At 64.5% G+C, this 115,343-nt stretch carries 92 protein-coding genes and 2 pseudogenes (1 of these 94 only partly in view); 46 read left to right on the top strand and 48 right to left on the bottom strand.

The window, feature by feature from the left end; translation table 11 throughout:
* Positions 1–25: 25 nt before the first annotated feature.
* From B9A95_RS01475 to B9A95_RS01465, 3 genes are all read right to left on the bottom strand, one after another.
* Positions 26–214 carry a hypothetical protein gene (locus tag B9A95_RS01475; RefSeq protein WP_084045196.1) on the bottom strand — a complete coding sequence of 63 codons (189 nt, stop codon included), beginning with the start codon at positions 212–214 and terminating at the stop codon, positions 26–28.
* A 134-nt stretch (positions 215–348) separates the two neighbouring features.
* Complete coding sequence (locus B9A95_RS01470; protein WP_084045195.1) at positions 349–1,506, bottom strand: diaminopropionate ammonia-lyase; 1,158 nt, start codon at positions 1,504–1,506, stop codon at positions 349–351.
* A gap of 12 nt (positions 1,507–1,518) precedes the next feature.
* Positions 1,519–2,652: an ArgE/DapE family deacylase gene (locus B9A95_RS01465; protein ID WP_084045194.1), complete on the bottom strand. Its 1,134-nt coding sequence runs from the start codon at positions 2,650–2,652 to the stop codon at positions 1,519–1,521.
* A gap of 50 nt (positions 2,653–2,702) precedes the next feature.
* On the opposite strand from B9A95_RS01465, the gene B9A95_RS01460 reads away from it, so the two are divergent.
* The 3 genes from B9A95_RS01460 (at position 2,703) to B9A95_RS01450 (ending at position 6,502) form a co-directional block, all read left to right on the top strand.
* On the top strand, positions 2,703–3,371 hold the full coding sequence (locus B9A95_RS01460) for a GntR family transcriptional regulator (protein WP_084045193.1): 669 nt from the start codon (positions 2,703–2,705) through the stop codon (positions 3,369–3,371).
* A gap of 473 nt (positions 3,372–3,844) precedes the next feature.
* Positions 3,845–4,747, top strand: coding sequence for an ABC transporter substrate-binding protein (locus B9A95_RS01455; RefSeq protein ID WP_245808085.1), 903 nt, complete (start codon positions 3,845–3,847; stop codon positions 4,745–4,747).
* Between the two features lie 813 nt (positions 4,748–5,560).
* The gene (locus B9A95_RS01450) at positions 5,561–6,502 is read left to right on the top strand and encodes an ABC transporter substrate-binding protein (RefSeq protein WP_084045192.1); all 942 of its coding nucleotides are present in this window, start codon (positions 5,561–5,563) and stop codon (positions 6,500–6,502) included.
* Between the two features lie 454 nt (positions 6,503–6,956).
* On the opposite strand, the pseudogene B9A95_RS36675 reads toward B9A95_RS01450, so the two are convergent.
* Positions 6,957–8,271 (bottom strand): annotated as a pseudogene (locus B9A95_RS36675) (IS701 family transposase).
* Between the two features lie 503 nt (positions 8,272–8,774).
* Between B9A95_RS36675 and B9A95_RS01435 the strand changes: the two are divergent.
* Positions 8,775–9,779 (top strand): tyrosine-type recombinase/integrase, encoded by a 1,005-nt coding sequence (locus B9A95_RS01435; protein ID WP_245808084.1) that lies wholly within the window; start codon positions 8,775–8,777, stop codon positions 9,777–9,779.
* A gap of 949 nt (positions 9,780–10,728) precedes the next feature.
* Here B9A95_RS01435 and B9A95_RS01430 read toward each other — a convergent pair.
* A complete protein-coding gene (locus tag B9A95_RS01430) occupies positions 10,729–11,874 on the bottom strand; it encodes a VanW family protein (RefSeq protein ID WP_245808083.1) in 1,146 nt (381 codons plus the stop codon).
* Positions 11,875–11,929: 55 nt separating this feature from the next.
* The gene (locus B9A95_RS01425) at positions 11,930–12,409 is read right to left on the bottom strand and encodes a fasciclin domain-containing protein (RefSeq protein WP_084045189.1); all 480 of its coding nucleotides are present in this window, start codon (positions 12,407–12,409) and stop codon (positions 11,930–11,932) included.
* Positions 12,410–13,600: 1,191 nt separating this feature from the next.
* Between B9A95_RS01425 and B9A95_RS34390 the strand changes: the two genes are divergently transcribed.
* The 5 genes from B9A95_RS34390 to B9A95_RS01395 all read left to right on the top strand — a co-directional run bounded on the left by B9A95_RS34390 (position 13,601) and on the right by B9A95_RS01395 (position 19,869).
* Positions 13,601–13,918 (top strand): hypothetical protein, encoded by a 318-nt coding sequence (locus tag B9A95_RS34390; RefSeq protein WP_212648218.1) that lies wholly within the window; start codon positions 13,601–13,603, stop codon positions 13,916–13,918.
* Positions 13,911–14,735 (top strand): transposase, encoded by an 825-nt coding sequence (locus B9A95_RS01410; protein ID WP_084045187.1) that lies wholly within the window; start codon positions 13,911–13,913, stop codon positions 14,733–14,735. The genes B9A95_RS34390 and B9A95_RS01410 overlap by 8 nt, the downstream gene beginning before the upstream one ends.
* Positions 14,736–15,340: 605 nt before the next feature.
* Positions 15,341–15,664, top strand: coding sequence for a hypothetical protein (locus tag B9A95_RS01405; RefSeq protein WP_084045186.1), 324 nt, complete (start codon positions 15,341–15,343; stop codon positions 15,662–15,664).
* A 267-nt stretch (positions 15,665–15,931) separates the two neighbouring features.
* Complete coding sequence (locus tag B9A95_RS01400) at positions 15,932–16,828, top strand: DMT family transporter (RefSeq protein ID WP_084045185.1); 897 nt, start codon at positions 15,932–15,934, stop codon at positions 16,826–16,828.
* A 563-nt stretch (positions 16,829–17,391) separates the two neighbouring features.
* Positions 17,392–19,869, top strand: coding sequence for an ATP-binding protein (locus tag B9A95_RS01395; protein WP_084045184.1), 2,478 nt, complete (start codon positions 17,392–17,394; stop codon positions 19,867–19,869).
* Positions 19,870–20,283: 414 nt separating this feature from the next.
* Here the strand turns inward: B9A95_RS01395 and B9A95_RS01390 are convergent, their stop codons facing one another.
* Complete coding sequence (locus B9A95_RS01390; RefSeq protein ID WP_084045183.1) at positions 20,284–22,512, bottom strand: PKD domain-containing protein; 2,229 nt, start codon at positions 22,510–22,512, stop codon at positions 20,284–20,286.
* A gap of 476 nt (positions 22,513–22,988) precedes the next feature.
* On the opposite strand from B9A95_RS01390, the gene B9A95_RS01385 reads away from it, so the two are divergent.
* The 5 genes from B9A95_RS01385 (at position 22,989) to B9A95_RS01365 (ending at position 26,025) form a co-directional block, all read left to right on the top strand.
* Positions 22,989–23,426, top strand: a complete 438-nt coding sequence (locus B9A95_RS01385) for a globin family protein (protein ID WP_212648217.1) — start codon at positions 22,989–22,991, stop codon at positions 23,424–23,426.
* A gap of 32 nt (positions 23,427–23,458) precedes the next feature.
* On the top strand, positions 23,459–24,619 hold the full coding sequence (locus B9A95_RS01380) for an amidohydrolase family protein (RefSeq protein WP_084045182.1): 1,161 nt from the start codon (positions 23,459–23,461) through the stop codon (positions 24,617–24,619).
* Between the two features lie 285 nt (positions 24,620–24,904).
* On the top strand, positions 24,905–25,336 hold the full coding sequence (locus B9A95_RS01375) for a hypothetical protein (protein WP_139806360.1): 432 nt from the start codon (positions 24,905–24,907) through the stop codon (positions 25,334–25,336).
* A 151-nt stretch (positions 25,337–25,487) separates the two neighbouring features.
* A complete protein-coding gene (locus B9A95_RS01370; RefSeq protein ID WP_084045180.1) occupies positions 25,488–25,691 on the top strand; it encodes a hypothetical protein in 204 nt (67 codons plus the stop codon).
* A 58-nt stretch (positions 25,692–25,749) separates the two neighbouring features.
* A complete protein-coding gene (locus B9A95_RS01365) occupies positions 25,750–26,025 on the top strand; it encodes an ATP-grasp domain-containing protein (protein ID WP_139806359.1) in 276 nt (91 codons plus the stop codon).
* A gap of 303 nt (positions 26,026–26,328) precedes the next feature.
* On the opposite strand, the gene B9A95_RS01360 is transcribed toward B9A95_RS01365, so the two are convergent.
* The 3 genes from B9A95_RS01360 to B9A95_RS01350 all read right to left on the bottom strand — a co-directional run bounded on the left by B9A95_RS01360 (position 26,329) and on the right by B9A95_RS01350 (position 32,489).
* On the bottom strand, positions 26,329–26,757 hold the full coding sequence (locus tag B9A95_RS01360; RefSeq protein WP_212648216.1) for a globin family protein: 429 nt from the start codon (positions 26,755–26,757) through the stop codon (positions 26,329–26,331).
* Positions 26,754–30,299: an ATP-binding protein gene (locus tag B9A95_RS01355; protein WP_084045178.1), complete on the bottom strand. Its 3,546-nt coding sequence runs from the start codon at positions 30,297–30,299 to the stop codon at positions 26,754–26,756. The genes B9A95_RS01360 and B9A95_RS01355 overlap by 4 nt, the downstream gene beginning before the upstream one ends.
* A gap of 837 nt (positions 30,300–31,136) precedes the next feature.
* Positions 31,137–32,489 carry a fibronectin type III domain-containing protein gene (locus B9A95_RS01350; protein WP_139806358.1) on the bottom strand — a complete coding sequence of 451 codons (1,353 nt, stop codon included), beginning with the start codon at positions 32,487–32,489 and terminating at the stop codon, positions 31,137–31,139.
* Positions 32,490–32,768: 279 nt separating this feature from the next.
* Between B9A95_RS01350 and B9A95_RS01345 the strand changes: the two genes are divergently transcribed.
* A complete protein-coding gene (locus tag B9A95_RS01345; RefSeq protein ID WP_084045176.1) occupies positions 32,769–33,554 on the top strand; it encodes a carboxypeptidase-like regulatory domain-containing protein in 786 nt (261 codons plus the stop codon).
* 322 nt (positions 33,555–33,876) lie between these two features.
* Complete coding sequence (locus B9A95_RS01340) at positions 33,877–35,985, top strand: tetratricopeptide repeat protein (RefSeq protein ID WP_084045175.1); 2,109 nt, start codon at positions 33,877–33,879, stop codon at positions 35,983–35,985.
* Positions 35,986–36,321: 336 nt separating this feature from the next.
* Here the strand turns inward: B9A95_RS01340 and B9A95_RS01335 are convergent, their stop codons facing one another.
* Positions 36,322–36,588: a GlsB/YeaQ/YmgE family stress response membrane protein gene (locus B9A95_RS01335; RefSeq protein ID WP_084045265.1), complete on the bottom strand. Its 267-nt coding sequence runs from the start codon at positions 36,586–36,588 to the stop codon at positions 36,322–36,324.
* A gap of 505 nt (positions 36,589–37,093) precedes the next feature.
* Here B9A95_RS01335 and B9A95_RS01330 point away from each other — a divergent pair.
* The gene (locus tag B9A95_RS01330) at positions 37,094–37,345 is read left to right on the top strand and encodes a hypothetical protein (protein WP_084045174.1); all 252 of its coding nucleotides are present in this window, start codon (positions 37,094–37,096) and stop codon (positions 37,343–37,345) included.
* Positions 37,346–38,057: 712 nt separating this feature from the next.
* Here the strand turns inward: B9A95_RS01330 and B9A95_RS01325 are convergent.
* The gene (locus tag B9A95_RS01325) at positions 38,058–38,702 is read right to left on the bottom strand and encodes an NADPH-dependent F420 reductase (RefSeq protein ID WP_212648215.1); all 645 of its coding nucleotides are present in this window, start codon (positions 38,700–38,702) and stop codon (positions 38,058–38,060) included.
* Positions 38,703–38,773: 71 nt separating this feature from the next.
* On the opposite strand from B9A95_RS01325, the gene B9A95_RS01320 reads away from it, so the two are divergent.
* A complete protein-coding gene (locus B9A95_RS01320) occupies positions 38,774–39,346 on the top strand; it encodes a TetR/AcrR family transcriptional regulator (RefSeq protein WP_170928367.1) in 573 nt (190 codons plus the stop codon).
* Positions 39,347–39,595: 249 nt separating this feature from the next.
* On the opposite strand, the gene B9A95_RS01315 is transcribed toward B9A95_RS01320, so the two are convergent.
* The gene (locus B9A95_RS01315) at positions 39,596–40,840 is read right to left on the bottom strand and encodes a glycoside hydrolase family 1 protein (protein ID WP_084045172.1); all 1,245 of its coding nucleotides are present in this window, start codon (positions 40,838–40,840) and stop codon (positions 39,596–39,598) included.
* An 834-nt stretch (positions 40,841–41,674) separates the two neighbouring features.
* Between B9A95_RS01315 and B9A95_RS01305 the strand changes: the two genes are divergently transcribed.
* The gene (locus B9A95_RS01305) at positions 41,675–42,376 is read left to right on the top strand and encodes a histidine phosphatase family protein (protein ID WP_084045170.1); all 702 of its coding nucleotides are present in this window, start codon (positions 41,675–41,677) and stop codon (positions 42,374–42,376) included.
* Positions 42,377–42,496: 120 nt separating this feature from the next.
* A complete protein-coding gene (locus tag B9A95_RS01300; RefSeq protein WP_084045169.1) occupies positions 42,497–43,603 on the top strand; it encodes an FAD-dependent oxidoreductase in 1,107 nt (368 codons plus the stop codon).
* A 410-nt stretch (positions 43,604–44,013) separates the two neighbouring features.
* Here B9A95_RS01300 and B9A95_RS01295 read toward each other — a convergent pair whose 3' ends face one another.
* Entirely contained in the window at positions 44,014–44,244 is a 231-nt protein-coding gene (locus B9A95_RS01295) for a hypothetical protein (RefSeq protein WP_084045168.1), read from the bottom strand.
* 63 nt (positions 44,245–44,307) lie between these two features.
* Here B9A95_RS01295 and B9A95_RS31355 point away from each other — a divergent pair, with 63 nt between their 5' ends.
* From B9A95_RS31355 to B9A95_RS01280, 4 genes are all read left to right on the top strand, one after another.
* Positions 44,308–44,718, top strand: a complete 411-nt coding sequence (locus B9A95_RS31355) for a hypothetical protein (protein ID WP_139806356.1) — start codon at positions 44,308–44,310, stop codon at positions 44,716–44,718.
* A 17-nt stretch (positions 44,719–44,735) separates the two neighbouring features.
* Positions 44,736–46,382, top strand: a complete 1,647-nt coding sequence (locus B9A95_RS01290) for an ABC-F family ATP-binding cassette domain-containing protein (RefSeq protein WP_245808082.1) — start codon at positions 44,736–44,738, stop codon at positions 46,380–46,382.
* 45 nt (positions 46,383–46,427) lie between these two features.
* Entirely contained in the window at positions 46,428–46,817 is a 390-nt protein-coding gene (locus tag B9A95_RS34385; protein WP_084045167.1) for a hypothetical protein, read from the top strand.
* Between the two features lie 174 nt (positions 46,818–46,991).
* A complete protein-coding gene (locus B9A95_RS01280) occupies positions 46,992–47,630 on the top strand; it encodes a cysteine hydrolase family protein (RefSeq protein WP_084045166.1) in 639 nt (212 codons plus the stop codon).
* Positions 47,631–47,868: 238 nt separating this feature from the next.
* Here the strand turns inward: B9A95_RS01280 and B9A95_RS36670 are convergent, their stop codons facing one another.
* Together B9A95_RS36670 and B9A95_RS01275 are read right to left on the bottom strand one after the other, a co-directional pair.
* Positions 47,869–48,093 (bottom strand): GrpB family protein, encoded by a 225-nt coding sequence (locus B9A95_RS36670; protein WP_425429902.1) that lies wholly within the window; start codon positions 48,091–48,093, stop codon positions 47,869–47,871.
* A 118-nt stretch (positions 48,094–48,211) separates the two neighbouring features.
* On the bottom strand, positions 48,212–48,682 hold the full coding sequence (locus B9A95_RS01275; protein ID WP_084045165.1) for a hypothetical protein: 471 nt from the start codon (positions 48,680–48,682) through the stop codon (positions 48,212–48,214).
* A gap of 803 nt (positions 48,683–49,485) precedes the next feature.
* Between B9A95_RS01275 and B9A95_RS01270 the strand changes: the two genes are divergently transcribed.
* From B9A95_RS01270 to B9A95_RS31340, 4 genes are all read left to right on the top strand, one after another.
* Positions 49,486–49,911, top strand: a complete 426-nt coding sequence (locus tag B9A95_RS01270) for a DUF8082 domain-containing protein (protein WP_139806355.1) — start codon at positions 49,486–49,488, stop codon at positions 49,909–49,911.
* A 483-nt stretch (positions 49,912–50,394) separates the two neighbouring features.
* Positions 50,395–50,793 (top strand): hypothetical protein, encoded by a 399-nt coding sequence (locus B9A95_RS01265; protein ID WP_084045163.1) that lies wholly within the window; start codon positions 50,395–50,397, stop codon positions 50,791–50,793.
* A 411-nt stretch (positions 50,794–51,204) separates the two neighbouring features.
* On the top strand, positions 51,205–51,585 hold the full coding sequence (locus tag B9A95_RS01260) for a hypothetical protein (protein WP_084045162.1): 381 nt from the start codon (positions 51,205–51,207) through the stop codon (positions 51,583–51,585).
* A gap of 590 nt (positions 51,586–52,175) precedes the next feature.
* The gene (locus tag B9A95_RS31340) at positions 52,176–52,469 is read left to right on the top strand and encodes a hypothetical protein (protein ID WP_139806354.1); all 294 of its coding nucleotides are present in this window, start codon (positions 52,176–52,178) and stop codon (positions 52,467–52,469) included.
* Positions 52,470–52,701: 232 nt separating this feature from the next.
* On the opposite strand, the gene B9A95_RS01245 is transcribed toward B9A95_RS31340, so the two are convergent.
* From B9A95_RS01245 to B9A95_RS01210, 9 genes are all read right to left on the bottom strand, one after another.
* Positions 52,702–54,123 (bottom strand): hypothetical protein, encoded by a 1,422-nt coding sequence (locus B9A95_RS01245; protein ID WP_139806353.1) that lies wholly within the window; start codon positions 54,121–54,123, stop codon positions 52,702–52,704.
* Positions 54,124–54,168: 45 nt separating this feature from the next.
* A complete protein-coding gene (locus tag B9A95_RS31335) occupies positions 54,169–54,513 on the bottom strand; it encodes a hypothetical protein (protein WP_139806352.1) in 345 nt (114 codons plus the stop codon).
* Between the two features lie 103 nt (positions 54,514–54,616).
* Complete coding sequence (locus tag B9A95_RS01235) at positions 54,617–55,183, bottom strand: transposase (RefSeq protein ID WP_084045157.1); 567 nt, start codon at positions 55,181–55,183, stop codon at positions 54,617–54,619.
* 445 nt (positions 55,184–55,628) lie between these two features.
* Positions 55,629–55,883: a hypothetical protein gene (locus tag B9A95_RS34925; RefSeq protein WP_245808081.1), complete on the bottom strand. Its 255-nt coding sequence runs from the start codon at positions 55,881–55,883 to the stop codon at positions 55,629–55,631.
* 431 nt (positions 55,884–56,314) lie between these two features.
* Positions 56,315–56,629, bottom strand: a complete 315-nt coding sequence (locus B9A95_RS34920; RefSeq protein WP_245808080.1) for a hypothetical protein — start codon at positions 56,627–56,629, stop codon at positions 56,315–56,317.
* Positions 56,630–56,745: 116 nt separating this feature from the next.
* Positions 56,746–57,453, bottom strand: coding sequence for a DUF6683 family protein (locus B9A95_RS01225; protein WP_084045156.1), 708 nt, complete (start codon positions 57,451–57,453; stop codon positions 56,746–56,748).
* Between the two features lie 102 nt (positions 57,454–57,555).
* Positions 57,556–59,607, bottom strand: coding sequence for an ATP-binding protein (locus B9A95_RS01220; RefSeq protein WP_084045155.1), 2,052 nt, complete (start codon positions 59,605–59,607; stop codon positions 57,556–57,558).
* Complete coding sequence (locus B9A95_RS01215) at positions 59,600–62,965, bottom strand: ATP-binding protein (RefSeq protein WP_084045154.1); 3,366 nt, start codon at positions 62,963–62,965, stop codon at positions 59,600–59,602. The genes B9A95_RS01220 and B9A95_RS01215 overlap by 8 nt, the downstream gene beginning before the upstream one ends.
* Positions 62,966–63,035: 70 nt before the next feature.
* Positions 63,036–63,233, bottom strand: coding sequence for a hypothetical protein (locus tag B9A95_RS01210; protein WP_084045153.1), 198 nt, complete (start codon positions 63,231–63,233; stop codon positions 63,036–63,038).
* Positions 63,234–63,403: 170 nt separating this feature from the next.
* On the opposite strand from B9A95_RS01210, the gene B9A95_RS01205 reads away from it, so the two are divergent.
* Both B9A95_RS01205 and B9A95_RS01200 read left to right on the top strand, forming a co-directional pair.
* The gene (locus tag B9A95_RS01205; protein WP_084045152.1) at positions 63,404–65,509 is read left to right on the top strand and encodes a tetratricopeptide repeat protein; all 2,106 of its coding nucleotides are present in this window, start codon (positions 63,404–63,406) and stop codon (positions 65,507–65,509) included.
* Positions 65,510–65,954: 445 nt separating this feature from the next.
* Positions 65,955–66,953, top strand: coding sequence for a glycoside hydrolase family 88 protein (locus tag B9A95_RS01200; protein WP_084045151.1), 999 nt, complete (start codon positions 65,955–65,957; stop codon positions 66,951–66,953).
* Between the two features lie 834 nt (positions 66,954–67,787).
* On the opposite strand, the gene B9A95_RS01195 is transcribed toward B9A95_RS01200, so the two are convergent.
* The 4 genes from B9A95_RS01195 to B9A95_RS01185 all read right to left on the bottom strand — a co-directional run bounded on the left by B9A95_RS01195 (position 67,788) and on the right by B9A95_RS01185 (position 70,798).
* Positions 67,788–68,675 (bottom strand): aldo/keto reductase, encoded by an 888-nt coding sequence (locus tag B9A95_RS01195; protein WP_084045150.1) that lies wholly within the window; start codon positions 68,673–68,675, stop codon positions 67,788–67,790.
* Between the two features lie 100 nt (positions 68,676–68,775).
* Entirely contained in the window at positions 68,776–68,904 is a 129-nt protein-coding gene (locus B9A95_RS36010; RefSeq protein ID WP_281255792.1) for a hypothetical protein, read from the bottom strand.
* Positions 68,905–69,340: 436 nt separating this feature from the next.
* Positions 69,341–69,928: a hypothetical protein gene (locus B9A95_RS01190; RefSeq protein ID WP_084045149.1), complete on the bottom strand. Its 588-nt coding sequence runs from the start codon at positions 69,926–69,928 to the stop codon at positions 69,341–69,343.
* 441 nt (positions 69,929–70,369) lie between these two features.
* Positions 70,370–70,798 carry a DUF3592 domain-containing protein gene (locus B9A95_RS01185; protein WP_170928366.1) on the bottom strand — a complete coding sequence of 143 codons (429 nt, stop codon included), beginning with the start codon at positions 70,796–70,798 and terminating at the stop codon, positions 70,370–70,372.
* 41 nt (positions 70,799–70,839) lie between these two features.
* Here B9A95_RS01185 and B9A95_RS33090 point away from each other — a divergent pair, with 41 nt between their 5' ends.
* The 6 genes from B9A95_RS33090 (at position 70,840) to B9A95_RS01165 (ending at position 77,830) form a co-directional block, all read left to right on the top strand.
* On the top strand, positions 70,840–71,067 hold the full coding sequence (locus tag B9A95_RS33090; protein ID WP_170928365.1) for a hypothetical protein: 228 nt from the start codon (positions 70,840–70,842) through the stop codon (positions 71,065–71,067).
* A 743-nt stretch (positions 71,068–71,810) separates the two neighbouring features.
* The gene (locus B9A95_RS01180; protein WP_245808079.1) at positions 71,811–72,800 is read left to right on the top strand and encodes a C39 family peptidase; all 990 of its coding nucleotides are present in this window, start codon (positions 71,811–71,813) and stop codon (positions 72,798–72,800) included.
* 519 nt (positions 72,801–73,319) lie between these two features.
* Complete coding sequence (locus B9A95_RS01175) at positions 73,320–73,787, top strand: YbjN domain-containing protein (protein ID WP_084045146.1); 468 nt, start codon at positions 73,320–73,322, stop codon at positions 73,785–73,787.
* Positions 73,788–73,998: 211 nt separating this feature from the next.
* Positions 73,999–74,169, top strand: coding sequence for a hypothetical protein (locus B9A95_RS33085; protein WP_170928364.1), 171 nt, complete (start codon positions 73,999–74,001; stop codon positions 74,167–74,169).
* Positions 74,170–74,750: 581 nt separating this feature from the next.
* The gene (locus B9A95_RS01170) at positions 74,751–75,869 is read left to right on the top strand and encodes a BMP family lipoprotein (protein WP_084045145.1); all 1,119 of its coding nucleotides are present in this window, start codon (positions 74,751–74,753) and stop codon (positions 75,867–75,869) included.
* Between the two features lie 1,154 nt (positions 75,870–77,023).
* Positions 77,024–77,830, top strand: coding sequence for a GNAT family N-acetyltransferase (locus B9A95_RS01165; protein WP_084045144.1), 807 nt, complete (start codon positions 77,024–77,026; stop codon positions 77,828–77,830).
* Between the two features lie 50 nt (positions 77,831–77,880).
* Here B9A95_RS01165 and B9A95_RS36005 read toward each other — a convergent pair whose 3' ends face one another.
* Together B9A95_RS36005 and B9A95_RS01160 are read right to left on the bottom strand one after the other, a co-directional pair.
* Positions 77,881–78,012: a hypothetical protein gene (locus B9A95_RS36005; RefSeq protein WP_281255791.1), complete on the bottom strand. Its 132-nt coding sequence runs from the start codon at positions 78,010–78,012 to the stop codon at positions 77,881–77,883.
* Between the two features lie 272 nt (positions 78,013–78,284).
* Positions 78,285–78,875, bottom strand: a complete 591-nt coding sequence (locus tag B9A95_RS01160) for a TetR/AcrR family transcriptional regulator (protein WP_084045143.1) — start codon at positions 78,873–78,875, stop codon at positions 78,285–78,287.
* A 195-nt stretch (positions 78,876–79,070) separates the two neighbouring features.
* Between B9A95_RS01160 and B9A95_RS01155 the strand changes: the two genes are divergently transcribed.
* Positions 79,071–79,775: a DUF4386 domain-containing protein gene (locus B9A95_RS01155; protein WP_170928363.1), complete on the top strand. Its 705-nt coding sequence runs from the start codon at positions 79,071–79,073 to the stop codon at positions 79,773–79,775.
* Between the two features lie 457 nt (positions 79,776–80,232).
* Here B9A95_RS01155 and B9A95_RS31330 read toward each other — a convergent pair.
* Positions 80,233–80,313: pseudogene (locus B9A95_RS31330) on the bottom strand (IS5/IS1182 family transposase); the annotation flags it as partial.
* Positions 80,314–80,971: 658 nt separating this feature from the next.
* Between B9A95_RS31330 and B9A95_RS01150 the strand changes: the two are divergent.
* Together B9A95_RS01150 and B9A95_RS01145 are read left to right on the top strand one after the other, a co-directional pair.
* Entirely contained in the window at positions 80,972–81,220 is a 249-nt protein-coding gene (locus B9A95_RS01150; protein WP_084045141.1) for a sigma factor-like helix-turn-helix DNA-binding protein, read from the top strand.
* A gap of 33 nt (positions 81,221–81,253) precedes the next feature.
* Positions 81,254–82,207 carry an oxidoreductase gene (locus B9A95_RS01145; RefSeq protein ID WP_084045140.1) on the top strand — a complete coding sequence of 318 codons (954 nt, stop codon included), beginning with the start codon at positions 81,254–81,256 and terminating at the stop codon, positions 82,205–82,207.
* A gap of 550 nt (positions 82,208–82,757) precedes the next feature.
* Here the strand turns inward: B9A95_RS01145 and B9A95_RS01140 are convergent.
* The 3 genes from B9A95_RS01140 to B9A95_RS01130 form a co-directional block, all read right to left on the bottom strand.
* A complete protein-coding gene (locus B9A95_RS01140; protein WP_139806351.1) occupies positions 82,758–83,288 on the bottom strand; it encodes a hypothetical protein in 531 nt (176 codons plus the stop codon).
* Positions 83,289–84,005: 717 nt separating this feature from the next.
* Positions 84,006–84,371 carry a hypothetical protein gene (locus tag B9A95_RS34380; protein ID WP_212648214.1) on the bottom strand — a complete coding sequence of 122 codons (366 nt, stop codon included), beginning with the start codon at positions 84,369–84,371 and terminating at the stop codon, positions 84,006–84,008.
* 495 nt (positions 84,372–84,866) lie between these two features.
* Positions 84,867–85,217 (bottom strand): hypothetical protein, encoded by a 351-nt coding sequence (locus B9A95_RS01130; protein WP_139806349.1) that lies wholly within the window; start codon positions 85,215–85,217, stop codon positions 84,867–84,869.
* 598 nt (positions 85,218–85,815) lie between these two features.
* On the opposite strand from B9A95_RS01130, the gene B9A95_RS01125 reads away from it, so the two are divergent.
* Both B9A95_RS01125 and B9A95_RS33080 read left to right on the top strand, forming a co-directional pair.
* Positions 85,816–86,934, top strand: a complete 1,119-nt coding sequence (locus B9A95_RS01125) for a GGDEF domain-containing protein (protein ID WP_084045136.1) — start codon at positions 85,816–85,818, stop codon at positions 86,932–86,934.
* Positions 86,935–87,137: 203 nt separating this feature from the next.
* A complete protein-coding gene (locus tag B9A95_RS33080; RefSeq protein ID WP_170928362.1) occupies positions 87,138–87,308 on the top strand; it encodes a hypothetical protein in 171 nt (56 codons plus the stop codon).
* 89 nt (positions 87,309–87,397) lie between these two features.
* On the opposite strand, the gene B9A95_RS01120 is transcribed toward B9A95_RS33080, so the two are convergent.
* On the bottom strand, positions 87,398–89,662 hold the full coding sequence (locus B9A95_RS01120; RefSeq protein WP_084045135.1) for a putative bifunctional diguanylate cyclase/phosphodiesterase: 2,265 nt from the start codon (positions 89,660–89,662) through the stop codon (positions 87,398–87,400).
* Between the two features lie 883 nt (positions 89,663–90,545).
* Between B9A95_RS01120 and B9A95_RS01115 the strand changes: the two genes are divergently transcribed.
* The gene (locus tag B9A95_RS01115; RefSeq protein WP_245808078.1) at positions 90,546–91,718 is read left to right on the top strand and encodes a S1C family serine protease; all 1,173 of its coding nucleotides are present in this window, start codon (positions 90,546–90,548) and stop codon (positions 91,716–91,718) included.
* A 1,114-nt stretch (positions 91,719–92,832) separates the two neighbouring features.
* On the top strand, positions 92,833–96,147 hold the full coding sequence (locus B9A95_RS01110) for an ATP-binding protein (RefSeq protein WP_084045133.1): 3,315 nt from the start codon (positions 92,833–92,835) through the stop codon (positions 96,145–96,147).
* A gap of 271 nt (positions 96,148–96,418) precedes the next feature.
* Here B9A95_RS01110 and B9A95_RS01105 read toward each other — a convergent pair whose 3' ends face one another.
* Both B9A95_RS01105 and B9A95_RS01095 read right to left on the bottom strand, forming a co-directional pair.
* Positions 96,419–98,296 (bottom strand): GAF domain-containing protein, encoded by a 1,878-nt coding sequence (locus tag B9A95_RS01105; RefSeq protein WP_084045132.1) that lies wholly within the window; start codon positions 98,294–98,296, stop codon positions 96,419–96,421.
* A 403-nt stretch (positions 98,297–98,699) separates the two neighbouring features.
* Complete coding sequence (locus B9A95_RS01095) at positions 98,700–99,173, bottom strand: YbjN domain-containing protein (protein ID WP_084045130.1); 474 nt, start codon at positions 99,171–99,173, stop codon at positions 98,700–98,702.
* Positions 99,174–99,467: 294 nt separating this feature from the next.
* On the opposite strand from B9A95_RS01095, the gene B9A95_RS01090 reads away from it, so the two are divergent.
* Positions 99,468–99,890 (top strand): hypothetical protein, encoded by a 423-nt coding sequence (locus B9A95_RS01090; RefSeq protein ID WP_084045129.1) that lies wholly within the window; start codon positions 99,468–99,470, stop codon positions 99,888–99,890.
* A gap of 329 nt (positions 99,891–100,219) precedes the next feature.
* Here B9A95_RS01090 and B9A95_RS01085 read toward each other — a convergent pair whose 3' ends face one another.
* The 9 genes from B9A95_RS01085 to B9A95_RS01045 all read right to left on the bottom strand — a co-directional run bounded on the left by B9A95_RS01085 (position 100,220) and on the right by B9A95_RS01045 (position 111,649).
* Positions 100,220–102,331 (bottom strand): alpha-galactosidase, encoded by a 2,112-nt coding sequence (locus B9A95_RS01085; RefSeq protein ID WP_084045128.1) that lies wholly within the window; start codon positions 102,329–102,331, stop codon positions 100,220–100,222.
* A gap of 7 nt (positions 102,332–102,338) precedes the next feature.
* A complete protein-coding gene (locus B9A95_RS01080; RefSeq protein WP_170928352.1) occupies positions 102,339–102,719 on the bottom strand; it encodes a family 4 glycosyl hydrolase in 381 nt (126 codons plus the stop codon).
* Between the two features lie 4 nt (positions 102,720–102,723).
* Positions 102,724–103,623 (bottom strand): ROK family protein, encoded by a 900-nt coding sequence (locus B9A95_RS01075; RefSeq protein ID WP_084045126.1) that lies wholly within the window; start codon positions 103,621–103,623, stop codon positions 102,724–102,726.
* Positions 103,624–103,650: 27 nt separating this feature from the next.
* Complete coding sequence (locus tag B9A95_RS01070; protein WP_084045125.1) at positions 103,651–104,637, bottom strand: acetylxylan esterase; 987 nt, start codon at positions 104,635–104,637, stop codon at positions 103,651–103,653.
* Positions 104,638–104,985: 348 nt separating this feature from the next.
* On the bottom strand, positions 104,986–105,786 hold the full coding sequence (locus B9A95_RS01065; RefSeq protein WP_245808077.1) for a type I phosphomannose isomerase catalytic subunit: 801 nt from the start codon (positions 105,784–105,786) through the stop codon (positions 104,986–104,988).
* Between the two features lie 125 nt (positions 105,787–105,911).
* Entirely contained in the window at positions 105,912–108,410 is a 2,499-nt protein-coding gene (locus tag B9A95_RS01060; RefSeq protein ID WP_084045124.1) for a beta-mannosidase, read from the bottom strand.
* A 61-nt stretch (positions 108,411–108,471) separates the two neighbouring features.
* On the bottom strand, positions 108,472–109,356 hold the full coding sequence (locus B9A95_RS01055; protein WP_084045123.1) for a carbohydrate ABC transporter permease: 885 nt from the start codon (positions 109,354–109,356) through the stop codon (positions 108,472–108,474).
* Positions 109,343–110,278, bottom strand: coding sequence for a carbohydrate ABC transporter permease (locus B9A95_RS01050; protein WP_084045122.1), 936 nt, complete (start codon positions 110,276–110,278; stop codon positions 109,343–109,345). Before B9A95_RS01050 ends, B9A95_RS01055 begins: the two co-directional genes overlap by 14 nt.
* Before the next feature lie 105 nt (positions 110,279–110,383).
* A complete protein-coding gene (locus B9A95_RS01045; protein WP_170928361.1) occupies positions 110,384–111,649 on the bottom strand; it encodes an ABC transporter substrate-binding protein in 1,266 nt (421 codons plus the stop codon).
* Between the two features lie 347 nt (positions 111,650–111,996).
* On the opposite strand from B9A95_RS01045, the gene B9A95_RS01040 reads away from it, so the two are divergent.
* Positions 111,997–112,986, top strand: a complete 990-nt coding sequence (locus tag B9A95_RS01040) for a LacI family DNA-binding transcriptional regulator (RefSeq protein ID WP_212648220.1) — start codon at positions 111,997–111,999, stop codon at positions 112,984–112,986.
* Between the two features lie 64 nt (positions 112,987–113,050).
* On the opposite strand, the gene B9A95_RS01035 is transcribed toward B9A95_RS01040, so the two are convergent.
* Positions 113,051–113,671 carry a dihydrofolate reductase family protein gene (locus tag B9A95_RS01035; RefSeq protein WP_084045119.1) on the bottom strand — a complete coding sequence of 207 codons (621 nt, stop codon included), beginning with the start codon at positions 113,669–113,671 and terminating at the stop codon, positions 113,051–113,053.
* Positions 113,672–114,237: 566 nt separating this feature from the next.
* Between B9A95_RS01035 and B9A95_RS01030 the strand changes: the two genes are divergently transcribed.
* On the top strand, positions 114,238–115,343 hold the 5' portion of the coding sequence (locus tag B9A95_RS01030; RefSeq protein ID WP_139806348.1) for a cytochrome P450. 28 nt of this gene lie beyond the right edge of the window; only the first 1,106 of its 1,134 coding nucleotides appear in the window; it begins with the start codon at positions 114,238–114,240; its stop codon lies beyond the right edge, outside the window.

Here is a 115,343-nt window from a genome sequence, read left to right as displayed (position 1 = left end):
CCCGGACGCCCCTGCCTCATGCTGCTCAGAAGTTGAATTTGTCGATGTTGCTCTTGTCAAACACCGTCAAGGGTCCGAGGATGACCACGCCGTCTTTGCCAATGGTGGGCTGCCCGAGCTTCACAGCACTGAACTTCTCGCCTTCTTTGCCAGTGATCTGACCGCTCACGAGGGCCGCCCAGAGGTTCCCTGCCGGATCGGTCTCCATGATCACAGGGAGCTCCGCCGGCTGCTCTTTGAGAAAGGCTCGGGCGGCAGCTATGGGGAGGTGTAGGCCACGCGCTGTGCGCCCAGTCTATTCCCGGTGCGTCGGTGCAGCTCCCGCAGCTCGGCGATCGTGCGTTGGTGTCAAGCATGGTCTGGACCAGCCTGAACAATGCGTGCGTACGCTTGAGGGTCAGTGGCCCCTTCAGTGGAGATGACCAGGACTGTACTTTCGGGCGTCAAGCCAAGCCAGGCGCGCGTGTTCGCCGCGTCCTCATGACGCAGTAGGGCCAGCAGTCCACCAGCACCAGCTGCGCCACTTTCTCCGGACACCACACCGTCCTGAGCGAGCAGGCGCATGGCCTCCTTGGCTTGTCCGTCGGAAATGGCGATGGACGCGCTCAGCCCACCCTGCAGGTAAGGCCAGGCGAGGGGAGACGTATTCCCACAGTTTAGACCAGCCATGATCGAGGCGTGTGGGCCAGGAACTTCCGTCAGTTTCCCGGCTTCCAGGGAGTGCAGGACGCAGGCGGCACGGGTGGGCTCTACGCCGACCACGTGTGTCGCCCGGCCAGGCGCACGGTAGTGCTGAATGACGGCCATCGCCAGTGAACCTACGCCCATCTGGGCGGCCACCACCTCTGGCTGCTGACCGCCCTGTTGGGCGAGCTGCTGATCAATTTCCTGGAAGATCGTGCCGTACCCTTCCACAACCCAACCGGGCACACGCTCGTAGCCTTCCCAAGCCGTGTCACTGATAACCAGATGCCGAGCATCGGCCAGGCGGGCAGCGGCCGCCACCGCTTCGTCGTAGGTTCCGTGGATCACGTCCACCCGCGCCCCTTCGGCCTCAATGGCCTGGATACGGGCAGGGACCATGTCCTCAGGCACCAGGATGTGCGCGTCCAAGCCCAGCCAGTGGGCCATACGGGCCACTGCGCGGCCGTGGTTGCCATCGGTCGCTGTGACCAGCGTGAGGGGCAGGTGCGCCTGAAGTTGAGCGCTCAACTCTACCAGGGTGTTCCAGGGTGTAAACGGCCCGTGCCGCGTCTCCAGTTCGCGGTAGACGGCCCAGGAGGCACCGAGGATCTTGTAGGCGGGGAGTCCCAGGCGATTGGCCTCGTTTTTCACCCAGACCTCGCGGACATCCAGGGCTGCAGCGAGGTGCGGGGCACGGACCAAGGGGGTGGGCGCGTAGCCGGGCAGACGCTGATGGAAGGCCAGCAAGGTGGGGTCAGGGCTGGCGTTGAAGGTCGTGGGAGGCCCCGGTTTGAAGTACATGCGTGGATGGTCCGTGGTCATGGTGTACTCCTGTCAGGCGCAGAAGGCGCGGAGGGTGGCGGTGAGGACCTGCCGGCACTGCTCGGCGGAGGTCAGGTCAACCCATTCCTCGGTCGCGTGGGCGCCACCACCGCAAGGTCCAAAGACGACGGTGGGAATCCCAGCCGCAGCGAGGAAGGCAGAGTCCATCCAGAAGGTCTGACCGATCAGGGTGGGTGGAGTCCCCAACACCTGGGTGGCCGAGGCCTGAAGGGTCTGCACGATGGGCGCGGCCGGATCAATGCCAAAGGGTGGGCGGCTGAGCGTCAGGTGGTGCTCCGCCCGGAAGTTCGGATCGGAGGAGAGTTCGGTCAATAGGGCGCTGATCTCCCCAGTAACCGCTTCTGGCATTTCGCCGGGAAGGGTGCGGCGTTCGACGTGGAGGGTGCAGCGGTTGGGATAGCTGGAAAGCTCCTGCCCTCCGGTGATGAGGGAGGCGTGCAGGCTGCCATGGCCCAGCAGAGGGTGTGATTCACGAGCGGTCAGTTCTTGCCCGAGCGCTTCGAGCTTGCCAAGGACTCGGCCCATATGCGCGATGGCGTCGATGCCGAGGTCGGGGCGGGAGCCGTGAGCGGCTCGGCCGTACGTGGTGATCTCGTGCCAGGTAAAGCCTTTGTGCGCAATGGAGACGCAGAGTTCGGTGGGTTCAGTAACGATGGCCGCGTCGGCTGTGACGCGCTTGAGAACGGACTGCATCCCAAGGCTCGCGTGTTCCTCGTCTGCAACCGCCGTCAGGATGACGTCCCCACGAAGAGGGCTGGCCTTGGCGTCAAGGAGGGCCATGAGGCAGGCGGCCAGGCCACTCTTCATGTCGTAGGTGCCGCGCCCGTACATGCGGCCATCACGTACAACGGGCTCAAAGGGGTGATCCATTCCTTCCGTGCCGACCGTGTCGAGGTGGGCATTCAGGAGCAGGGAAGAACCGCCCCCCGTCCCCTTTACGGTGGCGATGACGCTGAAACGGCCGGGAGCGGCCTCGTCGAGTTCAGCCGCGATGCTGTGTGCCGTCAGCCAATGAACCACGAACTGGGCAATGGCAGACTCCCCAGCTCCTCCTGTCACCAGCGCTGGGTTGGTGGAGTCCAAGAGAGTGAGGGCCGCGAGCAGTTCCGTGAGCGTTTCAGGCACAGTAATATATTACATAACACTTGACGAAAAAGATAGAATGGGCTTCAAAGATGCCCATTCCCTCCACCGCGTCCAAACGTACCCGCATCCTCGCCAGGGATGAGGTCTATACCCAACTCAGTACCTGGATCATCGATGGCACCCTCCAGCCGGAAGAACCCCTGCGCGACCAGGACATCGCTGAGCAACTGGGCGTCAGCCGTACGCCCGTCCGCGAAGCGCTTCGGCGGCTGGAAGACGAGGGTTTCGTCGAGACAGCCCTGAACCGCTGGACGCGCGTGGCTCCTCTTCGTGCTGCTCACGCCACTGAGCTCTATCCCGTTGTCGCCACGCTGGAGGTCCTCGCCCTGCGCCTCGCTTTCCCTCACCTGACGCTGCAGGACCAAACTGCTCTCCACGACTTGGACGTGCAGCTTCGGCAAGCGCTTCTTGCTGGGGACGTGCAGGGCGCGGTGACAGCAGATACGGGCTTCCACGATATCTGGATCTCGAAATCGGGGAACAGCGAGCTTTTGGCGGCGTTGAAGGTGCTGAAGCGCAAGCTTCGGCGTATCGAGTTGGCGTACTTCAACGCGTCGGCTTCCGGTCAGGCATCCCTGAACGAACACGAAGCCATTCGGCAAGCGCTCGGCGTGCGTGACGTTGATCAAGCTGTGCGGGCCTTGCAGGACAACTGGCAGGGAAGCATGGAACGGCTTAAGCGCACCCTGGCCCCTTGAGATGGGGCTGGGGTGTTCGGCAATTTCCACTCGCTCATCCGCGCTGAACAGGCTCATTCTGCGGGCGCGGGGTGCTCGCCGGCTTCTGCGGGGGAAGGTGGGTCACCTTGCGCGGTGGATGACCACGATGAAATGGGGTCTAATTGGTACTCCGTTGAGTCTGAAACTGCTGGAGAACACAGTGGATTCCCACTCTTTCCGTACCGCGCTGACCCCAGAGACACGGGCGCCATCCATCAGGTTCCTGCCAGTCAACGGCGTACCAATAGTGGTATTCCGTTGATTCTGAAAGCGCTGGCGCATTGGCACAGCGTCAAGCGCTACACAAGCCGCGCACCTACGACCGACTGGAGAAGCTGTCCTGTCGCTGGAAAATCTCTTCTCCAAGAACCAGTGGGCTTTTGGTGAGGTTGCAAATGCAATCTTTGTCACCTAGTATTCCGGAGCAAATCTATCGGATTAGTAGGAGAACAATGCGACGAATTGCTACCCTAACGCTGACCCTCGCCACCTCCGCCAGCGCCATCAGCGTCACGCACCTGGCGGGCACCACCGAACTGAACACCACCCCGAAGCGCATCATCGTTCTCGAATTCGGCTTCATGGACGCACTGGCCAAGCTTGGCGTGAAACCCGTCGGAATTGCCGCCGACGGTGACGCGGCCAACGAAGTTCTCCCTCACCTCAAAAAGTACTACGGACCCAACGTTCCCACCGTCGGGAACCGTCACGCACCCAGCCTCGAAAAGATCCTGGCGTTGAAGCCGGACCTGATCATTGCTGACGAGAACGACCACAAGAGCATCTACGCGCAGCTGAACAGCATCGCCCCCACGCTGCTGTTCCGTTCCTACCGCGGCACCTACCAGGACCAGCTCGACCAGTTCAGCATCATCAGCAAAATTGTTGGAAAAGAGGCGGTCGGGAAGACGGCCCTGGCCGATCACTCCCGCTTGTTCAGCAAGGTGAAGGCGACCAGCAGCGCCAAAGCTGGCAAGATCGTTGTCGGTGTCCTGACTCCGAACGGCTTCTACGTGCACAGTGACAGGAGCTATATCGGCAGCTTGCTGGACACGGCCGGCCGTCACAACCCCACGCCCGTCAAGGACGGCCAGACGCAGTACCTGCTGTCCCCGGAAGGCCTCACGGCCCTGAATCCCGACACCCTGATTGTCCTGTACAACAACGAGGATCAGAGCGCCTTCGACCGCTTCAAAGGTGAGCCCCTGGTGCGCGCCCTCACCGCAGCCAAGCAGAACCGCATCTACACCTTCAATCGGGACCGCTGGGCCAAGGGCCGCGGCATCATCGGCCTCGAAGGCATTCTGAGCGACATGTTCAGCAGCAATGTCCTGTCCGGAAAAGTTCAGCGCTGAAGATGCAATGCGCCAGGAGCGGTTCTTCTGCCCCGGCGCATTGCCATGTTTGTCTGACCATGCGTGCGCCCTCGACCATGACATATGGTGCCGACCCACACGCGCCTGGTGGTCCGGGAGACGCCCTTTCAACCGTGGTACTGCGTGTGCGTGCACAATGGATGGCAGGGGACCGGAGGGTACGCGGCTCACCTTCCGTCTCGCCCAGATGCCAACCCGTCTTTCCGGGGCAGAACCGGCCGCCTCCCTCTGCCGGCAGGATCGAGACCGACTGGTCTTGTCGGACTTCCAGGTCCACGGCGCTGTCGGGCGGGGGGATACCGGCGGGCCACAGGGGTCCGGCAGTCGGGGCAGGTCAGGTGAAAGATCACGGACTGAAAATCCAGGAGACGCTGACGCAACAGGGTCTTGTAAGCCCGGTGGTGAATGCTCTCCCCGGTGGCGTTGCAGTTCCAGTCAACATAATGGGCGAAGTGTGGATGGCGACGGCGTTCCGTTTCAGGAAGACCGGGTGTCCCCAGGCCAGGCAACGGTAGGCCACGGTGCCCGCTGCAAACGTCACGCACAGGCGCTGGCTTTCTGGTACCGCAGGCACATTGCAGGTCGCTCGCGTCCTCGCCGCGTTCACCGTGCACCACTTCGCGGTCACCTCATCAAGTACCAGGTCCTCGCCGTCAACCACCAGGGTCGGGCCGTCTTCTTTCCGGGTGGTGGCAGCACAAACCCAGTGGGCATCGTGATTGCCGTCATCGGCGCACCCTATCTCTATCCATTTGGCAAGAAATGCCCGAAGAATGACCTGAGGAGCATGACATGAAGCACTTGATTACCCTGGCTCTCCTGTCTGGAGCAGCTTTCGCACAAACCACCGTTCAGACCCAGTTGGGCAAAGTCACCGTGAACGAGCCCCCGAAGAAAATTGCGGTGCTGAGCCCATACGCACTGGACCTGCTGCTCAGCCTCGACCTGCAACCTGCAGGTTACGCTGAGGTGGGCAGCTTCAAACTGGGGGCCATCGGACAGGTAGTTGAAAAGTCCAGCATTCCCTACCTCGGGCGCTTTGTGAAAAGCAATCCGGTGTACCTCGGGACGCGCGAAGCCCCCAACTTGGAATCTATCCTGGCACTGAAACCTGACCTGATTGTTGGACAGGTCAGTTACCACGAGCAGGTGTATGCCCAGCTGTCCAGGATTGCCCCGACCGTGTTACTGGATGGAAACGACTTCAATGCAGGCCTCAGCACCATGTGGCGCAAAGACCTGAAACCCCTGGCAGAGGTCTTTAAAAAGCAACGACGTGCGGAGCAGGTGGTGGTGAATTTCGAGAAAAAGCTTCAGCTGGCCAAAACCTTGCTGAGACCTGTCGCAAAACGCACCCCGAGGGCCTTGTTGGTGGGATTCCCCCGCATGAACGCCGGGATAAACCCAACCTTGATCGGCAGTGCCAATGTGAGTGGCCGCCTGATCACCGAGCTGGGGTTCCAGTTGGCCCAAGCTAACGATGCGCAGCAGGGCGACATCAGTCTGGAAGGCATTCCAGCCATCCCCGCGGATTTTGTATTTGCCATCGCCAACAACGAAAATACCCCTGCCAACGCCGAGAAAGAGTGGTTTAGCCATCCGCTGCTGAAAAACCTCGGGGTGAGCAAGAAACAGCGGGTCTTTTTTGCGGACAACCAGCAGTGGAACCGCATTCGGGGACCGCTGGCCATGACGCAGGTGCTTCAAAACATCCAGGAGACCCTGAACCACTGAAGGACGAGATTGGGAGGGTTGAGCGGCGCTCGTACGCTTTTGGTGCACCCCGACCCCGACAACGAAGCAGAACTCCTCGAGCAAGACGACCGTGCCTGGTGCTGTCAGCGGCGTACGCCTTGGGAAGGGGCAAGCGCGCGTCCAGGAGGGTCTGGTGTACATCTGGGATGCAGCGATGCAGAGCGTGAAGCGGGCACGCGTCATGGATCCGAAGATACTGAGCAGGTGCGGAGGAAGCGTCTTGCGTTGCGATAGGAACGACCATGCTGCGGAAGGCCGCAGCGAGGGCTTGCTCCTGCTTGTTGGGCGGTCAGCGTACCCGCCCTCCTGAGCCAAGCGCGACGCCGGGGCCCATGCGAGAAGCACAGAACCGACCAGACGCGACGTGAATCGCTTCAAGCTTGCTTGGTGGTAGTCCGTTGACTCCGAAGAGGACAGCCCTTCTGGACGGCATTTACGTGACATAGAGCGAGAGGGGCTGCCCTCGTCCCACAGAACTGAGCAACGCGCGTAGCGTGTTGGGTGGCTCGGCCGTCGTGAAGGCACGCCACGCTCTCCACACCCAAACGAAGGGTTCCAAATACGAGCGAACGCGACGCAAAGCGGCACTCCAAGTCGGCGGCTCAGCCGCCGCTGAGGGCTGTTGATCGTTGTGCGGGCCTGTCCTGGGATCGTCATCCGTGGACTGTTCGGTTGACCAGCGTAAGAAACAGAACTCGGCGCAGACGAGGTTCCAGTGACAGCGGAGCGCCACATCTGAGCGTGCCTGGCAGTGTGTCCAGCCCAGATGCTGCTTGACCTCGCGATACGCCTGTTCTATCCGGGGACGCCGAGCGTAGAGCAAGGCAATCTCCAAAAGGGTCGCAGGCGGCGTCTTGGCGCGCCATACCACGGTGTCCTGCTCATCGGTACGGAGATTCGAAATCAGGTATTCCGTGCGGTCCTCTGACAGGTTGACCGGGTCCGGTGTGACGACAATCAGCCGCAAGGTTTGGCGCGGCCCGAAGGGGCCGCCCTGAAGCTCGGCGACCCATTTGATCTCCTCATGGCCATCGGCATACGTGCGCAGGAGAGGTTGCCAGGCCTCCGGCGCTGTATGCAGCGCCAGTACGAAGGGAATGTGCTGACGGACCAGGTGCGTCTGAAACACCTCATTGCGTCCATAGAAACTGTCTGCAACAACCGCTCGAAACGGCCAGTCAGGCCGGACAGCGTCGATCAGCTCAAGGGCAAGTTGGGGCTTGGTTTTGAACGCAGGCTCGCTGGTCTTACGGTCGATCCGGATGCGCTGGCGTATAGGGCACGAATTTTAAGGGAACATACGCGTTGGGCGTGTCATACAGCACATGGACGGTGACGATGCCCCAGTCGACCTTGCCCAAACTTCCCAAGTACTCCCGACCCACATGTACGGTGTGCGTGCCGTATTTCCGGTCGTCTATCTCGTCAATCACCAGCACCGCGCCGTGTGACGGCGCGGTGCTGGTGAGCGTTCGCAGCATGGCCAGGCGCATGTCATTCAACCTTTCCGGATCCCAGGTGCTCTCAGACAAAAACCATTGGAGACGCTGCGCATCTTTGTGTCGACTCCCCGGTTTGCCTGGTTCGCTATTCGCCAGCCCAGTCGCCATTTTGTGACGCTCCGCTCCGAGAAGCAGGCCTTGGAGATACGTTCGGAACGTGGCCCGCTGGGTCGGACGCGTGAACGTCTGGTCGAACAGCTGGCAATACTGCTCCAGAGGGTCAGGAATGCACTGCTGGGTCTCCATTCCCTAACTTGCCTGCACCCCCACCATGAGTCAACGGACTACCAATAAGACCTGCCGCGCCAGGAGGTCGTGCACTTTGACCTCGTTCCAGCGCTACCCGCAGGCGCAAGTTCCCGTGACAGGCAGCACGACCACCTTGTCGGGAGAAGGGCTCATCTTCAAGGTGGTTCCTGGGTGGCCGACCTGACCACCAGAAGAGTGACCGCTCCAGGGGCGTTCGCTCTTGGGTTTCTTCCCCCAGGCTTGGTCCCGGCTGGGGGTTGATGGGACGTCTCCCTGGTTCGCGCGACCTGTGCTTCCAACTCGCGGATGCGCGCCCTCGGCCGTTCGCAATTTGGGCAGGTCACGTCGGAGATGCCCTCACCTTACCTCATTCCCTTGCGCTGCTCAGGATCCTGCTGAGCAGTCACTTACATATGAACTGTCCGAGCCCGCCTGCGTCAAATTCTGATTGGCGCGCCCAATGTATTTTTTGTACGATAAGTGCCGTTATCATCTAAGCCATGACCAACAGGGGAGACCCCATCACTTCCTCCCAGTCCCTCGACCTCCGCCGCACCCACCTGCTGGACCAGGCCAGCGCCTGGGTCTCCCTCCACGAAAGCGAACTCCGCCGCCGCGCGATGGAAGCCGCGAGAGACAAGAACGCGGAAGTCCTGTGGGACCTCACGGCCGCGTACCTCACCACCCTCGGCCAGGTGGGCATCACCCTCAGCCCGCACACCCTGCGCTCGTACCGCACGGGTGTGCGGCAATTTCTCACGCACGCGGAGGAACGCGCCTGGAACCTCCTGAGGCCCAGGCGCAACGACGCCGCGTTTTGGATTGCGAGTCTGACAGCCAACACAGATGCGCCGCAGAAAAAAGCCGCGTCAACGGTACGCTCCCGCGTCGCGGCCGCCAACGCCCTGTACGCCGCGCTGCGTTGGGCCGGAGCCACGGAGGCGCATCCGTTCGAGGACGTGAAGCAGCCGCGGGACCGCACGGACGCGATCAGCAAACGGCCACCCTACCGCGAGACGACCGTTCACCGTGCCCTGGCGGCCGCAGAACGTGAGAACCGGACAGACTTGCGCGTCTTGATCCTCCTGACCGCTCACGCTGGACTGCGCATTGAGGAAGCCCTGACGCTGACCTGGAAGGATATTGACGCGGTGAACCGCCGGATCACGGTGAGGGGCAAAGGCGACAAACGGCGCATTGTCGGCATGTCGGGAACGCTGGAGGACGCGCTGCGAGCGCATGCAGGGCAAGGCAAGGATGGCCGGCTCTTTACCTTCCGGTACCGTTCGGGGGCGGTCTATCACCTGCGGCGGTTGATGGAGGCGGAGGGGCTGACGTGGGCGGGATTTCATGCGTACCGGAAGTTCAACGGGACCCTGCTCTATAAGCGAACGCGTGATTTTGCGCGGGTGGCGCGGCATTTGGGGCATTCGAACGTGAATACGACGCGGGCATATGTGGAAGTGCCTGCCGATGACCTCGCCTCCGAACTCGCAGACCTTTGAGGTGTGGGAGGGTGCAGAAGAGGAGCCTTCGACGGTAGCTTGAGTAGCCATTCGAAGAACTTTTTATGAGAGAAAAATGAGGCCTCAGGACCGTCAGGAAGGTGCCTCGAGAACTCTTTGAGGGGTAAAGGACCAGGGAAAGAACGAGAGCTCCCGCGCTTACAAACGCCTCTGCAAATTTTTACTGACCGTTCTCGCTGGGTTCAGAGCCTAGAAGCCTGTTCAGGCACGTCCTCAATGCCTTGCGCGAGCACCGCCTGGAACCGATGCCTGGACCTGGATTGGGCTGATCCGTACTGGGCCGCAAGACCCAGGGAGCAGAAGAAACTCCAGGCCATCCTGTGGGAGATTCACCCGGAGGGCCTGATGCGGTGCGCGTGTTTAAGGGATGGCTGATGCCTGGAGGACTTTTGGAGCAAAGGCCCCGTCAACAGCCACTTCCACCCTCGACGTCGACAATGAAGAGGGGGATAGGGTGCGGTGGCGGCATATCCACTTGACCCGAGCGCTACCCCCTGGTGACTCTCCGGGCGTAGCGAGAGCGCAAAGGGAATAGAGCGCCTCTAACTGTACTTCGGCGAAATTCGGAGGAGTACGCATCCGCCGTCTAGCACGGCATCTACGGACCCGTACGCTGTTGAAACCACTTCGTGCTGTGGGCCAGAGAAGGGAAGGAGCGGCCGCCCTTCAAGCTGGCGGAGAAATGGGGGCACGGCGCCACTCGTGAATCCCAGAGCCAGCGGTTCAACGCAGCACCGTTTGCCCCTGAGAGCTCAGGCCTATAGGACTGGGTCACGTTCAGGACGGCTGTTGTTTGGCATGTGAATATTCCTGAAGTACAGCTCAGGAGATTACTCAGACGGCGGCGCCCAGCAAAGCGAACGCGGGGAGGCGAGTCCCCAACGTGCCGAGCGACCACTGGGCACTGCTCGTCCGGCTGCGTGACCCCTCACCGCAGGCGGGGGTCTTGAGGATGAACGGCAAAGACGCCGCCCCACGGCCGGTAGACGCTGCCGGTCTCTAACCGCCGAAGCCGGCCGTCCGGGTAGCGCACCTGCCGCACGACAGATACGCGGGCACCGGATGCGGGCATATCGATCCGGCGCGTCTCGCCAAGGCCCATCGCCTGCTCGGCCACATAGGTGGGAGGAGCCGGAAGCCGGGTGTCCGAAACGTGGGGCGCTCCCACCCACACGCGGCGGCCATCTGGGCGGCCAAACAGGTCCACGCGCAGGCTTTGGCGCTGGAGGTCCCAGCTTGCCTGCACGAGGATGGGACGCGCCGTGTCATTGAGCCAGCGCAGGTTCTTGGTGGGTGCATACACCGCCGCGTCGAGTCCCGGTGTCCCGTAGTACGCCACCTGGTAGGAGTGGGGGTGCCGCTCGGTGATGGGCAGTCCCGCCCGGTACGCAGCCCGGAACACCGTGGTGCTGACCTGACAGATGCCCCCGCCTGGTTCCAGACTGAGGGTGGGTCCCAGGATGACGTAGCCAGCGGCGAAGCCGCGCGCCGGAGTGATTTGACCGACCCTGGCGTTGAAGTCAAACGCTTGACCCGGAGCCACCCAGGTGCCGTGGATTCGGGCGGACCCCAGGCGGATGTTCTGCACTCGGAAGGCTGGACTGCCCGTGAAGCGGGTCTGCTCTCCTGCCAGGTGCCGCAGACCCTGCGCGTGTGCCCAGCGGACGCTGCGCGCCGGAGCCTGGAGCCGCACCACTACTGGACTGGTCATCTGACCCCGAGCGAGCGCGCGCCGCAGTTGGGCCTCTGTGGCAGCCCGGTCCACCTTCCATCCCGTCTGTGCCCGTGCCACCCACTGGTCTCCCGAGCGCGAGAAGCGGATCTCGCGGGGCCGACGGGCCTCCACCCGCGCATAGATCCGGTTGAGCTGAGGGGTCAGCCCCTTCAGGCCCACCGTGCCTACCCGCAGCGAGAAGGAGCGGTGCAGCAGGGGCCTCTGCACCTGCCCCGCCGTCATCAGGGGTTCGGGAGCGCTCAGCCGCAGGGTGATCTGCGTCACTGGCTGCGCCTGAGCGGCCCAGGTCTGCAAGACCAGCAGGGCAGCCAGATCGCGAAGAACGGACGCAGCCCTCATGCGGAGGACAGAGGGCCTGCGGGCGGGGGAGGAGGTCAAGGACAGCCGCCGGGCGTCAGGGCATCAACACGGTGTCGATGACGTGAATGACGCCGTTGCTGGCCCGAATGTCCGCGCGCGTCACGGTCGCGTCGTTGATCATGACCTTGCCGCCCATTGTGCTGACGTTGAGCGTGCCCCCCTGTGCCGTCGTGGCGCTGCTCAGGCCTTTGACCTGCGCGGCCGCAACCCGTCCCGGAACCACGTGGTAGAGCAGCAGGGCGCGCAGCTGTTCGCGGTTGTTCAGCAGGGCTTGCAGCTGACCAGCCGGAACCTTGGCGAAGGCGGCGTTCGTGGGCGCAAAGACTGTGTAGGGACCGGCGCTGCTGAGCGTCCCCACCAACCCGGCAGCCTGCACGGCTGACAGGAGCGTGCTGAAGTTTGGATCGTTCGAAACGATGGCGGCGATGGTGTTTCCCGAGGGAACGGTGCTGCCCCCACCCGCGATGGCCCCGCCCGACAGCAGAAGTGTGACTGAAAGCAACGCTTTACGCATACAAACTCCTTTCCAGAACAAGGAAGACACAATGAAAGAAAGCAAGCACCTACAGTGATGATTGCCCACCAGATAAGAGCGATCACGCTCCCATTCAAGCTGGAGCGGAGGATCGACGAGGTGATGTTAAAAGAGGAGCGCCCTGCTATGCGTAGGCGGCCGTACAATGGTCCGATAGAAGGTATGGACTGCTACAAAAGAGGTTTCAAGAGGCAGAATCCCTGTAGAAACTTAGGTTTAGAGCGTTTGTCATCTCAATGGACCTCTTGCGAAATTTGTGGACTAAGCTGGCAGGGTGGAGGGCTACCGTCTGATACGTACACTGAAGATGAATCGCAAGCAGTTTCGTCGACGCACTGGGGTCTGTCCGGAAACCTTTGCCGAGATGGACACGTGGCAGGGGCCTCGAGCACCTTGACCATCCCACCATTGATCTCCTGCTGGGCGTTTGGTAAGCCGTGGCTGACGGAACGCTCGGCCTTAACCTCGGCACCAGCGGCGTCAAGGCGGTGGCGCAGGCCCTGAACCCTACCCCCTGCTGACGTCCCACCCAGGCTGAACAGAACAACGGGCGGAAGAGTGAGGGCTTGAGCGCCTTCACGCGGGATCATAGATTCGACGATTCGTGGTTAGACGAACAACTGGAACCCGTTTACGAGAAGTATGTTGCGAGCTACTTCGCTCGATTGGCCTCGTGTCGGCGCCCTCAGATCGAGCATCAGAAGCTTCCGGCAGGCTGAGGAGCCGAGGCACGCTCAGGCCCGCCCCAAGGTGAGCTTTTTGGACGTCTCCAATTTCAGATTCCGGGGTGGAATTGCTTGTGACGCAAGAAAAGCGCCCTGAGGGCGCTGGCGTGCGGGCAGCAAGGGCTGACTCGGTCAGGACCCAGTACGGTGCCTGAAACTAAAAGGAGAAGGCGGCCCAGAGGCCGCCTTGATTTCTCTAATATAGGGCGGTATTCACTCCTTGTCAAGTTATGCAGCTTGAAAGCCGGACAAAAGTCTGCATGTTCAGGGGATGAGGGTGTCAGCGCCGGTGGAAGTGGCTGGACTCGATGCTTTTGTCCAGCCGTATCGGAGTCTGTTTGGTGATCGACGGCTCTTTGCGGGGTTCTGCGGCGCGGTCGCTGGGATCCTGGCGAGTGGGTCAACACGGGTACGGCAGATGGCTCGGGTCACACCCAGTATGGGGGTGACGCCCCACGCTGAGCGCCGGTTGCGACGGTTAATTCATCACCAGAATCAGCGGACCGAGCTGAATGCGGAGACGTTGACCGAGCGGCTCCAGACCCAGGGAGCAGAGCGTGTCGCAGGTGAGGCGGAAGTGGTGGTGGTTCTCGATGGCTCAGACCTCCGCAAGCCCCACAGCCAGAAACTGGAACATCTGGATGTGGTGCGGGATCTGAAGGGCAACCTCGTTCCTGGATACCACACCCTCAACGCCATAGGGGCGTCAAAGCCTGCTGTATCACCGCACGTACAGCACGCGGAGTCCTGGTTTTTTGAGTGAGAACGCGGTCGTGCTCGAAGCGTTGAGGCAGATCACGCGGTCACTGCGCGAAGTGGGTGTGGTGCGCATTATCTTTGTCCTGGACCGAGGCTTCGATGACCTGAAGGTAATGAAGCGACGGAGGCGGCTCAAGGTCGATTTCGTCATTCGTGCACAGCATGTTGAGCGGCGCGTTCGTCTGCAGCCCACGGGGGAAAACCGTGCGCTGCAAGCTGCGTTGCAGCTTGCTCCCGTATCACACACCTTCGCGATGTCCCGCCCCGTCCTGCGGGAGGGGAAGCCCAGCTGGCGGCCAACCCCAGCGGAGATCCGGGCGCAGGAGGTCTGGGTGGACGAGGGCAAACTCCACGTACACGCGCTCCATCTGCACTTCCCCACACGGCCCACAGGCGAACAACAGGGCTGGACCCTGCTCACGAGCTTGCCCGTCTCGCCCGGCGTTCACGCCGGGCAGGTCGTACGACGCTATCTGAGGCGCTGGAGCACCAAAGACGTCTTCTCCTGGACCAAAACCGCGCTGGGATGGGAACAGGTTCGTGTCCTGCAGTTCGAAACGCTGCGCACCCTGGTCGCCATGGCCTGGCTCGCCGCTGCCTTTGTCTTCACGCTCGGCGAGACCTTAGAGACACCGGAAGTGAAGTTGCTCGCTCATCTCGGTGGTTCTGTCCCCCATAAGAATCGGCCCCCAGGCAAGAAGACCATCTTGCTGGGACGACAGCGCTTATGCGCTGCGTACCTCACCCGGCACACCACCCGCCAATCGATGCAATATCCATCCGAAAGAACCGTCATAGACAGGCTTCTCGGCCCTCAATGAATTTTGTCCGCCTTTCAAATGCAGCTGGGTCTGAGGCGGGTAATTTTTGTCTGTCCAGTAAACGCTTAACCTTGCATAGCGGTCGATGGGCCGCCTTTGCGAGTTGTGAAGCCGTAGGCTTCGAGCCGGGCGGCGATAGCACGGAAGCTGAGCCCCTGATTCCGGAGTGTCCCTGCATACGCGGCGACGGTTCGTATGATTTCAGGATTTCATGCGTACCGGGAGTTCAATGGGACCCTGCTCTATAAGCGAGCGCGAGATTTTGCGCATTCGAACGAAAATACGGCGCGGGCATATGTGGAAGTGCCCGCCGATGACCTCGCCTCCGAACTTGCCGAATCTGTGAAGTGCGGGGGGCCCCAAAAGGCCCAATTCCAGCTCACCTTCAGAGCTGTCTTAAAAGCGGACAACTTCCAAGCAACATGAGCAGAGTATGAGGCTATACAATCGTCAGGAAGGACCTCTAAAAGTTCTTGAGCGGTAAGGGATGGGGTAGAGGGACTGGAAGGCCAGTTGGCCGAGGTGCTCGCTGAACTTCGGGAAGACGAGCTTAAAGGCCCCGTTGCTTACGCAGATGGGCCCCACGGCTCAGAAAGGAAAGGGGAATGGGGGGCACAGACCTCGCTTTCGTGCACGCATTAGAAATCCTGATTCATCCTGCACCAGTAGGTCCTCTGGCAGACGTGGAGGAGATGATGGCCCACGTCCAGCGGTTGGCCGATCAGGAGGTGGAGCGCGTCCCGGTCCTCTTCCACCTGTGGTTGCGCTGGAGGTCAGAGGGCAACGTTCGTGCTGAGCCACTGGAATGGCTGCTGGCAACCCTGCTCGAGCGGCACCCGGACCGGGCGGGACGGGCTCTCTCCTCTGTGATGCACCGCGTCTCGCCGTTTGAAGCGGGGCTTCTTCGCGAGTATTTCGGGGCAGATTGACCGTGCCGCCTGGCCCTGTGGGCCCAACAGCAGAGCGGATTGCCCTCCATCCTTCATTCGTTCCGACCGCTTCGGGTAAGGGAGTGAAGGCGCCTCCCCACCTGAGCTTCCAGTTTTTTGCAGTTCGGGAAGGCGTCCTCGGAGACGTCTCCACGCTATTTGCTCAGCCAAGTCCAGGCCCGCCGGTAAGTCGTCGCGGTTTTTCTCCCTTTGCTGGAACTCTGACGCTCCCTGTCCAGGCCGTGTCCACGTACTTTAATCTGACGTGTGCCCCGCTCCTTTCTGGCCTTTGCGCCGCTGCTGTTCGTCCTGCTGTGGAGCACGGGGTTTATCGGTACCAAGGGTGCAGCCCTGAATGCCGATCCCTTTGCGTATCTGACGCTGCGCTTTGCCATTGCGGCGGCGCTGATGGCAGTCCTCACCCTGGCGACCCGCTCGGCTTGGCCCACCCGTGTGCAGGGCTGGCGGGCCGCCGTGACTGGCCTCCTGCTCCACGCCGGCTACCTCGGCGGCGTGACCTACGCGATCTGGCTGCACCTGCCTGCTGGGATTAGCTCCGTGATGGTGGGGTTGCAACCGCTGCTTACGGCGCTGCTGTCGTGGCCGCTGGTGGGCGAGCGAGTCACGGCCCGGCAGTGGGCCGGGCTGATGCTGGGTTTTCTGGGCGTGCTGCTGATCGTGCTGGGGCGGGGAAGTGCGGGCGGCGCCTATCCGGCCGGAGCGCTGCTCGCCACCGTGTTCGCCCTGGGATGCACCACAGCGGGCACCCTCTACCAGCGCCGCTACGGCGCCGGTATGCCCCTCCTGAGCGGCACGGCCACGCAGTACACCGCGAGTGCCCTGGTGATGGGGGGAATGATGCTGATGCATGGTGGGGCCTACCTCAACTGGACCCCCCAGTTCATATTCTCGCTGACCTGGTTGGTACTGGTGTTGTCAGTCGGGGCGATCCTGCTGTTGATGGTCCTCATCCGCGAGATGCCTGCGGCCCGGGTGGGCAGCCTGTTTTATCTGGTCCCGCCTTTCGTAGTGGTTGAGGCGTACCTGCTGTACGGTGAGCGCCTGACCCTCCTGGCGGTGCTGGGGCTGGGGCTGAGCGTGGCGGGAGTGGCGCTCTCGGCCTGGCGGGGAAAAAGTGAACAAGACGTGCGGCAGGCGGGGTAGGACGTCGCAAGGCGCCCGCCCAAGGCTGGCGCTCGTCCAGCCTTCCCTCATGCCTAACGCCCTACCGGAGCTGGCTTCCGACCTTGAAGCTGCCGCTCCTGCTTGCCGCGCTTCTTGTACTTCTCGCGCTCTCCCGGAGCGCAGTGCGCGCGCGTTCGTAGACGGCGGAGAGGCTTTTGCGGTCGGCGCTTTTGTACAGGAGGGCGGCGGGCAGTTGGTCGCGGTGCGGTTTGCAGCCTTCCACTTCGAGCGCCGCAACGCAAGTGAAGGTGTTCCCACACCATCACCGGAGACCACAGCCCGCGTTTTTGCAAGACATTCGAGGTCAAACCGGTCCTCGGCTCCAGGTCTAACGGTTCGGTAGGCGGTTGGACGCGGCGCAGCAGGTAAAGTAGGTACATCATCAACGACCCCTGCCCAAACCACACACTGAAAGCCCAGGTGGTCACCGTGCTTGCTGAGGTTCAGAACATCAAGGCACGTCCAGGCCTCAACAATGCGGCATCAAATCAACCGCACGGTCAGGACAACTTCTCTCGCCTCTCTCCCGGCCCTGACCCTTCATGACCCCCTCCCACGGGCTCCCGAACCTTACTGCCTTGGCCGCACTGCTTGAGACAATGGCGGACATCATCTTCACCGTGGATCACCACGGCGTGATCACGTACGTCAATCCGTCCGGGGCGGCCCTCGTGGGCCTGAGGACCGACGAGGTGATTGGGCGTCATCTGGAGCACGACTTCTCGCACATGTCCAGCGCCGAGTGGGCCGCTGTCACCAGACGTGCGGTCGACACCGGTGGGCCTATGGAATACACGGCGTTCAACACGCACCTGGGCCGGTGGTTGCGTGGGCAGGTGCTTCCCGTCGAGGGCGGTCTGGCAGTGCAGCTTCGCGACGTCACTGCGCCGTACCGCGCCGAACAGCTCCACCGGGTCACCGCTGCGCTGGGCACTGCGCAGACCGAAGCGGAAGTGGTCCACGTGGTGCTGGAACAGACAGTGCCGGCGGTGGGTGCGTACCGCGCCGCGGTCCTGACCCTGAGTGGCGACCGGCAGGCGCTTGAACTGCTCAGCGAAGTGGGGTACGCCTCCAAAGAGCGCGAACGCTTCCAGCGTTTGCCTTTGGCGAGGGACCTCCCGGCCTGCCGAGCGGCGCAGGACGGCACGCCGGTGTTCGCCTCCATGCCCGGTGTGGCGCGTGAATTCAGGGACTGGGACGAGGTCCGCTCCGCTGAAACGCAGAGCATCGCTGCGCTGCCGCTGACCTTCGCGGATGAGGTGCAGGCGGTGCTGGTGCTGAGCTTTGATGTTCTCCGCGAGTTCAATGAGGCTGAGCGGCAGTTTCTGATCACGCTCACCGGAGTGGGAACGCAGGCGCTGGAACGCGCGCGGCTGTACGACACCGAACGCCGTGACCGGGTGCGCGCCACCATGCTGGCCGAAGCGGGCACGCTGCTCACCACCTCACTGCAGGTCGAGGCCACCCTCGAGGGCCTCACGCAGTTGGCACTCACGCACGTGGCGGACTGGGCGGCCGTGTACCTGCCGAACAGCGAGGGGGTTCTGACGCCGGTGGCAGTCGCGCACCGAGATCCCACCCTCGTTGAGCTGCTGCGCACTTTCGTGGCCCAGAATCCGGCAGACCCGCATGCACCCGGTTCGACCGCCTGGGTCATGCGTACCGGCGAGTCCTTCCTGCTGCCTGTGGTTCCCCCGGCAGTGATTGACGCGATCGAGAACCTCGAGCAACGCACAGCGATCGTGAGGATGGGCTTTCACTCCCTGATCCACGTGCCATTGACTGTGGGGGGGCGCACCGTGGGTGTGCTGGGACTGGCAAGCTCATCGCCGGAGCACACGTACGGCCCTGAGGACCTGCGTCTGGCCGAGGCGCTCGCAGCGCGCGCCGCGAGTGCCCTGGAAAATGCCACGCTCTACGAACTCTCTCAGCGCAGCGAGCAGCGTTACCGCTCGCTGGTGGACGCCACCCGGCAGACGGTGTGGACGAACGACCCGGGCGGGGAGATGAAAGGAGAACAGCCCGGCTGGGCAGCGCTCACGGGACAAAGCGAGGGAGAATACGGCGGTTACGGCTGGGCAGACGCGCTGCACCCCGACGACAGGGCGCAGAGCGTAGGCGTGTGGGAGGAAGCGGTCATGCGGCGTGCGGCGTGCGCCATGCAGCACCGCGTGCGGGTTGCGGACGGCACATACCGGCACTTCGATGTCCGGGCCGTGCCGGTCCTGAACGCTGACGGTACGATTCGCGAGTGGGTGGGCGTGCACACCGACATCACCGCGCAGGTACAGGTCGAAGCGGAGCTCGAACGGCGGGTGGAGGAGCGCACAGAAGCGCTCGCGCGAAGCAATGCCGAACTCGAGCGCTTCGCGTACGTCGCCTCGCATGATCTGCAAGAGCCCCTGCGCACCATTGCCAGCCTGACGGGACTTCTGGAGCGGCGCTACGCGGAACTGTACGACGAGCGCGGCCGAACCCTGCTGAGCCAGATCATCGGCGGCACCATCCGCATGAAGACGCTGCTCGACGACCTGCTGGTCTACTCCCGCCTGGGCGCTGAGCGCCTCACCCTGGAACCCGTAGCGACCACCTCGGCTGTAGAGGAAGCCCTGGGGCGACTGGGTAAGTCACTGGCCGAAAGTGGCGGCGAGGTGGACCACGCCGCCCTCCCAGTGGTGAGCGGCAACGCGTTTCAGCTCACGCAGCTGTTTCAGAACCTGATTGGGAATGCCCTCAAGTTCCGAAGACCAGGCGTGGTGCCTCAGGTGAGGATCAGCGCGGTGCGGGAGGGCGCGTTCTGGCAGTTCAGCGTGCGGGACAACGGCATCGGAATTGAACCGCAGTACCTCGAGCGGATCTTCGTGATCTTCCAGCGCCTGCATCTCCGCGAGCAGTACGGTGGCACCGGGCTGGGATTGGCGATCTGCCAGAAGATTGTGCAGCGGCACGGCGGCCGGATGTGGGTGGAAAGCACTCCTGGGGTGGGCAGCACCTTCTCTTTCACCCTGAAGGCGCTGTAGTGGTACTCCGTTGACTGGCGGGAACCTGATGGATGGCGCCCGTGTTTCTGGGGTCAGCGCGGTACGGAAAGAGCGGGAATCCACCGTATTCTTCATTCTTCGCCAGCACTTTCAGACTCAACGGAGTACCGGTAGGTGGGGTTGAGCTGGATCCCGCGCATTTTGTCCTGGGTGCGTCCTCGGTGCGCCTCCAAGCCTTGCTCCTCGCGAGCGCCCGCACCCCGATGGCGCCGGTACCCCTTTCTTTGCAGTGGGCGCAGCTCAAGCCTCACAGGCCACCGGGAGAGCCCCCTTTGACGCGAAGAACCGGCCGCTCGTCAGAACCGTCTTCATGTTCCCCTTTGGGAAGGAGAAGCGGCGGAAGGGACGCTCCTGATGCGGAGCGTCCCTTCCGTAAGAACTCAAGACTGTGAATTACTTGATGCACTGGGCGGTGAACGCCACTGTCTTCATCGGGAAGGGGAAGGAGAGGAACTGGTCGTAAGCGCTGAATTCCAGCACGAAGTCACCCTTGGGGCAGGCACCGTAGCCGCCAAGATCACTGAGGTGGAATTCCTTCGTCATATTGACGCCCTTGAGGGTGTTCCCCACCTTGCCCTCGTCGAGGGTCTTGGCCTCGTTCATCTTGCCCTTGGGGTACACCCGCAGCGAGTACGTCACCTCGTCGTCGTTGGCGTCGCTCAAGCTGTAGGTCACGGTGACCTTTTCGTTGTTCACGATGGTGGTAGAGGGCTTCATCTTCAGGCTGATCACCGGGAACAGGTTGTCGGCAGGCTTGGGCTCCACCGTGACCGCGACGCTGGCCTTGCCCACGGCTCCCGTGGCGCTCGTGGCCGTCAACGTCAGTGTGCGGGCACCGGTGGCGCTGTAGGTGATGGTGGGTAAGCCGCAGTTGTTGGTGGGCAGCACGTCCGACGCGACCGAGCTGGTCCACTTCTCCTTCGCGCAGTCTCCGAGGTCGGAGTAGCCCGAGAGCGTCTTCGTGCCGTTCACGCCGTTCAGGTACATCTTCTCGTTCTGGACGGGCGAGACGATGGTCACGACCGGCGCGGGACCCATGGCCTTGCCGATTTTGACGGTGATGGTCTTCGTGGACGTCGCGCCGTCAAGGTCGCGGGCCGTGACGGTGACGGGATGGTCGCCCACGGTCTTGAATTGATGCACGGTGCAGTCGTCGTCACCACCAAGCTTGTCGAGGCCGTCTTCAGCGGTGAAGCGCAGGGTGAAGGGATCATTCTCAGGATCCTTGGCCGTCGCGCAGACTTTGATGTCGTCCGAGGTGGTGAAAGGATCGTTCGGGTTGCCGCCGAAAACCACGTTGTCGCGCTTGGCGGTGAGGCTATTGATGATGGGCGCAGCGTTCTGCGCTTCGGCGATGGACTTGCACTTTTTGAAGACCTCGGCGGAGTAGGAGAACTCGTCGAAGAACAGGTCCGCCTCCACACCCACGTTGCCCGCGCCGCAGAGGTCGAGTTTCCACAGGGGCTTGGCGGGATACTGCGCCTTGAAGTTGGCGTAGGCGCGGGCCTCACCGTAGGCACCGGCCACGCCGTACAGGAGCATCGCCAGCCGCACGCGGGGACCGACCTGCGCTTCGGCGCTCGCACTCGCCTGGATGCCGGAGTGCTTGAACGTCCAGTCCGGACCGCTCGACAGGTTCTTGAACTCGTCGATGTACTCCACCCCAGCAGACGCCTTCAGCGTCTGCTGTAACGCGTAGTTCACCTCACCCTGAATCTTGCCGCTCGCGTCGAGGTACAGCGTCACCACCGGCACGATCACCACCGTTACTGGGCCGATCGGCACCGTGATGGGCGAGAACTGCAGCTCGGAAAGTTTGAATTCCTTCTTGAACTCGTACTTGCCGCGGGCGTACAGCTGCAGGTTGGTGCCCTGGTCGACGTCCACCTTGGCGCGGAAGTCGAGGTCGAACCAGTTGACGTCCAGCATGAAGTCCAGCCCCAGGTTGAAGTAGAAGTTGCCCTTGCTGCCCGTCTGGTCGTCCAGGGTCTTCTCGTCCCCGTCGATGTCGTACAGCACCTTATTCAGCGAGACGCTGTACCCGTACGTCTTCTGCCAGTCGACGAGGGGATCGTCCGACTGGGCGCTCAGGTGGCCCTGGCCCGCAGCGCTGCTGGTGGCGAGTTGGACACCCGGGGCGAGGGTCTGCTTGGCGAGCTTCTCGGGCTTGAGGGCCTGCTGAAGATCGATGCGTCCACGGGCCACCGCGTCGGTGATGCGCCCCTGTTCGGCCTGCACGATGATCACGCCGCCCTCGCGCTTCACGTTCGTGACCTTGACGAGGTAACCGTAGGGCGCGTTGGGACCGGGTTCGCTCACCAGCACGTTGCCCGGCTGGATGGCTTCGGTGAAGGGGGTGGACTGGTAGCGCATTTCGTACATGGCACGTTTGCCGTTGCTGGGCAGCTTCTGGAAGGTGGTCAGCGCGGCGCGGCTCTGGGCGTCGGGAATGCGGGCCTCGGGGCGGATGATTGGCTCGACGGGAGCGGTGTCCCTGGGGGTCGTGTTGCCAGGGATGGTATTGCCGGGCGTCGTGTTTCCGGGGGTGGGGGTGGAGGTGCCGCAGGAGGCGAGGGCGAGGGTCAGGCTGAGCAGGGTGGCGGAGCGGGTCAGGTGTTTCATGGTCGGTCCTTTCGGGGTGAGAGCGGAGGGGGCGCAAGCTTTCTCGGAAGAGGCTGGAGGTCGGGTCATCTCTGGTTGCGTTCCTTTCGGCCCTGTCCTGGGCGCTGGACAGAGCTTGCGGAAGGTGGCGTCACCCAGCCGTCATCTGGAGCCAGGGTGTTCCAGGGGGCGAGAGGGCTTCGGGTGACGCTCTCCGTCACGGGAGCCAGAGAGGAGCAGACGCGAACTGGCCGCGCCCTCCCGCCGAGGTGCAGACGTGGGGCGTTCCACCCAAACACCGCTTGGAAGGCCCTTCTTGCAGGTGACGGCGGGATGACGCCCGCGCGCTTACGGTGTGCGTCAGGAGTTGCCATGTGCCTATCTCACCTCTGCCTCACTGTTTTTCCCGTCCGTTTGCCTCGCCTCAGTCGCGCGCCGCCGGCCCAAGCCGGTCCGCCTTCCTTTTCTCGCCTCCCGCTGCACTGGAGAACCCCCCCATGACCCTGACGCCCGAAGATGTCCGCCTCGTTCAGACCACGTTTCAGCAGGTTCGCCCGCACGCCGAGGCCGCTGCCGGGCTGTTCTACGACCGCCTGTTCGCCCTCGATCCCTCGCTGCGCCCGATGTTTCGGGGCGACATGAGAACGCAGGGCCGTCACCTGATGGCCGCGCTCGCCTTCGTGACTGAGGGGCTGTCGCGGCCTGAAACGATCCTGCCTGCCGTACGCGACCTGGGGCGGCGTCACGCGGGTTATGGAGTGCAAGACGGGCACTATGCCACTGTGGGCGGGGCCCTACTGGACACCCTCGCCGCCTTTTTCGGTGACGCCTTCACGCCTGAGGTGCGGGAGGCGTGGATTCGCGCCTACGCGCTGCTGGCAGACGAGATGATGGAGGCGGCCCGCGCCCCTGCACCCGTGGGCGGCTTGCGGTGAGGCGCGCGGAAGGAGCGCCCTGCGCTGGCTCCATGCCTTCCCAAGGGGTCCGCCTCCTCACCGCCGATCTGCTCTACACGGGCGAGGGCTCCGGCGTGCAGGACGGCGGGGTGGTTCTTCAGGAGGGCCGGGTGCTGGCCCTCGGAGGGGCGGAAGCGCTGCGTTCCCGCTTTCCGGGGGTGGGTGAGGAGCGCGCAGGCCGGGTGATTGCTCCACCGCCCGTCAATGCCCATACGCACCTGGACCTCAGCCTGCTCTCCTTTCGCGCGCTGCCCTACCACCGCTGGGTCATGGAACACGTCGGCGCGAACCTGCACAGGAGCGGGCGGGAGGGCGCGGAGGTGGGCCTGCGGGCGATCCGGGCCTCGGCCGTGGCCGCCGCCGGAGACATCACGGAACTGCCTGGGGTGATGGAGTTCCTGCTGCGCGAGGGTGATGTGCCGGGCGTGGCGTACTGGCAGGTCTTTGAACCCAATCCGTCCCGCGCTGACGAGACGTTTCGCCGCACGGTCGAGCAGCTTCGGGCCTTGCGCCGCCTGGAGCGCCCCGGCGGGATGCGCGTGGGCCTCAGTCCGCACGCCACCTACACGGTGTCCCACCGCCTGCACCGCCTCCTCGCAGAGTTCGCCCGGGACGAGGGCCTGCCCATGCAGATTCACGCGTCCGAGCCGCCCACCGAATCCAGGATGTTCCGCACGGGCTCGGGACCACTCGCCGCGAAATTTCTGGAGGTTATGTCGCCCCTCACCCTGGAGGACGTGCTGGGCCGCGCGCCGGACCCTGGCCTCACGCCCGTCGCGCACCTCGCGGACCTCGGGGTGCTGGACGCCCGCCCCACGCTGGTGCATATGGTGAATGTCACGGAGGACGACGTGCAAACCGTCGCGCAGGCGGGATGCGCAGTGGTGACCTGCCCGCGCAGCAACCGGGCACTGGAGTGCGGCGTCTTTCCCTGGGCGCTGTACGGGCGGCACGGGGTGGAAGTCGCCCTCGGCACCGATTCGGTGGCGTCCGGCGAGACGCTCGACCTCCACGACGAACTCGCCTTCGCCCGGCAAGCCCACGCGGCTGTGGATGAGGTGACGCTCGTGCGGGCGGCGGTGCGCGGTGGGCGGCACGCCCTGGGTGAACCCGCCGTCACCCTGCGGGAGGGAGACGCCTGGAACCCAGCGTTCGCATGGCCGGATCGGTAGGCACCTGCTCAAGCCCTGTCTTGGGCCAGCGCCGTTTGCTTTCCGCCTGGTCTCTTTTGGCTGGAGCTGAGCAGGAAGGGGATCCACCCTGAAGACGCTGGTGACGCCCCTCCGAGCATCCTGCGCCCCACGAGGTCCGGGTGGGCGTGCGAGGTGGTGCCTACGCGGGGCCGCGCCGTTGCCGGGAGACGTTGAGGCGGGCGTGGCGGACTTCCACAGCGCCGGGTTTATGGCCGAGGGCCTACGGCGTGTCGGCCAAGGGGAGGGTGTGGTTGACATCGCCTCGTGTTGCCTGACGACGATTGCGAGACCATCGCCCAAGCGCGCCAGACGGAATACCAAGCGCCACGCTGTCCCCAAGTCGTCCTGGAAGAAATGACGAATTCGTCGAAAGCGAAGGAGCACTATCTTTCCTGTCCGAAATACCCCGAACAACGCGAGATGCGGGTGCAGCCCACCTGGGTGCCCAGCGAAGGAGAGGAAGGCTGGATTCTCAAGAACGTCCGTCAGCCGTGGCTGATCTACCGTGGACATGCATTCATCCGTCGGCGGTTCGTCCTGCTGACCTCCCAGGTTGTGGCGCAGCTGCTTCGTTGGCATTCCAACCGCCATAGAGCGCCCGTTCTGAGCACCCGGAGGTGGCAAGAGGGGCAGGGGGACGTTCCCACTGCACATCACGGATTTCTTCGCGCCACAGCGCAACAAGCCACACGGTGACACCCCTGGCATACGCGCCCCAACTGGTTTCAGGGCGCGTATGCCAGGGGAAGCAGCACCCGAATCAGGACTTACACGGCTCCAGTACCGTGGGCGAAACGCGGAGGTGAAAAGGCACTACCCTGACCGCATAAGCGCACGCCCCACGGGAGTGATCGTCGATGGAGCGCGCGACCAGGCGGATCACTTTCCCGATGCCGAGGTCAAGCGTTGCCGCCTCCAGACGGCGCAGTGGCAGATGGCCGCTCAGCAGCTCTTCCTGCTTCATGAACAAGGCCGCACCCGCGTCGACGGCATTCTGTGGCGCGTCGGCGCGATTCGGCCAGACCCCCGTCACCGCGTGGTGCTGGACTGACGCAGCCCCCTGCGTCAATCCAGCTGCTGCCCTTCCGCGCGGATTTGACCACCTGTCCATGCGGGCTGAAATGCAAGCCATCGGCCTCCCCCTCCTTCCGCAGGAGATCATTCTGGGTTCAGACCTGCTCGAGCATGCGGAGCCGGCCCTCCCAAACGTACTGGAAGTGGGGACTTACCACGCTGGGTATGGCAAAGCCGTCATCACGGACCACGCGACCTGGGCAGACGTCCGCGATCTCACCTGGACGGCGAACGATTACGTCACGCCGGAACCTTTCGTGGGGATGTCCGTGACCTGCGGTGTCTGGCGGTCGGCACCGGTATCTGGGTGATGGCGCGGCGCAGCAGTTCGTGGAAAGCCAACCGAGACACGCATGACTACGCCTTGATCAAGCCGCCCGCCGCACTGATTGAGTGAGCCGCGCAAGCCCTGGAATTCATTCCTGGGGTGGGCGTGTGCTGTTGTCTCCTGACCGGCTTTTCACCTTCGGTCCGGGGGCGTCTCGCGCACCGCCTCACGGAACAGATAAGCATTGAACGGAGCAGGTGGCGGGTTACAGCCCGTGCACCCCGCCACCTTGGCCTACACGCCGTAGAAAATGCGCCGCGCGGCGCTGCAACCTATGTGAGGGCCTTTATCCGTTCGTGCCGCTCAGCATCTCCCGGGCGATGACCGCGTAGGCCGCCTCCCAGGCGCCGCGCACCTCGGGGGTGAAGCCTTCGCCCAGCGCCTGCTCCAGCGCCCACAGCAGCGCCTCGCTTACGGTCGCGTAGTGTTCGGGGCGCACGCCGTAGTCTGCGTGGCGCTGTCCCAGGCGGCGCATCGCGGGGCGCAGGGCGGGCAGGCGCGTCAGGTCACCCGCGAACACGTCCAGGGTGTCTACCAGCTTGCGGCCCTGCGCAGCCATGTCACCCAGAAACAGGGCGCGCAGCGACGGATCAAGGGCAAAGAGACGGTCGTAGAACAGGCCGGCGACCTCCGACGCCTCCGGAAGTGCCCGTGCGAGGCTGCCCTGGACGAGGGCCATCTGCTGGGGGGTCAGGGACGGGGGAAGGTCGGTCATGTGGGCCCTCCGGGGGCGGCCCAGAGGGCCAGAAAGGCAGCCTGCGCCTCTGTGGGCAGGGTGGCGGCAAGGCGTGTGAGCAGCGCCCTCGCTTCTGGGTCAGGCAGGGCAGGTGAGAGGGCGTGGCGCAGCGCGAGGGCGTCGAGCGGGGGCAGGCGGCCCGAGGCGAGCAGGTCTCTCGCGGTTTTGGCGTCCTCAGGGACTTCCCGCGCCCGCAGGCGCACGGCGAGCAAGCTGGCCTGAAGGGCGGGTGATGCCGCGTCCTGCAACGCCTCCTCCAGCGCGGCGGCGCGGGCGCCCAGGGCCAGCTGGACCCCGGCCAGAAGCGCGCGGGCGAGGTCGCGGTGCAGGGGTTGGTTCAGGTGCCCGGCTTCCCGGGCCGCAAGCAGGGTTCGCAGCGCCTGGTCCGGCTGGCCTGTGCGCCCGTACAGCCGCGCTTCCTCCACGGCGAGGAGGCCGGGCAGGTCCTCGGCGAACCGGCCTTGCACCTCGGCCAGCAGCTCACGCGCGGCGGCGAGGTCCCCCGTCAACGTCCGCAGCCGCAGCAGACCCAGTCGGCGCACAGCCTGTTGGTCGCGCTGACCAGCCGCGTCGGCCTGCGTGATCGCCGCCTCATAGGCGCGCGCCGCTGCCCCCAGGCGTCCGCGCAGCAGTTGCACCTCCGCGAGGCGGTGCCCGAAGTCGCCCTCGCCGCGACGGTCCCCCGTGGCCTGCACGAGGTCCAGCCCCTCGTGGAGGGCACTCAGGGCGTCGTCGAGCTGTCCGGCCTGGGTATAGAGTTGCACGAGGTTGGTCAGGAAGGGCTTTTGCAACACCACGTCACCGAGGTGCCGGGCGACCTCCAGTGCCTCGCGCAGCCGGGCCGTTCCGCCGGCGAGGTCGCCCGACAGCACCGTGATCCTGGCTCCGGCGTTGAGCATCACGGCGCGCGTGCGGGTGGGGGAACTGGGAAGCAGCGCCAGCCCCGCAGCGTTGTGGGAGCGGGCAACGGCCAGATCGCCGCGCCCCAGGGCACTGTAGGTGAGGTTGTTGTGGGCCGCTGCTCGGCGCTCGGCGCTCACGCCCTCCAGGGCGAGCGCCGAGCGCAGGTGACGCTCGGCCCCTTCCGGATCCCCCAGACGCTGCAGGACCATTCCCAGGGTGGTCTGGGCCCAAGCCCGCGTCTCCGGCGGTGCCGCCTGTGAGGCCAGGACGCACTCGGCGGCGGTGCGCGCTTCCTCATAGCGGCCCTCGTCGTCGTGCAGGATGGCCCAGCGCAGGTGAACCTCAGGGGCATGGGCGGCCCCTTCGGGGGTGGCGACGAGCGCGTCTATCAGGTGCAGTTCTGCGGTGCGGGCGGTGCGGTCGTCCAGGTGACGCAGCAGGTCCGCCCGGCGCAACCTCCAGGTGAGCGCGTCGCCCGGTGGGGGACCGGAAGCGAGCGCGGCCTCCAGGTGGGCAAGCGCTTCGCGGAAGGCGAACACCCGCGCGGCTTCCTCCGCCGCCCGGACATGCCAGGGCGCGGCCTGCGCACCCAGACCGGCGCCGTCCAGATGGGTGGCGATCCGGCCCGGCGCAGCCCCCTGCGCCTCCAGCACGCCCGCAAACCGGCGGTGCAGCAGTCGGCGGCGTTCGGGCGAGAGTCGGGAAGCCACCGCCCGCCGCACGAGGTCGTGCGCGAAGGCGAAGCCGGGGTCGCGGACCTCCAGCACCGAGAGGCGGGTCAGCCCCTCCAGCTCGTCGAGCGCCTCCCATTCGGGCAGAGCGGCGGCGGGCGCGAGGTCATCGAGGGAAAATTGGCCCTCCAACACGCTTGCGGCGTCGAGCAGACGTTGCGCTGCGGGCGACAGGTCCTGGAGGCGGCGCAGCACCGCCTCCCGCACCTCGGGGGGCAGGGGCAGCTCAGAGTAGTCCTCGGTGGCCTCGTCGTAGGGCGAGCGCCACCCTGAGGCGTCCGCGTGCAGCTCGCCCGTCTCGAACAGGAAGCGCAGCGTCTCCAGTACGAACAGCGGATTGCCGCCCGTGGCCCGGTGCAGCCTCCGGGCGAAGAGAACAGCGTCCTCCCCCCCTGACAGGGTGCGGACCATGCCGCGCACCTCCTCCTCCGAGAGGGGCGTCAGCGGCACGGACCTCAGCAGCCCACCGCGGCGCAGCCCCGCCAACGCCGTCTCGGCGGGGCTGCCCGGCAATTCGTGGGAGCGGGCCGTCGCCAGCAGGCGCGGAGCCGCTGCCGAGCGTCCCCATTCGCCCAGCCCCCGTTCCTGTGCTCCTGGTTCCCCCGGATGCAGGCGGCGCGTGAGGTGGGCGAGCAGTTCCAGGGTGGAGGCGTCCATCCAGTGCAGGTCCTCAAACACGATGCAGCCGCCCGGTCCGGCGAGCGCGAGCAGCGCATGGACCAGGCCTTCCAGAAAGCGGGCGCGACCCTCGCCGAGCGGCCCGCCCGGAGTGCCCAGTTCGGGCACCAGGCGGCTGACCTCTGCCCGCCATACCGGGTCAAGGGCCTCAAAGCGTGCCCGTGCCCGCGGGTCCCCCAGGCCTGCGCGCAGGGCGTCCGCCACTGGGTACAGCGGCGTGCCGCGGGCCACCTCCTGCGCGCGGAGCACCACGGGCGGGCCGAAGGAGGCGGCGAAGGCGAGGGCGAGCCGCGACTTGCCCAGGCCCGGCTCGCCCAGGAGCACGGCGAGTTGCCCCTCCGCGTGTTCGAGTTCCGTCCAGGCGTTGGTGCGCCCCACCAGGGGAGGGTGCAGGGTGGGTGGATGCGGCGAGGAGAAAGGCGCGGTGAGCTGCGCTTCGGGCGCGGGAGGGGCAGACGGAGCCGGGGAGGCCGTTCGCGTAGAAGCCGGGCCCGGGCCACGCCGCGCCTGCTCGGCCACCCGCTGCGTCTCGGGGAGGGGTTCGAGGCCCAGTTCGTTTGCCAGCAGGGTGCAGAAGGCCGCGTACCGCGCCGCCGCCCGCTCGCGCTCGCCCAGCAGGCCGTGCAGACGGATCGCCTCGCGTTGGTGGAGTTCTTGCAGGCCGTCGCTCGCCAGCAGGGTGAGGTGGGCGTCCAGGGCCGCGCGCAACTTGCCCGCGCCCTCCAGCGCCCCAGCGTGGCGCTGCACGGCCTCCTGCCAGCGCTCGTGCAACCGGGTCCGCCGCGCTTCCAGCCACTCGCCGAACGGCCCAGCGTCCTCCAGCGGCGCGCCGCCGAGCAGCGGTCCCCGGTAGTGCGTCAGTGCTCCGGCCACATCGCCGTCTGCCACCGCCCGCTCGAAAGCAGCCACATCCACGGCCCACGCGCCTGCCGGGGTCACCTGCCGGGCACTCACCTCCACGTGCGGGCCCAGCGCCGTACGGGTCAGGCGGTACAGCTCCTGGCGCAGATTGTGCCGCGCGCTGTCGGGGGCGAGGTTTGGCCACAGCAGCCCGGCCAGCGTTTCGCGTCCCGATGCGCCCTCCAACGCGAGGTACGCCACCAGCCCCAGCGATTTGCGCGTTCGCAGGGGCACGGCGCGGCCCTCCACTTCCAATGCGGGAGAACCCAGCAGCCGCAGGGAGACGGGGGACGCGAGGGAGGAAGCCATCCTCACTTAGCTTACCGTTTGCCTTCCACGGTTTTCGGGTGTTTGTTAAAAAGGAAACTTTTTTGACTGGGCAGGGCGATTTTGAATCTGGTGGAGGGAAAAAGGAGTCGTGGGGAATGTCCTTCCAATTACGGCGTAATTCGGACAAATGGTTCCGTTTTTGACCCATGCAGGGGCTGGATGTGACCCGGTTTGGCGTAGATGGAGGGAAGCGCCGTTGTCAACCCTACGGGACGAAAACAGCCGTTAGGGATGGGGGCCCATTCGCCCGGGCAGAACTTCAGTGCGCCGCAGTTGAATCCTGATGCTCCGCCCGACCAGCCTGACGCCCGGGTTCAGTGGACCGGGTGGGCGGACGAGGGACGGGCCGCAATCCTGCGCACCGCGTCCCAGTCTCCTGCGGCCCCAAACGCCTCCTCAGCGCTAGCGCGAGGGACTTGCGGTCTGCGCGAACGTCCCGCCCGTCCTGGCCTCGCAGGCGCGGCAGACCGAACAGGTCGAGTTGCCAGGTGGGGGGCGCCATCCAGCGTCAGGGTAGCAAAGGCGGCCACGAAATGAGTCGCGGGAAAGGCCTTTCCTTCTCCTTCCCCACGCAGGCTCAAGGTCTTCCAACGGGTCGGCCACGAGCGGCGGCAGGACGGGCGTCGCTCGCACGGCATTCCACAGGGGCGTGACCACGCCATAGCGGGTGAACAGCACGGGCGGCAGGTGGAAGTGAAACGGGGCCGCGCCAAACAGCAGGCAGCCCGCGGGGGACCGGAAATGACGCGCGGGCGTGCCCCCACACGAACGGCAGGCAACGGGAGAACGCGCGACGCGCTTTTCGTTCCCCGGCCGTTACGGCATCAGTTTCCCGAGCAGGGTGGCCGTGTCGTTCTGCGTCAAGTTGCTTGTGGGCAGGCCGAGCAGAGTGAGCGCCGAGGAGGTCGCCGTGCCCACGCCTGACCTGGCCGTCGCCACCACGGCGCTCCCGGCGCTCAGCAGCGTCTCTGTGCCCTGCCCCGGCGCAAGGTCGGCCCGGTTGGCTCCCTTCGTCAGGGCGAGGCTCAGGCCCTGCGTGACTGTGTTCGCCTGGCCGGCGACGGTGTAACTCCCGTTGATGAGCCCCGCGTACGCTACCTTGTCCACCCCCGCGTACGCCTTGAAGAACGTCTGAACTGCCTCACCGGGTTCCGAGAGGGTCGAACCATTCGTGGCTGAAGTGCGGATAAATCCTGGCGAGAACAGCACGACCTTGCGGTTGGCGGTGTTCAGGTAGTCCTGGAGGTTCGCCACATCGTTGCGGGTCACGGGGCTGACGATGGTGTCTCCGGTGTACCACACCACACCGCTGTATTTCTTCATGGTGTCCGCGCTGGGGCCGTCGGGTTCGTCCTTCGCCTGCCCACTGGCACTGTAGGGCACGACCGCCACGTCGAAGACCTTGCCGGCCATCGCGGCGCGCATGAACTTGTCGCCGTCAGAGTCAGGCGCAGGACTGCTCGTGGGCCAGTTGTTGCCGCTGCGGTCGTCGTCCACCAGCAGCCACTTCTCCACCACGACGCGCACGTTCGCGGTCTTGGTGAGGCTCCCGTTCGTGCCCCTGACCGTCAGATCGTACGGGCCGACGGGCACGTTCGCGCCAACCGTCAGGGACAGCGTGCTGTTCGCTTCCGTGGGCTTGAAGGTGCCCGCGATCTTGTCGGTGCCCGTCCCCACCATCGCCCCCTCCAGCGTGAGGGTCACTGTCCCTTCCGGGTTCTGGGGCCGGGTGAGACCGATCGTGGTCGCCGAACTCCGACCCGGCCCGATGCTCAGCGTGTTGGGCGCGGCGCCCAGGGTGAAGTCGGGGTTGCCGGAAGCGGCGGTCGCGGCACTCTTTTCCAGTCCGCTGCTCGACCCGGCCGCGTTCGCGGCTTTGATGCGGTAGGTGTACGCCGTGTTGGGCGTCAGGTTCTGGTCCAACCAGGTCGTCGTGGTGAGGTTGTCCTTCAGCGTGGCGTAGGCCCCGTTGTTGGACTTGCGCTCCAGCACCACGTGCGCTCCCTCCTGCACGCCGCTCCAGTCGAGCTGCACCTGGGTACTGCCCTTGGCGGTCGCGGTAAAGGTCGTGGGGTTGGCGGGGATGTGCTCCGGCGCCGCACCGCCACCTCCACAACTCGCCAGCGCACCCGTAAGCATCAGCAGTCCGACCATTCCTTGTTTCTGCATGTTCATCCCTTCCTTTCGGGTGGCAAGGTACGGAAGGGTGGATGGCGAACGGATGGCAGGCCTGCCGCTCCGTCATCCTGAGGCCACACGGCGGAGACAACGAGTAAAACAGCGGTGGGCACGGTAACCGGCCGTGGCACGCCAACGCGTTGAAGTGGGGGCCGTGGCCCAATTGACGGCCCAGAAGGTTGACACCCGAATGACATCCGGCTCCCTCTACGTTGCCCTCACTTGAACGGGGCAGGCCCAAGCGGGTCTCGCCGCAGAAAGAGGTTGAAGATGCGAAACATACAGGTGCGGGGCGTGGCGATGCTCGTCGCGGTTCTCAGTGTGTGTGGGGGCGCCGGCGTGGGCTCCACCACAGTCTCTACGCCGCCGGATGACGCGGGACCGGGCAAGGCCGGCCAGGCGGGGCCATACACGATGACGGGCACGGTGAGGACCGAGAACGGCCAACCGGTTCCGGACGTGGAGGTCTACGCCGACAACACCCTGCGCTACGACATGAACGAGACCGGCGCGACAAACGCCCAGGGGCACTACCGCATCGCTCTGCCCCGCAACGAACTGGGTACCTGGCGGGGCGGGGCGATCCTCCACCGCGAGTACCACGGCGTGAACTTTCAGTTCGTGCTCGTGGCCGACGACCGCACGGAATTCACCGCCGAGAAGGGGGCCGTCCGCAACTTTACCTGGAAGCTGACCGGCAAGACGCCCGAGGGGCAGTTCTACGGCGGCTCGCTGTGGATGTACGGGGCTGTGGACGCCCCGGGCTTCGACCTGAGCCGCGTCGAGGTGACCCTGGTGCCGGATGGGCCGATCATCGACGGCAGCGCGGGCAAGACGGTCCAGGCCTTCTTGAACGGGTCGCAGATCAGGGACATTCCGATTGGCCGCTACAAGGTGACCGCGCGCTACCTGCCCGAGGACGGCCCGTCCCAGCCCGTGCTGATCGCCGAGCGCCGCCCTGCCGCGTACGCCCCCTCCATAACGGCGGACTTCGGGCGCACCAACACCCTCGGGAACGCCATGCAGTTCACCGTCAAGCTCGGCGCCGGGGAGTGATCGGGACGGACGGGCAGGCACCCCGGGGCCGCGTGCGGAATGGACGGCGAAGGATGCGGCGAATCAGGCGTGAAATGTCCAGTGGCACGTCCGGCGTATGGGCAGGACCGCCGACTCGACGACCTGAGGGTTGGGCTGCTCCCGATCCAGCACGGCTGGAAGTGGACAGTGGCGTGTGCTACCCCTGGCGCGCGTTCTTGAGTGACGCGTACTCCATGGTCATGCCCGATGCGAGGAGGGTGTGGGGCGTGCCGGTTTGGCTGTTCGGGCCACCCGGTACCCCGCCATGTGGCCATCATCCCCCCGGTGTCACCCTGCGGCCATGCGCAGAACACGCCGACCACTGGCCCTCGCCGCCGCCTTCCTCGCCTCGCCCGCCCTGGCCGCCGGGCCGTGGGTGTCGCTGAGCGACCAGACCATCCTGGGCCCCGAGGCGGAGATGCGCCAACAGGTTGGCAAACTCCGGACGGATGCCTGCAAGCCCGCTGTGCGCGACTACACGACCCCGGGCCTGCCCCCGGGCGGCGGCCTCGACATCGACGCTGCGATCAAGTCGCTCGAAGACATGCTCAGGGCGATGGCGCCCGGCGCCCAGGGCCGCGAGGCCGTCGAGCAGTCCCTGAAGCAGCTGCGCGAGCAGAGGGAGAAGGGAACGAAGGTGCTGCCCCTGCCCGTCCGCCGGGACAAGGGCGCGATGACCTTCGAGACCGCGATCAAGACGGCGGAAACGTTGGTGAGCGCGCCGGGCAAGAAGGCGGCGGGCGGCACCTCGCCGGACGTGGCGGTGGCGCTGGCGGCGGAGAGTCCCCGGGCAGCCCTGGCTCTGCTGCTCGCCGGACACCGCGCCAAACCCAGGGACGCGATGACCCTGGTCAACCTCGCGGGCGTGCTGACGCTGGCAGGGCTGCCGCGCGAGGCCATCGCGGTGCTCGACCGGGCGGGGGAGCTGGGCGGCAAACTCCCCGCCCCCGGCGGGGTACCCGGCCAGGCCATCGCCCTGACGAACCGGGGGCACGCCTTTTTGGGGCTGGGGCGCTGGAGTGAGGCCCAAACTCCCCTGAAGCAGGCCCTGTCGCTCGCCCCTGACCTCTCCGAGGCGCGCGTAAACCTCTCCAAGGCCCTGCTGTGTAGCGGTGACGTGACGGGAGCGACGCGCGAACTGCGAACTTCTCTGCGCCGCACCGTGACCCCCGAGGGAAGCGACCTCATCCTTACGGAGGACACACCGGGCACGCACGGGGACGCCCTCAAGCCGCGGGAACAGGCGTCCACCCGGCGCCCGGCCCGGACGATGTTCGACCTCTCACGTGGAGTGACCTTCGACCTGCCGCAGCTCAAGCTGCCCAGAAACCGTCAGGAGGCCGTCGTGCTGAACAAGAAGTACGAGGCCCTGGAGCGCGAGGGGCACGACCTTCTGAATGCCCTGCACGCACGGGCGGTCGCGCCGAATCTCTCGCAGATGCTTGATCCCGGCGAACTGCGCTGGTACAAACTCGTGAACGGGGCCATCAACACCTCGGTCTTTGAGCCGGAGGTCTGGCCTGCCTATCAGGCGGCGTACCAGGCACACTACGCGGTGGAGAAGGCCCGCCCCGCCCTGACGGACGCCCGCAACAAAACCATTGAGCGGGGCATCGCCGCGCTGTCCGCTCCCATCACCTGCGAGATGCGGAAAAAGGTCTACGACGATGCGGAGCAGACCTATATGGACGCCTTCCGGCCCTACGTGAAGGGTCAAGAGCAGGCGATGGCGCGCTTCGTGTCAGCGCGGGTGAAGCTCGAGACGGCGCTCGCCGCCAACATCCCGGATCCACGGGTGCGGGCAGCGCGGCGCGCGGGCATAGAGGCTTCGGCCAAGGCCTCGTTCTACGGCCCGGTCGTGTACGCAGCCATCCTGCTGAGCGACGTGACGGACCTCGATACCGTGTGTGCCGGCGCGCTGCCCAATGTGCCCCTTGACCTCGCCGAACTGCCCAACCTCGGCGCGGACCCCTGCGGAGGCGTGTTCTCCAGCATGAAACTCAAGTCCAAAGTGCCCTCGGCGGCCCTCAAGGGGCAGGGCCTGGGACTGAGTTGGTCGCTGAGCTGCAAGAAGATTGACATCGAACTCTCCACGTCGTCCCTGATGGGCACCGACTGGCTGGGTGGGTTCGCCTCGGCAAGTCTGGACTGGAACGGCAACGCGACGCTGTTTACCGGGGTCAAGGCGGAGTTGAAAATTCTCAAAGGGGTGCCAGCGACCGGAGGGATTGGAACCAAGGAGGGCGTGTACATCAAATTCGGGCAAGACGGCATTCAGGACGCCGGGATGCGCGTGGAACTCAAAGGCTCCCTAGGCGGGGGGCCGGACGCCTCCACCGGGCTGTGGGAGGGCAAGATCGAGCAGGAGTTCGGCGTGGCGGCGGCGGTGGCCTACTGGCGTGAACGCTGAGCCAGAGGCCAGCAGGGAGGGGAGGCGACGCGAGACGTGGGCCTCCCCTCTTCGTTGCCGTCTTACCATCATCTCCCTTTTTCCAGGGTGCGCGCAGCTCAAACACCTCAGGCCACCAGGAGAACTCCCTTTGACGCGAAGAAGCGGCCGGTCTTCAAAATCATCTTCAGCGCCTGACTCAAAAGGGCGCTGTATACCACCGCGGGGCTTTGCTCTCCTTGCTGCCTGCACTGCGCCTATACGCCGTCAATTGGTTGTGGTAATGACCCGTTTTCCAACACAACGTGCCACCCTGGAAGGGGTGGCACGTCTCGTGAAGGCGTGGGCCCAAGGGCTTTAGCGCAAGACGCGCATGGCCTTGAGGATGGCGATGAGGACAACGCTGCCGACAACGCCCCAAACGATGCTCATGAGGTTAAAGCCGTCTCCCGCGGCATTGCCGCCAAGGTGGAGGAGGTTGCCGAAGAGGAACTGTGCGAGGAGGCTGCCGACGATGCCGATGAGGATATTGGCGACGGCACCCTGCTGGCCGTCGGTCTTCATGACGAGGGAAGCGAGCCAGCCGCAGAGGGCGCCAACGAGGAGGGTGATGATCCAGGACATGCATGTATCCTTGCCCTCCGTGCCGCTGGACAGGCCCTGTTGGCCCACCTTCTCAAGGTCTGCGCAGGGCTTTCTAAACGATCTGGGCCTGTTGCGTCAGGTACCTGAGGGGTGCACGGACTTCTGGCTCGCGTACCGCCGCTCTCAGCGCCGGATGCAGAAGCCCGGCACGAAGGTGTAGGCCGTGTTTCGCGTGACCATGTCCCGAGTCATCAGGGAAGATCAGGCGCCCACTGAAGCCGCCACCTTTGTCCTGAATGACGGGCATCAGGATCCCAGGGGCAGCCCGCTCGACGCTGACGATCTGAACAGGTTGCTCTGCAATGAGGCCGCGAACAAGGGAGCGTGGACGGAGCTTATCAAGCAGAATGTGCGTAGACGTCCAGAGTACCGTTGGACAGGCGGTTCAACGCGCGCAAAGCGTCATACTGGAGGTTATCCCGCTTCACATCAAGCGCCAGCACCGGCCGAGTCCCCGCTCCCCCTCTTGAGAAAAAGGAAGTCCATGCACCAACTCACCATCACGTTTCCCGTCAAAACCGACCGCCCCATCTCACCTGAGGACCAGAAGGCGATTGAACGCCATGCTCTGGCCATGTTTGCCAACGCCATTCGGAATGCTGGCGCCATGGGCGATGTCGGTTGGGATGAAACGGTACCCGAGTATGCGCTTGCTGAGCCCATTACGGCTGTACTGCTGGCGCCTTTGGTGGAGGAAGTTTCCGGCAACCCTACAGACGTGCCCTCCGGCGTATAGATGTTGCAGAAGCGTCGCTTGAGACGCTCTTGTTCTAAACCGCTCCGTTGCCCTGGTGTACGGGAGTAGACGGACGCAGACGCCTGGATTTGCTGCGCGTTTGTCATGGCATGGGATCCAACTGAAGGCCCTGCAAGACGACCAAGGGAATCCCACGTTCCCTGCTCGGAACTCCCCGGCACGAAAAGGGCGTCGCGCTGGGCCGTTACCCCTGATAGGGATCGCAGTTCACCCGTGATGAAATAACGGGCCAACCCAAGTGGACGTGCACCGCAGAGGGATGTAACGGCTTATCCGGAAGCCGTAGGACAGCCTGAACCTGGTATGTCAAGTTGGCTGAGGTATTGATCCCGGCGTAAGTTCGCACCGGTTCTACCCGACTTGAGGCATGAGGAACGAGGCCAGCACACATGACGTCCCACCGTGATCCATACCGACTTATGCCGGGATCAATAGAGCATTTGTCTGAATTATGTCGTGAGCGCAAGGGCATTTATAGTATCTCTTATTCTTTTCAGTGCTTATTAAATTTCGCCCTGCTCGGTCAAAAGAAGTATTCTTTTTGACAAATGATCTCAATGCCCCTGAGGAAACGAAGAGGGCGGCCTTCGGCCGCCTTTGATATTGCGCATATTCGCCCGCTATGCACCGGAGGTTTAGACTATTCGCTGGGCCGCGAACGGGAGTCGGCCTCCTCCATTCGGGCCCGTCATCACTGCACGATTTTGATGTTGAACTGCGCTTTGCCCAGGCTGCCGTAGAGCCTCACCCATAAGGCGAGGAACATCTCCGTTCCTCGGGCCGTGCTCAAGTCACCCAGGTCGATCATGTCCCGCCATCCAAAGCCCTGCAGGAAGGCGCGCACCTGATCTTTGGCGTCCTGATCGTTCCCGCTCAGGAAGATGGTGTGGTCTCCGCCGTTCAGCAAAGTGGGGTTGAGCATCAGGTCTGCGGAGAGGGTGTTGAGACTCTTGACGACTTTGGCTTCAGGGAAGGCACGTTGAATCTGCTCGGCCAGCGAGTCTTCATCTTTGACGAACAGTGTCGGTGGAAAGCCTTGCGAGAAGTCCAGCGGATTGGAGATGTCGATCAGGACTTTGCCTTTGAAGTTTTCGTAACCGGCGGCTTCGAGGGCCTGGAGAGCTGCCGTGCCCGCTGTGGCGTGGAAAAGGAGTTCAGCGTGCCGGGCGGCGGTCGTCGGGCTGGCAATCTGCAGGAGCTCCCCTTGCTCTGCGGCCCACTCGGTCAGTTTGTTGGGATCGCGGGTGCCAATCAGGACGTGGTGGCCCTTGTTGATGAGTGCGGTGGCGAGCGCTTTACCGACCGTGCCGGATCCGAGAATTCCAATATTCATCATTCGCTCCTTGAGGTAGACCTGTCTGTCTACTTACCAAGATGGTAAAGACAGGTCTGTATACTTGTCAAGAGATGCCCACCCGCAATGCCCGAGAGCACATCCTCCAAACCGCCAGCCAGCTGTTCTACCAGTCGGGCATTCGCGCCGTCGGCGTCGATACCATCATCGCGGAGTCCGGCGTCGCCAAAATGACGCTTTACCGCCACTTCCCCTCCAAAGACGACCTGATGGTGGCGTTTTTGCAGCGCACACACGACCTGATGATGCAGTGGATGGACGAACAAACCTCACCACACCGGGGCAACCCCCAAAGAATGCTCGAGGCCATATTTGAAGGAACACAGCACCTCGCCGGGAGCGTACAGTGCCTTGGCTGCGCCTTCCTAAATGCCGCTTCCGAATTCCATGAATGGAATCATCCGGCACACGAGCAGGCCAGAAAGCACAAAGAGATCCTGTTGGACTACTTTGGGCGCTTGGCCCATGAAGCTGGCATGCACCAACCCCAAGTCCTGGCAGGCAACTTGCTGTTGCTGATGGACGGAGCTTGGGCAGCAGCACGCACGTTTGGCCCTCAGAACCACGCTTCCCACGTCGCCAAAGCGGCCCACATCCTGATTGCTGCGCATACCTCAGCCGACTGACGCTTCGGACGACCAGCAGCATTTGTCAGCTGTGGTGGAGCGGCAGCCGCTTGAACAAATCAAGCCAGTCCTGTCCGTTTGATCCCTAGGCACCACGTCCTGAGTTCATAGCCCTGGAAAGGTTCTCCGGGATCTCTGGTCGACGTCATTGCGGCTGCACTGGCGCGCCGGACCTCCCTCACGAGGGCGACCTGCGTCGTGCCGACATCGGCAGGCTGAAGGCGGGGGTGGGCCCGGCCTGCCCCAGGTTCACGACCAGTCGCGGTCCGGCTGAAGCTGCAACTGCTGGGCGGCAGCGCGCACCTCCTCCAGATCAACAGGATCGCTGAAGGGATCCTCGTCGAGGACGGTGACCCGGTTGAGCAACTTCTGCCAGCGCCGCAGCTCGTCGACGTAGGGGATATAGGGCTCGCGGCGCAGGGCGTCTCCCTCCGGCACCAGATCGCAGATGCCATTGTGAAGCCAGGTGCCTTTGTGCCAGTCCGGCATGTCCACGGCGGGAAAGAGACAGACCCCGTGCAGGTCGATGCCGCGCGCCATGGCCGCCAGCGACTCCTGCATCACGTCGTGGAGCCAGGCGGGGCGACCCTCGCCCAGGCCGCTCGTCTCGGCGATGACGATCGGGCGGCGGTAACGCTCCCACACCACCTTCAGCAGTTCCTCCAGCGGCTCGATCCGCTCGTCGCGCGGCCCGAGGGCCTGGTGCGGTCCCCGCTCACGGTATTCCATCTGGCCGAACGAGTAGCAGTTGACCCCCACGATGTCCAGCACCTCGGGCCCGCCGCCCCACTCCGGATGGAGCCGCCCGGCCAGAATGTCCCACGCCACGAAGGTGTCCTCAAAGGTCTCGCGCCGCGCCTCATCGGCGAGGTCGGGTCGGTCTTTGGGCGGCACCACGTAGACCAGCGGATCGACGTTGACCATCCGGGCCTCCGGAGCGATGTCGCGCAGGGCGTGGACCCCGGCTATGGCCGCCCGACAGAGCGAGAGCCGCAAGGCGAAGCGGTTGTCCTTGCCCGTCAGGTAGGGCGCGGCCCAGCCCCATTCCCCAGCGCAGAACGAGAAAAAGGTGATCTCGTTGATGGGCGTGAAGAAGGGAGAACCCGGTGTCTTTCCTACCACGTAACGGGCCGCCGCGCGGCAGTAGCGGGCGAATCGCTCCGGGAACTCCTCAGAAAGTGGATCGAGGTCGTCCGGGTAGCCGTAGTGGCACAGGTCCCAGATGGGCATGATCCCGTGACGGTTCATTGCGGCCATCATGGGATCGAGCCGAGAGAAGTCGAAGTCCCCGTCCTGCTCGACCAGAGGCCAGGGAATGCCTTCCCGCGCCACAGCAATGCCCAGGCTGCGCAGCACCCGGTAGTCCTCGTCCACGCAGCGGTCGTGCTGCGTCTCCGCCACGAGGTCGCGCCGACCCCGATGTTGCCAATGAAAGGTGGAGCACTCGAAGCCCGACAGGAAGAAGGTGGGAAAGAGCCCAGGGCTGGAAGTCATGGTGAAGCCTACTGCGTTTCCCAGAGCAGACCCTGTTCCTTCCCTTTGGCCCTTCCTTTCGGGTGTTGGCTCCCGACGCGGAACCCTGGTCATGGGGCACACGCGCCGGGCATGGAAACGGCGCAACTCAGGAGAGGACGGAACGACGGCGGTCGAGGACGATCTTTTGTCCTCCAAGGGTAGGTAAGGCCGAATACAGGTTTGGAGAAGGAACTCCGTCCCGCTGCCAGCACTTCTCCGCCGTGATCGGCGGTGCCCGTACGCGGGCCGCGTCCGCAATGCCCCGAGTTCCCACTGTCCTCAGGCTCGGCACTCAAGTGAGGCCGCGCCTGGGAAAGACTCGCCCCAGAAGGCAGTTTATGAAGCCTGAACCGATCAAAACGGCCGTGGTGCCGATCGAGTACCAGAACGGCGTCATCACCGAAGGCGGCAAGCGTTCCGCACCTCAGTGGTTCTCTTCGCCAGGGCCATCTACGGCGAGCTCGTACGTGCGCCAGCCTGCACCTCCGCCGCCCAAAGCGGGGATGGTAAAGGGTGAATACGCTCCGGGGTTGTGATGTTCCCCGCTGAAGTGGAGCAGAGCTGCTACGCCCTGCGAGCTCAGCGCTTCGTTGCGGATACGGATGGCGAGATCGCCAAGGCCCAACGCGTTGGATTGACGGAATGCCTTAACGGCATAACCACAAGTGGAAGTGCCGGCTGTGCATGCCGTGGGCCCGTTCCGGAACGGGCCAATCATCTGTTGCGCGCTGAGCGAGCAGAATTTCCAAGGGGGCAGCCATGGGCCGTCAGGTGAGAATCCGTCGGCGGGAGGCGCCGTGTTAGCTTGCCCGGGTGAAGCTGCTCCTCATCCGGCATGGCCAGTCGAGAAACAACGCCCTGGAACGGGAGCCGGGCGACCTCCAGGACAGGCTGGCCGATCCGCCCCTGACGGAGCTGGGGCAGCAGCAGGCCTCACGGCTGGCCGATTGGGCGGTTCGGGATGACCTCTTCCAGCGCGTCACACACCTCTGCACGAGCCTCACCACCCGGGCGGTGCAGACCGCAGCGCCCCTCGCCCAGACGCTCGGTCTGAAGGTTCGCGGCCTTGCTCAGGCCTACGAGTGCGGCGGCCTCACCACCGGCCCGGCTGGAGGCTTCACCCCTGTGACTGGGCGAGACCACGGCTCCCTCCGGAACGACTGTCCTGCCCTTGTCTGGCCGGAAGACCTTCAGGGCCGGGCCTGGGACGGTGGAGCCGAGCCCTGGGAGCACACGCGCTTTACCGCGCGGGCCGCCCACGTGACGGCCGTCCTGCGGAGCCTCGCGGGTGAAGCGGACGCCTTGGCGCTCATCACCCACCACGATTTCGCCCAGCACGTTCTGGCGGATCTCCTGGGTCTGCCCGCGCCCGATGGGGGGGCGCTGACGTTCCGACTTCACAACACCGGGACTGCGTACATCGAACTGCGCCCCGACGGCCCGGGCCCAGGCACCCGGCTGCTCCACTGGATCAACCGAACGGATCACCTGACTCCGGACCTGGTGACGTGGTGACCCTGCCGTTGCGTCGTGGAGCGTCGCTCGGCCTTCCGACCCATCCCCGGCCCCTGCTGTGTCGACCGCGCACTGGAAGTTCCCGGCTTCCGCACGCCCCCTCCGCGTCCCACAGTTTTCATGGCTGAGCTGTCCGCGCCGCGCCGCCTCTCTCCTCCCGGCGCAGCCCTCAAGGTGGACGTCGCCGTGATCGGCGCGGGCCAGGCCGGGCTATCCGCGGCCTATCACCTTCAGACGCTGGGGCAGCGCCGCTTCGTGGTCCTTGACGCCGGGTCTTCACCGGGTGGAGCATGGCCCTTTCGCTGGCCGGGCCTCACGCTGAGCACCGTCAACCGCATCCACGACCTGCCAGGCCTGGCCTTCTCCGACACGCTGGGTCCCGACGAGACGCAGGTCCAGGCCAGCGTCACGGTGCCGCACTATTTCGAGGTGTATGAGCGCACCTTCGACCTGCCGGTCCGGCGCCCCGTACGGGTCACGCGCGTGACTTCCCACGGCGAGCGGTTGAAGGTCGAGACGGACCGGGGAGACTTCTCGGCGCGCGGCATCATCAGCGCCACCGGAACGTGGGAAGCGCCTTTTATCCCAGATATTCCTGGGGCGGACCGCTTCAAGGGCCGGCAGCTCCACACCCGCGACTACCGCACGGCCGGGGAGTTCACCGGGCAGCACGTGATCGTTGTGGGTGGGGGAATTTCCGCGGTGCAGCTGCTGGACGAGGTCTCTCGGGTGGCGACGACGACCTGGGTGACGCGCCGGGAACCCGTGTTCCGCGAGGGGCCTTTCGGTGATGACGCGGGCCGCGCGGCGGTGGCCCTGGTCGAGGACCGGGTGCGGCGCGGCCTGCCACCCGAGTCGGTGGTGTCGGTCACCGGACTGCCCATGACTCCGGCCATCCGCGCCATGCAGGCCCGCGGCGCCCTGCAGCGCCTCCCGATGTTCAGCGAGATCACGGAAATCGGCGTGCGCTGGCCGGACGGGACCGAGGTTGGCGCAGATGTGATCTTGTGGTGCACTGGCTTTCGCAGCGCCCTTGATCACCTCGCGCCTCTGGGGCTGCGAGAGGCGTCGGGCGGCGTCCAGATGACGGGCCGCCTGGCGACGCAAGTGGCGCGGGATCCAAGGATTCACCTCGTCGGGTATGGTCCGTCCGCCTCGACCATCGGAGCCAACCGCGCTGGTCGCGCCGCCGCGACGGAGTTGCTGACCTTCCTCGGCTTGAGGTGAACGGGGAAAAGCTTGTGCGAATCCGCTGCCACACTGGGCCAGTGGCGGCTCCCAGGATCAGCAGAGAGCACGTCAAGACCACCGCCTTGGTCTTGACCACGACCTGGCTGCGGCTGAACCCTTCCCAGAACTGGCGTCGCGGACCAGGAGGACGTCGCAGAACGCTCGGAGCCGCGCCCTGGCAGGACGAAGCGTGTCCTGACAGCTCTGAATCAACGGGCTGCCGCTTCCCCTTCAGGCAGGGCTTGTTCGATGGGGGCTTCCCGGTCCCCCGCCAATCTTTCGAGCTTCAGTGCTTCACGCTGTTCTGCCTGAATTTCTCCTCCTGCGTGGAATCAGTATGCTTTTAAATGCAACTGGGCGCGGCGCCGGGGCCGGCCCACATCCAGGGGAGCGGGGGGCTGCCAGGGTCAGCTGCACCTGCGGAGGGAATACGCAGCCACCTGCTTCCCGGCGGGCGTCAGGGCGACCGCACCCAGACTGCTGGCGCTGGCCGGGTTCGGGCCGAGCCACGCCACGTTGCGCACACCGGTGGAGGTGTTGAGCCACTGCGGCGGGGGCAGGCGCTTCCGGGTGCTCAGCTCCCACACGGGGGAAGGGGTGTTGCCGTTCGCCAGCAGGAAGCGGCCATCCGCGCTCAAGGCGAGGCGTTCCGTCCAGTCAGCCTACAGCCCTTCCAGAATTTCCATGAAGGTCTGGACATCGTGCGGGGCTCTCCCCTGCCGCTGGGCATGAACCTCACCCGGAAGGGCGTGAATGTCCGCGCGCCCCTGCGCGTGGCCGGGCGGGGGCGCGGCCCGCCCGATGACGCCGCGTTTGAGACGATCATCCCCGGAGCGGTGCTGGCCCGAATCGCCCTCGTGACACCCCTGCTCGCCCGCTTCTCCATGAACGCTCCGACCGGCGCGGGACGCTGGGGCTGGTCACGGGCACCCTCGGCTTTACCTTTTTTCCGGTGGCCGCCTGGTGACCCCCTGTGCATTCGGCGTATTGCTCCGGGTCCCGTCCCCGCCGTAAGGTGCGGCCAAGATGCCCAGCCGCATACGCTAAGCCCCTTCAGACCCCTGGCCCAAGCCCCGAACCCCCTTCTATGGATGCGGTTCGGCCTGACCTGATCTGAGGGAGAAGCACCTTGAGCGTCATCCTGTCCCACGTCTCCATGACCTACGGAGACGACCACCTCTACGCGGGCGTCACCTTCGAGTTGCACCGCGCTGACCGCGTGGCCCTGCTGGGCCGCAACGGCAGCGGCAAGACCACCCTCCTGCGCCTGATCGGGGGCGCACTCACTCCCACCGCCGGCCACATCACCACCGCTGGACGCCTGGCCTATCTGCCGCAATTCACCGACCTGCCGGAGGTTCCGCTGCTGGACGCCGTTCGTCCCCCAGCCCTGGATGAAGCGCTCCAGCAGCTCCGGCTGGCCGAGTCGGGCCTGACCGACCCTACCCACGAAGTCCTGAACGTTTACGGCGCGGCGGAGGAGACCTACCGCTTGCTCGGGGGCTACGACTTCGATCAGCGGGCGGCGGAAGTGCTCCATGAACTCGAACTCAATCCAGGTTGGAACGCCGAACGGCTGTCCGGTGGGCAGCGCCGCCGCACCCTGCTCGCCCGGCTCCTGCTGACCCCGGCGGACACGTACCTGCTTGACGAGCCGACCAACCACCTCGACTGGCCCAGCCTGGAATGGCTCGAAGGCTGGGTGCAGGCCAGCCCCGCCGCCTTCCTGATCGTCTCGCACGACCGCGCCTTTCTGGACGCCACCGTTACCCGCTGCGCCGAACTCGAACGCGGGGAATTGCGCGAGTATCCCGGCAATTACACCGAGGCGATAGCGGTCAAACGAAACCTCCGAGAAGCCCGTGAGCGGCAGTATCAGGCCCATCAACGCAAGGCGCAGTCGCTCGAACAGGAGCGCGTGAACGTGCAGCAGCGGGCAGCGAGTACAGACCGCTACAACCACAAGCGCAAGAAGCCGGGGAACAAGAAGTTCGCAAAGATGCGCGCGCAGGACGTGGCGCGGACTCTTGCCCGGCGGGCGAAGGCGCTCGAACAGCGACTGGACCGCATGGAAGCCCCCAAGCGGCTGCTCACCGAACCCAATCTGGTTCGCGTGGCCCTGAGCGGTGGAGCGGACGGACCCCACGATGTGCTGGGCCTCAGCAACGTGGCCCTGGCCGTAGGAGATAGACCTCTCCTGCAGGGCCTGACCGCCCATGTCAGGCGTGGGGAAAAGGTTGCCGTGGTCGGTCCGAACGGCAGCGGGAAGAGCACCTTGCTGCGCGCCCTTCTCGGGCAGCTGGAGCCGTCAGGCGGTGAGCTGCGCCGCGCAGAGCTGGCCGTGCAGTGGTCCGGTCAGCACGGCGAGGAACTCGCGGCCTTTTCGACGCAGCGCGAGGCCTTGCTGGCCGCCGACGACTGCCTGACGCCGCAGCGGATGTACGAGGTCCTCGCCCCTCTAGGCCTTCCCCGGAACCTGGAACACCGTGTGCAGGATTTATCAGGAGGGCAGCGGACCCGGCTGTCGCTCGCCCGGCTGAGCCTGACGGCAGCGCAGTTGCTGATTCTGGACGAACCGACGAACCACCTTGACCATGCGGCCATCGAGAGCCTGCAAGCGGTCTTGCAGTCGTATTCAGGAACGCTGATCTTCGCGTCACATGACCGGCAACTGGTCGCCGATGTGGCCACCCGGTACTGGTGGCTGGAAGAGGGAGAGCTCAGGGACGTGACGGACCTCGGGCTGGAGACACGCGGGAACGGCGGCACTCCATGAGGGTTCGCCCGGCGCGGCAGGCATTCCGCTGCCTGGGAAAGCCCGATGCGCCCCGACTCCGGTGACCCTGCCATCAACCGGTCCAACCCGCTCCCAGTCCTCGCGCGCTGCAGGCAGCTTCCTTCCGGCGTGCAGGTCGCTGCGCAGGTCCCCCGGCTGCAGCAACTGCGGTCCGTGCCTGGATCTTTTCGCACCCGGCACGGGCATCACCTCGACCTGGACCGGCAGCGCCACCGCCGCCAACACCATCGGCGGCACCAGCGTGGCGCCCCCCACGTCGCCGGTCCGGCAATCCTGGCCTGTACCCCCAGCCATACCGCCGCCCAGGTCGCCAATGCCCTCCCCGGCAACGCAACGACCGGCAAAGTGACGAACGCGGTTACGGGGAGTCCCAACCGTCTCCGCACCCGCCGGGCACGCAGGGTGCGGGCGTAAAGGCAGAACGCGAGGTGATGCGGGGAGTCGGCGCCGACTCCCCCTTTCTCAGGTCATGCCCCCGCTGACCTGATCCCTGCGCGGGGAAGGCGGGTCATGTGGAGTTCCCCCTTTCCTCGGGCTCGGCACTCAAGTTAGGCTGCGCTTGGGAGAGGCTCGCCCAGGAGGCAGTTCATGAAACTTGAACCGATCAAAACGGCCGTGGTGCTCATCGAGTACCAGAACGACTTCACCACCGAAGGTGGCGCGCTGCACGGCGCTGTGAAGGACGTGATGTCATCCACCGACATGCTGGAGAACACCCGTAAGGTGGTTGGGCAGGCCCGCGCCGCCGGAGTGCGCGTCTTGCATGTGCCGATCTCCTTCGCGCCAGGCTACGGCGAAATTACCCGCAATCCCTACGGCATCCTCAAGGGCGTGGTGGACAACAATGCCTTCGTGAAGGGCTCGTGGGGCGCGCAGATCGTGGACAGCCTGGCACCGCAGGAAGGCGACATCGTGGTGGAAGGCAAGCGCGGCCTGGATGCCTTCGCGAGTACCAACCTCGACTTCATCCTGCGTAGCCTGGGCATCGAGAACATGGCGCTGGCCGGTTTCCTCACCAACTGCTGCGTGGAGTCGACCATGCGCACCGGCTACGAGCACGGCTTCAACGTCGTGACCCTGACCGACTGCGTCGCCGCCACCAGCGACGAAGAGCACCGCAACGCCATCAACAAGGACTATCCCATGTTCTCGCGTCCCATGCGCAGCGACGAGTTCCTGACGACCCTGCAGGGCGCCGAGCTGGCCGAAACGAGCCGCGGTTACTGAAGGGTCAGTGCGGGGAGCGAGGGAAATAGCGTCCCTCGCTCTTCTGCAGCGCGCGGTCCGCGCGCGGGGAACAGCTTAGAGACAGGCCTCAAGCCGGTGGGGCGGGATCTCCCAGTGGTGCCAAGCACTTGAGCGTCAGGGCTGAAACTGCGCGTAGCCATGCACCTGTTTTGCCTGGCGAAGGACCGGTGCAGCAAAGTCCGGCTTCACCCCGTTGTACGCCCCACGCTGGTGCTGGTCAACCGGGGCGAACTGGCATATTGAGGGCGCCGTCGGCCTGCGCTTCTTCAGGGCGTGTACGTAGATGGCCGCGGAACAGGAGGTGGTGCAGATTGGGTGTATCCACTGAGCAGACGTACGGGCGATGGCGTTTCCCCGTTCGTTGTTTGAATACTTCGCGCCCCGGCACCTCCTGGTTCTCAGCGTGCCTAGGGCTATAGCCGAGTGCCCCGAGACGTCGGATTCCCTCTGGCGCAACTCCTCCCCGGCGTGCGGCCTGGTACCAGCGAGAAGATCCAGACTTCGGCAGGCACGGAGGTCAGCGACAAGGCAAGGTTGCCAGCAGCCTTGCGTTTCCTCCGCTACTTGACGATGACGCCGATGTTGATGAGACCGCTGGGGGCGTATTGCGAATTCACCTTCCTGACGCCCACGTAGACCGTTTTGAGCGTGGTGCTCGGCTGGGCGTTTGCCGAGGCGGTCAGCGTGACCTGCGCGGTGTTCCCGGTGAAGGGCTCTCGGCTCCCGGTAACGGTCAGGGTGCCGTCGGGAGAGCGGCCCAGCACGTCGGAGGCTACGGCGTCCGTGCCGGTGTAGAGCAAGTAGAGCGGTTCGCTCTCGGCGATCCCGTTGCGCCCGATGGTGACCGTGACGGTGAGGCGCTCGCCAGGAGCGAGGGTCACGGGCTGCGCACCAGGGAGGCCGCCCCCCGGCTGGCTTTCACTGGGCGTGGGCGCAAGGCAGGCGGGGAGGTTCTGGCAGGCCTCCTGATTGCAGGAGGCCAGGCTTCCAGCGGTGCCGAGAAGCAGGAGGGCAAGGGCGAGCCGGTTCATCAATCTCCATGGTAAGCAGCTTGCAGGTAAAGGCTGGGGCTTCTTGCCTGCGTGTCCCAGCTCCCTGGTGTGCGCGCCGACCTCCTCATGGCAGGGGCGAGGATGACGCTGCTCCCCCCATTTGTTTCTGTGAGCTACGGGGTCGCCGTGATGAACGTTTGCCCCCTCTTCTCTGTAAGCCCGGGAAAGGGTGTCCTTTCGTTCCCAAAGGCAGACGTGGTTGACGAATGGCTGGCAGCCTGAGTGGACTGGGGCCGCCAGGGAACGCAGGAGTGGCAGCGCATTGACCTATGGCAACGGCCCTGCGCAGGGGGCTTGGTGCCCACGCCGTGGACAGGGGCGAAGCGCTGGTGCAGGACGCCGCATTCCCGTGGAGGACTCAACCCTCACGGTGCCGGCCCGGGTGCCCGGCGGTACCCGTCCTTGAGCCGCGTCAGCAATGCCTTGCCAATCCGAATTGCGCCCCGATTCCCCCGGTCCAGACACCTGGCGGCGGCACTCGACCGACTGGACCGAGTCACCTGGTCACGTGGTGACCGTGCCGTTGCGCCGGCAAGGGTGGGCGAGCAAGGAGCCCTGTCCTACACGGCACCCCAGTGCCCTGCCCACGGATCCTCCACCAGCGCCTGGCATCGTCCAGCACCACCAGGTGGACGTGCCGTAGTCGGCATGAACGCGCTCCGACAGTCAGTACATGCAACAGTGATGGATATCGCGCCCGTTGCCCTTGGTGGAAGGCTCCTGCCAGTTTTAAATCGGCAGATTGGCCTTGCCGCCTTACAGGGCCGACGTATGCTGAGAACGTGACGACACGCGCTCTGGATGCTGCACTCCCGAACTGGCCGACTGGACTTCGAGATGAAGTTCCCCTTCCGTTTAGCCTTTGGCGGGTCATGCATTTCGTGAATGGGCAGCGGGGGATGGAAGACATAGCTCGGCTGTCTGGCCTCCCCACTGAGGAGTTGACGTCGGTGATGGAGCAGGCCGCGCAACTGGCAGACCGGGCAAGACAACGCGCGCAACCCATTACGCCTGCGCAACTGGCGGTGCTCCGCCAATGCCTGCTTGCGGTGGTGGGACCTATCGGGTTGGTCATCCTCGAAGACGCACTGGAGGACCTGGGGGAGGTGGTGGCCCTTGGGACGGTCATGTCGCATGTCGCTCAAGACATACCGCAAAAGCAAATGCAGGCCTTCGTTCATCAGCTTCGTCAAAACGGTCTCGCGTAACTTCAAGTCATGCCGAGGTATGGGTGCTGAAATTGAGTTGAGGCCCGCCCTCAAGGGGAATGTCCGGTGGAGCGAGGCCTCCAAAACTCGCGTCAGGTACCTGAGGGGGTCCGGGTGCAGGGGCGGGGGAGGTGATGGGGGAAGGTGGAGGGCTGGCCGTGGAAGTATATGCATTGGGAAGCTATTTCAACCTCCCCACCGCCCTGCCCTCTCCCCCTTCTTCGAAGCCGCCTGGTGCCAGCGGCAAAGGCGTGTGGCCCAGCCGGTTTGTTCGCTGAGTCTTCTTTCTGTTCAGGGGGACAGGGCAGGGCGAACTCCACACCCAGCCGATACTTTGCGCCGCCCAGGTCGCGTCCTTCCAACTCCAGAACGCCAAGCTCCGGCTGCTGAACTCCCGCCACCCAGAATCGGGGCAGGCCCGCTGAGCGGCTCTACCGCGGACCGGCCGGCACAGGAGCCGCTGACGCCCTGGCTTTCACTGTGATGCACCAGGCCGATCTTGACCCTGACATGCTGACCCACTTCGGCTTTATGGAAGACTGGGTAGAGGCGGGCCTGCTCACACGGCATGTGCTTGACGCACTCTCGGCGCAGTGGGCGCAGGGCGGCAATCCCAAACTGGAACATTCCCGGTGGTCGGCATTCCATCAATACATGCGGGGAAACCCGACCTTGATTCTGGCTCAGTTTGACTGCTTATGGAAGCTCGGCCGCGCAGATGCAGACCCGGCGATGGGACACGCCATCCTGTGCGAGCTTGTTCGTCGGCACGACTGCCCAAGCGTGTTGCTCGAGCGGGTCGCCGTGTCCCGACATGGTGTCCTGGCGCGGAAAAGCTGCCAGGTTCTGGCCTCACGGCCTGAGAACCTCCCCGGAGGGTAAGGAAGCGTGCCAATCCAGCCCGCGTGGCGGGAACGCCCGCATAGCGCGCCACCCACCTCCCTGTGCAGACCTCCCCATACCGCTCCGTGCGGCCGCCACCTGTAGACACAGCATCGGCCTTGTAACGCTGAAATCACGCCTGGCAACCTAAGCTCACAGGGAGGAGGAGATGGGTATGCCCATATTGCGCCGTTTTCAATTGTTTGGAGCGCTGCTCGCCCTGACAGTTATGCCTGTCGCAGGGAATGTCCAGGCAGCTCCCGCCGGCTTTAACCTCGCTCAACTGAAACGCGCCATCACGGCCAATGCCCGCCTTGCTGATCTACCAGGCTCGACCCGACTGTCGAATGATGAGCTGAGCGCCTACCAGAGACCTATGCAAAAGAGCAGTTTGCCCGGGAGTACAAGAGCATGCAGGGAGTACCAGGCACAGAGGGTCAGGCTGAGGATGAGTACGTCGCTCAGGGAAACCGGTATGGCCTGGTGAAGGTGCTCGGTCTCCTGAACCCCACACCGCATGGCACGTTACATGAGGTTCTTGAGCACGCAGAGGGACTCGCAGAGGCGCTCAACCGTGCTGCGGGCAATGGTGGGGAGACCATCACGGCCTCTGTCGTGCCGTACGGTCCAGGGTTGGTGGGTGTTGAGCAACGGTACCGGAGAAAGAACGAGGAGAACGGGATCATCACCGTGTTCGTCGGCGGGCGGTACGTGGTTGAAGTGCAGTCCTCCGAGTCGAGGGGGGCACGCGCTGGAATGGTCGAGAGAGGCCGTGAAGGACAACGCCCTTGATGTGCTGGCCCACGCTTCACGTTCCATGGTTGACATGCCGGCCAAAATGAAGACACTACGCAAGCAAGTGGAGGGGGCGGTCAGGACCCTGTGGCCCAGGCGTCCTGCAGGCCCCCTGAAGGTGGGTCAGCTGGCGAAACTGCTTCCCAGCCGGGTTGGCGACTTCCGGCCTCACCAGGCGTTTTCCGTCCCGGATCCCGTACTGTCCGCGGTGGAGCAGTTGTACCAAAAAGGCATGAAGCAACTGCAGCTGGCCCTGACCGACTCCGCGGGGCTGCCAGGTCGCTGGCCAGACCCCCTCCTGGGTGCGGTGGGACCAGGCCACGGGCTCTACCCCCATCCGACTATGCTTTACATTCCAAATCCTCCTGTGCTGCTGCAGCCCGCGCGGGATGTCATGGGCTACCAGTGGAGTTTCGTGACAGCCGGCCGCCTGGTTGTCGCCGCGAAGTTGTACGTAGCTGGACGGTTCGCACTGAAGATCACGGCGCAATCTGAGCGTGATTTGCAGGCTGCGCTTCAAGCGATGTCCCTCCAGCACTTGCGGGTACTGAGCCGGACGGGAATGGGGTACATCGGTCACCGTACTGATGGGTGGCGGAGGCGCGGCCAGGGGGCTGCCTCTACCTGAGCGTGTACATGACGTTCTGCCGGAAGTCCTGACGCCTGCCCAGTGCATACCCTGGACGCCACCGCGCGAGGTCCTGAGCGTGTGGGTCTTCCCCGATCGTCAGGCCGCACTGAAGGCCCTCGTGGATGAATGGCAGACTTCGGGCAGCTTTACTGGCATCAAGCCTGGGACTGTGCTGGAGCACCTGACGCAGGATCTGCTCAGCGAGGAAGGCCGCGCGAAGGTCCGGCGCGAGCGTCTCCACAGGGAATAGGCAGCTTCTCACCCAGTTTGAACCCGTCATGGACCTGCAGACGCTGGTCGTGATCGAGAACAACGCGCTTATTCATACGGGCGCGTCGTGGCTGCATGTGCCCCAGTACGTGTTGCCCTCGGAAGTCCTGCCCCTGCTCCTGTTCACGCGGTCTTGTTCGGCCGTTCCGTACAGGACTGCAGGTCTGCTGGCCCACCGTCCCCGCCCTCGGGGAACTGCGGCCCCCGAACCCTTACGGCAACGGTCTCCCGCCCACTGCCTGACCACCCATCTGCGGCGACTTGCGGAAGAACAGGTCGCCGCCGCTCCCCCCCGAGCGCAGCACCAACTCGCTCGAGTTCCCTGGTCCCGGCTGCACGCCAACCAGCTGCGTTTCGGTTGTGGCTGGGAGCGTCCCCCAGCGGTTGAAGTCCGGCTGGCAGGTGTCGATCTCGCGGAACGCGCCGCGCTTCACCTTGAAGGTCAGGGACGCGCCGGACACCGTGACCGTCCCGACCCGCTCAACCGTGCTCAGCGCCGCGCAGTTCTCGCTCTGGAAGTCTTGAGTGAACGTCACCGAGCGGAAGCTGCCATCCGGGCGGATCAGCAGGTCCACGTCCTCCCTGACCTGCGTGGGGGTCCAGTCCCACCCGGCCTGCACGGTCGCGCCGCCGAACACCACACTGGTGCTCAAGCCCTGCGTCAGGCGGCGCACACGATTCTGTGTGGTCCAGCGGCCTGTCAGGGGGGGCAGCGCGGTCTTCTTGAAGATGGCGTCGGGCGCCGGCGGGCGTTTTGGAGCGACGCGGGTCTGCGTGCTGAGCTCTGCTGCCGGCGCCAGGGTCAGGGTGATGTTGCTGTAGCCCGGGCGCGTGAACTGAAAATTATCCCGGGCAGAGTTCAGATACGTGCCCATCAGATCCGGAGCGTCCACTTCGCCGTTTCCGTTGATGTCCGCCCACGCGAGCAAATGATGGCCCTCGTCCACCAGCCCGTCAAGGCGCCAGCGGGCGTGTCGGCCAGTGAGACTCACCTGCGTTGCCGCGTAACAATCTTCGGTGCCGTAGAGGCAAGCCAGCACCACCACCCCGCGCACGTCGTAGCCGAGCGGCACGATCACCGTGCCGGTGAGCGGCCGCGTGCCGCGCGCCTGCACGCCGAGATTCTCCGACATCGCAGCAGCTTTTGCGGTGACGTTCGGGGCGGCGCTGGCCGCTCCGCTGAGGAACGGATCTGCGACACCGTCCTGCCGGCGCGTCCAGATCACCGCGTCCTGGTATGGCGCGCGAACCGTTGCGGCGCGCAGGCCATCCACCGAGTACGCGCCGTACAAGTCACCCTTATCCAGGTGGCCGTTGCCGTTCTCGTCCTTCCACGCCACCACGCCGTGTAGGCCGCTCGGCACGTCGGTAAACGTGAACGCGGCCGAACTGCCGTCCTGACGCGTGAGCTGCTGTGAGAGCTGCGTGCCGGGTACGCAACTCTCGCGTGCACCGAGCTCACACACGAACACCCAGGTGCCGCGCACGTCGTGCTTGAGGGGCACGTGTACCGCCCCTGTCACGGTTGCGGCGCCCGCATGGGCAGCGAGCAGCCCTGCGAGCAGCGCGAGTCGCAGTGTCCAACGAGGCGGGCAGGGGGCACTGAGAGACCGGCTGGACAGGATTCGGGTCATGGGAGGACGGTACGTCACGCCTCAGGACACGGGAATGTCGCGGAGCTACAGGCCGGCGTGGTCGCCCTTCGCGCTGGCAACATCCTGATCTCCGCCTGCGCTGCGTACGGTGGGCGAGCAAACCAAACGGCGGTGCACGCCACCGCCGCAGAAGACCTCACGCATCAACCGATTCCACCTGTATGGAAGCCGACCGCGCGGCGCCTGCCCGGACCTGCTCTGAAAGATGTGTTGAGTGGTGCGGCGGGGGCCGAGTTTGCGCCTGAGGCAGGCGGTCAACTCGACGAAGCCCAGATCCAGGTCTTGACGCTTCTCCCAGCGCGTCTGGATGCGGCGGAAACGGTTAAACCAACGGTGGCCCACCTCGACCTTCTTGGGCAGAACGGACACGCCTGCCCGGACCCACCGCCGTGGTGGATGGCGTCGTGGATCACCAGGAGCAGGAATGGGCTGGCCGGCCACCCTCTTTCTGGGGACAGGCGCGACCAGGCCTTCATCCAGGGCTAAGGCGCGCCCTTCCCACGGCCGAGCAGCAGATGTCGCGGTTCCTGCCCACGTAGAGCAGGAACCGACGAGGGCCCCGGTAAGCAGGCATCTTGCCGTCATGCCGGTTGGCCCCAGAGGGTACGGCCGAGAGCGGAATACCTTTGGCGTCGGTGAGCAGCGTTCGTTTGGACCTGGCTTTCCCCCGGTCGGTGGGGTTGCTGCCCGTGGCTTCCGGGACGCCAGCGCCCCCCTTTTTCCCACGGGGCTTTGACCATGCTCCCGTCGTCGGCTTGCCCCATTCCCAATCGGTCCCCAACGCCTGGTCGTCCTCTTCGAGCACGAGGGCCCAGGCTGCGCGAAGGCGTTCGTGTTCTCCCCAGGCGCAGAACCGCTCGTGGACCGTGGATTTCGGGCCGTATCGCCGGGGGAGTTGACTCCACTGGCTTCCGGTTCGCGCCAGCCAGATGGGGCCGCTAAAGATCGAGTGGACATCCCGCATGGAACGCCCGCTCTTTTTCCTGGGTGTGCTGATGACCAGCACAGGGGCCAAACGCAGCCAGAACCCGTCCGACATCTCCCACAGGGTGTTCTGGCCACTGATCTTGATGCCCTTGAGTCGTCGTCACCGGCCTAAAGCAGCCTCTTCCGGAGAGGCTCTCGGCAGAGGACCTGCCCGCAAGCACGGCAACTGCTCAGTTCCGAGCTGCGCACGGCACTTTGGGCCGGCCTTCAGATCAGGGGTCGCGGCGTGGCAGGGCCCGCACAGCGGGCTGCTGGGGCCGTAGATTAGCGCTGACGCCGGGCCGAACGTCGTGGGGGTTCAGTGCTTCCCGCGTACCCGACCCGCGGAGGCCCGTGAAGATGACTGCGGCGCTGAGCGGAATCAGCAGGATGAGTCTGAGCGCCCGAGCAGGGTGCCGGCACCCCCAACACTGCCGGGGCCAGCAGCGCCGCGACGTCGGGCGGCGTAACGGAGAACAGGCAGCGGGCACCCGCCCCGGTGGTGCTCCCCGGGGGCTTCATCGGGCGGCCTTTACATCGAAGGTAAAGGTGCGCCCGGACTCGTCAGTAAGCAGCAGGCTGTCCCCACCGACAGTGGCGGGCAGCTCAAAGTAGAAGCGCACGCGGGCTTCCTCGCCGCGCGCCAGCTTTCCGCTCGCGCTTTCGTCACGGCTGGCTTTCAGGAGCGCCTGGTTGTACGCGACCTGCTCGCCGTCTGCGTTCCGCAGGGTCGCTTTGAAGTCTGCCCAGTAGTAGGTCGTGTCGCGCGGCAAGTTGTTCTTGATGGTGAAGGTCGCCGTGAGGTACCGGCGGCCGGCGCGTGCCCGCCGAGCGCTTCGGTGGTGAACCGGACTTCATCCAGGCGCACGTCAAACCATTTCATGGCCGTAAACTTTCCAGACTGCGCGGGAATGCGGGCGAGCGCGGTTGCGCCACTGGGATCCGACGGGTCCGCGGCAGGAGCGCTCAGTGGCCTCGTTTGCGTCCGCAGGTCGTAGCGCAGCACCGGCGCGCCGCTCTCGCGCTGCACGGTGAGTTTGGGAACAGGGCCGCTGGCAGGCACCACGATGGCGGTCATCACATCGGTCTTCTGGGCCGGCCTGAGGCTGAGTTCGAGCTTGTCGGTGGTGCCTTTGCGGGCGACGGCCTGAATGAATTCGTGGTTACGGTCCTGCGCGTCCACGGCAGTGAAGGTCAGGTCCGCTCAGGAGTAGCGCGCGGCGCTCTTCTGTGGATTCTGGACGGTGTCGCGTAAGACCAGCAGCTTCTCGTCAGCTTTGGCGTAGTAGATCTCGCTGCCGATGACCACGCGGTCGGTGCTGTACTCGGCGCTGTTCAGCGTGAAGTTCAGCGGACTCTGCTTCCCGAGGGTGAAGGTCTGACCGAGACGGGCGTTCTGGCCGTCGAGTTGTTTGGTGCCCTGCACGACCGGCGCCGCGGCTTTGGCAGTCGCTGCGAGCGCCGGCGTGCCGGTGATCAGGGCCAGGGTCAGGGCGGACATCAGCAGTGGATGACGCATGGGAGTTCCTCCAGGGGGCACGTTGAGCGTGCTGAAGGCAAGGTACGGACCACGGCCGGACACGAGCATGTTGCGGCGCATGGGGGCGCCCGCGCCGCGTCACTGTGCTGAAGCACCTACCTGAACTTCAGGCCGGCGTCTGTGAATTCGGTCTGGTCGGGGTCACGGCCGAGAACCTGCCGGAACAGCCCGGCGGCGATGGCCTTCGCCTCAGCGTCGTACGCGGGGTGCTCGCCGGCACCTTCGCGCAGAGCAAGGGCGAAGTTGGCCGTAAGGATCAGCGCCTCGTACAGCTCCTGGCGGCGAGCGTCCGGGAGCGTCTTGAACGGCGTGGTGCGGCCCAGGGCGGCGTTCACGCTGCCCAGCAGCGCTTCTTGCTGCGCGCCGCTGAGTGTTTCGCCGCTGAGCACCAGGTGACTCACGGTGAGGGCGTACATCAGCGCGCCGGCGACGTTGTTCTTCAGGCGCCCTTCGCGGTTCTGGTCCAGTAGCGTGTCGTAGCCCTGAAGGAGCTGCTCGTACAGTGACCGCGCCTCCCGCTGCTGCGCGGGGCTCATACTCGTCATGCCCGCTGTGAGGCGGGCTGGCAGCAGCCGTCCCGCAGACGGCTTGAACGCACTCAACGCCAGCGTCATGCCCGTCCCTGCGGCGGGTGCGGCGCGCGTCAACTGGCCACGGAGTGCACCTAACACGGCGTTGCCGGTAACCGCGGACAGCGGACTGGCGGTCTGGGCGACGGCAGGCGCAGTGATCAGCGGCGCGGCGCCCAGCAGCGCAAAGGTGAACAGGGTGCGGATCGGGCGGGCAAAGCGGTGGTGCGGCATGGGTTCCTCCGGTCGGGCCACGTGGCCCGGTCCGCGCACCGTAGTAGATCGACCATGACGCGCCGATGTTCCCCGGCCTTCCCCCCTGCAGGCTTTGCCGGATCAGGCGCCGCTCAGACGGGCCTGAACCTGCGCGATGGCCCGCGACGCAGCCTTCATGCCGCTCGCGTCATCCGTGTTCGCATACGCGCGGCGAGCGTCTTCGTACAACTGCAGCGCTTCAGGCAGCCGCAGCGTACCTTCGGCCGCCTCACCGGCCCGCAGCAGCCACGGTGCGGCCTGCTTCAGGTCGCCGCCGCTCAGCCAGTGCCGTGCGACCCGCGCCGCTTCCGCGCCGGTCCGCGCGAGCACCCGCGCGCTTCCGCGGTGCAGCAGGCGGTGCGTGGTATCCGGCAGGCCAGCCAGGGCCGCTTCCAGCACCAGGTCATGCGCAAAGTGCTCGCCGGTCATGACCTGCGCGTCTTCCAGTTCCTCCCACGCGCCCGCCGTGTCCAGGAGGGTGGCGCCCAGCACCTCGGTGACCAGCTCAATGCTGAAGTCGCTGCGCAGGACCGCCGCGGCGCGCGCCACCTGCAGTGCCAGAGGTGACAGCCGCGCGAGGCGGCGGCCGATCATCGCGGTGACGGTGGCGGGTGCGCCGCGCAAGGTCGGCGCAGCGCCAAAGTCGCCACGCTCGTGGAGGTGTTTGACGGTTTCCAGTACGAACTGTGGATTGCCGCCGGTCAGGTCCAGCAGCGCGCGGTGCACCTCGGGGATGTCGGGCACGTCCAGGTCGCGTAGCAGCGCGCTCATGGCGCGCTCGTCAAGCGGGCCGAGTTCGATGCGCACCGCCACGCCGGTCTGCACCAGGTGGTCGACGGTGGCGAGCACCTCTGGGGTCAGCTCCCCCCGGCGGTAGACCGACAGGTGCCGCGGGATGCCGTCACGCGCGCCGAGCGGCGCGCGTGACAGCATGTATGTGCCGAGGTCCACGGTGGCCTGGTCGTAGTACTGGGTGTCATCCGCAATCACGGCCGCAAAGCCAGCTGACGTGCGGCGCACCATGTCCATGTGCGCGCCGAAAAACTGCAGGCGGTCCGCGTCGCCCACCATCGGCGGCGGATCCTGGCCGTCACGCAGTTCGGGGAGCACCCGCGACAGCTGGCGCCGCACATCGTCCGGCAGCTGCACTTGCGGCGCCGCAGCGAGGCGCGCGCGGGCGTTGTGCGCCGCGCCGGAGAATGGGACAGCCTCCATGCCCGGATGTCCGGGTAAGTACAGCGTGCGGCCTTTGCTGCGCGCGAAGTCCTGCGCAAAGCGGGTTTTGCCCACGCCAGGATCGCCGGTGATGTAGATCATCTTCCCAGCCGCCCACGCCGCTTCAAGCTGCGCCCAGGCGGCTTCACGGCCAATCAGGGTGGGCGGTCGCAGCACGCTGAGTGGCAGGCGCTTCGTGCTGGGCTCAGGCGCGTGGACGCTCAGCGTCCCCTCGTCGATACTACGCGCGAGCTGCACGGTGTCCGGGGCGGGGTCAGCGCACAGCTCGCGCGCCAGCAGGTCCTTGCAGCGGTGGTAGGCGCGCAGCGCCGCGGGGCGGTCGCCGTTCAGGTAATGCAGGCGCATGAGGGTGCGGTGCAGCTCCTCGTCAAGTGGGTCCAGGCGAAGCAACCGTTCGGCGAGGATGAGCGCCTCGCTCAAATCCCCGCGGTCCGCCCGCCACCGCAGACTGGCATGGTACGCGGTGACGCGGCGCGTGGCGATCAGTTCACGCTGCGCGAACAACCACTCGGCGAGGTCCGGGCAGGCATCGAGGTCTACACCATCGAGCAGCGTTCCGTCCGGCAGGTCCCGCGCGCCGGGTGGGGCGTTCAGGGCGTTCGCGTCCACCTGCACACCGTCCATCAGGCGCAGCGGGTCGCCCCCGCCGGTGAGGTCCTCCCCGCAGGCGTCACGCAGGCGGCGTAGCAGGTGCAGCAGGTTGTTGCGCGCGACGGCCATCGGGGTGTCTGGCCACAGCAGCGCCGCCAGCCGCGCGCGCGGCGTGGGGCCTTCCAGCGCGAGGTAGGAGAGTAGCCCCGCCGTTTTGCGTTCACACGGGACCACTGCGCCGTTCGGCGTCATCAGTCGCGGCGGTCCCAGCAGCGCCAGGCGCCAGCCGGATGGGCGTTCAGGCATGCCTCACAGTAGCAAACGCGTCGTGCGCCTCAGGCGGTGTGCGCGCCGCGAGAATCGCGGTATTTACCGGGTGCCGCGTCAGGAACGGTGGGCGTGCTGGTACCGGCACGTGGCGTTCAGCGGTGTGCCGCACCCAGTCTGCCGCAGCCTGCAGGTACGCGTCGGCGTCCGGGTGCCCGGCGGCGTGGCGCGCGACGTGCAGCGCAAACAGCGCCTCGCCGCGCGTCATGTCCGCCGGCTCCACCGCAGCGAGGCGTGCCTCGGCGCGTTTGCTGCAGCGCATGGCGTCGTCCGCACGGCCCAGACCCCCAAATGCGAGCGCGGCGCGCAGGTCCGCGCTGAGCTCATAGCCGGGCAATTCGTGCGCGCGCGCCAGTGCCCGGGCCGCGTCGGTAAGCGGCAGCGCCGCGTCCGGCGCGCTGGTGGCGGCGCGCGCCAGGAGCAGCCGCACGCGCGACAGCGGCCGATCCGCACCGTCCAGCAGCGCCTCAGCGCGCGCGAAGGGTACGCTCGTGTCCCTGCCGAGCGCGTGCGCAGCGCGGCCCAGCGCGACCAGCACCCGCACGCGATAGGCGTCCGGCAGGCCTGGCGCGTCCGCAACGGCCTGCAGGTCCTGCTCGGCCCGCGCCGCCTCGCCGAGCGCCAGCCACACTTCGGCCTCGCCCGCGCGGTAGTAGGCACGCAGCCAGCCGCTCAGGTCTTCGGGCGCGGTCTGCGCGCGCGCGTAGTGCTGCAGGGCCAGGTCGTACTCGCTCAGGTCCGCGTGCGCCTGCGCCACCAGCGCGTGCCCGATCGCGGTGTTCCACAGGCCTGCCGCGCTGCCCTCCTCCAGCGCCAGGGCGCGCTGCAGGAGCGTCAGGCCTTCACGCACGCGGCCCAGGTCGCACAGGCACACCGAATGGTTCCGCAGCGCCACCAGCAGGTTCCCAGTGTCGCCCTGCGCTTCCAGCAGCGCGCAGGCGCGCTGGTGCTGCGCGTCTGCCTCGGCGTGGCGGTCCTGGTGGTCAAGGACCACCGCGAGGCTGCTGAGCACGCCCGCGAGTTCGGGCGTGACGCCCAGCGGCTCCAGACGCGCCCGCGCATCCTCCAGCACCGTGACCGCCTGCGTGACGCGGCCCTGCGTCCATAAGGCCGCGCCAAGATCCGACAGGAGGCTGGCGCGAAGCGCCGGCGCTTCGTCGTCCGCCAGGGCTTCCAGACCGCGGCGCACTGCCACTTCCGCGCGGACACCCTCGTGGCACGCCGCAAACAGTTCTGCCTGCAGCTGCCAGGCGCGCGCGCGCTCGTGGGGCGTCGCCGCCTGCTCCAGCAGGGTGTTCACGGCGTGCTGCCGCGCTTCGCGGTCATCGCTGGGCGCCAGCGTCTGTGCGCGCTGTACCCACAGGGCAAAGGCCCCCGCGGCGTCCCCACCGGCCTGCCGGAGGCGCGCGGCACGGTCAATCAGCTCGGCCGCCTCCCGCAGTCGCAGCCCCGCACGGGCGCTGTCCGCCGCTCGCAGCAGCCACGGCAGCGCCTCGCGTGCCTGCCCTCCGTCCAGCCACTGCTGCGCGATGCGCGCGGGTGCGGCGCCCGCCTCGGTCAGCGCGCGTGCGCTGCCGCGGTGAAGCAGGCGCCGCACCGCGGCCGGCAACTGTGCCAGCACGGCCTCGTACACCAGGTCGTGCACGAACCGGTCGTCCCGCAGGATCTGCGCCGCTTCGAGGTCCTCCCAGGCGGCTGCCACGTCCAGCAGCGGCGCGGACAGCACTTGCGCGACCAGTTCCGGTGAGAACTCCCGCTGCAGCACTGCCGCGGCGCGCGCCACCTGCAGCGTCATTTTCGGCAGGCGTGCCAGGCGCCACGAGATCACCTCGCCCACCTTCTCAGGCAGTTTCGGCGCGGGTTCCTGCGCCCCCTGCGCTTCAAAGAACGCTTTGACGGACTCCACGGCGAACAGCGGGTTCCCGCCGGTCGAGCGTGCAAGGTCCGCAGCGCGCGGCGCGTCCTGCGCAGGGAGCATGCTGGTGATCATCGCGTGCACCGCGCCTTCTGGGAGCGGCGTCACGTCCACCCAGACCGCTTGCCCGGCCTTCACCAGCCGCTCGTGCACGGCGCGGGTAAAGGCCGGCAGTTCATCACGGCGGTGCACCGCCACGAAGTGTGGCAGTCCGCCCGGGCGGCCCAGCGGGAACATCGCGTCGATCAGGATGAATGCCGCTTCGATGGTCGCCTCGTCCACGTACTGCAGGTCGTCGAAAAGGCAGACGTCCACCTCGGAGAGTCCGGTGCTGAACGCGTACTGAATCGCTTCGTGAAGACGTGCGTCCGCGCTGTCTAGCGGCGGCTCGCCCGGCAGCGCGACTTCCGGCAGCAGCCAGCTGAGCGAGCGGCGCGCCCAGTCCGGCAGCGGCGCCTGCGCACCGTTCAGCACTCGGCGCAAGTTGCGCGCCGCGACGGTATACGGCGCAAGGTGATCGCCGGGCCGGCCGCCCAGCGACAGCACCCGGCCCTTGCTGCGCGCGAAGTCCTCGGCGAGTCTGGATTTGCCGACGCCCGGCTCACCGGCGATGATGATGAACTTCCCCGCCTGCCACGCACCTTCCAGCGTCGCCCACTCGCGACCGCGGCCGACCAGCACCGGCGGCGGTGGCAGCTGCAGGCGTGGCGCGGGCGCTGGTACCGTGGGCAGGCGCTCGCCGCGCTCAATGAGCCTCGCAAGCGCCTGGGTTTCCGGCATCGGCGTGGTACTGAGCGTTTCGCGCAGCGCCGCCTGCAGCCGGGCGTACACCCGCAGTGCCTGCGCGGCGTCCGCGCTGAGGTAGTGCAGACGCATCACGCGGCGGTGCGCGTCCTCGGACAATGGATCCAGGGTGAGCGTGCGCTGCGCGAGCGCGAGCGCCGTGCCGTAGTCACCCTGCGCCTCCAGCGCCTCGGCGCGCCGGGTGAGCAGCTGCGCGCGCCGGTGGTCCAGGCGTTCGCGCTGCACATTCAGCCAGTCTGCGAGGTCCTCGCTGTCCTCGACGGTCAGGCCCTGCAGCAATTCGGCCTTGGCAATCGAATCGGCGCTGCCGTCCAGCAGCACCTGCACGTCGGTACTGAGGGCCCCGGCGAGCGTCAGCTTCTCGTGCCCGATCACCAGCTCGGCGCCGTACGCGGCGCGCATGCGCCGCAGCAGCTGCACCAGGTTGTTGCGCGCCACGTGCTCCGCGCGGTCCGGCCAGAACAGGTCTGCCAACCGCGAGCGAGGCGTGGCGCCTTCCAGGGCCAGGTACGTCAGGAGCAGCAGCCCCTTCCCGTCGCACCGCACGGCGCGGCCCTCCGGGTCCCAGAGGTGCCCGGCCCCCATTACGGAAAGCCGCCATGCATCTGACGCTGTCATGTGACGCTGATCGTAGCAAAAACATGTACTGGTGCGGCTGCACACGCCGCGCCCCAGGGACCGGCTGGCGTCATACGCGCAGCGCCTCGCGGTACAGGAATTCCAGCAGTTCATCCACACTTGCGAAGTACCGCCGCTCGCCGTGTGTGCCTGTTCGGGTGGACGCCCGCCACGTCACGCCGTCCGCGTTGCCCTCCTGCCACATGCGCAGGACGTACACCTGCGCTGCGCGTGGCGCCGCTGCGTTGCTGTTCGGGTCCTCTTCCATACGACCTCCCTGCCGTGCGCCGGGCGTGGGCACTGCGGTGCCAGCCGTCGGGGGTCACGGTCTTGCAACGCTATTTGGCCGACCGTGAAACCAGGATGTTGCGCCCGACGGGCACTGCCCGCGGGGCACCCGACATCCTCATGCCATGCCTGGCCGGGCACGGTAAGGGTATGCACAGACTTGCCCTGCTCAAACTGCCCCTCATCGCTGGCCTGCTCGCCTCTTCTGCCCTCGCGGGCGGCTCCTGGCGCGCCTGGAGTGACCAGACGCAGCTGCCGCCGCTCGCCGAGCACCGCGACGAGCTCACGCAGGACCAGGACCGCGCCTGCACAACCGCCGTGCGTGACCCGCGTACGCCCGGCCTGGCGCCCGGCGGCGGGCAGAACCTCGACAAGATGATCAAAGACCTCGGGCGGATGCTGGCCGGGATGAAGCCGAGCGATCCGGCGTACCTGGGGCTGCAGCAAAGCCTCAAACAGCTCACCCAAATGCGGCGCAGCGGCGTCCCCCCGCTGCCGACAGGCACCGCCACCGGCGCCATGCCCTTCAAGACTGCGCTCGCCATGGCGGAGAAGCTGGTCGGCGCGCAGGCCAGCGAGGTCCGCAGCGCGGTACGCAGCGACGACGTAGCGGCGGCCATGGCAGCGGGCAGTCCGCGGCTGGCGCTCGCCCTGCTACTCGCGGCGCACCGCGCAAATCCCGAAAGCGCTTGGACGTTGGTGAACGCCGCGGGCGTGCTGTCCCTCGCGGGCCTGCCTACGGAAGCGGTCGCGTTCCTGGACCAGGCTGACCGGCTCGGCGGGTCCTGGCCAGCGCCGGGCGGCGTGCCCGGCCGGGCCCTGGCGCTGTCCAACCGTGGGCATGCCCTGCTGGGCCTCGGCCGCTGGAAGGAAGCTGAAACGCCGCTCCGCGCGGCCCTCAAGCTCGCGCCGGACCTGGCTGAAGCGCACGCCAACCTCTCGGAGGTGTTGCTGTGCCAGGGTCAACTCGACGCTGCCACCCGCGAGGCGCGCGCGGCCATGCGGCGGACCCCAGACAGCCAGGCCGGTGCGGACCTGCCGCTTAAGGAGAGCGTCCCCAACCGGCACGGCGGCGGTCTGCAAAGCGTGACGAACGCCGCGTCCCGCCGTCCTGCCCGGGATCTGTTTGACTTGTCGCGCGGCGCAACCTTCAACCTGCCGCCCCTCAAACTCCCCCGCCATCGCCGCGACGCCATCAAACTCCACGAGCACTACCTGCAGCTCGAGCGCACCGGGCAGGCCGAACTGCGCGCAATCAGCGCGCAGGCGGCGCGGCGCTCGAACGAGGCAAACCTCGACGCAGGCGAGCAGCGCTGGAAACGACTGGTGGATCAGGCCATCAATACTGCGTCCTTTGAGCCGGAATTGTGGGGCGCGTATAGAGCCGCGTGGGAGGCTCACTACGCTTTCTGGGATGCGGTACCTCGCTTCGCCGAGGCGCGCAATACCGCCCTGCGTGCCGCGTCGGATTTCCCGAGCTGCGCGGCGCGTGACGAGGCGCGCGACAAAGCCGAGGCGCTGTATCTCGGTGGGCTGCGCCCGTTCGCGGTCGGGCAGGAACACGCCATGGCCCACTACGTGTCGCTGCTCGTGAAGCACCAGACGGCCCTCGCTGCGAACCTGCCCGACCCGGCCGAGCGCGCCGCAGCCCGCCTGCGCATCGAAAGCAGCGCCAAATCACTGTTCTACGGCCCGATTGTGGGCGCCGCCATTCAAATGTCCGACGTGAGCAAGACCGTCTGCGACCAAAACAGTCTGCAGCCCGTTTCGCTCGACCTTCCCCCCTTGCCGGAACTGTCGGCCGACCCTTGCGGCGGCGTCGTCGCCAGCGGGAAGCTCAAATCGAAAGTGCCGCTGCCGACGCTGAAGGCTGCGGGGCTGGGCCTGAGCTTCGGCGTGAGCTGCAGGGGTCTGGACCTCGAGCTTTCCCCCAGGATCAGCGCCGCCTTCGGCGTCGGCCTCTTTACCGGCGCCAAGCTCGACTGGAACGGCTCGGGCACCCTCTTTTTTGGTATCAAGGCCGAACTCAAGCAGCCCAAGGGCACGCCCGGCAGCAGTGTCAACAAGTCTGGCCTCGGCGTCAAGGAAAGCATGTACTTAAAATTCGACGGCCAGGGCGTCGTGGACGCCGGCCTGCGCATCGAAGGCAAAGTTTCGCTTGGTGCTGGCCCCGACACCACGGCCGGTGTCTGGGAAGCGAAACTCGACCAGGAATTCGGCATTGCCGCAGCTGCAGCCTACTGGCGTGAACGCTGAGCGGCTCCACCCCCGGGGCTGGCTTGTATGGTCAAGCTTCAATTGTGGTGTCTACGCAACAGCTGTCCTGGACGTGACCCAGCCTTGTCGGCCCGAGCGCTCAGGGGCGAATGGTGCTGTCCTGAATCCCTGGCTCTGGGTTTCACGGTTGGCGCCGTGCACATTCCTCCGTCAGGGGAAGGGCAGCCGCTTCTGCCCCTCTCAGGGCCACTGCACGAAGTGGTTTCAACATTGTACGGATCCGTAAATATTGTGCCAGACAGCAAATGTATACGCTCCTGGTTTGCCCCGAAGTACAGCCGGATACCCCTAAGGCCGAGGAGCTTGTCTCCACGCCGCAAAACGCCCACGACTTACTCTCAAGTTTCCACCATGGGATAATGCCGGAGATGGGTGGCGGCGGCAGCTTTTTCCCGCATCTTCTGCCATTTTTGAGGATAACGACATGAGGCACTTCAATTCACCCCCAACATCCGCAGTCACGCCGCGCCTGGATCCGCTCGTGGTGCGGGTGCGTGAGGCTGCGCTGGCGATGCAGCGCAAGGACTGGGAGCAGGGGGTAATGGCGCAGGTTTTCCTCGAAGCCGGTGAGGGCAGCAGGGTGGCCCAGCTGGTACGGGCTGCGCTGATCTACAAAGGCGGCGAGGGCACGATCGCCACCCTGGGCAACAGCGGCGGCCTGATTGACTGCGCCATGCTCGGGGAAGCTCTGTGGCGGGCCGCACAGGCCACCGGCGAGGCCGCGCTTCAAGAGGCCGAGGCGCATTTGCGGCGCTACATCCTGGAGCGCGCGAGGCGCGCGCCCGACGGCACGCTGTACCACGCGGCGCAGCAGAGGTGGGTCGACAGCTTCCACTGCGCGCCGCCTTACCTCGCGGCCGTAGGCGAGCACGACGAGGCCATCCGCCAGGTCGAGGGGCTACGCCTGTACCTGTGGAATGCCAAGGCCCGGCTGTACTCGCACATCTGGGATGACGAAGCGCAGAGATTTGAGAACCCGGCATTCTGGGGCGTGGGCAACGGCTGGGCCGCGGCGGGCCTTACGCGCGTGATTGGCGCTCTGCCGGCCCACAGGCAGCCGGATCGCGAGCGCCTCACCACGTACTTGCGCGAGCTCCTCGACGGCTGCCTCGCTTTCCAGCGCCCGGACGGCCTGTTCCACAACGTGCTCGACCGTCCCGACAGCTTCGTCGAGACCAACGCGGCTCAGATGCTGGCCTACGCCATCTACAGCGGACTGCGCGGAGGCTGGCTCGGGCCAAGCTACCGCGAGGCTGCCGACCGCATGCGCCGCGCCGCACGCGCCCAGGTCGACGCCCTGGGCTTTGTGCAGGGCGTGTGCGGCGCTCCCAGCTTCGACGCGCCCGGTGTTGCGCCGGAGGGGCAGGCCTTCTTCCTACTGATGGAATCCGCAGCCGAGCGGCAGGCCCCCGAGCAGCCCTGAAGCAGGGGCCGGAGCGCAGGGTCGGCACAGCGCATGATTAGCCTGCGGCAGTCCACGACGGGTTTTGCCGCGACGACGCGGAGTACCCCACGGTGGTCACGCTCGGCAGCGACTACGACACCCAGCGACTACGACACCCTGAACGGCGTGCCGAAAGCGGCACTCAGGAGGCTGTAGACGAAGAATCGATCCAAGCGCTGTCCATAGAGCAACCGCCGAACCCCTTCAATGCCCGCCCGACCCTGCACCAGCCAACTTTCGACCCTGGAGAGCCCCACAGTTCAGGAAGCCAACGGACCCGGCACATACTGGTTGACACTCGTTCATCACGGCCTAGAGCGTTTGTCAAAAAGAGGACTTCTTTTTGACCAAGTAGGGTGGGTGAATTTGAAGGCGTGTTGGGAAGAATGGCGCCGTGAGTAGAAGGCCATCCTTCATGGCGTCATTCGGACAAATGCTCTAGGCTTGGGAAGCCCAATGTGCTCCTCTACTTCCGGGGTCTCCCCCACAGAGCAGTTCCCTTGTGGTCGCGGCTCAAACCAAGCTCAGCATCTGCAGTTGAGCTGTACTGTAAGGCGAGTCGCCGTAAGCTATGCGCTGTGGCGGAGTTCATCCAGATCGAAGCGTTCAAAGCTATGGGTGAGGAGGGAGAGCGGCAGGTCTTCGAGGCTGTGAAAGCGGCGTTTGCTGATCGTGGCGTCCTGGGCTTTTGGCGTTACCCAGTGGCGACTGAGACCAACGTCGGGGAGCCCAACATTGTACCCGTGGCGTCGATTGCTGCAGTGTCCCGCCAGAGAAACCACACTGGCGGGACGTGCGCTGTTCTTCGGATGCTTACGCGCTCAACGACCTGCCCTGCTCATCCAGGGCCTGGAAGTCTTGATCACTTAACGTGAGCGAAGCGGCGGCGACATTCTCCTCCAGGTGCTTTACCCGGCTCGTGCCGGGAATGGGCAGCATCACTGGGCTCCGCTGGAGAATCCACGCCAGCGTGATTTGCGATGGCGCAGCGCCGTATTGCAACGCCAGACCATCGAGCAGACTGCCAGGCCGAGCAAGGTCGCCAAACGCCAGCGGCGCCCAGGGAATAAAGCCAATGCCCTGAGCCTCACAGTACTCCAGCACCGCTTCGCTCTTGCGCGTGACCAGGTTGTACATGTTTTGAACGGTGGTCACTTGAAAGTGCTGTTGCGCTGCCTGAACCTCCTCGACGGAAACCTCGCTCAAACCCAGATGCCGGATCAGCCCCTCGTTTTGCATCTCCCGGAGCGCGCCAAATTGCTCGTCTCTTGGCACGTTGGGATCAATGCGGTGAAGCTGCCACAGAGGATGCTGTTCGAGTTTGAGGCGCCGGAGGCTCATCAGGACGCACTGCCGAAGGTACTCAGGACGGCCAACGGCGGCCCAGCGGTCTGGACCTTGACGCGTATTGGCGCCCTTGGTCGTGACCACGAGCTTGTGGTACGGTGCCAGCGCTTCTGCAATGAGGTTCTCGGAGACATCGGGTCCGTAGGCGTCTGCCGTGTCAACAAAGTCGACCCCCACTTCTGGGAGGCGGCGCAGCACCCGCAGCGCTTCGTCACGGTCTGCGGGCTCACCCCAAATGCCAGGGCCAGTGATCCGCATGGCACCGAAACCCAGCCGGGTGACTTCCAGGTCACCGCCAATCTTGAAGGTCCCGCTCTGCCGTGCATCCAGTGTCTGACCGTTGAGATTCGCCATGGTTTTATCCTCCTGTAGAGAAACGGGAGTTCGTGAAGCGTCGTATAGCTTCTGCCTGCGTCACTGCTCACCGCGGTAACTACCCACGCGGCGATGACGATCAGGCGAGGCCGGCACTCTTGACGCTGATGGGAGAGCCCAGGTTACCCCTGCTCAAACACAGCGCTTCCTCCACCGCATGGTCGTAGATGACGCTGGGCTGACTGCTCGCCTTTCTGTAGGAGACCAACCCCACTCCCTTCGCCTTCTGATGATGCTCTTGTAACGCAACCCAGGTGTGACTTGCCCCGCGCTCCGCTCGATTGGGTACACTCCAGTCTCCCGCGGTTATCAGGAAGGGGTATGTCCTTCAGGGATCACCACTTCATGCTCACCTTGCTGCAGCCACCTGACGGGGGACCGGTGCAGGTGGGTGGGCCCGCATTCACCGCGCCAAGGCCGCAGATGACCGCCGGCCGTCTTCCCCAGCCCCGACGCATGCCTCCTTTCTCTCGAGGCAAAGTGCGTTCAGGTGCAAACGAGTGAACTCGGCAGCAACCGAGCAGGCGAACACCCGCATATGTGTTTGCCTGTTCGGTCACCCGGTGTTATGGCAGCGTCCACCCTTCAATGGGAATTTGCCTATTCGGGGTGCGGGTCTCGCGTCGCGGCCGAGGTGCGTACGCTCAGGTGTGGAAGTGGAAGCGCCGCTCGCCTTCTTTCGCGATCAGCTGCGCCAGTTCTGTCATGCCAGCCGCTTCGTACCGGCCGCGCTGCTCGTGCATGCCCCGCCGTGAACCGAACGCCACGCGCTGGAACCACCACGCCTCCACCATCCAGGCCTGAACGGCACGCAGAAACTCCATTTCGAAGGCCCGGTCCACCCCCCGGCGCAGCCAGTACTCCACGCGGGCGTCGACCTGTTTCAGCCGCTCCGCCGTCTGCGAATCAGTTCGGTAATTGTCGATAAAGGGCGCCACCTGATTGACATACAACGACCCCAGGAACTGACCCTGGTCCGCGCTGAAGATGCTGAACCCGTAGGCCTCATCGCGGTCGTGCTCGCCGATGTGCATTGCGAGATCCTGCGCATTCTCTTTCAGGGTGAAGGTGTCTTCCGGCCAGGTGCTATCACTCCAGATTCGGAGGTCCCCCTGGGAGTCCATAACCGCGTCGTAATCCACGGCGTTGTCGGTCAACTGTTGACGGCGCAGCGCGAAACGCGGCGTGACGAGTTCAGTCGGAACAGGCAGGTGAGTAGGGTTGAGCGTCATATGGACCTCCATGGGGCACAAGGGTGAAGTGGCCCGCTGTTGCGGCAACGACTGGCTTTGGTCCGTGTGATCCGGATTCCGGCTGATACCGGGCACGCGCGACCTGAAGAGTGTCCGGGATGCACCGTGACAGCTGGATGATGCGGTGACGCCGCCCGTGAGGTGTGGGGCAGCAGGGCGGTCCAGCGTCGCCGTTGGCGCCATTCCAGCTGTGGCCAGACGGCGCTTTTCGGGCGGGGTGAGACTGACGGGCGTCCTGACCCGTTGCCTGCGGAACAGGCAGAACCGTCCTGCACGACCACGCGCCGTGCGGTGTGGCGCGGGGCACCCCAGCGAGGCATGCAGCCGGCCGCAGCGGACCGCTTCCTGGCGTGGCCGCGGTGGGTCAGGCCCCTGCCGCTCTTCAACTTCATTCCAATGCCTTCTCCAGGCGGGAGCGCGTTAATGCCGGCTCTGCGCGCCGCTTCCCACCTGTCCCGCCCAGAAGCGTCCTGCCCCCAGCAGCAGCAGCGCTGCAGGCAGAAGAAGCCAGCGCCACACCTGCGTGCCAAGCCCAGGTACCAGCACCGACTGGGTGCGGTCCGGGGAAACGTAGACCGGCACCGCTGCGCCCACCCGGTACTGGGCCCGTTGGGTCCATGCCCACTGCTGATCGCGTGACGCCGCGGAATGCGCCATCAGGTGATGGCCGACGCGGCTGACGCCGTCAACCTCGTACCGGTAGGTCACCCGCGGTTCGAAGTACTTAGCGGAACTCCACCCATACGCGTCACTTTCCTGAACCATCCGGGTCTCCACAGCCGACGACAACACCACCCCTGGCACGCTGGCCCAACTGGAGCCGCGCGTAACGTCATACAGCGCCGGCACACAGCCACCGTCAGGCCCACGAGGACCAGTGCGGTGCCCCCATGTTTCAGCGCGGCGTTCATCGGTCTCCGCCGCAGGTCGGGCAGGGCCGGGCGGGCGGCACCCCCCACCGTGCGGGAACACCGCCCGGTGGGCTGAGCACCCCCGCGCACTCCGTCAGCCGGCCGCGCCGGGGCGTGACCAAGCTCCCCGACAACCCCCAACCGGCTCCCCTGTTCTGCTGGAAGAGAGTGACAGACATGTCGCTGAACATACTCGCGGGCGCGTGACGCCCGCGAGACGGACAAATTAAGCGCCGGAGATTCATGGAGGGCCGTCCGTGGCCCACGCGGCGAATCGGCGGGGAAGGGGGGAGCGCGTGCGGCTGCTGAGGGCACCCGGATGACCTGATCCTCACGGAATGAAGTGAAGATCACGCCGCCGAGGAAAGGGAAAAGCGTCGGCGGCGCTCGGGTGGCGTTGGTGAGTGGAGATGGAAATATATACGATAAAGATGAAAATAGAAGAACCCCCCGTCCCCGAAGTCTCCCGCCCAGCGCCTGTGCCCTAGGCGAGAACGCCACTGCTCAGCACGCAAACGGACCATCACGGGATCATCCCGAGGCGCCCAACCCTGGTCTCGCTCAACTCTGGCACAGTCGGGCCGAGGCGCAGGCCACTGGTAAGGTTTGCGTGGCGATGCAGGGGGTGGGGGCCCGGCACACCGGTCCTGGGAAACCTCAGGCAGGCATCATGAAGGGCAGAGACGATGGGGGCAGCAATGCGTCTCCCTGCCCGGCTGCTCCCTGCTGGTCTCCTCCTGGGGGCTGCGGCGTTCGGCGTGACCCACCATCAGGTCAGCACGTCCACAGTCAGTGCCTCCGCTTCAGCGACGCAAGTCTCAACCACATCGCCAGTCAGCCCAGGACCAGAAGCGTCTGCGCCGGACGTACCGCCGGTTGAGCGGTCACTCCCGACTGTCCCGTCAAGCGCGGAATCCACCCCTGCTCCAGCACCTGCGGTAAAGTCCCCTGTGATCGCGCCTCTCCCCGTGCGGGCGAGCGTGCGTGGCGTCCAGCACGAGTACCAGCGGCTGAACAACTGCGGGCCAGTCACCATCGGTATGGCGCTCAGCCGCTGGGGCGGCACCTTGAACCAGTACGCCATCGCGCCGAAACTCAAGCCGTATGGAGGGGACGTGAACGTCTCCCCCGAAGAACTCTCGGCGTTCGCGCAGGCGCAGGGCATGGACGTTCACCTCGCGCGCGGCGGAGACCGGACGCTGCTGCGCTCCCTGCTTGCTGCGGGCTTCCCCGTGATCGTGGAAACGTGGTTCATCACGCACGACTCAGGCGGAATGGGACATTACCGTCTACTGACCGGTTACGACGACGCGTCCGGACAGTTCAGCGCGCTCGACTCCTACCTGGGACCGTTGAAGATGAATTATGCGAAGTTCGACGAGCTGTGGCGGTCCTTTGGGCGAACATTTCTCGTGGTCACTCCACCGGAGAAGCGGGCCGCGCTGAGCGCCGTGCTGGACTGGCGGGCGGACCGGGCCCGCGAACAGGCCGCGGCGCTGTGGACCGCGCAGCGTGAAGCGGCGCGGCGTTCGGATGCCGTGGGATTTTTTAATCTCGGGCAGGCCCACCTGGATGCCGGGAAGGCCAGTGCGGCCGCACTGGCCTTCGATCAGGCGCTCGCGGCGACGCCGGACCGATCCCTGGATCCCACGCGTCCCGCCTGGGTGCAGGGCGGACTGGCCTGGCGGACGCTGTGGTACGCCTTTGGGCCGTTCGAGGCGTACACCCGCACCGGACAGTACGGGAAGGTGCTCTCCTTGACCGGCGCAGTGCTGCGCTCGGTGCCCACCCACGAGGAAGCGCAGTACTGGCGGGCGCGGGCGCTCGCCGGGCTGGGCCGCACGTCCCAGGCCCAGGCGGCGTACCGGGAAGCGTTGCGGGTGCGGCCAAGCTTTACAGAGGCCCGCAGCGCCCTGGACGACCTGGACGAGAACACCTGAGGACAAGAACAGGAGCGGGCAAAGGAAGCGGAACTTCCCCTACCGGTGGAGCGGGACGACTTCCAACAGTAGGCACACGGTTTCGCCCGCGTACTGCGCGAACGTGAGCAGCAAGCGGTGCGTGCCGCCGAGTGAGACGGGGCACCCACGAGCTTCTTGACGTCCGCGCCCGTGAAATCCCTCCGGGCAAGGACGGTATACCCGCGCTCGAATTGCGCTTCAACCTCCGTGGAGTCCAGGTGGCGGTACGTCAGGACGCGCGCACACCAGGCTCCTGACGGGCGTAACAAGCCGAGTGTGGAGTTTGGGCTGTAGGGGGTTCAGGGTGGGTGCGGGAGATGGTGATCGGTCGGGCACCTGAGGGCGTGAAATGCAGGATGAAGGTGGTGTTCGAGGTGCCCTGCAGGAAAAGCGTCCGCCAGGACACGGGGTCACGCGCCCGCGAGATCTTCCCTCCCCCGGAGAGACGGCGACCAGGACCCCCAATTCTGCGCTCTTCCGCTCCCGTACAGTAGAGACGTGAAAAGTAACGCTCTCGCCTTATTCCTCTCGCTTACGCTCCTCTCCTCGGCCCACGCGGTCACGGCAGATGTGCTTGACGCCAAGCCCGCTACCCTTGTCAAGGTCCTCAGTGAGGCAGGGTACAAGCCCACACTTCGCCCCGGCGATGCCAAAACCGACCCTTCCATCGTCCTGAAGGTCAAGGACACGACCGTCTACCTCTACTTCGACAACTGCAAGAACGGCCTATGCTCCCGCGTGACCGCCAGCAGTGGCTTCGAATTCCCCGATGACCTCGCCGCTCTCCCCAGGACCCTGGCCACCTGGAACGCGGAGTGGTACACCCAGGCCTATCAACAAGAAGACGATGGCGTCTACCTCGACGCCTCCTACGTCCTCACGGGCGGCTACACCAAAGCCAACTTCAAAGCGTGGTTCGGCGATTACCTCGACGAACTCAACGATTTCGCAGACGAATTGTACTGAGCAGGATCACGCCACCGGCACTGAAAAACAAGGTGGACCTTTTCGGTCCTTTCCATAGCGAAAGGACGTTATCCCGCCTGCTCATCCTCCAGCAGGGATTCCCACGCTCCCAGTTGCTTGTCCCATCTCCCCTACCGTTCTGGCAGGAAGTTGGGGAGCTAAATCTCCCTCGGCCACCACTCGCGCGGCGTTCCAAACGGGGGCATAGACCGTGATCTCCACCCACATCAATGTGCAGGCAGACCTGGAAAAGCGCATTGCCCAGCATTATGCCGACCGCAAAGGGGGTCATGCCCCAAAGCGCGTGAAGACGGACCACTCCATGACTTCCCTCACTGGCCAGGTCATCCTGATCTCCCTGCGCGTTACCGTGGAGTCCTGACCCTACTCCCAGGCGGGGTTCTCCATTGCCTCCAGGTCAGGCGTGCTCGTTGGGTTTTCCCGAGCTGACGAAACCAAAGCGGGACCCACCCCTTTGCGTCACCGTGAACCGCCACCAGCCGGCACTCGTGTTCAAAAACACAGACCCACAGGCGACCTGCGCTGCCCGAATCTGCTCGTCTGAGGTGAAGTGATTTACACCCAACCCCACCCGCGGTGGAGGAGGGGTCAACCGCCCCAGCTCAACCGTGGATGTGGGTGCTCTCTAAGCTACCGGACGCCCTTCCAGCGTCGCGTTGGTGGCTGGTGGCGGACCGGGAGTTCATGGGTGCCGAGAGGTCGCGCTTCCTGCAGCGCAGGGGCGTTCGGATCCGTAAAGACGCCGTGTTGGAAGGGCCTCCTGCCAATGGCCGTGCTCGATGAGGCAACGGCCCGCCTGGCAATCTGCCGCTCGTGGGACCGACACGTACGGCCGAACCCCATGCCCCTTGATCAAGTGCCTTGCGTTGCGGTGCCCCAAGATCGTGGACTGCATCCAGAGATAGAATTTTGTTTGAAGCGGTTCCATATACTTAGAGCACCATGAATTCAATTGCCCGTATCGCCCGGGTGTCTTCCCTGCTTTCGCTCGCCTTCCTCACTGGCATGACTTCAGCGGCAGCTCCCACCGTTAACATCACCCTCGTCTACGACGCCGCTGGTCCCTTTGACAAAGCCACCAACGAAGCCGCAACTACCGGCCTGGAACGCGCTGTCAGGGAGCACGGCCTCCCCTATACCACAGCGACAGCGACCGATACTGCGGACCTCCTCCGTCAACTCCGGGTCGCCGCCAAATCCGGCAGTTCGCTGATCATCGCCACGGGACGTGACAGCGCCGAAGCCCTCAGCAGTGTCGCAAAGGAATTTCCATCTGTCCGCTTCGTGGGTGTGGACACCCTGCCCAAGGGCACCAATACTGTAGGACTGCGTTTTCGCGAGCAAGAAGGCGCGTTCCTCGCAGGCTATCTTGCCGCGAACGTCAGCAGTACCCATGTGCTGGGTGTGGTCGCCAGCGCCAACGATGCTGTCGCCAGAAAATACCGGGCTGGTTTTAAGGCAGGAGTGGTCTTCGCCTGCCCGGATTGCCGTGTGCTGGTGACGGAAGTGCCAGCACAAAGTGACGTCGTCGTCGTCTCAAACTTTGCCAAGAAGCAATACGCGCAGGGCGCTGACATCGTCCTGGCAGCTGTAGGCGCGAACAACCGGAGCGTGGTGACGGCAGCGACTGCAGTGCAGTGCCTACGGGAAGCAACCCTTCCCAAGGGCGTCACCTTCCGAGATGACCAATATGCCAAAGTCCCCCGGAGCGATCCCTACAAAGCGGATTGCAAAGGAAACACTCGACCCGTATTTGCCATTGCTACGGACAGTAGCAACCTCGACAGCGCAGGTGACTCAGATGTGGACCGAAAGACCCTCAATCACACCCTGACCAGTATAGTTAAACGCACTGACAACGCAGTGTTCACGCTGGTAACCGAGGTCGCGCAAGGTAAGCCCTGGCGAACTGGAGAACGTGGTTTTGGGCTACAAAACGATGGCGTGGAACTCAGCCTGGGCGACTTTAATACAGCGCTCATTACGAAAGAATTGTTGGCCAAAGTAAAAAAGGTAGAGAAGCTGATTCTTGGGGGAACGGTTAAGGTGCCCGTCCAGTAGAGGTCAGATTCCGTTTATTCGACCTTTTGCAAGAGTCGCCGGCCAAACTCGCAACGTGGAGTGAGACCGTCACACGTACGCTGAAGATGTGCGGCATACTCATCCGCGCCCTTCTTTCACCCTCTTTCCAGGAGCAGACCTTTACCTGGCTCTGCCCTGGTTTTGCGTACTTTCAGTGACGCCGCCTGCTCAGGCGTCGGTGTCCCCTGTCCAGGAAAGGCCACCTGCCCCTCGTGCGCGAAATCGGGGTGCTCCCACCCTCGCCCCGACGTTCTCAACCGTGTGGCCTGCCCAGCCCTTTACGCCGCCGGGCATTCGAAGAGTGGAAATCCACTGCACCGCGCGGAGGTGGCGTTCGAGGTCGGCCTGGGTCTTTTGGTACAGGGACGACGCATAAAGAAGCAAGGCGCCTGGACGGAAAGGTTGTGCCTTTCAGGACTGCGGGAAGGAGGAGGACCAGGGGCAGGGATGAGAAAAGAGGCCGGTTGGATATATATATTCTATTGCTCCCTCCACAAGCTGAAGTGCACCTGCGCGTTCTGGAGCCGGCGTCCTCCTCAGATTCACCCCTCCACCATCCAAACCCAAGGTGGTGATCCGTCAACCCCAAGCTTGAGCAGTTCTCCCACAGCGAAGGACCAGATGGGTCATGCACTCCCATCCTGCTCCGTCTCCCCTGCCCCACACCCCCTCCTAATGGTTGCGCCAACGGCGCTCATCCGGCGTGACTGGCATTCCAGGCCAAGGAGTCCGGTATTCTCGGCAGTCAAAAACTTACCCATGGGTGGGCCTGAAGCTCCACGAACTTCCAACCCAGATTAGGCTGGACGGTACTGTCTCTTCGGCTGATCAAGATTCAAGTTTGCCAACTCTCTGGTGTGGTTGTCCTCCACAACGTACAACCGCCCTTCTTTCGCCACCACCAAGCGGTGTTGCTGGTCAATGTCTGCCCATGGCGTCCGCCACAGATGGCCCGTGGGCGTTGGGGTGTGGGCATGTAAGGGGAAGAGACGGCAGAGCAGTGAACCTCAGCCGGCAGTTCGGCCCTGAGCGGTATGGAGTAGCGCTCCCTGAGCCGCCCTGGTTGCGGAAGCCGGCGGTGTGAGCCAAACGGCGGAGGCAACTCTGCGTTCCTGCCGGGTAACCTGCCCGCCATGTCCTCTCTGGCTTATTTCACCGATCTGGCGCTGCGCCGTCATGAGGGCAGCCTGATCAAACGTGGTCCGGCCGCCACCGTGGTGAGGTCGCCACACAATCCCACCTTCTGGTGGGGGAATTTCGCGCTGATGTCAGCTCCGCCTGTGGCCGGTGACCGAGGACGCTGGGAGGCGGTCTTTACTGCTGCCCATCCTCAGGCGCTGCACCGCACGTTTGGCATAGATACCCCCGGTGACGACGAGGGTGCGGCCGACGAGTTCCGCAACGCTGGTTACGAGGTGAGGTGCGACACAGTGCTGACCACCGCCAGAACGGTGCCGCCGCGCCGCCTCAACCGCGACGCCGAGGTGCGTCTCCTCCACACCGATGCCGACTGGCACGCGGCCCTCGAACTGCGCCTGGCCGTCAATGCCGCCGATCCTCACCCCTTGGAGGCCGCTGGCTACCGGGAATTTGCTGCCCGCAAGCTGAAAGCCTACCGCGCCGTGCAGGCCACTGGCCAGGGCGCGGTCTTTGGGGCGTTTGGCGATAAAGGCCAGATGCTGAGCGGGCTGGGAATCTTCGGTGCAGGTCAGGGCGTGGCCCGCTATCAGAGTGTGGAAACCCACCCAGCGGCCCGCTCAAGGGGACTGGCGGGGACCCTGGTGCATACGGCTGCCGAGTGGGCGCGTGAAGCTTTGGGCACCCAGACCCTCGTGATCGTGGCCGACCCCGAATATCACGCTCAGGCGCTCTACGAACGCGTGGGATTCCGTTCCACCGAAGGGCAGCTGTCCATTGAGCGTCGCCCAGCACACGGTTGAGGGACGGCTGGCGAAGGTCTGTCACGGCTCGCCTCGCACGCCCCCTCTTCTTACCCATTGCCGCCTGCGCCCCGGCCGAAGGTGCTGGTCTTCCCCCGCATGATGTCGCAGGCGGTCAACTGCTCGGCGTCCTTGAAGGGCGTTCCCCGAGACGCGGTGGCTAGAACGGAGTTGCGAATCAAGTCCGCCACCGCCAGCCGTCTGGGAGTGAGGTCCAGGCCGAAATCGTCTGACAGACAACTGGGTGTCGCCGAAGACCGTGAATCCCACGGCACTTGTGCCCCACTGCACATCCGGGAATTGCCCAGCACAGCGCTCTAAAAAAGCAGGCAGCCCTTGGCCGCCGTCATTGCCTCTGGGAAAGTAGGCCATCTCCAGCAGTTCATCACCGGCAGCCTGTGACCGACCCTATAGAGCCCCAGCAGGCGCAGCGAAAAACTTGCCGGACTATCGATCAGGGGTCATATCCGGTCGCCTCGAGGCCCGCACCGATGAAGACCATGACTTCGGCCAGGTAGGTGTCCAGCGACAGCGTGGGGGACCGGGCCCACCGGAGGGCGGCAGCGAACATGCTGTTGGCCATCAGGGTGGCCGTGAGCTCCTTCGAGATCACCCTGGAGTTGGGACGCTGCACGCTGGAGTGCAGGGCCGTGACCAGCCACGCCGTGAGTTGGGCATGCACCTGGCGGTCCACGTGCAGCCCCATCTCGCACGGCTGATCCCGACCGTCCGCGTGCACCTGGGCCATAAAGACGCAGACTGCACGCAGCAGGGCCTGGATGTCCGCCATGCTGCGGCCGGACCGGCAGGATCCATAGGTGTCCAGTACGTCTGCGAAGTGTCGCGCGACCACCTGCGCGAAGAGTTCGCTCTTGCCTGCGTAGTGGGCGTAGAAGGTGGCGCGGTTGACGTCCGCGCGGGCGGTGATGTCGCTGACAGTGGTGGCGGCGTAACCCTGTTCGTGCATCAGGGCCTCAAAAGCTTCCTGAAGGGCATGCTGCGTCCGTTTGATCCTGGGGTCCAGCCGGGTGGGAGCAGACGACATGGTGCACCTCGTGTTGGGTAGGCGACAAAAGAGCCTGGGTGTGCCTGGAGCGGGGGTGTCCGGGCGGGCATGCTGAGCATCACAAGTGTCGCCGAGGCAACGCCTGTTCGGCAAGCAGGACTGCGCCCACGCCGCGAGGTCTGGTGCACGGCCGCTCGCGCGACGTCTGCTGAACCCGTTTGGAAGGAGCAAAAGATGAAATCCGAGAAGTTTAACGTCAGCATGGTGGGGACCTTGTTCGTCGTCGCCTCATTGGCCGCTGTGGTGGGGGTTGTGCTGTACGCGCCCATGCTGAAGGACCCCGCCGTGTACTTTGCCGTTCCTGAACATGCGCCGAGAGTGAAATTTGGCGTTCTGGCGGAACTTATTCTGGCCTCTGCAGCCGTGGGAACCGCCGTGTTGCTGTTTCCGTATCTCAAACGGCAGCATGAAGGTCTGGCGCTGGGATACGTGGCGCTTCGCCTGCTGGAAGCGGCGCTCATCATCATGGGCGTCCTCAGTGTCCTAACCCTGCTGAGCGTCAATGTCAGCGTGGCCGAAGTGCCGGGTGAACGTCAGGTGGTCAATCAACTGTTGCTGGCGGCGCACGAGTGGACCTTCCTGCTGGGCCCGAACCTGTTGTTGGGCCTCAACACACTGCTGTGCGGTGTGCTGCTGTATACCTCTTGCCTCGTTCCGCGGTGGCTTTCGGCACTGGGCATGGTTGGTGCAGTGCTGGTGATCATCTCTGCCCTGCTGACGCTGTTTGGGATGCTCGTCCCGCTTTCGCTGGGGGCGGTCGTGTTGGCGTTACCCGTGGCCTTGTACGAGATGCTGCTGGCGTTCTGGCTGATGGTAAGGGGATTCAGTCCTTCCGCGTCCCCAGGTGAGGGTGAGCCAGCCCGCGGCCTGGCCATGTAAGGAGATACATAACCATTCAGCACTTGTCTTGATCGTCAGGAGCGCAGGGGCCGAGTGGATGTACCGGTACACTCAATGTGTTGGTCAAGCTGGACCTTTGGCCAAGCGGCGGACCGGCACCTCGTAGATAGGGCGTTCTGCTGTCTATGGGAGGGCCCCGTACTCCCCTGCCACGCGTCTGGATTTCCAGGGCCAGGACCCAGCGCCGGTTTGGACCCCACGAATCCTGTAAGCACCTCCACAACGCGTGGAGGTGCGTCTCTTGGTGCCCAGGTGCTCTGCTGGCCCGACCAGGGACGCTTCACGGTCTCCAGCGTCCAGCCCAGAAACGTTCCCTGTTCTCCTGCCAGTTTTCCAGTGTATCCCGCATCTGCCTCTTTCGGGGAAAGGCGTTCGGCACCCCCCGCAGGAGAAGGATGTCCACCTCATACACTTTGATTGCCAGAACGGGTCAGGGCGTATCCACGGGCAGATGACGCTTCCGTCCATGAACCTTTTTGCCGCTGTCGTACCCGCGCGGTCCACCCAACCCGGTGGTGACGGCCCCCTCAAAGGACAGAGAAGATGTTGTCTAGAATTTCCCGCAAAGACCTCTCACGGGGACGGCCCACAAAAGATTCGGGAGGGGCCAGCGGACCGAAGACGTTTCACCCGGCATCGGTGAGGTTGTTTGGGTACGGACGTCGCGTCACGCGCGCACCACCTCCGCTCCATCACCCCTCTATCCCATAAGCGAGTCAAACCCATACCAGCAGTTGCAGGCGCAATTGAGACCAGAGAAACGCCAGGGAATTCATTCGCATAAAATGGAGGGGGTTTGCGCGTCAGAGGTGTCAGCCAAGGAGAGTGGGTACGCCCGCAAGCATGGAAACGGGGAGAGGGAAAAGAATATCCCCGGTTTATATTCCCTCCAGGCCGGGCAACCTGTGGGGGAGCCCCCGGTGCCCGCGCGACCCACCTGGCCGGCGCGCCGTGCCGCAGGGCATTCCTGGGCAGCGCGTCCAGCAGTGTGGTCCGGACCGGACGCAGCACCCGGGGCAGCAGCGCGTGGTATGCATGTTCGAGCTGTTCCGGTGTGATGGGCCCGGCACTGGGCTGCACCAGGAAGGCGGTAAAAGTGGTGTTCCTGGCGCGGTTAGACGCGTTGGTACACGCTGGGCGCGCTGATCTCTGAGGAGATCGAGCGCACATCAGGGATGCTGGGCGCGCGGGAAGCACAAGTGCTCCGGATGCGGAAAGACTTGGCTGATGGGCGGGAGCCCACGGTGGAGGAAGTCGGGCATCACTTCAAGGTTACGCGCGAGCGCACTCGGCAGATCGGGGACAAGGCCCTGCGCAAGCTCAAGTACCGCCATGAACGCCGGCGCACCCTCCGGGACGATCTGCAGGCAGGGCTGAGGAGAGCGCAGGGCCGCTGCGGAAGGATCAACAGTCCTTGCGGCTGACGTGTCAGGCATTGGAGCGTGTAGGGTACATCTGTGCCCCTGACTTCTCCTTTTTCCGCCCGCGCTACGGCTTTGGAAGTCATTGCCGGCCATGACCTGCGGGGACAGACAGCCCTCATTACCGGCGGCGCTTCCGGTATTGGCCTGGAAACCACCCGCGCGCTGCTGCGTGCTGGCGCGCACGTGTTCGTCGCCGTCCGTGACCCGCAACGCGCTGCCGCTGCACTGGCCGGGTTGGAGGCCCGGTCCGGTCAGTTGGAGGTGATCACGCTGGACCTTGGCTCGCTCGCGTCAGTGCGGATGGCGGCGGCCAACGTCCTGTCCCGGGCCCCCCGGTTGCAGCTGCTGATCACGAATGCGGGAACCATGGCCACCCCCTTCGGGCAGACGGCCGATGGCTTCGAGACCCAGTTTGGTACGAATCACCTCGGTCACTTCCTCCTCACCACCACCCTGATGCCGGCGCTGCTGGCCGGAGCACCGTCGCGCGTGGTGGCGCTCAGCAGCATCGGCCACCGCCGCAGCAACGTGCACTTCGACGATCCGAACTACCGCAAGCGGCCCTACGAGAAGTGGGAAGCCTACGGCCAATCGAAGACGGCGAACGTTCTGTTCGCTGTCGAACTGACCCGCCGTTACGGCCCCCAGGGCGTCACCGCGAACGCCGTCCATCCGGGCGGGATCATGACGAACCTGCAGCGCTTCCTGCCACGTGAGGAACAGATCGCCATGGGCTGGATGGACGAGCACGGTCACCTCAACCCAGGCTTCAAGACGCCGGAGCAGGGGGCGGCCACCTCGGTCTGGGCCGCAGTGGGACCAGAGCTTAACGGGGTAGGCGGACTGTATCTGGAGGATGTCCGCGAAGCGTTCCCGTTCGATCCCGCACAGCCATTCAGTGGGTACATGCCCTACGCCCGCGATCCGGAGGGTGCCGAGCGGCTGTGGACGCTGAGCGAATCACTGATCGCCGACGCGGAAAGATGAAGCGTGGCCCAAAGCGTATACACTCCCGGCGTCCCACTGGCCACCTTAAAGCCTGCTTGTTCACCACCGTGCAACCCGCATGAACGCTCCTTCCCTGCCACAGATGAACGGTTTCCCGCGGTCGGCGATGTTCGGAGGAACCCCCGGCCAGGACAAATTTTCGTTCTCTCAGCTTTCAGACCTCTGAAAGCCTACACCCGTGGCAAGTGACCCGCTCAATCTGCGAGCATTCGGCCTTCGTCCACCTTCGGGCGCCACGGTAGGCCGAACCGAGCAAGTCAGCGATTTCGGTGGCAGAGTGGTCAGCAGGCCGCATACAGACAGCGTCGTGAGAAACGAACACCCGCCGCGTGGAACGGAGGTTGGGTTAAGCATGGTCGTGGCGTACGCCCTTCGTATCCTGAAACGAATCTGTGTCAGTCCTGAGGGGCGTATCTGGTGACCACAAGTTGATGCTGGGGGTGCACCCTCCCCCACCGTTTTCCTACGCTGCGCATCCCTGCCACCCTCACCTGATACTCCACCCGGACATCGGCCGAGCATCTCCAACTCAGCTCGGTTTACGGTTGCCCAGGCGCAGCCCGGTGTTTGCGCGCCTGACGCTTGACGCAGCCGCCGCGGCATATCCCAGCCGCTGTGGGATCTGTGAGGTCATTTGGATGCGCGCGGACGTCTGCAACTGCGAAATTGCCCACATCAGCTTCCATCCGCTGACTGGGATTCGCAGCGCCTCCAGCATCGGAGGGAGAGCTTCGCCCTGCGCCCGAATACGTGTAAGCGAGAGCCATTGCCAGTCCTCCTCAGCACCCGGAATGCTGGGTTCTGATTCCATCGGTAGCAGGGAGACGTCCGCCGTCCAGGTGGGCGCATGGACCTCACCACGCGCTATGCCCAGCGTGCACTCTCCCAGCAGGACCCTGTCATTCAGGCCATTCGGGCTGTATCCCAGGGTACATAGCGCGTTGAAGGCTTCCGGCAGCAGACCCAACACCAACAGCTGGTCTTGTAGCGGCTCCTGGTTGAGACGGACGGCCAGGCCCGCGCGCTCCAGCGGCTGGAGCCCGGGAGGAAACAGCACCATATCGGGAGCGGCCTGGCCATGAAGGAGTTGTGAGGCAGAATTTGCCTGCGTATCATCCGAAGGAAAGTTCAATGCGTACCTCTCGCAACGTACACTGCCATGCCCCTCCACAGGGTAAGTGAGAGCCGGCAGCCGCGCCCAGCGAACGTTGGGGGTACCATTGGGGGCAGGCGTGGGAGAAAGTGCACAGGAGTGCCGGCTCCCCTGGTCCATCTTCTCTGCACGGTTGGTGAAGGGCAGGAGGGAAGCGGTCAGAGCTGAGGAAGAGGGCCGTGAGCAGCTTGAGCTGAATGTCCGGTCCCACGGTGAAACCCGCGTCTTGATTGAAGGCCGTGGACCCCAGGTTCGTCTGGTGCACAAGCGGCACAGCCTGTGCTCCTCACAGGCTGGCATACCGCCAGCTGAGTACATCAAGGTCTGGGAGATCGGAAGAGGACACCTGCACCGATTGAGTCGGGCAGTTCATGTCGGTGCCCCCTGGTGTGGCCGCCGTTGCGCATAGGCTGGTGAAGCAGCCGGGTGCAGCGCGGCACCAACTGTCACCCCGGGGCACGCCTGATTACCGGTGATTTCAACACAGACATTGCGCTCCACCGGTGCCTTCAACACGCCGTTCGGTCGAGCTACGGCCCCCACTTACGGCACAACCCTCAGTGGGAGACCACCGCGTACCACATCGGCGACTCCCCCTCGCTCGGCCGCGTGATCAGCAACACCTTACTGCAGAACCTGCGTGTACGGCGGCACCTTCATGGGCACCGGCCACACCTGGGCCAAGTACCGGGTGACGCAGCCTGAGCGTAGGATGCGGGCCATAAAGCCGTTCCTGCCTCTCGGTATTGCGGCGCTGCCGACCGGCTGCGTGAACAGCTCTTCTTCGCCTTTTGCCCCACCCGGCACCCACGGCGGCGCGGTCAATGGCGGCACGGTTGAGCTCGCGGTGCCGCAGGGAACCACCCGTACGGTCACCATCAACTGCGGTCCGGTACCCACGGTCACGCCGCTGATCTGCAGCAAGTCCAACGAAGCCGCGGCACAGAACCCTGATCCCAACATCATCTTCGTCTTCCCCGCAGGCGTCACCTACACCGTTTCGGCACGGACCTTTACCACCGGTGCTTCCCACACCACTGTGACCGTGCCCTCCACTGTTGCCGCCGGCACGCGCTCCACGGCCTTTCTGGGCCTGACGCGCACCGACGTGCCTGCAGTCCCCCGCCCTGTCGCTTTCGTCACCACCGTGACGGCCCCTAAACCGTCAGACAGTCTGCGCCGCACTCCAGGTTCCGAGAGCGTGGACGCGGCGTCGACCCGGCTTTGGAGGTCAAAGGCCTTTTTTCAGTTCGTTCGTGGGCATAAGTCGGGCCTGTTGGTGGGGCGAGGCAGGCCAGGGGCAGTAACCGCTGCCATCCAGGCACTGGGGGGGGACAGCCCTCATTCTGCAGCGCTGCGCCCGCGCAACTGGTCAGCAGGGCAATTAGGGCGGCGGCCAGGCTCTTATGTGGTGGTTTCGGGCGGCGTCGGGAGAGTTGCAGTGTCAACAGGCTTCCCCAGGAACGGCTCCCACGCGGTGTACGCTCAGCCCTGCGCTTCAAATTCGAGGCAACCGAGATAAGTCAAACGCGTGTTCCCTGGAGTGAACAAAGTGTTTGGCGGGAAGACGCAGATCGCCGCGTCCAGTTGGCCCTGGTACTCCACCAGAGAACGCCACTGCGCGAACCACGAGAAACCCTGGAGGATTTCCAATCCTGGAAGAGGGGTGACCCCGTAGCGAGCCTCGATACACATCGGCCCGAAGTTCTCAAGCATGAATGGGGAAGGAATACGGTCGCCGTCCTCGTCATAACGGACGTGGAGGCAGGCAGAGACGTCTTCCCAGGACGAGAACCGACCTGCTGAAACGAAGAGATACACCTGAGACGGCGGCACGCAGAAAGCCTATCTACCTCAGGGGGACGGCGTACCATCCCAGGGTGGGTGACGGGCTTCTCGCGATGGGGACTGACATCAGATTCTCCCCTGGCCGTGAACCCTACCCCGAGTCAACCTCTGTGGAGCTCGCCCTGCCCGTAAACGTGGTGCTTGGTCAGGCCTGATGCACGTTCACTCCGGTGCGTCTGCCCACCGTGATTTGCTGGGAGCCTCCAAATACTCCGGCAAAGCCTCCCCAGTCAGGAGTTGTGACGGGTGGATTCTGGAGATCACAGAGGGGCGGCTCACCCAAAAGGCGGAGGTGCAGGCGAGACTCGCGGGGCCGTTCTGCCCCACGCCTCACCCGACTTCGGGTTGCGCAAGTGCAAGTGAGGACGCTGTAGGATGCGGAAGAAGACCCTGGGCGTCGAATGTTCGTCACTCTGATAGAGGGGGCACCCCCACCATTGTTGGTTCATGCAAGCACGACAGAAATATCGTTCACTGTAGGACAGGAACGGCGCCCTCCTCTGCATCCAGGATGCCAAACTTGATCTGGAGCAAAAGCATGGTTATGGAAACTTCGTCAAGAGACTGCCATTCCTTCGGATGACGCATGAAGCGAACTTTCACCCCCCATATGCAACGGCTTTCAGCGCCGACTCAGGAAGAGCGGGCGCAACGCCGTGACCTGCGAACGACACTTCTGCTCGGTACCCTGGTCGTCTGGATCTACGTCCTCTTCTGGTTGCCGCCCTTTCCTGCGGCCCAGGTCGCCACCGGGATCTTCGGCATCGGCTGGACCGCGGTGACCATCACGGCGTTCAGCCCAACGAGAACCGCGCCGCTGCTCTTGACGACGCTGTTGTTTCTCGCCGCCTTCTACTTCTGTGCCATCCTGAGCGTGGCGCTGTACGTCGAGCGCATTCCCTCGTGGCCGTTTGACTTCATGATGACGGTTCCCCTGCTGTACGTTGGCCTCCTGCGAGATCAAGGTCAACGCCGGGGGCTCATGCTGTGCGGCCTGTTTATCCTGGTTGCCGGCCTGATTTGTTTGCCTGCGTCGTTCGGGCAGAGCGCGACCGTCGAGGCCGAGCTCGTCCGGTTGGTGGCCAGCCGTTTTATTCTGGGAAGTGTCCTGTTTCTGGCTGTTCTGGGAAGCACCGAGCGCGTCATCGAGCAGCAGGTTGAGGCGAGAACACGGGCGGAGATTCGGGCACAAGAAGCGCTGCTCGACCCTTTGACAGGTTTGGCCAACCGGCGCGCGTTCAACGAACAAACGCCACCCCTTCTCGCAAGCGGTATGGAATGTCCCTGGGCCTTGATCCTCGTGGATGTGGACCGGTTCAAAGTGGTCAACGACCAATACGGACACGACGTCGGTGACCAGGTCCTGACGGGCGTTGCAGGGCGGCTCCGAGCAGCAACAGGTGAGCACGGCCTTGCCTACAGAGTGGGAGGAGACGAATTCGCTGTGGTGATGCGTGAGGCGGATGAAGGTGCGGTGACCCTCGTGGCGCGGCGCATCATCCAGACCTTTGCAGACCACCTGCAGGTCGGTGGACTTACCCTCGATATTACGGTGAGCGTGGGGATTGCCGTGGCGCCCACGCACGGCCGGACCGTGACTGAACTCGTCAAGGCAGCGGACCACTCCATGTACAAAGTCAAGCGGAGCGGGCGCAACAACTGGAAGCACTCCACAGTTTTGGACCGCACCCGTACAGGGTCGTGACGTTCGGTGTTCACGTCTCAAGGCCCGCACATGGATTCCCTTGAACTGCCACCCGGGCTCCGGCAAGCGGTTGGTCGCACAGGAGGAGCGGCCTTGTCCGTCACGCTTCCCGTCCCTGGGGACACGGCGGTACCGGGACGGGCGGAACGACCGCTGCCACCACGGCCGGAATTGAGGGGGCACCTCCATCCACGAACTGCGAGGTGTGCGCGAAGCCAAAGAACGCCGGAGCGTTTTCCAGCGTGGGACGACGATCTGCTCGGTACCTGCGGTCATCCGCTGCTGAAGGTCAGCGCGAAGGAGGCCGCGCGTACCGCTACGCCGCCGCTTTCGGGTACTGGGCGCAGGCCAGCGAGATCGGCGTCCCTGCGTAACCGGGAACTGCGGCCCCATCCCGTGAGCCCCGCCAGGTCCAGGGGGGGCCTCAGTCGCCCTCACGCCCATGCCCACAAGAGAAAAAAGCTCAGCCCTGACTCAAATGCAGGGGGAAGTCGCGCCTGAGGTAGTCCGGGACTGCTGCAGGCTCCAGAGGGGGGGAGATCAGGTAACCCTGGACATAGTCGCAGTTCAGGGTCCGCAATTGCTCGAGCTGGGCAGGCTCTTCAATACCCTCGGCCACCACCCGCAACTTCAGGTTCTTCGCCATCGTGATGATCGTGCGGACGAGTTCACCGCTTTCCTCACTTTGCAGCATCCGGTCGATAAAGGAGCGGTCAATCTTGAGGGTGTCCACCGGGTAAGACTGGAGGTAGCCCAATGACGAGTACCCCGTTCCGAAATCATCGATAGAAAGCTGCACACCGAGTTCCCGGATACGTCCCAGGGTCTCGCCAATCGTGTGCGAGTGCTGGAGAAGCACGCCCTCGGTAATCTCCAGTTTGAGGGCGTGGGGCGCAAAACTCGTCTCGTTCAGCACCCCGGACAGCGACGCGTACACGTCGGGAGCAGAAAAATGCCGCCCCGAGAAGTTGACGCTGAGGTTGAAGGAGGGCGCTCCCGGCAAGAGCTTCTCCCAGCGTTGCAACTGTTTGCATGCTTCGCGCAGCACCCAGCGGTCCACCTCCAGAATCAGACCGGTTTCTTCAGCCAAATCGATAAAGTCAGCTGGGTAGAGCAGCCCATGAACGGGATGTTGCCAGCGCACCAGCGCCTCGAAGCCCACGGTCTGCCCGGTGGCCAGCGCCATGATCGGCTGGTACAGCACCCTCAGTTCGTCCTGCACTGCGGCGCGGCGCAGGTCCTGTTCGAGGTGAATGCGCCGGACCGCGTGCTCGCGCATCTCCACGGTGAACATCTGGTGACCCGCGCCGCCCTGGGCTTTGGCCCGGTACATCGCGATGTCGGCGTCGCGCAGCAGTGCACCTGCTGAGTCGTATCCAGAATGTCCGTGTACGATCCCGATGCTGACCGAAACGAGGAGCTCCTGCCCCTGAATCAGGAAGGGCTCACGCAGCATGGCCTGAAGTCGGCTGGCAACCTGCCCGGCCTCCTCTCCCCCCAGAGGCTCGAGCAGCACTGTAAATTCGTCTCCCCCCAGTCGCGCGACCGTGTCCACCGGACGCAGGGCGTGCTGAAGACGCCCTGCAAAAGCCACGAGCAGTGCGTCTCCCACCGAATGCCCCAGGGAGTCGTTGATGACCTTGAAGCGGTCCAGATCCAGAAACAGCAGCGAGAAGCCTGCCCTGTTCGTCGGCCCGTGATCAAGGCGGGCGCGCGCCAGTGCCTGCTCCAACCGGTCTCCGAACAGGGTCCGGTTGGGCAGCCCGGTCAAGGCATCGTGAAAAGCGTCGTGTTGAAGCCTGCGGTTGGCCCCCTCAAGCTCCGCGTTGAGCTGCGCGAGCGCATCGAGCGCCTGCTTGCGCTCGGTGATCTCCAGGCCGTACCCGATCATCAGATCGAGTTCTCCCGTGGCCAGGAACACCGGGCTCAGACAGCGCATCATGTGCCGCACTTGACCGTCCGGCAGGGGGAACTGCTCTTCCCAGAACACGGGCGCACGCCGCTCCAGGACTTCGTTGAAGCGCTGACGCCGCTGGTCTGCGAGGCTGACTGGAAAGCCTCGGTACGCGCAATACTCGTAGTCGTCCTTGCCAATGATCCAGGCCCGGATGGCGTCATTTCCGATGGCCGCCGAATTACAGAACAGGTAACGGTGATCGGGACCAAAGACCGCCAACGGTGCGGGCACTGCCCTGAGGATGGTCTCGTAGGAGCGGTAACGCTCCTGCAGGGCGCGGCCCTCCACCTCGCGTTCAGTCACGTCCACACCGCTGAAGATGCAGCCTTGGATTGCGCTGCCCTCGCCCAGCAGTGGCAAGACCTGAGTAAACATGAACCGGGCTTGCCCGCCCGGCGGACAAAACTCGAGAAGGGTCCTTTCCGGAATCTCGCCCCGCAGGACCTGAGCGATCAGGTCCGTCACCCGAGTTTGATCCGCTGCGGCATAGAGCATTCCGCAGTGCTGCCCAGTGGGGACTGTGGGCCTTCCCAGGGCCCCGAGAAACGCCAGATTGCCGTCCGTCAACGCGCCTGCCAGGTCTGTCACGAAGATGGTGGCGGCCCAGTCCACCGCCTGCGACTGCCACGGCCTGAAGGGTGCAGCGGGAACTTGGGTCTCCTCTGTTTTAGCGGAGAGACCGGCGAGAAAGGCCCGCCACCCGGCGGCGTCCGGAGGAGAGGAGACGTCCAGGCCCAGTCGTCCAAGTTCACGGAGAATGTCGGGTCGCATGGACTCCCTTCCTGGTCAACGGTTTGGGCGTAGGCGTTCCCGGAGCGTTACCGGCGATCAGCGTATAAGGAAGCGTCTTACAGCACAATTTCAGCCCCGCGCCCGCTTGGGACCGGGCGGTGAGGCAGAGGAATGACGGGAGGTCTTCTGGGTGTGTGCGGGAGGTGGTGACCGGACAAGCGGTTCCGAACGCCAACGAGGGCGCGTTGCCGGGATGGGAGTGGGACTGGAAAAACCAACGGCTCCGCCAGGTCGGTGACTTCCACAAACAGATCCGGACCGCTTCCCGGTACGCGTCCATGCAAAATCAAGTGCTGGCCGCGGGGCCTGCGCTCCTCACGCCGTACTGCCTCGCTCCGTACGCCGCTGTGGTCACCACACTGCGGGGACCACAGCGGCCACCGGCTTCCCCCTCAAACTCAGCCCATGCTGGAAGCCCCACGCCCGTGAAAAACGCATCCACGTGCACGGTCTTCCGCATCTCCTATCCATAGCGTACGGACGAATGAACCCAAGCGCCGTGAATCTGGACTGACCCGCACTGTGTGGAGTTGGGTCGGCTGGAGCGCCCTCAGGACAGGAAGGAAAGTGGGTGCGCCTGCAAGCGTGGAGACCGGGGGGAGAGAGAAGAAAACGCCTGATTTCTGTATTTTCCTGACCCAGCTCGGCGTTGACCATTGAAAAAGTCAGGCGGCATCACGAAGGATGTTTGCGAGGCGGCCGGTGACGGCCCACGGGGCTCGAACCCGAGAACGAACACCAGGCGCGCCAGGGTTCACCTTTCCCAAGTCGCCTTCAGCCTCCTCAAAGGTTAGACCGTTAAACGCTGAACAGAATGCGGGCGGTGCCCCGGGTATCCGGAAGACACCAGGAGGTCTCGACTGTGCCTAGAGCGTTGCCCAAAGCGTTTGCTGTAACGGTCCTGCTCGCGTTCGCTTCTCCCCTCACTGCTGCCCAGGCCACCCCCGCGCCGCCCACCCCCACCCTCCCCGCCGCCGAGCAGGCCACGGTGAATGTGATCGAGCAGGCGCTGGGAAGCGTGCTGTACATTGACGCCTTCTCGCCTGGCGAGACGCAGGGCACCTTCTCCAGTCCCCTGTTCGCCGATCCGGGAGCGCAGGGCGATGAGGCCTCTGGCAGCGGCTTTTTCGTTAACGCCCAGGGATACGCCCTGACGAACTACCACGTGGTGGAGGGAGCCACGCGGCTGACCGTGACGCTGCGCGGCAACAAACAGACCTTTACGGCCCGCACCGTGGGCACCGCCCCCGACTTCGACCTGGCCCTCATCCAGGTCGAGGGCGTTCCCGACACACTTATCCGGCCTCTGGCCCTGGGCAACAGCGACACGCTGCGTATCGGGCAGACCACCATTGCTCTCGGCGCGCCCTTCGGCCTGCAGTTCAGCGCCACGACGGGCATCGTGTCCGCGACCGAACGCACCATCCCCACCGGCGTGCGCGGCATCGCGCAGAGCGCCATCCAGACCGATGCGGCCATCAACCCGGGCAACAGCGGTGGGCCACTGCTGGACTCGGCGGGCCGAGTGGTGGGCATCAACACGACCATCTTTTCTCCTGCGGGTGCTGCCACGGGCGTCGGGCAGAGCGCTGGGGTGGGCTTCGCCATTCCCATCAACGTGGCGGCCGGGTTGTTGCCGCGCTTGCAGTCTGGGCAGACCATCCTGGGCCCTGTGCTCGGCGTGAGTCTCGCGCCCTTCGACCTCACCGACCTGACCGAGCAGGCCCGGCAGCAGTACAAGCTGCCCCGCACAGGAGCGCTCATCTCGCAGATCACGCCCAGCGGCCCCGCCGCACAGGCCGGTGTAAAGGGCGGCACCACGCGCGTTCCGACCCCGGTGGGCACCGTGTTCCTGGGCGGCGACGTGATTACTGCCATCAACGGTCAGACCATCGGTTCTGCCGCTGACCTGCGGGAGTACCTGCTGACCCGTCAGGCGGGCGAGAAGGTGACCCTGACGCTTGACCGGGCGGGTCAGACGCAGACCCTACAGGTGACGCTCGCGCCGGGAACGGTCCCCGGCGGTAACCGCTAACTGGCCTGCCAATCACCCGGAGAAGTGACAGACTCAAGTTGACAGCCTGTTGGCCACCAAGGGCCGGTCCTCCCATCACCGATTTCCCTTACCTAAAGAGCATCAGGCGCGATGTGTTCAAAAAACCAAAGTCTCAGCGTTGGCAAGAGCGATTATTGTTCGGGCGAAAGCGGACGCCTTAAGACTCAAAAGAGCAGCGAATGTGGCACTTCCAGGCTCACCTTCCAGCAGCCTTTTTTGCTGCTTGGAATATCAGCTTCCGGGGTGGATTTGGTCAAAGCGCCCGCGAGGGCGCTGGCATGCAGGCGCCGGAGGGCTGGCCCAGTCCTCCAGGAGAGTCCAGAGGGTGCCGCAAACCCCTGTGGCGCCCGTATCCACGCTTGCATGGGGACGAACTTCACGGCGCCACCTCGTGCGCGGCGCTGGCCAGGAGGCGCGCCACCCGTTCCCGGAGCTCGGCGTTCCGCTCCCCCCATCGCGTCGCCAGGACTCGCGCAGCTTCGTCCACTGGCCGTACGGGACCTCGCGGTTGAGCAGGAAGCCGAGGGCGTTGGTCCGGTCGCGCGCCGCCCCGAACGTTCCCCCCCAGTCCCCTGCCACCTCGGCCGCGCGCACGTGAGGCAACCGTCCGACTTCGCGTCGCCGCCGAGCGTGCGCGCGAATTCTGCCAGGCGCCCGGTGAAGCGCACCGCGAGACAGCGGCCCTGCGCTGCCCAACCCAGCAGCTGTTCCTGCACGGCCTTCATGGGCTCGGGGTACCCTGCTCCCCGCTGACCTGACCCCCCACCGAGATGGCTGACGAGTTGCACGCCGCGTACCAGGAGGACCGCCGCCGCCGCCTCGCTCCTGCTGGCCCGGCCGCTGCTCTCGCCGTTGTAGGACGGACTGAAGGCCGGTGCCACGAGGCCGCGCCGGGCCATCTCCTGAACAAACGGGTGGAGGCCAGGGGGAATTCCCCTGGTTTCCACTTCGTCCCGCTGATTTTCGCAGCGCGTCAGGGACGGTGATGAGCCGTTGACCGTCCCCGAACTGCGTGAGCACGTCTTCCCTTGCTCCGACTGTGATCGGCGTCGGTTCTTCACATCCCTCATTTGAACGCGTACTGTGAAGTGAAATGACCATTTACGATTCCTTAAACGTAGGGCTGCTGGGGCGCCCCTCTTTTACGGAAGGCGAGCAGACGCACAGCGTACCACCGGGAAAAGCCCTGGGGCTGCTGTGTTACCTGGCACTGAGGGGAGAGGCGTCGCGGACACGGGTGGCGGGTCTGCTGTGGTCGGAGATGAACGAGGAGGCGGCGCGCAAGTACCTGCGGCAACTGCTGTACAAGCTGCGCGCGGGTTCGTTGGGCAGCTGGTTGGAGGTGGAAGAGACCTCGGTGCGGCTGCGGCCCGGCTTTACGTGCGACGCGCTGCGCTTTGAGGCGCTGTTGGAAGACGGGCAGCGCGCCCAGGCGCTGGGTCTGTACCGGGGTCCGCTGCTGGAAGGCGAGTCGTTTCCGGGTGCACCCGCCTTTGAGGACTGGCTGGAGGAGCAGCGGGAGCGGTGGGCGCTGCTGTGGAAGAGCGCCACGGAGCAGGAGGCGCAGGTTCAGGAAGAGCGGGGACACCGTCGCGGCGCACTTGCCCTGTACCTCAGTCTGCTGCGTGAGGACGCGCTTCAGGAGCTCTACCAGCGGTCGGTGATGCGCCTGCACGCCCTGCTGGGAGAGCGGGAAGCGGCGCTGGAGGGTTATGAGCGGTTCCGGCAGACGCTGAGCCGCGAGTTGCAGCTCAAGCCGCTTCCCGAGACGGTGGCGCTGGCTGAGGACATCTCTGCGGGTCGCCTGTCCCCCAGCACGCTGTTGCCGGATCCGGTTGCTGCGCAGCCTGCGGCGCTTCCCGCCGGCCAGGACCTGCCTCTTGGCCTTCCGCCCGCGCCGCTGACAGGCCGGGAGGCGGCGCTGGACTGGCTTCAGGGATGCCTTTTGGGGCCGCCGAATGTGGTGCTGGTCCTGGGCGAGCCGGGCGTTGGCAAAACGCGGCTGGGCGAGGAGTTCTGGGGCAACCGCGGGGGCTGCCTCCTCCTGCAGGCGCAGGAATTAACGCGCGACACACCCCTGGCGCCGATTGCGGGCGCTTTGCGGCGTGCGCTGGGTGAGGGGGCGTCCACCGGGCTGCTCACCCTGGAGGAGGTGTGGCGGCGGGAGGCTTCCCGCCTGGTTCCCGAGCTGTCTTCCGGGGAGCGGCCGGACGCGCCGACGCATGAGGGCCGCGCGCGATTTCTGGAGGGGTTGGCCCACGCCCTGGTCGCCTGCGGGTTGCCACTCCTGGCCGACGACCTTCACTGGTTTGATCCCACGACCCTGGAGGTGCTCGACGTTTACCTCAGCCTTCCGGGCGCGAGGCCACTGTTGAGCACTGCGCGGTCTGCGGAGCTGCTCGATCACCCACGCCTCAATCCCTGGCTGGCCCGGCTGGAACGTGACCGGAGGCTGGCCCGGCTGCCCCTCGCTCCCCTGGAGGAAAGTGAAGTGCGCCAGTTGGTGCAGCGCATGTCGGGCAGTGGCGGCGCCGTCCGCTTCTGCCGCCGACTGCACCAGGCGACGGCGGGCAATCCACTGTTTGTGCTTGAAACCCTGCGCGACCTGCACAGCTCGGGCCTGCTTGAGGTGGACCGGGACGGGTGGCACACCCCGTTTGACGCGTCGACCGAGGACTACGCGGAGTTGCCCCTGCCGCTGGGTGTTCGGGAAGCCGTACTGGGGCGGATCGGCCGTCTTGGCGCGGCCCCGAGGCGTCTCCTGGAGGCCGCCTCGCTGGCGGGAGACGGCTTCGCGCTGGACTGGTTGTCCGGCGCGACGGCCCTTTCGGAATGGGAGAGCCTCGAAGCGCTGGAAACCACCGTGCAGGCGGGCCTGCTGAGTGAGGGCCCCGGCGGCTACCGCTTTGCGCACGACCTGCACCGCCGCGCCTTGGCGGAGGCCATGAGTCACGAACGGCGGTGTCTTCTGCACCGCCGCCTCGCTGCCGTGCTCGAAAGCCGCCACGCAGAACCGGCCTTGATCGCCCAGCATCTGGAACGCGGAGGACGGATGGGCGAGGCTGTGGTGTGGCGCATCCGGGCGGCGCAGCAGGCCGAGGCGGTCTACGCCTACGACCAGGCGCTCGGCCACTACGATCGGGCCATTGCCAATGGAGCAAATTCCGAGCAGGTCTACACCATCATGCTCGCCCGCGAACAGCTCCTGTTCTACGCCAACGATACCGAGGGGCAGCAAAAGGCCCTGGAAATCCTCCGGCCCATCGCCGAGCAGTCCACCGATCCGCTCGTCTGGGGCTATGTCAGCCTGCGTTGGGCACGCCTTCACGTGCACCGCGGCGCCTACCTGCCTGTGCTGCAGGAAACCGCGCAGGTTCTGGAACGGTTGCAGGCTCTGCCGGAGAGTAGTGATCTGGCCCTCCTTATTGTTGAGTTTCTGGTTGTCCGGGTCGATGTTTTAAGCCGACTTCGGCGGCTGGAGGAAGCCGAGGAAGACCTTAAGCGGGTCTTGGTTCTTGGAGGGGAGCGGGTGCCTGTTCCCCTGCGTGCCACACTGCTGACCACTTGGACGTACCTCTTAATGGACCAAGGAGAGCTGGGACTGGCGCTCGTCAAATGCGCTGAAGTGGAAGCGCTGGCCAGGCAGGAGGGACAGGGGCGGCGGCACGCCATCACTTTGAATCTCCGGGCAAGGCTACTGATGCTAAATAACCAAGTCGAACAGGCGGCTCAGTCCCTGGAGGAAGCCCTCACCATCACCCGTCAACTTCGGTACACGGATTTGCAAAAGGCTTTTCTCGTCAACTTGAGTCAACTCTACCTTCGGCTTCAGAGGTGTGATGACGCTCTGGCGGCACTCGAATCACTGCAGTCCCTCCTCGGACCGCAGCCGTCAGCTCGGGACGAAGCCATAGTCCAGAAGGGACTGGCTCAAGCGCACTGGACGCAAGGCAATCCCATCGCCGCCACAGCTGCGCTGCACCGGGCCATTAAGGCGTACGATGGTACAGATGAGCGTGGCAACCAGGCCAGGATGCGCCTGCTGCTGGCCCGCTACCTGTTTCAGCAGGGTCAGCTGCATGAGGCCCGGCGGTACCTGGACGAAGCCCGCCCCCTCGTTGATCAACATCCTGTCCAGCAGCTGTGGCTGGCGATTGAGGAGGCGCGCGCCTTGCTCCAGGCTCACCCCCTCCGGGCTGTCGAACGTGTGAAGCCGCACCTTACGGCGACCGGCCCAATTGAAGACGTGCAGGAAGCCGCTCAATACGTACTGGCCGAAGCCTACTTGGCCCTCGGTCAGCGTGAGAAGGTGCAGCACTGCCTGAACTGTGTGCGGCAGCCGCCTTACCTGGCCGCGGAATACACCAGTTTAAGGGAACGTGCTGCACAGCTTCCGGAGCTTTCATAGGTGAATTTCCGCAGGATCTTCCGAGAAGCGTTTCAGGCGAGCCAAACGTAGGGGAGTAGCCGGACAATCCCCACGTGTGCTTGCAAACCTCTCTCCGGAAGCCCTCGACGATCAGGTACGCCCGTTTGGACTCGGCATATGGCCAACTAAAGCATTTGTCAAAGTGCGGCCTTCTTTTTGACCGAGCCCAGCAAACGAACTTGAATGAGCGTTGGGAGAATGGAGCCGTGAGGGGTGCCCTTCCGCGCGAGGCGCAGTTCGGACAACTGCTCTACTGTGCTGATCTTTGGATATGGCGTCGGGGAAAAGCCACAGAAAAGGTGGCTCCCCGATCTGGCAGGCTCTCGGCCCAGACCCGACCACCATGCCGCTTCATGATGCGCTGGACCGTCGCCAGGCCCACACCCGTCCCCTCAAACTCCTCAGAATGATGCAGACGCTGGAATACGCCAAAAAGCTTTCCCGCCCGTTCAGGATCGAAACCGACTCCATTGTCAGACACCCTGACGATCACCTCAGTGGCCGTTACCTCCGCCTGAACGGCGATGCGCGCTTCTGTACGGGGCCGGGTGTACTTCACGGCGTTCCCCAGCAGATTCTCGAAGACCTGCCGCAGCAAACGCGCATCCCCCTGAACTGCGGGGAGTGGCTCAACGTCCCAGTGCACCGGACGGTCTCCCAGGTCCAGGGCCTGATTGGACATGACCTCCCGGAGCAAAGGATGAAGTGGAACGGGGCGAAACTCCACTTCCATGCGAGTGACTCTGGCCAGGTCGAGGAGACCCTGGGTGATCTCGTCCATTCGGGTGGCCGCACTCTGAATCTGACCCAAGAGGTGTGCGGCACGTTGGTCCTCCGTGCCCAACCGGTGTCTCAGCAACTCACTAAAGCTTTTTACGTGACGTACCGGGGAACGCAGGTCGTGCGAAGCGGAGTATGTAAATGCTTCCATGTCGGCATTTACGGCTTCGAGTTCCCGCGTGCGTTCCTGAACCCGCTGCTCAAGCACCGTATTCAGTTCGGCGACTTCCCGTTGTGCCCGTGTGCGCTGCTCCAGCTCCTGCTGAAGGGTCGCATACAGGCTGGCATTCTCAACGGCCAGGGCAGCACGCCCCGCCACTTCGAGGACGAACGGAATGTCCTGCTCACCGTACGTGTGTTCTGAAGTGCTGCTGGCCAACCCCAGGACGCCCAGCGTCCGGCCATGGGCGGTGAGGGGGACGTAGAGCATGGAGTGAAGCTGCAGGGCCCGGACCGAGTCGATATAGTGCTCATCCCCGCCAGAAGCACGGAGCATGTCGTCCTCGGTAATCACGGGGATCAGCAGGGGCTGCCCTGTGCGGAAGACGTGTCCTACGGACCCAGACGACTCGATGCTCACGGGATAGCGTTGCGCCAGCTTACGCAACGACTCAATTTTCGACGGGTCCTCGTGGGCCACCGCAACGGGAACGAGATGGTCACCCTGGGGAAGTGAGACCGAGCACCAGTCGGCAAGACGGGGCACCGCCAAACGGGTGAGGGTTTCCAGGGTGTCCGTGAGCTCAAGGGACGTGCTCAGGGTTTGCGTGGCAGAAGCGAGGAAGGCAAAGCGTTCCCGCAACACTTCGGCCTGCTGACGCGCCTGACGTTCCTGATGCAGAACCCGGCTGCGTTGAATCGCCTGCGCGCACTGGGCGGCAAGGACACGCAGGAAGATACGCTCGTACGGCGTAAACGTCCGTGGTTCGCGGAAGGACAGAACCAGGACACCGAGGGCTTCCTCGTCCACGAGTAAGGGGAGGTCCACCACACTGCCGTGAAAATCGCGAATGTAGGGAACCACTTCCGGGTAGTCCTGGCGCGCTTGCTCCAAAGATTCAAGGAAGAGGGCTTCCCGCCGGTTGTAGGCCAATACAAAGGGCAACTGCGCACTCAGGGGAACAGTTTTTAAAAACGCGACGGCATGTTCTTCATAGGCATATGAACCCGTAAAGGTCAGCTCAGGCGCTGAAGGGGAGCGCAGGGACATGAAGCCGCCGTCCGCACCGATGGCTCCGATACCTTCATCAATGACGGCTTGAGCCACGTCTTCAGGCTGGTCTGTTTGACCGAGGAGTTGGACGAACTCAAGCCAGTCCTGAATTTTCTTTTCCGTGCTGAGCGGCATGAATGCGCATTCTCGCAGACGTCGGGTGACAGCGGGTCTGGACGGTGCTCACGTTCTCTGGTGAAGAACACGGAGGCTTGGAACGCCGCGCGTTAGCGTGCCTGGTCAGCCCTGAAGGCTTTGCGGCCGCGTTGAGCTTTCATACCTCTGAGCGTCCGCCTGCTCCATCACCGAGTACCTGCAGGCCCACCTTGAGCGTCTGCGGGGCTGGCTTTGCCCCCGTAGCGGCTGAAGCTGCCGCAAGGCAGCGCCCAAGGCGCGGAGGGTCAGGTCGATCAGGGCGTCCACAGGGGCACAGCCCCGGCGGACGGATGACGGCGCCGCGACGCCCGTGGCCATGGTCCTCCAAGGGGAAGCGGCCGGGAGGGCATCACCCTGACTGGCCACTTCCCGGCATGGCCTGTCAGTACAGCTTGTCTCCGAATTCGCCGAGCTCTTCCAGGTACTCGCCGAACCACGCGTTGAAGTTGGCCTTCGTAAAACCGCCCGTGAGCATGTAGGAGGCGTCGAGGTACACGGCCTCCTTGTCCTCGTACGCCTGGCTGTACCACTCGGCATTCCAGCCCGCCAGCGTCCCGGCAAGGCCACTCCGGTCCTTGGGAAACTCGAAACCGTTGCTGGCGGTCACCCGGCGGCACAGCCCGTCCTTACACCCACTGAAATAGAGGTAGACGTCGTTTTCCTGCACCTTGAGGGCAATGGAGGGCTGGGTCTTGGCGTCGCCGGCCCGGAGTTGGGGCTTGTAGCCCGCCTCACTGAGCAGCTTCACCAGTGAGGCGGGTTTGGCGTCCATCACGTCCGCCGCTGCAGCGTGAGCCGGAGACAGAACCGCCAACGAGAGGGCGGCGAGGGAGAGCCTAAGGAGCTTCTTGTTCATGCCCGCAGTGTGCCCGGGAAGGGATGATGGGAGGATGACGGCAGCCTGGAAGGCGACGTGACCCGCTCGGTTGCCCGGAAAGCCCTACTCCCAGCCCCCTGGGTCACGCGCCCCGGCGGACCAGTGGGCGCACTCCGGACCTGGCTTCCTGCGCCTGCCACTCCACCGGCGTTGGTGGGGCGGCCTGTCATCCAGATGCCACCGCGCAGTTCCTATCCTTGCCCCCACCAACCATGGCCTGCACCGCATACGCCACGTGGAGGGGACCACACCCTGACCGCCACCCTGCTGCTCTTGACCCTGGGCTTGAGTGCCTGCACCACCTCCTCCCCCGGCGGGCCCGCACCGAACCCCACGCAGCCTGCCCCGCGTGACCTCACTCCCGGCACCCCAAACCCAACGAACCCCGGCGGTCAGCCCACGGCGGGCTTTATCACGGGCCCTGTGATCAGCGCGCAGGGTCAGCCGCGGCAGGGCGTGGAGGTGGTGGCCGACAACACCCTGGCGTACAACGGCAACCTCATCACGCACACCGACGCGGCGGGCCACCGCAAGACCAGCGTGAACGGCATGCCCACCAACTTCGAGGTGTCGAATTGCCCACCCTACAACCCGAAGGTGTCGCTGGTGCCGGACGGCAACGCGGTAGTGCCCGGCGATGTGGGCGGGGTCATGAACTTCACCATGAGGCCCAACGGGTTCAAGCCCAAGCCCTAAGGGTGCCCCCAGCCGTATTTTTTGAAGTTTGAATTCCAGATGCCTGAGCATCAAGATCCAAAGTCTTTGCATCCAGCGTGAGCGCTGGACTGGCGATGTCACTCGCCAGCACGTCGGTGGTTACCGTGGCCCCCCTCACCGCACTGACAGTGGCGTTGTCGCTCCGCGCCTTCGTCACAACTTTGGTGCCGTTCCGGTCGGCGGGTCCGGCGTGACAGTACCGCAGATGGCCCCGCCCCGCGCGCCAATCAGAGCCAAGACAAGGGGGAACGCCGCCTTGCCACCTGGGAAGGGAACAGCCCGAAATCTTCTTACGGAGAATGGGGACATCATTTGGAAATGCGGCGAATGCGGCGAACCGTGCTCTGGAAATCTCCCAGGGTCAGCGTCACGCCGACGTTCATCCAGGCGGCTCCAGAGCGCACACCTTCGACGCCCTCGACTTCGTATAACCCGGCCTCGTCCAGCCCCCGCAGGAGCACGGGTGGCAGGGTGGTGGGGCGGGCGATGTGCGTCCGAAAGGCGAACAAGACCGCCTCGCTCCGGTCCTTGCTGACGTACTGCACCGCCGAGAAGGCCTGCTTCTGAGCGGGACGGAGGCGGTACTGGTCTCCAAACTGCACGATGTGCCGGACGGCTTTGTAGCGGGCAATCTCCCTGCGGGCGACTCGCCGCTCTTCTTCGGTCCAGTGGGCAAGGTGTCCACCCAGACCCAGACTCCCGGCCATGCTGACGTGCATCCGGAATTCCAAAGGCACCTGATTGCGCCCGGCGTCGGTGACCCAGGCTTCCATGGTGTTGGCGGGAAACACCTGCGAGAAGCCCTCCTGAATCTCCAGACGCGCGGGCGCGCTGGTGTTGTCACTGACCCAGATCTGGTCAGCGAGGCGCAGGATGCCCAGATCTGCGCGGCCACCGCCGCCCGAGCAGCTCTGCCACACCACCTTCGGATGACGTGCCTTCAGGGTGCCCCACACGTGATAAAGCCCCTGCACGTAGCGTACCCACAGTTCACGGGGATCGCCAGGCGCGCCGGGCCAGCCGGGTTCGGAGACGTTGCGGTTCATGTCCCACTTGATGAACGTGATGTCGTGCTCGATCAGCAGGCGGTCCAGGGTCTCGATCAGGTATGCCTGCACGTCCTCGCGCCCCAGGTTCAGAATGAGCTGGTTGCGGGCCTGACTCCGGGCGCGGGTGGGGTAGTGAATTACCCAGTCAGGATGGGCGCGGTACAGATCGCTGTCGGGATTCACCATCTCCGGCTCCACCCAGAGCCCGAACTCCATACCCAACGCCTTCACGCGCTCGATCAGGGGCTGCAGCCCATTGGGGAACTTCTTCTCGTCCGGCCACCAGTCCCCCAGTGCGCGGGTGTCCGCGTCCCGTCCGTGGAACCAGCCGTCATCTACCACGAACAATTCCACGCCGAGTTCAGCGGCGATCTCAGCGAGTTCCACCTGCCCTGCCTCGGTCACGTCGAAGGTCGTCGCCTCCCAGGAGTTGTACAGCACGCGGCGAAGCTCACCACCGCGCGGCACCACCCCCTGCCGGATAAAGTCATGCAGGTGACGGCTGGCCGCACCGAATCCACGGGCCGTGAACCCACCCAGGCTGGCAGGCGTTTCGAAGCGTTCACCTGGCTGGAGGCGCCACACGAAGTCCCAGTCGTTCACACCCAGGCTGATGCGGTTTTGCCCGAAATCGGTGACCTCGGCGGTCAGCTTCCAGTTGCCGCTCCAGGCCAGTACACCGAACCACACTGCGCCCGATTCCTCACCTGCCTGCCCGTGATCAAGCGCGAACCAGGGGTTGTGGTGGTGGCTGGTGGTCAGGCGGCGGCTTTCGAGCACTTTCACGCCCTGGGTCAGGAGCTCGCGGTGCAGCTGAAACTCGTCGGCCCAGCGGCCAGTCAGGTGCGACAGTCGGTCGTGCTCGCCCGCCGGTACATGCCACTGGGCGCTCCAGGCGCGGTCCAGCACCATGACGTCCTCGCCCTCGTTCGAGAGGGTCACCCAGCGCTCGATCAGGTCGTGGGCCGGGTGGGTCCGGTAATGCAGGGTGACGGCCAGCGGATACGTGGCGTCACGCAGGTGGAGGTTCAGCACACCGTCCACGGTTTCCGCGCCTGCGTACTGCAGTGCGAGATCGCGCGTACCGTCCGCAAACTGCACCTTCAGGCACGGCTCCACGTACTTGGGGCCGCCCTCACCCGGGTACTCCTCGGTAATCAGGTGTACAGGGCGGTTAAAGGACGACCACTCCTCAATGGCCTCTGGCCGTGGGTAATCCTCCTGGCGTGGCAGGCGCGGTCCCCAATAGGTGTGGACCAACTGGCCGTCGGGGTTGAGGCCAAACGCGTACCCGGTATGGTCGGTCTCAAGCACCCAAAAAGGTGTGGGGAAGGCGGAGGGCGGAGGAGAAGACAGGAGGGGGGTGGTCATGGCAACCTCAGTGGGAATCAAGGGTGGGGGCGGCTTGCGGGAAGCAGAATTCGGGAAGCCAGCGGGCCTCGGCAATGAGGAGTTCATCCGTCATTGCTCGGATCTCATCCAGGGTGAGCAACGCTGAAGCCAGGGGATCGAGGGAGACCGCGCGGTAGACGTGCTCAAGGCTCTCCTGCAGCGCGCCCGCCACGGCGAGTTTCTGAACGCCGGTGTTGGTGCGGTTCAGCGCGGCGAGTTGGGGTGGCAGCCCACCCACATGGGTGGGCTGTACGCCGTTTCCGTCGACGAGGCATGGTACCTCCACGCAGCAGCCGTGCGGCAGGTTGGTGATGAGGCCCTCGTTCGGAACGTTGCCGGTGATCACGGCAGGCGTCTGCGTCTCCACGGCGTTATGGAACTCCTTGCGGCTCTTCGCCTGCCAGGGCCGCCGCACCGAACGGGGCGGCAAGTTCAAAGTGCTCACTGGTCCGGACTTCGCTGCTCGGTAGGCCAGAGCGCAGCGCGGGGGCGAAGAGGTCAAAAGCCCGGCTGACGTTTCCACCCAGCACCACCCGCTCCGCTCCGAAACGTTCCACCCAGGGCTGAAGAATGTCCGCCAGATCACAGCCAAAGGCGTGGAAGACGGAGTGGGCAGAGGCGTCACCGTCCAGGGCACGGTGGGCCAGATCGTGGGCAGTGAGCGGCCCATGCCCGAGGGCCACCCAGGCGCGGGTGAGGGCCGCTCCACAGGCGAAAGTCTCGGCGATTGCTCCACGGAAAGGCCTGTTCCACAGTTCGCCACCAGGGGGAACTTCATCACCGGCCGTGATGATTCGGCCACCTGCAATGAAACCCGATCCCAGGCCTGTCCCCAGGGTGAGGCCGATCATCCGCAAGCTGCCCCGACCAGCTCCGGCCCACCACTCGCCAAGCGCGAACAGGTCGGCATCGTTGCCAAAGTAGATCGGCACGCCGGAAAGGGGCGTTTCCCGGACGTGATGTGCCAGCAGGGGTCGGAGCGGCACACCGAGCAGGGCTGGGAACTTGTGGGTCATCCGCGAGACGCCGGCATGGTGCTCGAAAGGACCGGGTACGGCCAATCCCAGGTGCGAGGGGCGACCGGAAACGTCCTTCCAAACTTCCAGGGCCGCTGCTGTCCAGGCGCTGAGAAGGGCGTCCTGCGGCGCGGCGTGACTGACCTCAAGCCGGGCCTGCCGCTGAATCCGCCGCGTTGCCAGATGCACCAGCGCAGCCGTCACATGACTGCCCCCGACATCCAGGGTCACGGCGTGCGCTGCGGAATCAAACATAAGAACGGGCGTAGACGAGCGGCGCAATCATGCCGGCTGCTCAGGCTGGAGTGGCAGGTGGGTGGTCAGGAAATTCATCTTCTCCAAGGTATGCTGGTTCTCCCCACCCTCGTGGCCATTGAAGGGGTAGACCCGGATCTCTCTGGGCCCTCCATAGTGGTTGTAGGCGGCATAGACTGTGCTTGGCGGGCACACGGTGTCCATCAGCCCCACCGAGAAGAGTGCCCGCGCCTGCGCGCGTGCGGCGAAGTGAATGCCGTCGAAGTACTGCAAGGTGGTCATCGCCTCCTCCACCCGGGCCCGGTGGGTGCGGAGGTAACGGGCAATCTCGCTGAACGGCGCGTCGTCCGTCAGCGTCACGGCGCGGCTGAAGTGGCACAAGAACGGCACGTCCGCCATGCACAGCTCAACGTCCGGCACCAGCCCGGCGGCAGCAAGCGCGATCCCCCCTCCCTGGCTCCCTCCCGTCACGGCGATGCGGCTGGAGTCCACACGAGGATGCGCTCTGGCCGCCTCGATCGCCCGGACTGCGTCGGTGTAGACACGGCGGTAGTAGTACGCGTTCCTGCCCAAGATCCCCTGCGTCATGAATCCAGGGAAATGCGGCTCACCGCCCGCTTGAGGGTCAGGTGTGTCTCCCTGGCGCCAGGTTGTGCCCTGACCGCGCGTATCCATCACGAAGTGCGCGTAGCCCAGCGAGGCCCAGAGCAGCCAGTCTGTGGGATATCCGCGTCCTCCCCCATACCCGGTGTATTCCACGACGCAGGGCAGTGGCCCCTCCGTTCCGCTGGGCAGCAGCAGCCAGCCTTTGATTGGTGCGCCGCCGAACCCCGTGTACGTGACGTCTTGCACCTCAATCTGGCGGAGCGGCGTGCGAACAGGATTGAAACGGGGGTTCAAGTCGAAGTCCCGGGCTTCAGTTAAGGTGGACGCCCAGAAAGAATTGAAATCGGCGGGAGGAGCCTCATCTGGGCGGTAACGTTCCAATTCGGTCCGTGGAAAGTCGAACTGCATAACACCTCTTTTGGGAGCGAGAGACCTGGTGGTCGCCCGCTGAGTGGGGACCACCCGATGGATGGAGGGGGTGGTTCTGGGACCGGCACGCGGCTTGAGGCACCGAAACTCGCTGTGTTCTCCGTGCGCAATGCCAGACGCAACGGACCACCACTCTTGATCCCGGCCCGACCTTGAGACGCTCGGTCCCCCCGGTCCGGCCCTGGTGGAGCGTGCTTTTAGGGGTTGGATCTCCAGCCAAGCGCGGTACCACGAACCAAGGAAGTCGTGCCACGAGGGCTCCGAGAGACTCACCTTCGAGGTGGTAGACGGCGGTACCCGCAGGCAGCAGCACCGTGTCCAGTTCCTTCAGATCCAGCGTTTCTTCAGTTGTATGGAGCTGTCCCGGTCCGTGCGACACCGCGAGGGCATGAAAGCTTTCGCCGTGGGTGTTGAGGCAAGCCGGGTGTCTTCCCTGACCTCGTCGAGCACGAAGTGGTCGCAGCGTAGGCGTTCGCGGCGCACTCCAGGCGCGAGTGGGAGGGCAAGGGCAGCGGGCTGCGTGGTCGTGACCTCGGGACGCTTAGCGGGGTGCAGGGTGCGCCCCGCACTGGCGGGGCGGTCCCTGTCATAGACGCGGTAGGTGGTATCCGGCGTCTGCTGCACCTCGTGCAAAAACAGTCCTGGACCCAACGCAGGCAGCCTTCCCGCAGGCATGAACACCGTGTCACCCGGCCCCACAGCCTGGTAAGCGGCATGGTCCATCACCTGGCCCGACAGAACGGCCCCTCGCAGCCGCTCTGGAGAGGTGCCCTCCCGCACGCCCGCGATGGGCTGCGCGCCTGGCTGGGCTTTCAGGATGTACCACGCCTCGGTCTTGCCCAGTTCACCCGGTCCGACCAACCGTTGCGCCTGCGCGTCGTTCGGGTGGACTTGGACGCTGAGCCAGTCGGCGCAACCGAGCAATTTGATCAGCAGGGGAAAGCGGACGCCCCGGGTATGGGTGCCCAGCAGGTCCTGGGGCAACTCCTGGGCCAGTTCGCGCAAGGGATGGCTTCCAAATGACCCACCTTGCACCCGGTTGTCCTCGTGAAGCACCCAGGCTTCCCCGGCGGGCTGGCCATCCCCGGCGGTGCCCAGCCGTGTTCCACCCCAGACCCGTGCCGCCAACCGTGACTCTAAGCGCAGCGGTCTCATCGGGCACCGGTCCACAGCAGGATGTAGAGTTCCGCGGTTATTGGGCACTGCCGGTCCATCACGAGGCCTCCTGGATTGCAGCGCCGGGCGCTGGCCGTTCAAAGGCCCACCGGCTCTCCCTGAAGGACGGTGACAGGCTGGGTGTCCAGAGCACGCACCCGCACGGGACGACCACCCAGGTTGGGGGCCGTCACGGTCCGGGATTCTCCAGGGCGCAGATCGATAAAGTTGTCGTCCCAGTCCACCCGGGTGTCCGCGTCGAGCCACACGCCCTTGGTTGGACGGCTGGCCTGGAGGCGCAGCGTGGTCGGCGAGAGGTACTCGGCGCGGAGGTCCGGACTGCTGAAATCCCGGTACTTGTACGGCTCGGGGAAATCCGAGGTACGGGCCACGACCTCTCTGTCCACGCGCAGCGCTGCGAAAAGGATCAGGTCCTCGGCGGGCACGTTCCAGAGAGCCAAGGGCGTTTTTCGGGCAGGCAGCACTCGGACCTCACGCGACTCCTGCGCCACCTGCTTGCCCTCCTGGGTGTAGGCGTACAGGTGCAGGGTGACGGTACGGGCGGTACGTTCAGCGCTGCTGATCCACACCTCAGTGGCGTTCCCGTTGCGCCGTAACCCAGCGACGAGGGGCGCCATTTCCCGCTTAATGGAGTAGAGGGCGGGCTTGGCAATGCCCTGCGAGTCGATCATTGCCCAACTGCTGACAGGCCAGCAGTCGTTGAGTTGCCACACGAGCGCGCCCGACACGGCGTACTTGCCAGGGTGCTCGAAACGGCTGCGGAAGTCGCGGTAGGCGTAACGCATCGCCTCCGCCTGTATGAACTGGGTGTGGTACACGAACTCTCCCAGATCCCGGTAGGTTCTCAGGTTGTCCGAGAGGTATACCGCAAGGCGCCGGTGCCCGTCTGGCTCGCCCCCCGGACCAGCGGCTTTGTTGTGGTGGACCACGGTGCGACTTTCGGGGAAGCGCTCGTCCTCCGGCGCGTATCCCTCAATGGTGCTGAGGGCGGGCGCGGACTGCATTCCGAACTCGCTGACGAAACGGGCCTGGAAGCGGGTGTACTCCTGATACGGCGCCATCTGCGCGTGCCAGACCTCCCAACTGTGCCGGTCTCCCACGATGGGGTCTGCGGAGTTCACGCCCCCCCAGGGGCTCCCGGGCCAGTACAGGCGTTGCGGATCGAGCGCCGTACACACCTCGGGCAGCAGGCTTTCGTAGATGACCCGCGCATCAAAGAGGTTTGGATCTATTCCAGGTCCTGACGCACCCACCGATTCGGCGATCGCGTAATCCTCGTTGTTCCCCGCCCAGAGGGCGAGGCTCGGGTGGTTGCGCAGCCGGCGCACGGCGACCTCCGCCTCCTCCCGCACATTCGCCTGGAATTCAGGGTAGGCCGGGTACATGCCGCACGCGAACATAAAATCCTGCCAGACCAACAGCCCCAGTTCGTCGCACAGGTCGTAAAAGACGTCCGCCTCGTAGATGCCGCCGCCCCACACGCGAATCATATTCATGTTGGCGTCCCTCGCCTGGGTCAGTCGCTCGCGGTAACGCTCCCCGTCAATGCGGTTCAGAAGCGTGTCATCGGGAATCCAGTTGGCTCCACCGATAAAGAGGGGTTGGTTGTTCACCTCGAAGGTGAAGCTGGTGCCCGGCTCGCCTTCCACGCGCTCCTGCACCACCCGCAGCCGACGCAGACCGATGCGCTGCGTTCGGCCGTCCAGCGTCTGCCCGGAGCGCTGTAGGGTGACCCGAACGCTGTACAGGGGATGGTCGCCCTGTCCGTTGGGGTACCAGAGCTGCGGCCGGTCCAACTCGAAGGCCAGGTCCGTACGGTGGTGGGCCGGCGCCGTCTGCCGGCCCAGGACTTCACCATTTGGGCCCAACAGTTCTGCCTCCACCTCCAAGCCGTTTACCGTACCGACCAGCGTGACCTGTACGGGCACGTAGGCGGCCTGCAGGTCCGGCGTCACTTCGCTCGGCACGTGCACATCCTCGATCCGGGCCTGAAAGCCGCGCAGCGTCACCGGCTGCCAGGGGCCGGCGGTGAGGATCACCGGGCCCCAGTCCCACCCGTAGTGATACTGGGCTTTACGGATGTAGACGCGGCTCTTGTCTCCGTTCCACGCGGCACGGCGGCCGTGCCGCGCTTCCAGCACGTGCCCGGTGTCCAGCACCGTCTCGAACAGCAGGTGCAGGGCGTTCTCCCCGTCCAGCAGGTGGCCCTTGATGTCCACCGTTCGGGGCACGAACATGTTCTCGCTTCTGAGCAGTTCCTCGCCGTTCAGCCACATTGAGCAGAGGGTGTCGAGACCTCCGAAGTGCAGCTCGACCTGTTCCTGAAGCCGCAAGGCCTCACCGGCAGTGAAGTTCAATCGGTAAAGCCAGTCTGCTTCTCCCACCCACTGCACTTCACGCTCGTTCAGGCCAAAGTAGGGATCGGGGATGCGTCCCTGGGTGAGCAGGTCCTGCTGTACGGTGCCGGGCACGGTCGCGCTGGACCAGCCCTCCCCGCTGCGGAAGTCCTCGTCAAGGGAGACGGAAGAGGTGCGCTGCTTGAGCTGCCAGCCCGTGTGAAGAGAAACGTTGATCATGAAGTCCCCTTGAAAAGACCCGGCTACGGAACGCAACCGGGGAAAGGAAAGGGCGGTGGATTTAGCCCTTGATTCCTGTGAAAGTCACGCCTTCGACGAAGTAGCGCTGTGTGAAGAAGAACAGGATGAACAGCGGAATCGTGAAGACCGTGGCGCAGGCCATGAGCAGCGCCCATTCCTGCCCATTGGCGGACTGGAACTGCTGCAGGCCCAGGGAGAGGGTGTACTGGGAGGGGTCGTTGAGGTAGAGCAGAGGACCGAGGAAATCCTTCCAGGCATTCAGGAACTGATTCAGAAACACCACGGCGAGCGCCGGTCTGATGAGCGGCAAGATGATGCTCCAGAACACCCGAAGCTCGTTGCAACCGTCAATCCTTGCCGCGTCACTCAGTTCGTCAGGAAGGGTGCGGATAAACTGGCGCATCAGAAAGATGAAGTAGGCGTTCCCGAGGAAGGCCGGGACGATAAGCGGTAGGAGGGTACCGGTCCACCCGATCGAGCGGAAAATCAGGTACGTAGGAATCATCGTGACCTGGTAGGGCAAAAGCATGGTGATCAGCACCAGGAAAAAGACCACTTCGCGTCCAGGCCACTTCACCTTGGAAAAGCCGTACGCCACGATGGAGGCTGATAGGGACGCGCCGACCGCAGAGAGCACCGCGTAGAGCAGTGAGTTCTTGACGTAGGACCAGAAGGGAATCTGCGAGAGTGCCCGCTCGAAGTTGCTCCAGATGGGGGGGTGGGGCACGAGCGTGGGCGGACTCTGGAAGATCTCCGCGTCGCCCTTGACGGCCGTAATGAACATCCAGTACAGCGGGAAGGCGAAGAACAGGGTCACGGCCAGCGCCACCAGGAAGGCGAGGATGCGACCTACGACCAAGTTGCGGCGGATGGAACCCTGGGATCTTGCTCCTCCTGCTTGAGCGCTGGATTCAAGTACGGTCATAGAACACCACCTTGGCGGAGGAGCGGAAGACGATCAGGGTGACGATCAGCACCGCTAAGAACAGCAGCCAGGCCATCGCGGAGGCGTAACCCATGTTGAAGAAGCGGAACGCCTGCTGAAACAGGTACAGGGAGTAGAAGAGCGTGGAGTTGACTGGACCGCCCTCGCCGCCAGACACGATGAACGCCTCCGTGAACACCTGGAAAGCGCTGATGATACCGGTGATGCTGATAAAGAACACCACGGGCGAAATCATCGGCAGCGTCACGTTCCAAAACTTCTGCCACAGATTGGCACCGTCGATCTCTGCGGCCTCGTACAGCTGGCGGGGAACGTCCTGGAGCGCTGCCAGCAACAGCAGTACGCTTCCCCCCACGCCCCACTGGGCCATGATGATCAGCGCAATTTTGGACCAGTGGGGGTCTCCCAGCCAGGTGGGTCCGGAAACGCCAATCTTGGCGAGCATGGCGTTGAGGAGGCCGACCTGCGGGTTGAAGATCCACTGCCACAGCAGCGCCGTCGCCACGGGTGGCACGATCAGCGGCACGTACATTAGGGTCCGGAAGAGGGGACGCGCTGGAATCCTCTGGTTGTAGATCAGGGCAAGGCCAATGGCGAGCCCCACGCCGAGCGGTACGGCAATCACCGTGTAGTAGAGGGTGTTCTTGATCGACGCGACGAACTTGGCGTCGGTCATCAGGTGCTGGTAGTTCTGCAGGCCCACCCACTTGGGTGCGCTCAAGACGTTGTACTCCGTAAAGGAGTAGTACAGCGACGAGAAGAACGGGTAGAGGGTGAGGACCAGAAAGCCAATCAGCCACGGAGCGATAAACAGCAGCCCGAGGCCGAGGTGGTTCCAGAATTTGCGTCGTTGCCGTATCCGCGTGTTGTCGCTGGAGTATTGGGTGGAAGCAGTGGACATAGCGGCTTGTTCCCTCCTCGGGATATAGGCAGGGCCGGAATAAGAGCTTCCGGCCCATGCGACACCTTGGAATATTCCCCACCCAGAAGTGAGGCAACGCGCGATTCAGCGGTTCTGGGACGCGGCCTGATCCAGATTCTTCTGACCTGCGGTGAGCGCGTCTCGCGGCGACTTCGCGCCTTGTTGCACGCTTTCAAAGGCAGTGTTTAGCTCCGTCTGAAGCTGGAGGATCTGGCTCGTGACGGGCGAGGTGTACGTCTTCCCACGGAACAGCTGGTTGGCGAGTTGCATCACGGGTTCGTTCAGATTCTTCTGGAACTTGCTGGCACCGACGACTGGTGAGATGTTGAACACGGCGTCGGCATGCTTGCCACTCACTTCAGGGCTGCTCATGTAGGCGATGAATTTCACCACAGCCCCTGGGTTTTTCGAGCCTTTGGGAATCAACCAGGCGTTACTGTTGATCCACGTGGCGTTCGGCGTGCCGCCCGCAGGATAGGGAATAGGTACGACGCCGTAATTCAGGTCGGGCTTGTAACGCTTGAGGTAGTTCCCGTGCCACTGCCCGTTGACTTCCATGGCAACCTTCTCGAGCAGGAAGGGGTCGGAAGCTGAGGAAGTGGTGGTCGAGCCGATGGAGCTGATGAAACGGGTCAGGTTGGCTGCACCGTACTTCTTAACGTATCCCTCCTGCCACTGAAGCGCTTTGAGGGTGCCGCTGTTGAGCAGATCGACTTTGCCGTTGGCACCGTTCAGCTTGCCACCGAAAATGCCGGTCCAGGGAAGGGGGGTGCCCTGCTGGAGCCAAGGGATGAAGCCCGCGCGGGTGATTTCATTACCCTTTCGGACCGTGAGTTTCTCAGCGGCAGCGTCGAGTTCAGCCAGCGTCTTCGGGGGCTTGAGGCCAGCCGCTTTGAACATGTCCTTGTTGTAGTAGAGCATCAGGTCGCTCGACATCTGCGGAATGCCGTAGGTCTTGCCGCCCACTTTCATGGCGTTGAGCGCCGTCTGGTTGAACGCAGAGGGTTTGAGACCCGCTGGAGCGAAATACTGGTCCAGCGGCAGGAGCGCGCCGACCTTTTGCAGGCCAGGGATGACGTCCTGACCCCAGTACAGCACCGCGTCTGGGACCTGCCCGCTCGTCACGGCCGTGAGGAACTTGCCCTGCGTGGTTCCCTGAATGCCTGAACCGGAGACAAGCACCGGGTTGACCTTGATTTCGTTTTGCATCTTGTTGAATTCGTTGGCACGGTTAACGACTTCCTGGCCGTCCGGTGGCCCCCAAGGATACCAAATGGTGATGTTGGTGACCGCTTGGGCACTGCTTGTTACTGCAAGAGCCACGACAAGGGAAAAGATCGGTCTACGCATGTGCATACTTAACCTCCCGAAGAGACGTTCAGTAACGCCCGCTCTGTTGTGTAACTGTGCATCAAAGTTACTCGGCTATTACGGGGCTGTCAAGTGGACCTGATCCATCTTTTCGGCCTATCTAAAAAGCTGTTACTAAACAGCTAAGACGCTGAAATGCAGTCCTCAATGGGCAAATTTCACAGCTTTCGCCGATGTGCAGACCGCTTTCCAATTGAGATTCTGGATCGTCCCACCCTGTTGTTTCTGTAACAAGGATGGAGCTAGAATTCGGGCAATAGAGGTATGCTGAGCCAACAACAGCAGAAGTGGAGAAAATCTTGACAACGAGTCCAACTATTCGGGATGTGGCCAAACACGCAGGCGTATCGGTAGCGACGGTTTCACGCTCCCTGAACAACCACCCTGGGATCACCGATACCACCCGCCAGCGCGTTGTGAGCGCAGCAAGTGAACTTGGGTATGACCTGAGCAACTTGCGTCAGCAACACGGTCGGAGTCGATTGAAACGCATTACCTTTCTCTACCGTCGTCAACGGGAGTCCGCTGGAGGAAATCCTTTCTATTCTCCTGTGCTGCATGGCGTCGAGGAGGCCTGCCGCACCGAGAAGATGGGCTTGTCCTACAGTTCCGTCGGCAGCGATGACCCTCTGCCCGAGCTGATCGCGCGCCAAGAGGCAGAGGGCCTGATCTGCGTGGGGTACTTCGAACCCCGCCAACTTGAAGCTGTCCTGGCGCTCAACCTTCCGGCTGTGTTGGTCGACCACTGGTACCCGGGGTTCACCTGCGTCAACAGCGACAACTTTGGCGGGGCTTACCTGTTGACCGAACACTTGATTGAGCAGGGCTACCGCCGCATTGCATTCATCAGTGGCCCGCAGACCCACTACAGCATTGCTCAGCGTGTGCAGGGCTACCGCCACGCTTTGCTGGCCCATGGCCTACTGCCAGATCCAGCGCTGGAGGCCGCGCGCTTTCCCTTGGATGAAGAGGAGGGTACGGAAAGCGCCGTACATCGGCTGCTGCAGTTGGAGAAGCGCCCTGACGCCATCTTCGCATTCAACGACGCTACGGCGTTCAAAGCCATGCGTGTCTGCCAGATGCAGGGCCTCCGGGTGCCCGAGGACCTTGCGATTGTTGGCTTCGACGACCTGGTAGGTGCAGCGCTGTCTTTCCCTCCTCTAACCACCGTACAGGTGGACAAAGAAGCCCTAGGCTCACGGGGCGTGGACTGCCTGATGAATCCCACCAGCTCAGATGCTCTCATTACCCTGCCTGTGTCTCTGGTCATCCGCGAGACCTCAACGAGAACGCAAGAGAAACGACGCAAGTTCTAGGTTGGACTTCGGACATTGGCAGGGGGTAACGACTGAACAGGTGCCAGAACCTGGTCCCAAGTAGTTACGCTGGGTACCGACTCACTTGATAACACGCCAGTATATTCCCTGAGCCCTGCCAAGTCCGCGTTTCAATAAGTTTCAAGGATACCGGGGGACGTCCCACAAACAGAGGAGTGCCTCCACCAGAAATCAGAGGGAAAGTCATGAGGTGAAGCTCATCAACCAAATCATGAGCCATTAAATGGTTCCAAAGTGCGCGTCCGGCAAATATAAAAATATCACGACCCGTCTCTTGTTTTAACACCGCAACTTCTCTCACCGCGTCATCAATTTTAATGATACGCGTATTGTCATCCCAAGGCGTCAACTCCTCCTGTGCAAGATGATCCGAGACAACAATCTTGTTCATTTTTCGCTGGAGCTCAGCCATCTCGAGCCGAATTGCTGTAGAATTTGGATTACCTGGTACGCTTGTCCAATATTTCATATTGTCCAAGAAGTTGGTCCTACCGCTTAGGATAAGCGTGTCTGCAGCACGCATCCGTTCTGCCATGAAGTGGTCGAAATTCTGATCTCCGACGTAATCCGGATGAAAGTAATCGAAAATCGCATTCAGATCTCGGTTCTTTCCTTCATAGTATCCATCGAGAGTGACAAGATTACCGACAATGAGTTTGCGCATGAAACCCCTCCTTTACAAATGACAGACATTCGATACCAGAAGTTGGGCCTAAGGATTTCACTGCGGAAGATGCTGGCGAGACCCTGACAGATGTTCATACTCTGCTTGTGAAGAGTTGAAGTATAGCTGCGAATGCGGCAAAAGTTCATGCCATCCTCAACCTTGTTCCTTTTCCTCTGCCCCCGGTACCGGGCACGGCGTTCGCGCTGCTCCTTCGCGTGGAGCTGAAAACGAAGTGGGGGAAGTTGCGGGGCAGCCGGCCCGCGGAGCACGCACTGCTCCGCTCGTACGGGCTCACGCCGCTGCTCTTGCGCCCGACTGAGGCGGCCTTGCCCTTGGTGGTGGAAGGACGCTGGCCCAGACGCGCGGTGCGAGATCATCTGAAGGAACCGAATGACGCAACAGGAGGGACCAATTCTTGAGAAACGTGCGGACGGCCAGGCCGTCTGTACGGAGGGTTCGCCGCCATGACGGACTCTATGCGCACTCCGGACAGGGCCGTCGGATGCTTTTTTCGTGCCCACACGGCACAAATGGGGATATCGGCTGTCGTTATGCTGCCGACCATGACCCTCGGCGCGCCCAGCTTCTCCCTCCTGGATCCCTATCCCTGGTATGCCGTGATGCGTGAGCGGTCACCCGTCGTCCATGACGCTCGCTCCGGCATGTGGATGGTTTTCGACTATCCAGGCGTGCAGCGCGTCTTGTCCGACTGGAAGGGCTTTTCCTCGCAGCGGGGCCGCCCTCGTGGAGGGGACGCTGAGCACGCCCTGTCGTCCAGCATCATTTCCACTGACCCGCCGCGTCACCGGCAACTCCGCGCTCTGGTCGAGCAGGCCTTTACACCAAGGCAGGTGCGTGCGCTCGAACCCCGCATTGCCGAACTGGTGGACGAACTTCTTACCCCCGTCGAGAAGAAGGGAACGATGGACTTCGTCCTTGATTTCGCCTCTCCCCTGCCCGTGATCGTGATTGCGGAGATCCTGGGGATTCCCGCCTCGGACCGGGACGCGTTCAAACGCTGGTCAGACGCAGTCGTGACGGGCGACCGGAGTGGCAGCCGTGAAATGGGCGCCTATTTCGGAGAGCTCGTCGAGCGGCGGCGGCACGCACCTGGCGATGACCTGATCTCCGGACTGATTGAGGCCCAGGTAGAAGGTGAGCAGCTCAACGTGCAGGAATTGCTGGGCTTTTGCATGCTCTTGCTGGTGGCCGGGAACGAGACGACGACCAACCTGCTCGCGAACACCCTGCTCTGCTGGCAGGATGCCCCCGAAGCCCATGAGGTCGTCTTGGCCGACCGCGGCCTGCTGCCGAACAGCATTGAGGAGTCCCTCCGCTTCCGGCCCCCCGTGCAGTCCATGTTCCGCACGGCTGCGCAGGATGTGGAACTGGGCGGACAGGTGATCCCGGGCGGAGCTCCTGTCCTGGCGTGGATCGGGGCCGCCAACCGAGATGAGGCGCAGTTCGAGCATGCAGCCGCCTTTGACCCATCGCGGACTCCTAACCGGCACCTGGCTTTCGGGAATGGCATTCACTTCTGTCTTGGCGCTCCGCTCGCCCGGTTAGAGGCAAGTGTGGCGCTGGGCGCTGTGCTGGACCGTCTCCCGAACCTTCGGACCGTTCCTGGTACAGCGCTGGAGCCCATTCCCAGTCAGATCGTCTCTGGTGT

Source organism: Deinococcus hopiensis KR-140 (assembly GCF_900176165.1).
Lineage (GTDB): Bacteria > Deinococcota > Deinococci > Deinococcales > Deinococcaceae > Deinococcus > Deinococcus hopiensis.
Note: the sequence above shows the minus strand (reverse complement) of the source record. Positions and strands in the feature narration are given on the sequence as shown.

Coding starts and splice junctions, on each gene's coding strand:
- B9A95_RS01470 (WP_084045195.1), bottom strand. CDS start 1,506: ATGACCACGGACCATCCACGCATGTACTTCAAACCGGGGCCTCCCACG.
- B9A95_RS01460 (WP_084045193.1), top strand. CDS start 2,703: ATGCCCATTCCCTCCACCGCGTCCAAACGTACCCGCATCCTCGCCAGG.
- B9A95_RS01455 (WP_245808085.1), top strand. CDS start 3,845: ATGCGACGAATTGCTACCCTAACGCTGACCCTCGCCACCTCCGCCAGC.
- B9A95_RS01450 (WP_084045192.1), top strand. CDS start 5,561: ATGAAGCACTTGATTACCCTGGCTCTCCTGTCTGGAGCAGCTTTCGCA.
- B9A95_RS01435 (WP_245808084.1), top strand. CDS start 8,775: ATGACCAACAGGGGAGACCCCATCACTTCCTCCCAGTCCCTCGACCTC.
- B9A95_RS01430 (WP_245808083.1), bottom strand. CDS start 11,874: ATGAGGGCTGCGTCCGTTCTTCGCGATCTGGCTGCCCTGCTGGTCTTG.
- B9A95_RS01425 (WP_084045189.1), bottom strand. CDS start 12,409: ATGCGTAAAGCGTTGCTTTCAGTCACACTTCTGCTGTCGGGCGGGGCC.
- B9A95_RS01405 (WP_084045186.1), top strand. CDS start 15,341: ATGGGGGGCACAGACCTCGCTTTCGTGCACGCATTAGAAATCCTGATT.
- B9A95_RS01395 (WP_084045184.1), top strand. CDS start 17,392: ATGACCCCCTCCCACGGGCTCCCGAACCTTACTGCCTTGGCCGCACTG.
- B9A95_RS01390 (WP_084045183.1), bottom strand. CDS start 22,512: ATGAAACACCTGACCCGCTCCGCCACCCTGCTCAGCCTGACCCTCGCC.
- B9A95_RS01385 (WP_212648217.1), top strand. CDS start 22,989: ATGACCCTGACGCCCGAAGATGTCCGCCTCGTTCAGACCACGTTTCAG.
- B9A95_RS01380 (WP_084045182.1), top strand. CDS start 23,459: ATGCCTTCCCAAGGGGTCCGCCTCCTCACCGCCGATCTGCTCTACACG.
- B9A95_RS01365 (WP_139806359.1), top strand. CDS start 25,750: ATGCGGGCTGAAATGCAAGCCATCGGCCTCCCCCTCCTTCCGCAGGAG.
- B9A95_RS01360 (WP_212648216.1), bottom strand. CDS start 26,757: ATGACCGACCTTCCCCCGTCCCTGACCCCCCAGCAGATGGCCCTCGTC.
- B9A95_RS01355 (WP_084045178.1), bottom strand. CDS start 30,299: ATGGCTTCCTCCCTCGCGTCCCCCGTCTCCCTGCGGCTGCTGGGTTCT.
- B9A95_RS01350 (WP_139806358.1), bottom strand. CDS start 32,489: ATGCAGAAACAAGGAATGGTCGGACTGCTGATGCTTACGGGTGCGCTG.
- B9A95_RS01345 (WP_084045176.1), top strand. CDS start 32,769: ATGCGAAACATACAGGTGCGGGGCGTGGCGATGCTCGTCGCGGTTCTC.
- B9A95_RS01340 (WP_084045175.1), top strand. CDS start 33,877: ATGCGCAGAACACGCCGACCACTGGCCCTCGCCGCCGCCTTCCTCGCC.
- B9A95_RS01335 (WP_084045265.1), bottom strand. CDS start 36,588: ATGTCCTGGATCATCACCCTCCTCGTTGGCGCCCTCTGCGGCTGGCTC.
- B9A95_RS01330 (WP_084045174.1), top strand. CDS start 37,094: ATGCACCAACTCACCATCACGTTTCCCGTCAAAACCGACCGCCCCATC.
- B9A95_RS01325 (WP_212648215.1), bottom strand. CDS start 38,702: ATGATGAATATTGGAATTCTCGGATCCGGCACGGTCGGTAAAGCGCTC.
- B9A95_RS01320 (WP_170928367.1), top strand. CDS start 38,774: ATGCCCACCCGCAATGCCCGAGAGCACATCCTCCAAACCGCCAGCCAG.
- B9A95_RS01315 (WP_084045172.1), bottom strand. CDS start 40,840: ATGACTTCCAGCCCTGGGCTCTTTCCCACCTTCTTCCTGTCGGGCTTC.
- B9A95_RS01300 (WP_084045169.1), top strand. CDS start 42,497: ATGGCTGAGCTGTCCGCGCCGCGCCGCCTCTCTCCTCCCGGCGCAGCC.
- B9A95_RS34385 (WP_084045167.1), top strand. CDS start 46,428: ATGCGCCCCGACTCCGGTGACCCTGCCATCAACCGGTCCAACCCGCTC.
- B9A95_RS01280 (WP_084045166.1), top strand. CDS start 46,992: ATGAAACTTGAACCGATCAAAACGGCCGTGGTGCTCATCGAGTACCAG.
- B9A95_RS01275 (WP_084045165.1), bottom strand. CDS start 48,682: ATGAACCGGCTCGCCCTTGCCCTCCTGCTTCTCGGCACCGCTGGAAGC.
- B9A95_RS01265 (WP_084045163.1), top strand. CDS start 50,395: ATGCACCAGGCCGATCTTGACCCTGACATGCTGACCCACTTCGGCTTT.
- B9A95_RS01260 (WP_084045162.1), top strand. CDS start 51,205: ATGCAGGGAGTACCAGGCACAGAGGGTCAGGCTGAGGATGAGTACGTC.
- B9A95_RS31340 (WP_139806354.1), top strand. CDS start 52,176: ATGGGTGGCGGAGGCGCGGCCAGGGGGCTGCCTCTACCTGAGCGTGTA.
- B9A95_RS01245 (WP_139806353.1), bottom strand. CDS start 54,123: ATGACCCGAATCCTGTCCAGCCGGTCTCTCAGTGCCCCCTGCCCGCCT.
- B9A95_RS01235 (WP_084045157.1), bottom strand. CDS start 55,183: ATGTCGGACGGGTTCTGGCTGCGTTTGGCCCCTGTGCTGGTCATCAGC.
- B9A95_RS34920 (WP_245808080.1), bottom strand. CDS start 56,629: ATGCGTCATCCACTGCTGATGTCCGCCCTGACCCTGGCCCTGATCACC.
- B9A95_RS01225 (WP_084045156.1), bottom strand. CDS start 57,453: ATGCCGCACCACCGCTTTGCCCGCCCGATCCGCACCCTGTTCACCTTT.
- B9A95_RS01220 (WP_084045155.1), bottom strand. CDS start 59,607: ATGCCTGAACGCCCATCCGGCTGGCGCCTGGCGCTGCTGGGACCGCCG.
- B9A95_RS01215 (WP_084045154.1), bottom strand. CDS start 62,965: ATGACAGCGTCAGATGCATGGCGGCTTTCCGTAATGGGGGCCGGGCAC.
- B9A95_RS01210 (WP_084045153.1), bottom strand. CDS start 63,233: ATGGAAGAGGACCCGAACAGCAACGCAGCGGCGCCACGCGCAGCGCAG.
- B9A95_RS01205 (WP_084045152.1), top strand. CDS start 63,404: ATGCACAGACTTGCCCTGCTCAAACTGCCCCTCATCGCTGGCCTGCTC.
- B9A95_RS01200 (WP_084045151.1), top strand. CDS start 65,955: ATGAGGCACTTCAATTCACCCCCAACATCCGCAGTCACGCCGCGCCTG.
- B9A95_RS01195 (WP_084045150.1), bottom strand. CDS start 68,675: ATGGCGAATCTCAACGGTCAGACACTGGATGCACGGCAGAGCGGGACC.
- B9A95_RS01190 (WP_084045149.1), bottom strand. CDS start 69,928: ATGACGCTCAACCCTACTCACCTGCCTGTTCCGACTGAACTCGTCACG.
- B9A95_RS33090 (WP_170928365.1), top strand. CDS start 70,840: ATGTTTCAGCGCGGCGTTCATCGGTCTCCGCCGCAGGTCGGGCAGGGC.
- B9A95_RS01170 (WP_084045145.1), top strand. CDS start 74,751: ATGAATTCAATTGCCCGTATCGCCCGGGTGTCTTCCCTGCTTTCGCTC.
- B9A95_RS01165 (WP_084045144.1), top strand. CDS start 77,024: ATGTCCTCTCTGGCTTATTTCACCGATCTGGCGCTGCGCCGTCATGAG.
- B9A95_RS01160 (WP_084045143.1), bottom strand. CDS start 78,875: ATGTCGTCTGCTCCCACCCGGCTGGACCCCAGGATCAAACGGACGCAG.
- B9A95_RS01155 (WP_170928363.1), top strand. CDS start 79,071: ATGAAATCCGAGAAGTTTAACGTCAGCATGGTGGGGACCTTGTTCGTC.
- B9A95_RS01150 (WP_084045141.1), top strand. CDS start 80,972: ATGCTGGGCGCGCGGGAAGCACAAGTGCTCCGGATGCGGAAAGACTTG.
- B9A95_RS01140 (WP_139806351.1), bottom strand. CDS start 83,288: ATGGTGCTGTTTCCTCCCGGGCTCCAGCCGCTGGAGCGCGCGGGCCTG.
- B9A95_RS01125 (WP_084045136.1), top strand. CDS start 85,816: ATGAAGCGAACTTTCACCCCCCATATGCAACGGCTTTCAGCGCCGACT.
- B9A95_RS01120 (WP_084045135.1), bottom strand. CDS start 89,662: ATGCGACCCGACATTCTCCGTGAACTTGGACGACTGGGCCTGGACGTC.
- B9A95_RS01110 (WP_084045133.1), top strand. CDS start 92,833: ATGACCATTTACGATTCCTTAAACGTAGGGCTGCTGGGGCGCCCCTCT.
- B9A95_RS01105 (WP_084045132.1), bottom strand. CDS start 98,296: ATGCCGCTCAGCACGGAAAAGAAAATTCAGGACTGGCTTGAGTTCGTC.
- B9A95_RS01095 (WP_084045130.1), bottom strand. CDS start 99,173: ATGAACAAGAAGCTCCTTAGGCTCTCCCTCGCCGCCCTCTCGTTGGCG.
- B9A95_RS01085 (WP_084045128.1), bottom strand. CDS start 102,331: ATGACCACCCCCCTCCTGTCTTCTCCTCCGCCCTCCGCCTTCCCCACA.
- B9A95_RS01075 (WP_084045126.1), bottom strand. CDS start 103,623: ATGTTTGATTCCGCAGCGCACGCCGTGACCCTGGATGTCGGGGGCAGT.
- B9A95_RS01070 (WP_084045125.1), bottom strand. CDS start 104,637: ATGCAGTTCGACTTTCCACGGACCGAATTGGAACGTTACCGCCCAGAT.
- B9A95_RS01060 (WP_084045124.1), bottom strand. CDS start 108,410: ATGATCAACGTTTCTCTTCACACGGGCTGGCAGCTCAAGCAGCGCACC.
- B9A95_RS01055 (WP_084045123.1), bottom strand. CDS start 109,356: ATGACCGTACTTGAATCCAGCGCTCAAGCAGGAGGAGCAAGATCCCAG.
- B9A95_RS01050 (WP_084045122.1), bottom strand. CDS start 110,278: ATGTCCACTGCTTCCACCCAATACTCCAGCGACAACACGCGGATACGG.
- B9A95_RS01045 (WP_170928361.1), bottom strand. CDS start 111,649: ATGCGTAGACCGATCTTTTCCCTTGTCGTGGCTCTTGCAGTAACAAGC.
- B9A95_RS01035 (WP_084045119.1), bottom strand. CDS start 113,671: ATGCGCAAACTCATTGTCGGTAATCTTGTCACTCTCGATGGATACTAT.